The organism is Microcoleus sp. Pol11C2, assembly GCF_036701505.1.
Taxonomy (GTDB): Bacteria; Cyanobacteriota; Cyanobacteriia; order Cyanobacteriales; family Microcoleaceae; genus Microcoleus.
In genome coordinates this window covers 34556-149898 of record NZ_JAUBQX010000002.1, presented here as the reverse complement: position 1 = coordinate 149898, position 115343 = coordinate 34556, and the positions used below count along the sequence as shown (strand labels likewise).

The following is a 115343-nucleotide window of genomic DNA, read 5'->3' as shown; positions in this document are numbered from 1 at the left end:
CTGCATAGTAGGTTGGTAGAAACGAGCAATCGATCGATCGTCTCCACTGATTCCAAACCGAGGAGCATTAAAGCTGGAGGCTGTTCCCCGTCTATTTCTGCTGCGATTGTCCTGTAGAGAGTTGTCGCCGATTTGGGCAAAAACAGTTGCTGCGGTTTCACGGGACAATTTACTTGTAGCCGATCGACTATTTGCTGCCGCAAAGCGAGCGAGTTGCAGTTGACTAAAACGAAAGAAAAGTAACCTTGGGAAAGACGGAGCGTCCGAATTAAAGTGGATAACGACCGCTCGTTATATTTAGCTGCATCGTCTTTAGGTGTATTTTCTGAGCTTTGCTCGACCAACATAAATTGCATATTTTTTATCTAGTTTTAGAGATTTTCTAGATTAAATGATATTTCTAAAGAAAATGTGAAGATCGGAAATTTATTTTTCCTTTAAAAACATTTGGGTTAATATACCACGGTTTTAAATTAATATCAATAGTCCGATCGAAATAGTCCGATCGACAGATTTGGCTTGAACCACTCAAAAAGCACCGGCTACGGCACAACACAATTATAGCCACGGCAGAAGGAAGAAGCATATTTTGCAAGGGTTTCAGCAACTAATAACGTTCTAAATATCTGGCACAATTGCTAGATAAAATGTAATTTAAAATACCAAAAAATCACCGGAAATTCTCAGCCAGCGGCAAAGTAAACCAAAAACTTGCCCCAGCACCGGGAGTGCTAATTACCCCTATTTGGCCGCCGTGAGCATCAATAATTTGGCGACAAAGATATAGACCCAAACCCAAACCGACGGAGTTTCGGGATTGATCACCCCTAACGTAAAGGTCAAAAAGATGTTCGCACTGTTCCGGCAATATTCCCGCCCCGTCATCTTCCACGGTACAGTAAATCATCCTACTTCCGGGATTGGGGATTGGAGATTGGGGATTGGTAATGGGGGATTGTGGATTGGTAATCGGTAATTTGTCGATGTCTTGTTTTGCTGTTCTTTGATTTATAGTTGATTTCCCCGCCTTGATTACTTGAGCCGAAACTGTTAAATTCAGTCCGGGAAGATTGTGTTTCAAAGCATTAGCAATTAAATTAGATAACACACGCCACAACTGAGTTTTGTCCGCATTCACGGCTGGCAAATCATCCGGCACTAAATTTTTAAAAGTAGCTTTACCCTCCTTCATTAAAGGCTCCAAATCGGTCGCAGCAGCTTGAACTATCGCCCTCAAATTAACGGCATCGCAGTGCAGAACCAAACCCCGCAATTCCCCGGCGTGAACTTCCAACAGCGAATTTATCAACCGCAATTGCTGCTCGCTACCTTGAATCATCCGCTCCAAAATAGAACGGGGAATTGCGATCGAATCCCCAGGTTTCGTCTGCCAATTTTTCAGCACCATTAACATTCCCGCCACCGGGTTTCGCAAGTCGTGAGAAAGAGCGTGGATAAACATCCGCAGCGATTCTTGTGCCTGTTTGCGCTGCGTGATATCCTCAATTAAACCCTCATAATAAAGCACGGCGCCGCTGCTGTCCCGTACCGCCCGCGCCTTCTCAGAAATCCAGACAATACTGCGGTCTGAGCGGTAAATTTTAGATTCAAAATCCGATACTGTGCCAGTTTCCTCGATCGCTCGCAAAAACTCATTTCTGCGAGCCGGATCGACATACAACTGTCGCTCGATATCAGTAAACTTTGCCGTCACTTCTTCCGGGGAATCGCAGCCGTAAATCCGCGCCAAAGCTGGATTTGCAGTAATATAACGGCCATCGGGAGTGCTTTGAAAAATCCCCTCGCCCGCATTCTCAAAAATGCTGCGGTACTTCGCCTCCGCCGCCTCCAACTGCTGGTAAGCAGATTCCAACTCACGCCTGGTACTAAACTCTTTCCGTTGCAGACATTCGTACCAATAAACCGACAAATCGCAAATCAAACAAATCCAAAACAAATATAAGTACAACCCGGTCAACTTAAAAGGAGTATACTTAGCAAAACTTAGATTTAAAACCAAATTTATCCCGACGTGGCAACACAAAACGCCGAGTTGAGAAATCAGGTGGAGGCGCCAGCGGACGGGGATCAGCGTAGCTTGGATCAGAAACGCTAAAATCCACGTAAAAATTGGTAATTCCCCGGCTTGTGCGACAGCTAGCCCAAGCTGTACAACCACCGTCAGCGACCACGAAAAAGCCAAAAATAGCAAACCGGGATAACGCTGTCCGAAGGAGGTTTTTTGCAACACAAAACAGGTCAACAAACCCAATTCAACAGCAGCGCTCGTGTACAAATAAACACTTTTAAACTCCTGGCGAGCGAAGAATCTTTCGCCTAGAAAATAGACCGTTATTGTGAAGGCAAAAAAGATTGCAATTCCGACAGCAGGGCGCAGCCGCTCTCGGAGGAAGCGATCGCGCCACACCTCGTAAACCGTTAATGCCTGAACTGATTTTGCATTGCCCAAATAGTTCATACCATTTTAGATTTTAGATTTTAGATTTTAGATTTTAGATTTTAGATTGACAAAGATCGATCGTCCGAGTTGACAGCAGGTAGGCAAAACCAGAAAGTTGAACCACCGCCGGGAGTGCTTTCGACGCCGATCGAGCCGCCGTGAGCTTTGATAATTTGCTTGGAGAGGTACAATCCCAAACCCAGCCCTGTTAATTGTCGGCTATTAGGGTCTTGAACGTAAAGTTCAAACAGAGATTCCCGCTGTTTGGCGCTGATTCCCACTCCATTATCTGTTACAGTACAGCGAACCATTTTTACGGTGACTCCGGGCAATTTGCTGCCGATATTGCCAATTTGACCCTGATAGCGGGGCATCTTGCAACTGCCGTCGAGGTGAAATTTGGCCAGGGTTTCCTGATTTTTCTGGCTTGTTTCGCACATCCCAGGACGATCGCCCGCAGCAGATATCCGGTTAGCGATACAGCGGGCGAGCGGATTATTGGGCGATGTTAAAGGCTGTAAATTTTCTTCATAACTTAGCACTGTTTCAACTTCAATTACCTCGGCTTTAAAAGTTATATTGACTCCCGGAGGATTGTGTTTAATAGCATTAGTCAACAGATTTTCTAGCACCCGCTGCAAGTGTTGGCGATCGGCATTGACTTGTGGCAAATCCGCCGGAATATCCTGAGTCAAAGTTGCTTGATTTTTGGCCAGCATCGGTTCTAAATCCGCAACAATGGCTGAAGCTAAAGACGGCAAATGCAGCGGTACAGTATTGATAACAATACCTTTCACCTCGCTAGCGTGAGCGTCGAGCAGAGCATTAACCATAGTCAACTGGTGTTCGCTGCCCTGAACAATCCGCTCCAAAATCGATCGAGAAACCGGAATATCTTGTAGAGAATCAGAGGCAGATTTGTTGAGCAAATTTTTCAGCAGTATTAACATTCCCATAACTGGAGTGCGGAGATTGTGAGAAACTGCGTGCAAAAATAGGTCTTTGAGGCGGTTGCTTTCTTGCAGTTCGTGCATTTTTTGCTGTAGTTGGCGGGTGCGTTCCTCCACTTGAGATTCCAAGTTGGCATTGAGAGCTTTTACCTGCTGCAAAAGTTGGGCTTGCTGGAGAGCTATCGCCACTTGGGTAGCGAGTTTTTCCAACAAATCTATTTCAAATTCCTGCCACTGGCGGGGCCCCGAGCACTGGTTGACGGCCAATATCCCGAACAATTCATCCCCCAGGACGATCGGCACATTTAACGTCGCGCGAATTTGATAGTCGCTGTACAATTGGGCAATTGGAACGCTCAGTTGAACGCTAGCAGTATCGGAGATAGTTCGGACCCGGTTGTTAGCATAAAAAGTTTTCTGGCTTTCGAGGTGATTCTCGTCAGCAAGTACCCACCCCAAAAGAGAACGGCATTGAGCACCCACAGACTCGGCCACAACCTTACCGTATACCGGGTTAGGAAGATTTACCCCGTCCGCGTCCACAATACCGATGAAAGCGCGGTCTGCCTTGAAAAATTGCCGGACTTCGGCAACAGTAGTGTTGAGAATTTCTTCGAGGTCGAGAGAGTTGCGAATTCGCAGGGCGATTTCTGAGAGCAAGCGATCGCGATCGGAGGACGCCCGCAAAGCGGTTTCGGTGCGGTGGCGTTCGGTAACGTCTTGGACTGTGGCGGCGATCGCCCCTGACTCAATTGCCGACTGTTCGCAGACAGTGCGTTCGGAGCCATCTGCCAGCACAATTCGGTAGTTAATGCAATAGGCTTTGCGCTCCAACATAGCTTGGCGCTGCGATCGCGCCACCAATTCTCGGTCTTCTGGATGTACAGCCTGCAAAAAAACTTCTGGTGTCGGTTTGACAGTTCCCGGAGCAAAACCCAAGAGGCGGTAAAGTTCGTTTGACCACCGCAATTCGATATGGGATATACGATGTTCTGCGGATTCTTGGCAGTTGTCAGTTGCTGTGAGGGCGGCGCAATTTAAATCCCAATTTCCCAACTGAGCGATGCGCTGAGCATTGGCTAAACTAGCTTCGCGATCGCGCAGCATGGCAGCCGTGCGGCGCACCTCCACCAGCGCTTGCTGGCGTTCTGCTACGGCGGCGGCCAACATCAGAGCCACAAGGGCGATCGTACCGGTAAAAGCTTGTAAAAATAAAACCGCCTGTTTGAGATTATCGCTTTTGGCCAAAAAGGGGCCGCCTCCCTGTACTGCTCCCCAAATCGCGATGTAAGAGACGATCGAATAAGCAAAAATCGCTCCCGCCGGTTGAAACCGCAGGGCAGCCCAAACTATCAGAGGAAAAGGCAGATACTCCAGCGGATACAGAGCGATTGCCGCTTGTGTTTTCGAGCAAAAAAACAGCCAGCTAACGCTCAGCAAAAGAGTTAGCCATAGCGCTACTTCTGAAAAATTAATAATTAAAAATAAAAGATTATAGCGGTGTTCACTTCCAGAAAATCTGGGGCTTAAATTAGTAATTAATAAGTGGCAATTGGTAATGGGTAATTGATTAGTCTGCCTGTTGAAAAGTGCTATAAAACTTGAAATAATGCGGGGTTTTAGTGGAAATTTAAAACTGTTAACGGCGTGGTTCAAAGTCAGCAGCACAGGCGTCACAATCAAAATTCCCATGCCGTCTCCGAGCCACGTAGTCCACCAGTTGCGAGAGAAATTGCTCCACTGAGCCCAACCAAAAATGCACGTTCCCAAGTTGCCGAGGATAGAGCCGACCAAAGTAGACCCGATGACAGCGCCCGCTACCAAAGCCAGAACATCTCGCAATCGATCGAGTTTGGTAGAAAATCCGCTCCAAGTCAGTAAAGCCTCTCCAGCCAGGGCTTGCAGGGTGACGCTAAAGGCCGATGTGGCAATGACAGCCGACGGTATACCCCCGGTAGAGTTTAACAACACCGAACCGAGGACAATTCCCGGCCACATCCGTCGTCCTTGCAGTAGCAGTGCTGCTAGAGCAATACCGGCGGGCGGCCACACGGGGGAGGGTTCGGCTTTCACCAGTCCCAGCATCGACACTGCGAGTTTTCCGGTAACAAAGTAGGCCAGGGCCAGGATGCCGGTGTACAGAAGCATTCGAGTGCGGGGGTTGAGCAATTTCATGTTGAGTGCGATCGAATCCTCCATTCCTAGTTTTAATTTAGGCGGCTTTGGGGCGATCGAACTTCCTCCTGACGACTCACCTGACTGGGGGAGTGGGGAGTTAACTGTTGACTGTTGACTGTTAACTGTTGACTTTTGACAACGGCCTACTGCCTACTGACTACTGACCAATGACTACTGACCAATGACTGCTTAAAATCCAAAAGTCCGCTTACCATCCGGCTTAACAGTAAGCCAATTGGTCTTTGCCATTGCCAGTTGTTCCTCAGAAACTGTAGCGTTGGTAAGATTCGCCCCGCACAAATTTGCTCCCCGCAAATTCGCCTTAGTCAAATAAGCCCCCGTCAAGTCAGCGCCTCGGAAATCCGCCCCTTCAAAATTGGCAGTGCTGCAATAAGCCTCAGTCAAGTTAGCATCTCGCAAATTCGCCTGAATTAACCTCGCGTGACCCAAATTCGCCCCCGACAAATCTGCTGCTTGCAAATTTGCCTTCACCAACCTAGCCTGATAAAAATTACTTCCCGCTAACTGCGCTTTTTGCAGTTGCAAACCCGACAGTTCGCAGTCAGCAAAATCGCGCTTGCCTTTAAAATATGCCGCTCGCAAGCTGTTGGTGTCCCACTTAGGAGCAACTTTTGATAGCTTTGACGCTGCTAAATTGCCACTAGAAGGTCCAACCGTTCCAAAAGTTCTGCCGGACTCAGCCAGAGTCCGGGAAACTCTCGGCTGCATCCCCGTGTTCCCGGATTGGCTGAAGGAAGTTCTACCAGCGCGGGTGTGGTTCGATCGTAAATCTTGATTAATTTTGCTCTCAGGCCGTGACCACGAAGAACCCTCGTCATTAAATATTGTCGGTTCTTCAACTGCACGAGAAGAGCCGTTGAATTGAGTTGCCAAGCCCTCGACAAGACGTGGGTCTTCAAATTCGCCGGAGAGAGCTCTGAGGACATCTGCTGCCGATTGGAAGCGGTGACCAACCATCGGCTTCAGCATTTTTTCGAGAATTCGCGCAAAATTTGGGCTTACCTGAACGTGGGGCTGCCAAACAATTTCGCCGGTTACTCCATCAAAATCTAAATCCTTGGGCGATTTTCCTGTCAGCAAGTACAAGCAAGTCATCCCCACCGCGTAGATATCGCTGGCAAATATCGGTCGCAGCGCCATTTGTTCCGGGGGAGCGAAACTAAATGTGCCGACTGAAAATTTCGTGTTGGCGCTTTGGTCGGCGGGGTCTAATAATATTGTTTGGCTAACTTGGTCTTTTACCGCTCCGAAATCAATCAGAACTAAGTGCCCGTCTTGAACTCGGCGAATAATATTTGCCGGTTTGATGTCTCGGTGAATTACTCCTTGGCTGTGGATATATTGCACTACTGGCAGAATTTCTAATAGAAAATTTTTAACATCAGATTCGTTGAAACGGCCTGAGTGCTTGACTTCTTGTTTCAAAGTCGAGCCTTTAACATACTCTTGAACTAAGTAAAATTGGTGTTCCGTTTCAAAATAGTCTAGCAGCCTCGGTACTTGCGGGTGGTCGCCCAGTTGGCCGAGGGTTTTTGCCTCTCGCTTAAATAATTCCCGCGCCATTTCTAAAACTCGCGGCGACGAACTACTGGGTCGCAGTTGTTTGACTACACAACTCGGTTGACCGGGCAATGAGATGTCTTTTGCCAGAAATGTAGCTCCAAAACCTCCTTGTCCTAACGGTTCAATGACTCGGTAGCGAGCGCGCAGCAATAACCGCGCACCGCAAGTCTGACACTGAAGAATAGAGTCAGCAGGGTTTTGAGGATGGGGACAGCCCGGATTTACGCAGTAGCTCATATTGATTGAGTTTGCCTATGTTGTTCTGATCTTGTCAGCGTCGCTCGACTGCACAAATAGCCTGTTCCTGCTTCTGGTAGACATACTAATCTATCAGTTTTCGGCAAGCCGTGCCTTCGATTGCGAATTGGAATTGCACCTAAGTCTTTTATGCAGATATCTTTTCCCTATTTTGATTATCTCGCTGGTTTGAGTTTTTTCGGTTGATTATCCTTGAAGATAGTTTAAAGACTTGCTAAAGTTGTGCTTTTTTGTGTAAAGTCTTTCTAAACTTAAGTGCTTTTTGCGTTGTTAGATGTATCTAGCATACCTCATTCTCTGAATGAGAATGCTACTCATCCCCCAGTAGACATCTACCTTTGGGCCGATCCCTCGTTTTTGCTGATGTGTACCCTAACAGTCTTGACAAATTTAAATTAGTATGCTATGAAAAGCTTTCCCGAATAAATTCTGGGACTCAAAAGTCGTAGCCCGTCGGCGCCGACTAATGACTAATAACTACAGAGCACTGACAACTAACTACTGATCTAAATTATGCGTATTTCTCTAAAGTGGCTGCAGGAATTGGTGGATGTGGCAATATCGCCGGAAGAATTAGCCGAAACTCTGACAATGGCAGGCTTTGAAGTTGAAGAAATCGAAGACCGCCGCCCGTGGGCAAGCGGCGTAGTTTTGGGCAAAATCATTGCCTGCGAACAGCATCCGAATGCAGACAAATTGAGAGTTTGTCAAGTGGATGTGGGTTCCTCAGAAGCTTTGAATATTGTTTGCGGCGCACCGAACGCTAGGGCAGACATTTACGTGCCTGTCGCTGTTGTCGGCACTTATTTATCGACTATTGATTTAAAGATTAAACCTGCTAAATTGCGAGGCGTTCCTTCCGAAGGAATGATTTGCTCCCTGGCGGAATTGGGACTATCTAAAGAGTCAGCCGGGATTCACATTTTCGAGTTAGAAAATCCCGAATTGGGCAGCGATATTCGCCCACTTTTGGGTTTAGACGATGTGATTTTAGACTTGACAGCAACTGCCAACCGTGCTGACGCTTTGAGCATGGTGGGCGTGGCGCGGGAAGTGGCGGCGCTGACTGGGGCGAGTTTGAGAATTCCCGCAGCGAATGGTGGGGCGATTGAGGGGAAAGAAAGTCCTGGTTTGGCAGTAGAAATATCGGAACCGCAAGGATGCCCAATTTACATCGGCACGGCAATTGAAGGTGTGAAAATTGCTGCTTCTCCAGCTTGGTTGCAGCAGCGGTTGCAGGCGGCGGGAGTGCGGCCGATTAATAATGTGGTGGACGTAACTAATTACATTTTATTGGAATGGGGACAACCGCTGCACGCTTTCGATCGCGATCGCCTGCAATCTTTCACGGGTACTCAAGATATCAGCATCGGCGTCCGCTTTGCCAAAACAGGGGAATCATTCAAAACTTTGGACGGACAAAACCGAAATTTGCAAGCTCAAAATCTGTTAATTACTGCTAGCGACAAACCTGTAGCTTTGGCTGGGGTAATGGGCGGCGAAGACACGGAAGTTCACGAAGGAACGCAAAATTTAGTCTTGGAAGCAGCGATTTTTGACCAGGCAACGATTCGCCGTTCTGCGCGCGCTCAAGGCTTGCGTAGCGAGGCATCGATCCGCTACGAACGGGGGGTGAATCAGGCGGCTTTGGCGACGGCCTGCAACCGCGCTGTATCCCTAATTTTGGAGTTGGCTGGAGGCACTGCGACGGTGCAGAAAACGGCGAGTTCGGGCGAGAATTTGAGTTTTAGCCGATCGATCGAATTGCGTTTAGACCGAGTAAATCAGGTTTTAGGGCAGTTGAAAAGAGGAGAAACGGGCGGTTCTAAATATCTGGAACCGGAAGAGGGAAAAAATATTCTCACAGCCTTGGGATGCGAAGTTGTTCCAACGGAAAAAGAACGGGTATGGAATGTGACTGTGCCGCCTTACCGCTACCGGGATTTAGAAAGGGAAATCGATTTAATTGAAGAAGTTGCCAGACTCCACGGTTATGACAATTTCTGCGATACTTTGCCCAGCAAAACTGAACCCGGTTATTTGTCAGCGGAATATGCGGCAATTCGGAATGTGCGATCGGCTTTTCGGGCGGCCGGTTTGACGGAGTTGATGCACTATTCTTTGGTGAAAACAGAGGGAGACAATCAGGTTGTGCTGGCGAATCCGCTGTTTGTGGAGTATTCGGCTTTGCGGACAGAAATGCTGTCGGGTTTGATTGATGCTTTCCAGTACAATTTGGAACAGGGAAATGGGGCGCTAAACGGTTTTGAAGTCGGCCGCATTTTCTGGAAAGATGGGGATGCAATGAAGGAAGCCGATGCAATTGCGGGGATTATTGGCGGTGATCCGACTGTTTGGAAATGGCAGCAGGGAGGGCGCGATCGACCTTTGAGTTGGTTTGAGGCAAAAGGTATTTTGGAAAGCGCATTTCAGGAGTTGGGTTTGTCGGTGGAATATCAAAGCGATTCCTCGAATACACGCTTGCATCCGGGCCGCACGGCTGCGTTATCGTTAAACGGGAAACATTTAGGGGTTTTTGGACAGTTGCACCCGCAATTGCAGCAAGAAAAGGATTTGCCTGAGCAGGTTTACGTGTTTCAATTAGATTTAGCGGTGCTGGTGGGTGAATTAGGGCGATCGAAAAACTTAACTCGCAAATTCGCGGGTTATTCGAGTTTCCCCGCTTCTGACAGAGACATTGCATTTTTCGCACCGGTTGAAGTTCCGGTTGTTGAGATGCAGAGTGCGATGAAAAAGGCGGCGGGTAGTTTGCTGGATTCGGTGGAACTGTTTGACGAATATCGAGGCGACAACGTGCCGGCGGGACAGCGGAGTTTGGCTTTTCGGTTAGTTTACCGCGCGGGCGATCGAACTTTGAGCGAAACCGATGTCGAACCCGCCCAACAAAAAGTCCGCGATGTTTTAGTGGAAAAATTCGGCGTCAGCCTCAGAAGCTAACCGTAGGGTGCGTCGCTCTCGAAAAGCCCTGATCAAGATCGACAATACCATAGCGACGCACCTGTACCATCGCGGATTTAGCCAACAAACCCAAAAATTATTTGGTAACAAGGTTTTTTAAACATGGTTCAAGGTGCGTCGCTATGAGATTTTCCATATTTAGTTAGGGATTTTTCAGGGCGACGCACCCTACGACTACTGCCTTAAAAAAAATCATGGTTTATATTTGTCAATATTATCTAGGAGTAATTGATAACCTTTTGTTTCTTTATAAGGTAACACGGGAATTAACAAGTCCTCTTCAGGTTTAAGCATATATTCTTGAAAAGGGTCGGGCCAGCTATTTTCATCTACTTTTATAATAAAAGTATAATTTCCTAGTCTAAAATAATACATTTCGCAGGGTTGATCCCACTTAGATACATAAAAATTATTAGCTTCTACTCCCGAATATCTCAATAAAATAACCGGAAATTTATTTTCGATATCCGAATTCTGTTGGATAATCATATCTCTTAATTGTGCTTCTAAATCGCTGGTTAACTTGACCGCAGAAAAAAAATGATGATCGCATATCTGACTGCGCCAGAGAACAGACATAAAAAACAATTTTAACTTTGTGTAGTGAATATTGGGGACTTTCCATAAATTTTCATCATTTTTTTCGATATCTTTATTTTGTAATAAGATAGTTTGAGCAGAGTTATCAAAGATTCCTAATTTTTGTTCACAATCTCCACACAAAATATCTCGAACGTGAATTCCACTTTGTAGTTGATATGATTTAGATTTTATTGAATATAATCGACCAGCTCGATCTCCATGCTTTACAGATCCAAATCCCTTATCTATGTTATCAGATGCTTTTTGGAAAAATTTTCTAGGTATAATGTGCGATTCTTTAATTAGTGGTTTTTCTTGCAAGCATAATTTGCACTGCATACTCATTCTCCTCTAATAACCTTGATGCTCTCAGCCCTCAGTGTATAAAGAGGAGCCATTCTATCATTTATCTCAGTTTCGCAGTCTACGACACCATGTCCCTTTGCGTCAAGACACTTGCAAGACCGGGGATGACAGACACCTAAGTTATTACTCAACCATTCCATTATTTTCGTCATAAATCCTACTCGATTTTCACATCCACCGCTTCTAACTCAGCTTCCAACTGCTCAACTCATCTTTAAGGAGTTTTTTTTTAAAAGTATTACTACACCACAAATGTTGGGCGGAGTGAAACGGAGGGTTGTTTGCTCAAATATTGTCTCTGGGTGCGTCGCTATTCGATTTTCGATCTTTCTTTGGTGATGGTCGAGGGCGACGCACCCTATGAATACTATTGCGTGAGTTTTGAAAATTGGGATTAAATCCTACTACTTTTATTGTACAATAATTTTTAAACAAATTCATCTAAGGCTCAAAACCGTGACAAAATATGTGATGTGGGGAAGTTACTGCGAAGACGTTCTCGAAAAACGCGCTCCGTTTCGAGATGCGCACTTAGCAGGACTTGCCAAGCAAAAAGAATCCGGAGTATTGATTACCATCGGCCCTACAAAAGACTTAACTAAAGTTTTCGCAATCTACGAAGCCGCAGACGAAGCCGCAGTCCGAGAATTAGTTGAAGCAGATCCTTATTGGATAAATCAGGTTTGGACAGAATACGACGTGAAAGAGTGGATTCAAGCTTTTTAAGGGAGTTAACAGGGTGAACATCTTAAGATTGGACGACAGCGATTTACTTCCAGTAGACTATGGCGATTTGCTGGACAAGATTTTAGAAGTTTTGCAGACTCAAAACCCGTTTAACGCAAAAGTGCAATCCTCTTGATGGTTTGCTGAGCTATGATAATCTAGAGATTGGTCATGTTTGCGGTAGTTTGTTGATAGTACCTCTAGCCGATCGCACTTTGGGAGAAACATACCAGATACGGCTTCATCGAGAAATTAAGGAATGTCTAGAGAAGAAGTTGCTGCACAAAATGCGTCTAATTAGGGATAGCGATTCGTCCCCGGAGAATGTAATATCAGCAATTAGAGGAGGTGCGATCGAGCTTTTGCAATTTCTCAACAGCGATGTGGAGAAAACTCAGTATTTCGAGCAGCAGAGTCAGCAGTTCGATCGCTATTATGCCATACCGCTGTTTGCTTTTGTCAGCGGGGAGGAAATGCAGGAGTATTTTGCTGACAGCAAGCTGGAAGAACCGGAAGACAGGCGGTTTCGGGATATTTTGTCGGCTTATGTGCGATCGCTCTACCCTGTAGATAGTGTAATGCCGATCGGACACAAGTATCGAGACTTCCCATTTATCGTGTTTAGAAGCTACAGTTTAGAACAAAGCCGAGAAAAAATTTTTACAGATAAATATCTTTTAAGTTCCAACGAATTGAACGTGCTCAATTTAATTTTGTCGAAGCAGGTAAACTAGACCTCTCGCATTCCCAAGCTTTCAATTCCTTCAACAATCTGCGTTTATCTGTGTTTATCTGCCTTACATCTGCGGTTTCTGTATCAATCAAAGACTTATGCAATGCAAGCCTACTGAAACTTGTAGGCTGCGTCAGCTAGCTGTCACCCCGCAGAGAAAATAAAACTCTTCCGGGGCACCATACTTGCTACTTGCTAACTTCAAACGGCGTGTATTTCCCCCCCAAAGCTTCGACGATGGCGCGAGTATTAGCAGACATCATTTTCACATAAGAATCGCCCTCGCTTCCGGGCGCCCCAATTGAATCAGAATAAAGTTGCTGCGCCGCCAATTTCACCCCCGCTTCCTCCGCCACTGTTCTAATCAGTTGCGGGTTAATTGTAGTCTCGGCAAAAATAGCAGGAACTCCCGCAGCTTTCACCGATTCTACTAACTTTTGCACCGTTTGAGCGCTCGGCTGTTCCTCCGTACTAATCCCGATTAAACTGCCAGCACTTCCCAATCCGTAGGCCCGGCTGTAATATTGAAAAGCATCGTGAGTTGTTACTAATTCGCGCTTATTTTCGGGGATAGTTTTAATCTCTTTTTCGATCCAACTATCCAAACGTTTTAACTCTTCAGTAAGTTTGACAGCATTCTGGGTAAACTTCTCCCGATCTTCCGGCGACACTTCGATTAGCGCATCCCGAATTGCTTCCACCATTTGAACTACATTTTCCACATTTCCCCAAACGTGCGGATCGGGTACTGTATTGCCTTCTTTATTAAGTAGCAAAGGCTTGACAACTTCCCCCACTGCTAATTTCCGCGCCTTAATTCCGGCGGCATTCATCATCCTAATTAATCCCGGTTCCAAATTGTAACCGTTATACAAAATTAAGTTAGCTTGCTCTAAAGCTTGAGAATCTTTGGGCACCGGTTCGTAAACGTGAGGATCGGTTCCCGGCTGCAAAATTCCTGTTAGCTGAACTTCGCCTCCCGCTACTCGATCGGTCAAATCCTCAATAATTGTGCTGGTAGCAACTACCTTGGGTTTAGCATCTGCCTCTGGAGATAGGCGATCGCCTTGGGTTTGAGCGCAACTCAATAAACCCAAAGTCACAATGCCGCAGGCAATACTTCTAATCCAAAATACCTTGGACTTGTTCAATCCAGGGCGGGAGGTTTCAATCCCCAACTCACTGCTAAACTCCCCTTGATAGGATTGCTTCACAATTGTCGTTGGTTTTAACTCACATTTTGCACTCTTCTCCACCACAGGCAAGATTCCTGTTTCACAATGATTCCATATTCTGGTGGGATGGGCGAATAGCCCGCCCAGATCGTGATCGTTGAGCATGGTGGAAGATATAAGTTTTAACCTACTTGAGATTTTCGCCACAAAACCTATAGTTTGAGGGGTTTCCAGCTTGGACTGTCGCATTATCTACCTCTGGTGCGTTCCCGATTATTCCTATTTACCGATGATTTCATATTCTTTTCATTTTTACAGTAAACTTAATAAAAAGGAGATAGAGTCACCGCAATGAATACCGCCGCCTTCCCCAACGAGAATCCTTGGTCTAAAATGGTTTGCGACCTCAAAGACAGCGCTACCGACACTGAAATTATCGCTGTTAAGCACTTAGCAGTAAACTACCGCACGGTAGAGGCACTCCGAGATATCAATCTTTCCGTCAAACCGGGAAGGCTGACGGGTATTATTGGCCCCAATGGTGCCGGCAAAAGCACCCTGATCAAAGCAATGTTGGGCTTAATTCCGGCAGCTCGCGGCACTGTTACCTGGGGCGAAGAAGCGATCGCCGATCGACTCGAAACAGTAGCCTACGTGCCACAGCGATCGCAAATTGACTGGAATTATCCCGCCACCGTTTGGGATGTCGTGATGATGGGAAGAGTCAGAAAAGCCGGATGGTTTCGCCGCTTTTCGGCAGCTAGTCGCCGCACCGCTGCCGATGCCTTAGAAAGAGTAGGCATGACTGCTTACAAAGACAGACCGATCGGACAACTTTCCGGCGGACAGCAACAGCGAGTATTTCTAGCGAGAGCATTAGCCCAAGAAGCCGCTATTTTCTGCTTTGACGAGCCGTTTGTCGGCGTTGACCAAAAAACTCAAAATATCATTTTTGACATTTTCCACCAACTAGCAAATGCCGGGAAAATCGTCTTAGTTGTCAACCATGACTTAGGCGAATCAATTACCAATTTTGATGATTTAATTTTGCTTAATACAGAATTGATTGCCGCTGGTTCCCGCCAAGAAGTGCTAACCCAAGAAAACCTTTACCGCGCCTACGGCGGACAAGTAATGTTTTTTGCCGGACAAGCCGCTTAATTAGCCAGCAGTCATTAATCTAGGAGTTACGCTCTTGAACCAGTTTTTTTTGATAATCTTGGGTTGGGCAACGATAAATCTCGAATCCAAGCGGGTTGCTTTGGTGCTTAGTCATTAGTTAGCTGTGATTTTATAATTTTATGATACAAACCTTAATTGAGCCGTTGCAGTACGGATTTATGCAGCGATCGCTCATAATTGCCATTCTCGTCGGCATCGTCTGCGCGATCGTCGGCAGCTACCTAATGGTACAGCGGCTGGCCTTGCTCGGAGACGCCATCAGCCACTCGGTTTTGCCCGGATTGGCGATCGCATTTATCCTGGGAGCAAATATCTTTCTCGGTGCCTTCATTGCCGGAGTTTTGAGTACAGTAATCATAGCTTGGATCAAAGCTCGATCGACAATCAAAGAAGACGCGGCAATGGGCATTGTCTTTTCCGCATTCTTCGCCCTCGGCATCACCCTAATTACGATCGTCCAAAAAGACAACAAAATCGACCTCAACCACTTTCTTTTCGGCAACATCCTCGGTGTTACTGTCGAAGATGCGATCGACACAGCCGTCATTGTCGCCGTAGTCTTATTAGTTGTAGTAGTCTTTTACAAAGAACTGCTATTTTACACATTCGATCCATTAGGAGCACAAGCAACAGGTTTGCCAGTAAACCTGCTCAACTTCGGACTGATGGTACTCATCGCCCTCACAATAGTTGCCAGCCTCAAAGCCGTTGGCGTAGTGCTAGTTTTGTCCCTATTAATTACACCTGCAAGTACCGCCTATCTCCTAGTCACTCGCCTGCACAAAGTAATGATTTTAGGCGCAATAATCGGAGTGATTTCCAGCATTAGCGGAATGTATCTCAGCTACTTCTATAACTTACCCTCTGGCCCCGCAATAGTTTTAGTTGCATCTGGATTCTTTGTGCTATCATTGCTGTTCAGTCCCACTCAAGGAATCCTCACCCAGCCCCGCACACACTCCGGTCAAATTCCTCCAATCTGGCGGGAATTAAAAAATTTAACTAAAGGCCGATAAAAAATAACTTTGTGGTAACGCTTCAACGCCGCCCATCCCCTTGTTAATAAGAATCTGCGTTAATCCCCGTGAATGTGCGGTTCAAAAAAGCCTCTTCAATTAATCTCCGTAACTGCGAATCGTTGGCTGCATCAAGATTGTGTAAAAACGGTTTTTTTTAGGATTGCGAGAAAGCAAGAATGGGATGATATCGAATCTGGCGATCGCAACTACGAACTATTGCTCAAAAAAACTGTACAATAACAAAAGTTAAATTTTCACGCAAACAGAGCTACTCAGTTAAAAAACATGACAGTCAAAGTAGGAGACACCGCACCCGATTTTACCTTACCATCTCAAACTGGCACATCAGTCAGCCTCAAAGATTTTAAAGGGAAAAAAAACGTCATAGTCTACTTTTATCCCAAAGACGACACACCGGGATGCACCACCCAAGCTTGCGCTTTTCGAGATAGCTACGAAGTCTTCAAAGACGCAGGTGCAGAAGTCATAGGAATTAGCGAAGATTCGCAACAATCGCACCAGCAATTTTCTGCAAAATATCAGCTACCCTTTACACTGCTGAGTGATACGGGCAACAAAGTTCGGCAATTATATGGAGTTCCAGCTACCCTGTGGATTATGCCCGGTAGAGTAACTTATGTCATTGACAAAGAAGGCGTTGTCAAGCATATTTTTGACTCCATGTTAGACTTCAAAGCACACGTTGCAGAAGCACTCAAAGCTTTAGAAACCATCAAAATTTAGATGGATTTGCTTAAATATATTGTTGGTAGTGAGGACGAAAGTCCTCATGCCTCATTTTCTAAAAAACCCAGAAAAAATCAAATTTATGACTGCGAACTAACGGTTTTTAGTGAGGAAGAAAGTTCTGAGAGTAGAGATTTTCCTCTACCAAACTTTTAAAAGCTTGAATAGAGGGGGTTCTGGCAGCAAATTGACTCGGCTGAGTGTACTGATTCACCAGTTCGACAATCCAGATATTGGCGAAAGTAGGACTAACATCAGACCAATATATTGTTCGGTTTGCAAGACGTTGATTTGTAGCCCTCGCCGTGCGTATGGCCCAAGTTCGGGCACTCCTAGAATGTGACAATTATCGAACTGCGTGCCAGAGGTGAGATCAATTTCTCTAGCTAAATCTGGGGGCGAATCAACAACTCATCCATTTTCTCTTGAAAATATCCGCAAAGTCCTTACTACGAATCATTATATTAAAAAACCAAGAAAGGACTAAAGTCCTTACTAAAAACTCGTGGTTCGTAGTAAGGACTTTAGTCCTTTTTTGCTAACGACTTGCAGCCATTAACAATTAGCACTCAGCAATTATCTAGCTTTTTGCAAAACTGGATTTTTCAGATGTAGCGCTTTCGGCAGTTTTGCCATTTTTGCTATTACCGTTACCGTTGCTGTGGCGGGGTTGGATAACTCCATAGCCGCTGTGACTCTTGCGTTCGTAGAGTACGTTAATTTCGTCTGTTTCCGCATTACGGAACATATAGAAATCGTGATCGATAATCTGCAATTGTTCCAAAGCTTCTTGCACCGTCATTGGAGGCATAGCAAAATACTTAGTCCGTACCACCTCAGCAGGAAGTTCGGGAGTTCGATCGCCAATCAGATCCGCTACTACAGGATGTTCCTCAACTACCGTAACCGTTTTGGCACTACTCTGGGTCTTGTTGTCGTGACGTTTTTCCTTAAATTTCCGCAGTTGACGAGCTATCTTGTCGGCAACCAAATCTATGCTGGCATACAGGCTTTCCGTGCTTTCCTCAGCCCGAATCACGCTGCCATTAGCATAAATTGTCACCTCAGCAGTCTGCTTAGGATTGATCCTGGGGTTACGAGCCACCGATAGATGTATGTCCACTTCGGTCGTCAAAGTTTGAAAATGGCTAACTGCCTTTTCCACCTTTTGATTGACGTACTCGCGAATCGCATCGGTGATTTCTATATTTTTACCCTGGATAACAAGCTTCATAGAGCTCCCTCCCTTCTGTAACTTGGGTATATTTTATACAGTAGCACTATGTATTCTGGAAAACACTTATCTTCCAAATCTTTTATTATATGTTGACAATTCTTGATTTAAGCTGGGCGAATATTCCGTAAAAATACTATTGATTTTTTGCATGGTTTCTCCTCTAATCCATCAACCACTAAATGTACAACCCTGCTTGCTACTCGATTGGGGACTTGTGCCCTACTCCCAAGCTTGGGAAATCCAGCAAAAACTCGTGCAAGAACGCCGCGACAAGCCAGATTTGCCAGATGTCCTGATTTTGCTGGAACATCCGCCGGTTTACACTTTGGGACTGGGAGCAAAGCTGGAATTTCTGAAATTTGACCCAAGTCAAACTGGGCCGGAACTGCACCGAGTTGAGCGGGGCGGCGAGGTGACTTACCACTGTCCGGGACAATTGGTGGGCTATCCGATTTTAAATTTGCGGCGCCACCAACAAGATTTGCACTGGTATTTGCGGCAGTTGGAGGAAGTGCTGCTGGGGGTGCTGGAAGTTTGTGGGTTGAAGGGTTCGCGGGTTCCCGGTATGACTGGGGTTTGGGTAGATGGGTGCAAGGTAGGTGCGATCGGCATTAAAGTCAGCCGCTGGATTACGATGCACGGTTTCGCTTTAAATGTTTGTCCCGATCTCGCCGGTTTTGGGCAAATTGTACCTTGCGGGATTCCAGATCGACCTGTTGGGAGTTTAGAGCAGTTTATCCCCGGAATTGAGGTCGATCAAGTGCGATCGATCGTTGTCGCTGAGTTTGCTCGCGTTTTTGCAGTGGAAATTGTGCGATCGAATGTGTAGGGTGCGTCGCTGTCAACCTTACTCCTAACGATCATAGTGCGATCGCTCTTAAATTATCAAAAACATCAGGCTTAGTTCTCCACCCAATCACTTAAAAACTCCAGACTAAGGATGCTAAATATCGAATCGAATTAACGCGGCGGTGTTTGCGAGACTTGGGGGTATTATAGAGATAATTTTAATTGTCTATACTTACTGACTCAAGAATTGAGAGAATTGGTGGTATGATGCGCGCTCGCGGGCTTCTCTAACCTTAGAGAGAAGCAAGACCGATGCAGAAATACGTCCTAAGAGTTTTGCGATCGCCCCTAGCGTCAGGTAAGATTCTTGTTAATTATTGCGCTCAGTTCAGGAGAAAAAATTTATGCCAGATATGTCCGGTCAAGACCCCTCGGAAATTAAAATGGCCACGGTTGATGAAGAACAAAAAGGCGCAACGTTTAGGGGTACGGTCATCCTTGCTATCGATGATACCGAGGGTGGGGAAGTCCTTTTCTTCAGAGACTTTTTGATTGAAGATTATAAAGGCGAACTTACCGCTTATCTGGCCACAGATGGCAATATAACGAAAAGCATTGATTTAGGCCCGCTTAAGCATAAGAGCGATAGCTTTAAGCTGCCAATTCCGCTGGGGACGGATACATCACCCTACAATACAGTCGTGCTGCGCGACGAAAAAAGCAAGAAAAAAGTTGTGACGATCGAACTCTAAAATTTGCAATTTAGCTCGTAGTTCAGCCAAACTCGTTAGCGCAGCCCTCGAAGAGGATCGCCCTTTTTTTCCTAAAGTGCGATCGCCCTTAAATTAAGGTGCGTCACTTTCGATCGAACGGCGAAGTTTTGCGAGCGCTCGTAAAGTGATGCACCCTAATTTTTAAAATGGAATCGGATCGTAATCGGGATTTTCCGGTTCGTTAGACGAACCCGAGGGGCGATCAGACTCAGAATTAGAAGACTGATGCGAGTTCCAATCCGAACTAGACGTGCGGTTAGCGCCACCTGGAGCGCTGTTAGAACTGCGGTTCCGCGATCCTAAAGGCACTACATTGCTCGGCACATTAGTCGGCGCGCTGTCGCGAATTTGAGCCGGTTCCGGGGCGGTTCTAGTTGGCGGAGCCGAACTCATTGCATCGGCGCCGACACTGTAAATCCTTTGAGCTGTCAGTTCAGCGCGCTTTTCTTTAATACCATCTCTTTCGATCGTATTCATGCTCAGCCGCCCCTCAATAATCACGCGATCGCCCTCGTGATATTTCTCGTGAATTTCTTGAGCAAAATTTCCCCATCCTATCACTTTCAAATGTTCGGGCGGATCTTCTGGTTTTGGGCCGGGAAACTGCACCAACATCTCAGCGATTTGAAGTTGATTGTCAGGAGTATAACGGAGTTGCGGTTGTTGAATTATTTCCGCCATCAAAATGCAGCTATTCATCTGTTATCTGTGCGTAATTGGGAATTGGATGTTGAAGGAAGAAAGAAGAAGGAAGAAGGAAAAAATAGCTATCCGTGTACCGATGACTTGTGCGTCTTGCTTTTGCCAATTGCCAATTGCCAATTGGTAATTACTGATTTTTCGGCGCTATTGGCTATTAGTTGTCACCGATTACGGATTACACGTTACCAAATTTATCTTGGAGTACCGCCGCCTCGGCTTGACTGACAAAATCGTGAACGAGGGCGCGGTACTCCTTCAACGTTTCAGATACCCAATCTCGATCCTCACTGTTGGCGAAGATATGAACCGTCGGTTCACTAGCATCAGGTAAAACTAATACCCAATTGTCGTCGCTGTAGTTAAAAATCTTCACTCCATCTAATAATTCTAAACGATCGGGCGAATGAGTTTCTACTAAATGTCGCATCAGCGAACCCTTGATAGTCCAAGGACAGCGGACGCTGTAACTGCGGTGGGTGATGCGGGGAAGTTCCGCCTTGATCTGTCCGAGCGATCGCTCCTGAATCGTCATCATTTCTATCACTTTAGCAATGCAGAACATTCCGTCAAATCCGGGATGCAACTGCGGGAAAATAAAACCCATAAGGCCGCTGCCGCCCAAAACCACATTCGGGTTCCTGTTAGCGGCTTCCATCAAAGCAGTTGGGTTCGCCTTTGTGCGGATTACCTGGCTTTGATAGCGTCGGGCGATCGCCTCCACCGCAGAAGACGCATGCACCGGCACTACTACTGTACCTTTGGGATGAGAAGTCAGCATCAAATTTACCATCAACGCCGTCAGCATTTCCCCACGAATCGCTATCCCAGACTCATCTACCAAAATGAGCTGTTCGCCGTTAGCCGATACCTGCACTCCAAAATTAGCGCTGAGTGCTTTCACCACCCGGCCGAGTTGGTCGAGCAAATATTCCCGTTCCCCGTTGCTTAGAGAAGTTTGCTTGAGACTGGCATTGAGGACCACCGCATCGCAGCCGAACTTGGCAAGCATTTGGGGCAAAATTGCTCCAGAAACCGCGTAAACGTAATCGATTACCACCTTAGTATTGCTGTAGCGTATTGCCTCAACATTCATCTGCCGCTCAAAAATGCGGTTGTAAACATCCAGAGCTTGGTTAAAGTACGTCATCTCTCCAATTTCCGGAATTAGAGCTCGCCGCAAATCTTCCTTAAAATAAGCCCCCTCAATTTTTTTCTCCGCTCCTTTAGTAATATTGATGCCTTTGATATCGAAGAATTCAATTAAAATGTGGTCGGATCGATCGGGCGAAATGCGAACATGAATGCCGCCGGCAATTGATATCGTAGACGAAACCGTGCGCGCGATCGGAATTGCCGTCGATTCCAAATTGAGCACATTAATTCCCACCGACATCAAACCCGCAATCAAAGACCTCGAAACCATCCGCGAAATGCTCCGCTGGTCGCGAGAAACCGATACCGAAGTCCCCGGTTTCAAAGTCGAGCCGTAAGCAGCGCCCAATTTCACCGCAAATTCCGGGGTAATATCCACATTTGCCAGTCCTTGAACGCCACGCTGACCGAACAAATTCCGCTTAGCTTGTTCTCCCCAAATTAAATTTTGATTTAACAGAGCGCCGGATTCAATATTTTTGCTCGGCCAGACGCGCACGCTTGGTCCCACCTGCCCTTCTTCTCCCACGATGGACATTGAACCGACGACAGCACCTTCGAGGACGTGAGCGCGCCTGTCTACGCGGGTGCTCCGGCAAATCACGCAGGCCCTAAGATGAGCGTCTTCACCGACAATTGCTCCGTTCCAGACGATGGGACGTTTGAGGTTGGCGTCCGCCCCGACAGTCACGTTATCTCCGATCACTGTACCGGCATCGATTTTAACTCGGGCTCCAATTCGGCAATTGTTGCCGATCATGGCCGGTACTTCGATGATCGCGCTATCGTCAATAAAAGTATTCTGACCTACCCAAATTCCCGATCGAACTTCGTTGTAGTAGCTCAAATCCAGTTTGACCTTTCCCCGCAGCGCGTCGTACTGAGATTCCCGGTAAACATCTAGCTGGCCGACATCGCACCAGTAACCCTCGGCGATGTAGCCGTACATCGGCTCATTTTTTTCCAGTAGCAGGGGAAACAAGTCTTTCGAGAAGTCGCACTCCTGATTTACCGGCAGGTAATCCAAGACTTCGGGTTCTAAAATATAAATGCCGGTATTGATCGTATCGGAGAAGATTTCGCTGCTAGAAGGCTTTTCCAGAAAGCGGCTGATGCGGTAATTTTCCTCGGTAATCACGACCCCGAATTCCATCGGGTTGGGAACGCGAGTTAAAATTAACGTGGCTTTGGATTGCTGGCTGCGGTGAAATTTGATCGCTGCCGTTAAGTCGAAGTCTGTGATGCTGTCGCCGCTGATGACCAGAAAAGTTCGATCGAGCAGTTCAGCAATATTTTTGACGCAACCAGCCGTACCCAGCGGTTGGTCTTCCTCCACAGCGTAAGTCATTTGAACGCCAAACTCTGTCCCGTCAGTAAAATATTCGCGCATGACATCGGGAAGGTAGTGCAGCGTCGCAATAATTTCCGTAATCTGATGCCTTTTTAGCAAATTAATAATGTGTTCTGCGATCGGGCGATTAAGAATCGGCACCATCGGTTTGGGCAAATCGCACGTCAGGGGTCTGAGCCTCGTTCCCGATCCCCCAGCCATCAGCACTGCACGCATAAAATCCTCCTTGCTTAAAAAGCTCTCTACCGCTATTGTCCGCTAGAAAAAGTTTGCCTGCTGTAATTCGTGGGCCACCAGCAATCAGTTCTTACTTAAATATCTTCGAGTAGTCACACGTCTGGGAAATCCCGTTCGGCGTGGCCGTCCCCCAACAGCAACCGATTTCAACCGAATTAGAACTTGCGGCATCGCACCAATCCCCCGGTCGAGCTCGGATTTGTAGGGGATGTTGGGTAATACCAGTTAAAAAAAAGAATGCAACTGTAGGCCCGTGCTCGAAACCCTTCTGTCATCAGTCATTCCCAATTCTTTAATTCTTGAATTCTTCAATCGTATAAGTGCTCTGAATCCTCGACTTTTGGCAGAAGTCCCTTCTTGCTTGCTCGGTGAAAGCTATTTCGGGGGTGTTATTTTTAAGTTTGTGGCCAGCGGGGATTTTGAAGTCTCTTTCTGAAGGTGGAATTACTACAGCTATCGGTGCGCCTTGGCGTCTGATAAATGATAGATTAAGGGTAGCGCTTTGACTAGCTGACCCAAAATCCTATCCATTGCTTAGGGGTTTTTTAAATGAGTACGTTAATTAGCTTGGCATTGCTGATCGCTTACGGTGGCGGTATTTGGAAATTTTGGAATGGTTTCGAGCGCACTAACTTCGACAGAAGTTTTACAAATCGCCTGAAGCTCTCGCTGCTCTGGCCCGCGTTAATTTTTAATAAGCCTTACCGCCAAAACTTTACAAAAGCTCTCAAAGCTTCTAAAAGGTAATTCAAGAATGTCTAAAAAGTCCGAGCGCCCAGCCGCGGGTCAGGAGCAGACTTGGTTTGCTAAAGGAAAATCAGATAGCTGGCAAGTTTTACTGTCGCAAGTCGCTTCTCGATTCGATCGCGAATACCGGGGAGAAGCTTTCGCTTTACCCGAAGAAGTCGAAGCAATGCCGATTTTCCTAGAATCAGTTGCAGGAACTCTCCAAGCAAAAACAGTTTCTCCCTTCTGGAAAATTGCCAAACCTCAAAAAAATCAGCGCTGTTTAGACATTGGCTGCGGAGTCAGCTTTCTCATCTACCCTTGGCGGGATTGGGAGGCATATTTTTACGGTCAAGAAATCAGCAGCGCAGCGCGAGACGCCTTAAACGCTCGCGGCCCTCAGCTCAATTCTAAGCTGTTCAAAGGCGTAGAATGGGCTCCCGCTCACCTGTTAAATTACGAGGAGGCTCAGTTCGATTTATGCCTCGCTACAGGCTTTAGCTGTTACTATCCCATAGACTATTGGAGTAGTGTCATGGGAGAAGTAAAGCGGGTACTAAAACCGGGCGGTCATTTTGTTTTTGATGTCCTCAACCCCGATGCTCCTTTAGCAGAAGATTGGGCAATTTTGGAAACTTATCGAGCCGGCGAAGTATTTTTAGAGACAATAGAAGATTGGGAAAAAATGATTAAAGCTGCGGGCGCTAAGGTAGTAAAAAAGCAAAGTGGCGACTTATTTCAAATGTATAAAGTTCAATACAATTGAGAGGTTAAGGGGAATAGGTAATTAGCTTTGTAGTCAAAACTTCAAGCGTCCCAAGCCTGGTCGGGCAGACGAAAAACTACTTTATTCTTAGTGGATCAAGTAGGGTGCGTCAGCAAGTATAAATTAGTTTGAGAACCAACAAATATTTAAGCTGACGCACCCTACTAACTACTAACTCACAATAGTCAAGCAAGCAGATTGGATATTACCCATTCCCGATTGCCAATTATCGATGCCCAATTAATTTTCGGTAGCTGCAGGAGATGGCGCAGCTTCCGGCGACGGTGACGGCGACACTTCCGGGGCCGGCGAGGGCGACACTTCGGCAGCAGGAGAAGGCGCAGCTTCCGGCGAGGGCGACACTTCTGGGGCAGGAGAAGGTGCAGCTTCGGGCTGCGGAGACACTTCGGCAGCAGGAGAAGGCGCAGCTTCGGGCTGCGGAGACACTTCGGCAGCAGGAGAAGGCGCAGCTTCGGGCTGCGGAGACTCTTGGGCGGGTTGCGGTTGAGGAGAAGGTGACTGTTCCGCGGCTGGTTTCGGTTCAGGCGAGGGCGACGGTTTAGCAGCAGGCTTGGGTGCCGACGGCGACGGTTGGGCCCCTGGCTGCGGTTTGTTCGACGGGGCCGGCGGCTTCTCAAATTGCGGCTTCACTTCAGTAGGCGCTGGGGAGGGCTGCTGACCTGTGGGTCTGCTGGGCGCTGCCGGGGCGGGCGCTGGCTGCTGCTGGCCTGGTGGGTTGGGCCTGGTTGGGGTGACAGGAATGCCACTACAAAGTTTTTCGTCGTACTTAAACTCGACAGCCAGTTGGTAAAGCTTGTGCGTGCTGGCTGCTTCAAATGTTAGAGAAGGGCTAATAATCGCAATTTTAGCCGCATTATCGAGAATACCGTAACCCGTGGGGACGATCGACTGTGGCTCGGCCTTGAGCAAGCCTTGAGGGCTGACAACTGCTCCAAAAACTGCTCTTCCTTGGAGTTTTTGCGAACAAGCTGTTACGGGATAAGGGACGTTCACAGGAGTCGGGTTCGTCATTTCCAAGTCAGGATAAGCCTTTTTGAATTTCTCAAACAAAGCAACATAGGTCTGTGCAGCCGCAAGTAGTGCCTCTTTGTCGGTGGGTAAGTTTGAACCCGGTTGGCCGGACTGAGTTTCTGCGATGAGATTCCTTTTATTGGGATCTTTTTGAGTCAATTTTGGTACTCCATCGGGTCCCACATTCCTGCCGGCAATTGGGAATTCCGGGGTAAAGACTGGAGCTCCGTCTGGAAATAGTGGAAGTCCGCCTCTACTGGCTATGATCTTTTTGAGCGCCTCTGCTTCATCTTCCGAGCCGCCGCCGGGAAGCTGGGGCGCTTCTGGCAGCGATGGTGGTGGCGGGATATTGCGATCAAAATTACCAGGTAAGGGTGGGAAAAGGAAACCGCTGGGAGGTACGGGTGGGACGAAAGTGGGTATTGGCTGGGAGGGGGCTCTGACTGTTGGGGATGGAGTTTTGGGAGGTGGCGGGGCTGTTGGAGCCGTTAAGGGCGGGAGAGGAGAATAAGGCAGAGGGGAAAAAAATCCAGGAGGGGGCATTCCCGGCGGCATGGCGGGCAAGTTGATGGTATCAGGTGGGGGGGGCAAGGGCGGGGCTAACTTTGGCGCTGGCCGAAGGGGAACTGGTGCGATAGAAAATGGCGTAAATCGCGTATTAGACGGTTTCGGTGGTATGGTTTGTGGCAGGCGGCCGGCTTCTGCGGGAGTTAGTTCTACTAAGCCGACAGAACCGGGGATATTTTTTGAGGAATTTCCACCATAAAGTATGTTTGAGAGCGTCGGGGCAGTTGCTCCGAGGACTCCGTGCAGGCTGACAGAAGCTAGGGCTGCCCACCAAAAAGGCTGGCGCAGGGGTTCGGAAAGGGTGTTGGCTAGGGAGGAAGAGTCAGTCATGACTATGGGAATGGGGAATTGGTAATTGGTAATTGAGAATTGATAATTGGGAATGAGAAGTTAATAGTTATTAATTGATATTTTTTTGGAGTGATTTTAAAAGTTGCGGTTGCGGAATTCAAAGGTATAATTTTAGCACGGTCGGTATCGAAATTGCCCGATCGACTTTTATTGAGATTTGGCGACCCTCACCTCAAGCACTCAAGCCTAGAAACCCGGTTTTTTGCCGGGTTGCACGCTTGTATAGCAACCGCAAATAGGGTGAGGACGTTGTTAATTGCTGAAACCATTGTTTTTCTTGCCGAATGCCTTTGGCCGAATCCTATACGCGGTTTCTCAGTTATTGTTGAGAATGGTGAGTCGGGCGTCAGGCGGGCCGGACTGGGGCGATGGAAAAAACAGACTGCGCCGTTGCCATACCGTCTTTTTTCGGGTTCAGGGGCCTAATTATTTCATTACACACGATCGAGCAAACGGATCGATCGGCGTTTCCAATTCGGTTACGAGATCAAAAAACTCAAAACTGATCGAGTTGGTGCGCGTTGTACGCGGAGGCTGTGGCGGCCATCTCAAAAGCCCCTTGATTCACCAGCGATAGCGGTAATTTTTAAAAGGAGCTCCCTCGATGGTGAGCAAGTCGATGGGATAAATTGGAGCGCCACTTGCCATATATTGAAACATTTCCCGAACTTCCTCTCCCCGCAACGACAACTGGTCTAATTCCTTGAGAGAATACCAGCCCGCGCACAAAGTATGCTCATCCGGCTTACTCTTGGGCGGCGTCTTATCTTGTGGACGAGCCACAAAAATGACTCGGAGGCGCACATTGCCCTTAGGCATCACTGTGTGCTCTACCCGGAGAATTCCCTCAACGATGATGGAAATGCCCGCTTCCTCAAGGGTATTACGCATAGCAGCTTCGAGCAAAGTTTCCCCTTTTTCCACTCGCCCTGCAGGGAGATACCACTGCTGCTCGTACTTGCGCTCTTGTACCAGTAGAAAACGGTCTTCTAAGTGAACGACAACTAGGGTAAAATACCATGTTTGAATCGGCTCGCGAGCCATAGAAGTAGATATTCCCTAAGCAAAAGGTTTAACGAGCGGCAGATGTTAGCAATCCAAAGGATGCTTCGGCAAGTGTCTTTGAACTTGAAAAACAGATCGTAGCACTCCGGCCGCAAAATCTAAAATCTAAAATTTAAAATCTAAAATTGACAATGCCATTACCAACCGTGATTTTACCAGGATATTTTGCTGCTGCTTCCGACTATCGCGAATTAGAAAAGTCTCTGGTCGATCGAGGTTTCCCAACAGTAACAGTGCCTCTGGGCAAGGGAGATTGGTTGCCGACTTTTGGCGGGCGGTCGATGGTGCCAATTTTGCGACAGCTCGATCGGACTGTCAAACAAATGTTACAGCAATACGGCGTTCCCCAGATCAATCTCGTCGGTCATTCCGCCGGCGGCTGGATTTCTCGCATTTATTTGGGCGAAAAGCCTTACACCATTCACGGCGACGTGGTTGAGGACGAGGGTTTGTGGGAAGCTCACCCTTATGTGAATACTTTAATCACTTTAGGCACGCCGCACGTCTCTCAAGAGCGCTGGACGCGCAAAAATCTAGATTTTGTCAAAATTCACTATCCGGGGGCTTTTCACCCGCAGGTGCGCTACGTGTGCGCTGCTGGGAAGGCTGTTTTTGGCAAGCGGGGTTTAGGGACTTGGCTGGCTTATAAAAGTTACGAGTTGACTGTGGGGAAAGGTGAAACTTGGGGAGATGGAATTACGCCAGTGGAAGCTGCTGTTTTGGACGGGGCGGAAAATCTGGTGTTGGAGGGGGTTTGGCATTCGCCTCGTTCTCCGGGGAAGTGGTACGGTTCACCGGAGGTTTTGCCGACTTGGATTGAATATTTGCGTTAGAAACGAACCGCGAAGACGCGAAGGACGCGAAGGAAGCAGAAGGTTTAAGGGAAGGATTTAGTTAAATATTTATATAAAGAGCGAGTTTAGTGCGGCACAACGCGCCCCTGCGATGCTATGTTTACTTGAATTTTTATGGCTAACTGAATAGATTGAAAAAATATTTTATGTTGCCTGATCAGTAAGATTCAGAAGTCACGGCGAACCACACAATCAAATTAGAGGTTGGCTGGGGTGGAATTGGGCGACAATGCTACTGTGCGCTTGGAGGCAGATAACGAATTTCAGCCGGATGCTTTGTGGAGAATTGATGCGGGAGGTCGATCGCAAATTAGGGATGATGATTATGTGCGATCACTATCCGTGCAATCAGCGCACTTTGAAATGCTGCAAAGGGAGAAAATTGTAACTGGAAAAAGAGGTAGGTGAACACAAGCTTCAACTCAACCTACAAGAGCTGTGATCGCACTAAGTTATGCTGCGACTACTTCGACAGACCTGAACATTATATCCATTCAACCTTTGATGCCAAATCTCTCATAAAGCATCTCTCTTAACCTATTGCTACCGCGTTTCACGAAGTCATCTTCAGATTCCTGCTCCAAAGGTTCACCAATTTGATTGCTGAAGTCAGATAAAAAAGATTGATTCTGGATTAAGCTCGACACCTCTTCTGAGAATTTTTGCTTTTCATTATTTGAAAATGAGAAGGGCGTCAACATAAGGAAAGTTCCTGCTGTTAAAGCCATTTGAAGGGATGGAAGAGTTAAATCAGATTCTGGCAGTGATTGAGTAGGTGATTGCTTAATCTCATCCATAAATTCCTTAAAATTACTCATCACTGATTGAGTAGGTGATTGCTCAATCTCATCCATAAGTTCCTTAAAATTACTCATCACTTATTCTCACTTGGTATGACGATTTTTCCACGAACCATAAAAAGCACGAAGCAGCTTTTCAAATGACTTGACAACTTCCTCTATAATTTTACCTTTCGTTTTATCATCCAACCGATTCCATAGTCTGAAAAACCAATTAAATAGTTCAGATAGCCAACCAAACATCCGTATACTCCAAAGCTACGAAACAGAATCTATAACCCAACGCTGTAATATTGGCTGCATATAGATAGCCAAGCTTACCTTTTCAATCGCTGGCAGTTTTCTGATATTTGCTGCGAGGTGCGAGGAAATACTAAAGCCAGACTAAACGCTGATGAAGGTTGGGTTGCAACAGGAAACCCAACCTACCAATTCAAACTGAACTAACTATCTTTACCCTTTACCTCCAAACAGTTTATATATTCCGTATCCAACAGCAGCCGCCGCAGCAACAGGTGCAGCAGCAACTATGGCAGTACCAGCGATCGCACCTCCCCCGACAACGCCACCGATACCAGCAAGGGTGCCCATAATTGCAGCACCAGAGGCACCGCCAGCTACCGTTACAGCACCAGCACCAACTAGACCAGCAGCAGCCCCAATATTTGTAGCTGTTCTTGCCGCTGCACGAGCATCATTCTCTTCCTCAGACAAGTTCGATTGCTCTTTGAACAAAGTTTCATTCATTATTTTTGCCCCCAGATAAGCTGGCCCCGCTGCTAATACCGCAGGAGCCGCCGCCATACCACCACCAACCACACCACCTGCTGCAGCTAGACCCGAAGTAATTCCTGCTCCTGAAGTTGCTGCAACAGTCAACCCTGTTGCAGCACTAGCAGCCGCGCCTACCGCAGCACCCGTTTCTGCAACCGCTTTGACTGTTTTGACTGTATTCCCATCAATGCCCATAGTTTTTTCAACAACATTTTCTACAACTTCGTCACCGACTTGAGTGGCAAAATCTTCCCAATTCATAACTCTATTTATCCTTTTAATACTTGTCCCATTATCCTTAATAAATTAAAGGTTTGTCTAGCCCAATAATGTTCTATTATGCCGCCAATCCTCTCTCGTTTTCACTCTAACTTTAATCTAATTTTGTACAAATTTGTACAAAAATGTACGAAATTGTTGGAAGTTGTGAGCTACAATACACAAAACTCTAGCGTCTCCCTGCCAGATGAATCTTAAAGAAATGTTAAATGTCGCCGATCGCATAGTTTTGGAGAAAACAGGTCAGCACCTTGACGATTTACAGGAAGCGGTACTGCGGGGAACTCTACAACGCGAGACATACAAAGAAATAGCTAAAGATTTTAACTGTTCTGAAAGTCGCATCAGGGAAATCGGCTCGGAATTATGGCAGATACTTTCAGAGGAGTTAGGAGAAGATGTCAGTAAATCGAATTTTCGCTCCACAATGGAGAGGTTGCAAAACTCTAATATTTTAAACTTTGCACAAGACATTGTAGTGAAAGGTAGTTTTAACACCTGTGGAGAACCTAAACACCCGCCAAATAGCCCAAACTCACAGCCAATAAATCAGGAAACATCTAACTCAAAACAAATTAAAACTCTACATCAAGATTTAAGCGAAATGCCAGAGTTGGGTGATTTCTACGATCGCCCCCTCGAACTCCACACCCTCACCACCTGGATTCTACAACAACGCTGTCGCCTCATAACCCTCACCGGCATCAGTGGCATCGGCAAAACCAGCTTAGCAGTGCAACTCGTACAACAAATTAAAGACGAGTTTGACTACGCAGTTTGGTACACACTAGACGAATTCCCCACCATAGAAAAATTTCAATCTAACCTAATACAGCTTTTTTCAAATTCAGAAAAACAAGATTTATCCCCAACCAACCAGAAACGCTTACCGCTGATTAAGTATTTACAAAACCATCGCTGTTTAATAGTCTTAGATGACGTTCACAACCTTTTCTGTAGGGGGGAATTTGCCGGAAAATACAAACCTGAATGCGAAGAATATCGCTCCTTATTAAAACAAATAGAAAAACTATCCCATCAAAGCTGCTTTCTGTTGATCGGTTGGGAACAACCGAGAGAAGTGACTCAAGTTAAAAACCAAAATACTTCCATTCGTACCTTACAACTCAAAGGTTTAGACATCGCCGCCGGCCAGGAAATTCTCAGAGATTATGGGTTAGAAAAAATCGACAACAGTGAAACTCTCATTCATCGCTACCAAGGCAACCCCATATGGTTAAAAAGCGTGGCGAATCTGATTCAAGACTTGGGAGGAGGCGTGACAGAGCTATTACCAAATGATACTATATTGTTGCCAGAAGATTTGAAAGATGTTTTACAGCAGCAGTTCGATCGCCTATCCGAACTAGAAAAACAAGTAATCTCCTTGTTAGCGAAAGAAAGGCAGCCAATCAACCGGGCAAAATTGCTAGAAAATGACCGAATTCCGGCTTCAGATTTGCTAAATGCGCTGCAATCTCTATCGCGGCGCTGCTTGATTGAACAACAAGCAAATTTTTACACGATTTCACCTGTACTGAGGCAATATGCGATCGCCTATGCGGTGTAATTGATATCTTTTAGTCTCCGGAGGCAGACTTAGTTTGTATAGTAGCGATTTCAATCGCCCAGTAACTAAATACATAAACTCGCCCAAACAAAAACCGGGCAACTTCAAAGCTACCCGGCAATCATAACTTTAGACCTCAGACAAATCTAAAATCTAAAACCTAAAATTCTTAAACAGCTACAGTCTTCTTAGCAGAAGAGCTCAATTCGCCCTTAGCATACTTAGCTGCAAAATCGTCCAAAGATACTTGCTTAATCTTTGTACCGTGACCAGCGCAACCGAAAGAGTTATAGCGATCGCTACAAACCTTCTGCATATACTTGATCGACGGCTTCAAGAAGTGGCGGGGGTCAAACTCATCTGGCTTAGCAAACAAAGCTTCGCGCACCGCAGCGGTAATCGCCAAACGGTTGTCAGTATCGATATTGATCTTGCGAACGCCGCACTTGATGCCCTTTTGGATTTCTTCCACAGGTACGCCGTAGGTTTCGCGGATTTTGCCACCGTTGCTGTTGATGATTTCCAGCAATTCTTGGGGTACAGAAGAAGAACCGTGCATCACCAAGTGAGTATTCGGCAAGCGGCGGTGAATTTCTTCAATGCGGCTGATTGCCAAAATTTCGCCAGTCGGCTTGCGAGTGAACTTGTAAGCGCCGTGAGAAGTGCCGATCGCAACTGCTAGAGCATCAACGCCGGTTTGCTCGACGAAATCAACAGCTTGTTCAGGATCTGTCAGCAACTGATCGTGAGAAAGCGCACCTTCAAAGCCGTGGCCGTCTTCTGCTTCGCCCATCCCTGTTTCCAGAGAACCCAAACAACCCAGTTCGCCTTCAACGCTAACGCCGATCGAATGAGCAACATTCACCACATCGCGAGTAACTTGAACGTTGTACTCGTAGCTGGCGGGAGTCTTAGCATCCGCTTCCAGAGAACCGTCCATCATCACGCTGGTGAAACCTTGGCGCATGGCAGAATAGCAAGTGCCGGGGGCATTGCCGTGGTCTTGGTGCATGGAAATGGGAATGTGAGGATAGGTTTCAACTGCTGCCAAAATCAAGTGGCGCAGGAAATTTTCGCCAGCGTAGGAGCGAGCGCCGCGAGAAGCTTGCAGAATCACAGGGCTGTTGGTTTCGTCAGCAGCGCGCATGATCGCTTGGATTTGCTCCATGTTGTTGACGTTGTAAGCCGGTAGGCCGTAACCATTTTCAGCCGCGTGGTCGAGCAGCAATCGCATAGGTACAAGCGCCATAGATATTCCTCCTAATTATTTGTGATTTTTGGGCAGTGAATTTTGGACAAGCTTAATTCTTACGATAATATTAAGACAATTTGCCACCGATCGCGCACTATCTTTCCAGATTTACTTAAAAGTTCAAAAAACAAAATTTTGAGTTCCGAGCATTCAGCTCAAAACTCAAAATTCTTAACTCACAAATTTTTATGGGTCGCCCGGGATTTGAACCCGAGACCAATCGGTTAAAAGCCGAATGCTCTACCGCTGAGCTAGCGACCCGCGAAAACATTGTTACCGCACACAATTTCTAATAGTAGCACCCCTCATTTGAAATAGCAAGTGTTTTTTAAATAAAATTTGCAGTCATGCGAACCAGCATCTCGCAAGTCGCTCCCGGCTGCAAATAAATCAAGTGTTCGCCAGTGTTGAGGGCATTTCGAGGAGCAGTCCAAGGTTCCAAACAGTAAAAATCCTTGCCCTTCACCATCCAGAAAACCAACTTCCCATAGCTGGAGTTGTAACTCAGGGTGAGCCGCAAGCCGCTCGCCGCGTCAGTGACAGTAGCAGCAAGACCAGTGAGCTCGTCAAAGGAAACATCAATTTCATCCAGCGTCTCGTCAAAAACCCCGGTGAAGTAACCCTTTTGATGGGTGTTCTGATCTCTGTACTGCATCCCCGGAATCTCAAAGCGGAGCTTAGATTTGTCCGTCGCCAAAAAGTAGGGGTGCAAACCACTAGAAAACGGCATGGGTTCGGCAGACAGATTGGTGTATCGCTGAAAAATTTCCAAAGAATTGCCTTTAATCTGATAAGTGAAGGCTAGTTGGAAATCAAAGGGATAAACAGCCAGCGTCTTGTCGCAGCTATCGAGAATCAGCGTAAGAGCGGCGCAACCCTCTGTAACTTGTTCACCTATTGTCCAAGGCAAGTCTCGAGCAAAGCCGTGCTGTTTGAGCTTACGCTCCACTCCCTTGTGGGTGTAAGTATTCTCGGGGAGATTGCTGCAGATGGGAAACAGGATGGGAATCCCGCCACGTACAGTTAGATCGGGATTGGCGAACCGTTCCGCGTCCCAGTAGAAGATTTCTTTGCCTTCAACCAGCCAGCTAGTGGCAATACCGCCCCGTTCCGGCACAACTTCTAGAGTAGAGTTAGCCGTTTCGTCGGAGAGGATATAGGTTTTGTACTGCTTTTGCTTGAGCGCGATCGCAAACACATTTGTCATCGGTAGTAGGTCATTGATCATTGGTTGTCAGTAAATCGGTCGTTAATAATTGGCCGCTAGTATCTTGATGTTCACCCATTACCGCCCCTATCCTCCCCCGGGCTCCTCGTTGTTCCGACCCCCATCGGCTAACCAATGCTCCCAGCTATAGGAGGCAGGGCGATCCGGTGCTTGGAGCGTTTGCTGCGGGTAGCTGGTACGATCGTTGAGGTCGGCTGCCCTTTGACTGCGACTTCAAAAGATACAGCCCGAGTGGGGGGAAGATAGCTTTGGGGACTCGGCACTGCTCCTTGACTGGGAGAAGGGGGCGAAATAAACGGCTCTTTGATGAATGGCTCTTTTGTAAACGGCTCTGGTTCCCGGCTGGGATTTTGAGGTTGAGTGGGGTAGATGCGCGGCGGCAAATTTTGATTCGGAGGTGGGTTTGATTCAATTGCAGGCCCCGTCCCGTTCGGGAAAAATGAGGAGTTGTCCGGCTGTTGGGGCGCAGCCGGCAAAGCCGGCAAAATCAAAGTAGGTTTGGGTTGTCCGGGCCCTTGCTGAGTGCTTTCACCGGAGGTTCCCCCGGAACCTCGCCCGGGCTGGTATGTACCGCTCTTTGCTGCTCCTGGCAATGGAGAATTGGGAGTTTTTAGTGTGGCTCCTGGCTGGACTAGGGCATCGAGAACTACAGAAGATCCCATCGGTCGATCGAAAATACTAGAAATTTGCTCGACGCGTTTGAGGATGCGATCTGCTGCGGCTCCCTTCACAACCTTCGGCTGAAACTTTTTCACCTCCACAGGCACAAACTCTACCTTCATATTCCTGTCTTTGAGCGATACTTTCAGGACTGCGGTATCGTAATCCCTGCGAGCATTCCCACCGAATATAAAATTACCCAGCGAATAAACTATCGGACGGCCCTTGTAAATTTCTGCACCTTGCAGTACCTGGGGATGGTGTCCCACTACCAAATCAGCTCCTTGGTCGATCGTGAACCGAGCCAAATCAATCTGCCAGTCCCCCGGATAATCTGCCAATTCGACTCCCCAGTGGTAATTAACAATAATCCAGTCTACCTGACCCCTAAGAGCTCGAATATCCTCGGCCACGCGATTGTTGCGGCGGGGGTTAGTGCCCGCTTTCCCTTGGTCGGCGACGTTAAGCTCGGCATCGTAATAACCGAGGTAGGCAATTCGCTGACCCTTAACTTCAATAATATCTGGACGCCTAGCTTGTTTAATATCTCTGCCGGCTCCCAGGTGTTGAATCCCACTACTATCTAGAGTATTCATAGTCTCCACCAGCCCAGGTTCCTCGTAATCCATAGCGCGGCTATTTGCCAGATTGACAATATCCACTCCTCCGGCTGTTAATACTTTCACCGATTCGGGATCGGCTTTAAAATTTAATTGTTTTTTACCAGAGTCCAATGTAGAGCGAGTCAGGGAGTTTTCTAAGTTAACCATCGCCACATCTGCTTGCCGGTACTCGTCCATATTGGCGAAAGCCCATTGGTGATCGTTGGCAGCAGATGCTCCGAGCGCATCCGATAGATTCACATTTCCTCCGAACATCAGCGTTACTGTTGGGTCGTAACGATTAGCAACTTGCTTTTGCTGTACTACTGGTACCACTTCTAAGGCCGCTTGCACCGTATCCGCACGTTTTGGAGGCGGCCCCGACATTACCGCAGCTTGCTGGTACCCGGATACTGGAGATACTGACTGCAGGGTCAGAGCTTCGTGGTAGCTGACCCAACACCCTAAAATAAATGATGCAAGTGCCGATCCCACTAGCAGCAGAGAACGATACGTTTTAAATTTAACCCAATCGACGACCGGTAGGGAACGGTAACGCCGCCGCTGGCGGTTTGCCGGAGTGACAATTCGTACTGACTGTTTCCAGAGAATGTCTGCATCCCCAGCCAAGCGCGCGTGAATTCGCACTCCTTCTACTGCTGGCGAGTTGAGTCTCCAGAGTTGGTGGCAAATAAATTTGACTAGGCCTTCCCGGAGAGTGCTCCCGAGTAATGTAGTCTCTGGGGCAAATTCGCGCTGGAATTCTAGGAGGATTTGGACGCAGCCGGCCTGAGCCTGTTCGACGCGGGCATAAATCCCTTCGGGGCGCAGCAAGCTGTCAATCCAGTAATTCAGGGCTTGAAAGTTGCCCGATCGCGCTAGCTCCAAGATAGACGGCTGCGACCAATTTTCTGCGTACACCATCAATTAGCCTCCTTAATACGCACGAGCGATGACTCCAATTTGTTTTGAACGGAACCGCAATTCTTTTAGCTTAACCGCCACAGGTTCCGCTGCCCGTTTTGAAGCTAGTTGTTGGCCGCCACCATTTTCTACATTTAGGGGCTGCCTGCTGTCAGTGATTTTTATCACACTCCGGTCTGTTGATTTTAAATTTTAGATTTTAGATTTTAGATTGAGTTGAGAGGGGGTACTGGGGGCTAGAAATAACCTTCAAACAAAAGGTTTATGGGGGACTTGAGGCAGAAGAGAGGAAGATTTCTCAGGCAGAGTCTGTTTTTATTGTCGCTGTTTGAGTGTCGCTTTAGAGCTTCCGCTTTGAGATTTGAGATTTGAGATTGAGCCAAGAGGCTTTAGTGGGCGATCGAACAATCGATTTTAAATTTTAGATTTTAGATTTTAGATTGAGTTGAGAGGGGGTACTGGGGGCTAGAAATAACATCCAAACAAGAGGTTTATGGGGGACTTGAGGCAAAAGAGAGGGAGATTTCTGAGGCAGAGTCTGTTTTTATTGTCGCTGTTTGAGTGTCGCTTTAGAGCTTTCGCTTTGAGATTTGAGATTTGAGATTGAGCCAAGAGGCGTTAGTGGGCGATCGAACAAACGTCGAAACAAGAGGTTTCTGGGGGACTTGAGGCAAAAGAGAGCGAGATTTTTGAGGCAGAGTCTGTTGTTATTGTCGCTGTTAATCGCGTGCCGTCGTCAAGTCCTAATGCTCCAATCTATGCTGGCAAATGCCTCTCACGAGGGATGCCACTGGCTGCAGAACCTGTAATTGGATAAATGGCGTACTAGATAGATTTGGTGGTAAAATCAAATTTGGTAACTCCCATCGGTACAAAAGTTGCGGAAAACGTGAAACTGGCTAGTCCATACGGCTGTGCCTTCCGATGTAAAACCCAAAGTACGTTACGGTAAACAGACCATATTTTAAGCAAGTTACACTGCGCAGGAGAACTGACAAATGCTACAGCGCAAAATCTATCAACTCTGTTGTGATGGTCGTGAGGTTTCTATTTTTCTTCGAGATCAGCAACGTTGGATAGAGCGCGCTCGTATCCTAGATATTGAAGGGGATCTAGTCACGCTGCGCTACGAAACCGACGAAGAAGACGAAATCAGCTCCTGGGAAGAAATGGTGCGTCTCGAAAGTATTGGAGCTGTATCCCAGAAGTTGGCTTCGGTATCCCGAACTAACTGCGAACCCCTAGTTTCTGACGATTGTCCCGAAGCCGAACAAATTCGCAATCACTACCCGGACTCGAATTTGGAATAGTTTTGAGCTCGCGCTTGAGGCACAAGGAAAAGTTGGGGGAAAAGAAAACGACTTTTCTCCCTTTTTTGTGGAGAAATTATGCAAAAAACCCGCTTTAGGCCAAACATATTCTGGGTTGTGACCACATAAGCTATTTTCCCTTTAAATTTAAGCTTGATGGCGGGATCTCCTGCCCACCACACAACAGCGTAAGTACACAGTAGTTTAAAAATTCAATACGCGACAACTTACCCCTGCTGCAACCGGGTTTTTTGTCTGGGTGCGTCCAGGACTGTTTTTTTGTTTTCTTTGCCTGCCGGCTGGTTTCTAGATGCCCGACAGCTTATTCGCCGTCTGTTTCCCCATCTAGGAAAAGTTCGGACTCCGGTATCGCTTTAAAAACCGGACAGAAACCGTCGGGGGTAACTTTAAAGCCAAACAAAGCACTGGACTGGTTCCAACAGCGCTGGCTGCGGTAGTGCTGGCAATTGCCGCAGCATTCGAGGTTGGCCTGAACAGCGCTGCCTTGAAAAAGGAGTTCCCGCTGGGAGATGCCCCGCAGTACCAGTTCTTCGCCTTGCCAGCGCGCTTCTACCAAACCGGTATCGGCAAAATTGGCCCACCGAGGATCGGCTGTAATCGGACTCGGCAAGCTAATTGCTACCTCTGTCCCCAATTCGCTGAGTTCTCCCTCATAGTTAGTTTCTGGGATAGCGGGCTGCAAAAACATTTCCCCGATCGGCAATTCGACAAGTGTTCCGGCCGCCGGAGTGTGCAACTGGTAGCGGTTTCGCAGCTCGTCCAAGTTAGCCAAGTCAGCCAAATATGCAGGGGAACCGTGGAGTAAAATTACGTGCTGGGGACGCAAATTGTGGATGAGTTGGGTCGTCCCGGGCCCGTCGCAGTGTTCGGCTAGCAGATAAGTTTCGACACTTGTGACTCCAGATTCGGGCCTGTTGCCCAGCCAGTCGCTGACGGGATATCCGGGTTTTTGAGGGGCGAGCAAAATCCAAGGATGTGTGCCATCGGCAACATACAAAGCCAAATCAGCTATTTGGTCAGTAATCACAATACAGGGCGTGGCTCCCAATCCGGGGCGTTGTTCGGCAGACAGCCGGCGGACGCGGGGTTTCACCCTTTCGTCCCAAAACAACGGTTGGTGCAGAGCAAAATTTTGGACGGCGGTGGGAAATTGGGGTAACAGTTCCAGATAAGCGTCGCACCCGTCGGCGACAGTGCCATCCACCCAAATATCCAAGTCGCGGCCAGTAAAGTAGTGGTGACTGCGGAGCAGCATCAGCATTTCTTGACCCAAACCAAGGGCCGGGGCGGGCAGCAGTACCGAGTAACCGTCGGCGATGGCGCGGTGGATGCGATCGGCTAACTGATTTTCTAGTTGTCGGCGGTGAGGGTGGCGCGCCGTGCCGTAACTGCCTTCCAAAATTAACACATCAGGCTTCATGCCCCTGAGTTCTCCCAGGGGCAAACCTTCCACCAAACGAGAATTGGACAGGAAAAAGTCGCCGGTGTAAACCACTGTGTAGGTGCGGTGCGGGGCTGCATAAGTCAGCAGCACAGTCGCCGCTCCAGGCAAATGGCCCGACGGGAATAACTGCACGCTCAGTCCTGGGCGCACTTCGAGCGGCGACTGCCAGGGCAGTCCCTGACAGAACCTTGACTCTGGCTGATGAGCCACTTCTGGCCAGTTGAGCGGTAGCAGTCGCGCTGTCACTTCGCTGGCGTAAATTGGCAAGTGGGGGAAAGATTGATGGAGTGCTAGCAAACCTCTGGCATGGTCAGAGTGGGCGTGGGTACACACCACAAAATCGGCTGGCAGCGATCGATTTAGTGTCGCTGATAGCGGTGCAATATCCTCTATACCGCAGTCGAGTAAAATGCGGTGCGGCCCCATTCGGACTAGCAGACAGACCCCTTCCTGTGCGTGGCCTGCGCCGTAAGGTAAACAATCGAGATCCATCACTGCGGTTAGCTCCCTGCTTTGCACGCAACTTGCAGTATCGCCACTTTTAAACATTGGTTGCGACTGCATTCATTCGATCGAGTTCAGTCTCGGACGCTGAAACCGGGTTTGATGAACGAAAACACTTTGTTGCCGCCCTCGCTCCCGGTAAAAAAAACCCGGTTTATCTAAAGTTGTGGTGCGTAAGCCCTGGAGTTAAATGTTTGCTCGAAGGCTCCGGCTCTCGTGCAAGGAAAGTAATTGCACTTAAGATTTGATGCAGCGCCAAGAAAGCGATTTTCCGAAGGCATTGGCCGGACGGGCATTCGGCCTTCGACAAAGTTCAGGCTACTGGTTCTGGCATCAAAAGTTACATTTTATTGCACCATGTAAGAGTAGCGAACTCGATCTCATATTCTGAGTTTTAAACCTTTTTCCACAATTTGCGCCTGCTAAAAGCTAGTCTTTTTTATGAGAAGATTTTAATTCAGATGCCCAAAGATCTTGATAAAACTTTACAATTCTTCATTTTTATGGTTTTGAGGGCCGTGTATAGTCCAATCTGAAAAACGGAGAACTAGCATCGTGCTAGCTAACTGCTTTTGTCAGGGCAGAGAGAGACTTTATGAGTTTGATCGGTTTCTTTGTAAAAGTTTGATACCTTCTTCTAAGCAAACCTTGTGGCTATCGAGGAGAGAGTTTAAATGGCTTTTTGACGCCGCCCAAAAACGGATATAAGTTTCCGACAGGAATCGCCAGCAGCCCAAAGTTTTAGAGTCTTGTTCAAGCTCCAGATTCATCTGTGAAGTAAATCTCAAATCGTTCGACTGAGGGCGACTCGACAGCTCGCCCAACGTCTGAGCGCGGCTCGACTTAGCTGGACTCGACGGCTCGCCCAAAGTCTCGCCGAAGTATCAAAACTCAAATCTAAAATCGGCTAACTGGCCCATAATTAGGTTTGTTTACTTCTCTCCTTGACTAGGGGACAAAACGATGTGTTTTTTTGTTTTACCCCAAACATAGCAACATAAATCCCCCGACAAGAGATGATATTGATCCTATAAAAATACTACGAGCTTGCCAGAAGTAATCTCAGCTCGTTCAGTCTCCAATCAGCCTGTAATCTCCAGTTTTTTATCAGGGCTGCGTCTTATTTAGGGTGGAGTTTTGGACTTTTTTTTAGCTAATCCGTGCGCCGTTTAACCGCGAAAGTTTTAATTGCGAGCGTGTTTAATTGTTTGGTATGTTTTAGATAATAGTACCCGCTCGCAATTAAAGCTGAAATGAGGGGCGATCGCACAAACCCGGTTTTATCAAAAAATCTGGTTGTGAGATTTGGTATTAATGGGAGACTGGGGAGGAAGCAGAGGGCAAATAACGGCTGCAATTGACACGTGCATTGAGGTGCGAAGGTTTTCGATAAAAAAAATATTATAATGTAGGAAAAAAACTTGACATCAGCGGGTCATCGAAAGTAAAAATAAATAATAGCCATAACCAAATGAGGCTTTATGTTTTATTCGCGATCGGCGATCGGCAAGTATGGCATTGAGAAGTTGCTATTCCATAAAACAATTTCGGGTAAAAAACATCCGGTAATATACGGAGTATCTAGGATTTTTTCGCAATCTAAAATCTAAAATCTAAAATCTAAAATGGCAACAGCTATTCTTGAGCTGGAAATCTCCAAACTCCCGCCAGAAATTACGGTTGAGGAGCGTTACAGCAAAGCCTTAATTTTAATTCGACTACACGGAAAACCGATCGGTCAAGCTCTTTTTCACGTAGTCGGAGGCCGCATTGGCGGTGACGAATTACGGAAAACACTGAGGAATTGTGCTGGTGACAACTTCTGGAAAAACTTGGTCTACGACACTCTAGAATGGGATGAGCGGGGGTCGGTGGAGGCATTGCCGCTAGCCACAGTAGCGGTTTGCACGCGCGATCGACCGGAAGATTTGCGGCGCTGTCTAGACGCGCTGATGCAGCTCCCAGACGAGGGTCAGGAATACTTAGTAATTGACAATTGTCCCAGCACGGACGCTACCAAGGAACTGGTCAAAAATTACCCACAAGTCCGCTATGTGCGCGAAGACTTACCAGGCTCCAGCGCTGCCCGTAACCGAGCTTTACGCGAAGCTAAACATGAATTCGTAGCCCTTACAGATGATGATGCTGCCCCCGATCCGAACTGGCTGCGATCGCTCTTGCGAAATTTCAGCGATCCACGAGTGATGTGCGTCACGGGGCTGGTGATGCCCTTGGAACTGGAAACCGAAGCCCAAGAATGGTTTGAGTGCTACAGCCCCCACGGGCGGGGATTTGAGCGCCTAGTGTTTGATGGGGCGCATTGCAATCCTCTGATTGTGCATCTTGTGGGAGTTTCGGCGAGTATGGCTTTGCGGAAAAGTTCGATCGACTACATTGGCCTGTTTGACGAAGCTTTGGGGGCGGGAACGCCCACGGTGGGTGGCGAAGACTGTGAACTCTTTGCCCGCATTTTGCGCGCGGGCTACTGCATTGTCTACGAGCCGAGAGCATTGAGCTGGCACCGCCATCGGCGCACTTGGGAAGAATTGCGAAAAACGCTCCAGGGCTACGGCATCGGAGTCTATGCTTTCTGGACGCGGATGTTTGTAATCAACAGAGAATTCAGTGTGCCTGTGTTAGCCTTGTCATGGCTGTTGTACAAACAAATTCCTGAACTAATTGCTTCTTTGCGAAAGCAAGCGGATTCTATCCCTAGTGATTTGCTTTTGGCTCAACTGCGGGGCTGTGTCAGTGGCCCGATGGCTTATTTTGTGTCTCGCAAGTGGTTGCAAGAAATTAAGGGGAGCAATAAATAGGGATTTTTAGATTCTTTTTAACCGCAGATGAAATGCAGATGAAATGCAGATGAAGTTAATTTTGATAATCTAAATATGGAAAATTTAACAGTTAGCGTAATTATTCCCACTCACAACCGAAGTTCTTCGCTGCGGCGCGCTCTTGATGCTTTGCACTCGCAGACTTATCCGATTGACCTAATGGAAGTTACAGTAGTCGCAGATAGTTGCATTGACGATACTTTGGCAATGTTACAAGACTACAAAGCTCCGTTTAAACTGCACGCGATGGAGGTAAATTGCCGGAGTGCTTCCATCGCCCGCAATACGGGAGCAGCTTCGGCTACCGGGCAATTGCTGCTGTTTCTTGACGATGACATCGAAGCGCTGCCGTCTTTAGTCGAAAGCCACGCGCGGGCACACCAAGTGCGTCCGGGCTGTGCTGTCATGGGTCCTTATCCGCCAAAGTTGCAGGGAGGAACTACATTGTTTGGCGTACATGTGCGGGCTTGGTGGGAAGACAAGTTTTATCAGATGAGTCAGCCTGGTCACCGATTTACTTATCAAGATTTGCTCAGCGGCAACCTTTCTTTGGATGCAGAACTGTTTGCTCGTCTCGATGGCTTTGATTCGGCTTTCGGGAACTGCGGCGGGGAAGATTACGAGTTTGGGGTGCGTTTGCTGAAAGCTGATGTACCTTTTGTTGTGGCTGCTGAAGCAGTGGGCTTTCATTACGAACACGAAACCAACAATCTCGATCGCTCTTTCCGCCGAGCTCGTCAGGAAGGGCGATCGGATGTTTTGATCGGCCAGCGACACCCGGAACTTAGACCGATACTGCCGGTAGCAGTCTACGAAACTGCTGACTCGCTGGTGGAGCAAATTGTGGTGGCGGTCACGTTTTTCTGGCCGGCTGCTGTGGATTGGCTGGCACTGGGACTGAGAAAATTTCTTGATTTACTCGAAAGCCTGCGGATGCGGGGAACTTGGCGGTGGTTGCGGCCAAAATTGCGCGGTTATTGGTATTTGCGGGGTGTCATCGATGAGTTGAAAAGTCGATCGGCTCTTTCTAGTTTTATGCAAGGTGAGCCTACTCATGCTGACTTGGGCAGACATGAAATTGAAATCGATTTGCAGGAAGGTTGGGAAGCAGCAGAACGAATCATTGACGAGCAAAAACCCGAGGGCATTTACCTCCGTTACGGTGAACTGTCAGTCGGTCACGTCACTCCCAAATTCGGTGTAGAGCCACTGCGGGGCGCTCACTTGCGATCGATTCTGGCGCTTGACTTTCCCGAACCCCTGGCTCGGGCGATCGCGGTTAAAGGTATGCCCAAAAGTGCTGCTCATTCTGAGCCTATCTTAGTGGACAACACCCTACTTCAACCTCTACTTTTATTTACAGTATTGGACCATAAAAAACTGAAAACTTCATCCTATAACTGACATAATTAGGCAAAATAAGCAACCAAAGATAGAGGTGTAATAAACCATTGAAGTAAGTAGAAATAAATAGGAATTGAAGTAAAAACAAGAAAAATTAAAAATGGTAATTATGGCAATAAAATTAATTGAAGCTGATTTTTTAGCACCAATTGCTGACAAGCTGACCCTGGTGCCGACTCAGAATTTGGTTAAGATTCAGCCCTGGGAGGCCTCCGGGCCAGAACCTCAGATAGCTGCCGGAGGTGTGCGGTGAGAAATGTAAAAACGTTCGTCGATGGGCGCAAAATGGCTCATTGGTTGGATTTGCTGCGGGTGTTGGTCGATCGCGAGATGAAATTACTTTACAAGCGATCGACCTTGGGGATTGCTTGGACTTTAATCAGTCCGCTGTTACAGTTGGCTGTATTTTCCTTTTTGTTTCGCTCTGTTGTACCCCTTAATATTCCCAAATTTTCTTCCTTTGCTTTCAGCGGCTTGTTAATCTGGAATTGGTCTCAAACGGTATTATTTAAATCAACGGCATTAATTACCAATAATAAGGCACTAATCAGGCAGCCAAATTTCCCCTCGGCAATTTTGCCGGTAGTCACGACGACGACTGGGCTCATTCACTTTTTCTTAGCATTGCCGGTGTTACTTATCTTTCTGGCAATTGATGGCGTTCATCTGAATGCAGTGCTATTTTTGTTGCCCCTGCTGATGATTATTCAGTTTTTCCTGACAGTTAGTTTTGCTTATCCCCTTGCCGCTTTGAATGTCACTTTTCGGGACACTCAGCACACTTTGGGAGTAGTTTTGCAGATGATGTTTTACCTGACTCCGATTTTCTACGACATTAGCAGCGTCCCGGAAAAATTTAAGATTTTTTATTACTTAAATCCAATGGTGCCACTGATAGAAGCTTACCGCGCCATACTGCTCAAAGGTATGCCGCCAGATTGGCGGGTTCTGTTAATTTTGACCTTGGCTGTGGCGGCTCTTTTGCCCATCGGACTGGGAATTTTTAGACGGCAAAGCGATAATTTTGTGGAGGAGTTGTAAATGCGTGAAGCAATTATTGTCAAGGGCTTGGGTAAGCGTTTTAACCGCTACTCTACCGCGAAACCTTATACGATTATGGAAGCCGCTTTGTCCGGTTGGTGGCGGCTGAAGCCGGAGTCGCGTTTTTGGGCGCTGCGGAATATAAATTTTACTGTTTCTCCTGGGGAAATGCTAGGAATTCTTGGCAAGAATGGCGCGGGAAAATCAACGCTGCTGCAATTAGTCGGCGGGATTGGTCACGCTGAGGAAGGAACTATTAAAGTTAACGGCCGAATTGGCGGCTTGTTGGATTTGGGTGCGGGTTTTCACACGGATCTAACTGGCAGAGAAAACGTGTTTGTGGGTGCGGTGGTGGCAGGTTTGACTCGCCGCGAAGTGGCGCGCAGGTTTGACGATATTGTGGAATTTGCAGAGTTAAAACAGTTTATTGACAGCCCGATGCGGACTTACAGTACGGGGATGAAAATGCGGCTGGCTTTTTCGGTGGCGGTGCATACCGATCCAGAAGTGCTGTTAGTTGATGAACATTTGTCGGTGGGTGATGTCGCTTTTCAAACTAAATGTTTGAATAAGATAACTGAGTTTAAAAATCAAGGATGTGCGATTGTTTTGATTTCTCACACCGCGTCGCAAATTCAGAAAATGTGCGATCGGGCTTTGTGGCTAAAATCCGGTGAAATTGTGGCTTATGGGGAACCGGAAGTGGTAGTCGGTCAGTATTTGTCAGAAATGCGATCGTCCACAGAAAATCGCACTCCCCTGCCTGCTGCTGAAGCTACAAGTAGCGGCTCGCCACTGCGAGGTACTCAGAATCGCTTCGGTTCTATGGAAGTAGAAATTACCGATGTCAAAGTGTCGCCAACTACGGAAATAGATAGCGGTGATGCTATTAGCATTGAAATTCATTATTCGGTGTATCAGGAAATTTCTGCTGCTATTTTTGCCGTGACAATCAGCAGAGAAGATGGTCAAAGCTGTTTTGAGACTAATACTAATCAAATGGGCAGACTGCTGCCGCTGGTGAAAGGGAAAGGCAAAATCCGGCTGCAAATAGATAGGCTGGATTTAGGAAACGGTCAGTATTACGTGAATGCTGGGGTTTACGAGGAAACTTTGGCTTACGCCTACGATTATCATTGGCAGGTTTATCCGCTGTACGTGCGATCGACTGTAAACCAAAAAACGATTCTTTGTCCGCCGTTCCGCTGGGAATTTGAGGGCCAAATGCCGCTTATGGATTTAGCCGAACCAGCCGGTGAAACTTACAATTTGGATAAGAATAATCCCGGCTATGCCAAGATTTTGACTCAGTTGGCAAATAAGCAAAAACCTCACTTTTTAATGATTGGTGCTCAAAACTGTGGCACGGAATCTCTATACGGCCATCTCGCAAATCACTTGCAAATTATCAAAGAAGGTTCCCAGGACATTCACTTTTTTGAATTAAATTTTGAGCGTGGTGTTGATTGGTACAGCAAGCAGTTGACGCGGAGTGTAGCGAGTGAGAAGGTGTTACTGTGGGAGATGACTTCTTACTATATTTATCATCCTTTGGTGGCGGAGCGAGTTTACAAGTGTTTCCCGGAGGTTAAGCTGATTGTAATGCTGCGAAACCCGGTAAAACGAGCGTGGATGCACTATCATTTAGAAGTGGCGAGCGGCTGCGAAAAGTTGGATTTTGAAAAGGCGATCGCTTCAGAACCTGATAGACTCAAAGGTGAGATTGAAAGAATCCAAGCTGATGAAAAATATTACAGTTTTAATCACCAGCATTATTCTTATTTGTCGCGGGGAATTTATGTAGAACAAATCAAAAATTGGCTCGACTATTTTCCTAGAGAACAGTTGCTAATTATCAAAAGCGAAGATTATTACGCACATACAGGCAAAGTTTTTTCGGAAGTGTTAAATTTTTTGGAAATTAGTTCGAGTGCCAGTAAAGAAGATGAAATTCATCATCTCGATGAATACAGCCAAATGCCACCGGAAATCGAACAAGAATTGACAAATTATTTCAAACCTTACAATCAGGAACTTTCTGATTTGTTGCATGAAGATTTTAGTTGGAGTTAGGAAAAAAGTTTTTAACCGCAGAGATCCCAGAGATAAACATTAATCATACCTTTTTCTTTTCTTCCTCTCGATCTTGTGCGCTCTCTGCGATTCATTAAAAAAATCTCATCCACAAACCATTTATCAGGTATAAAAATGCAACGGATATTTTTAGTAGGCTCTCCGAGAAGTGGCACAACCATGCTTCAAAGTTTATTAGCCGCTCATCCTGAAGTTATTTCTTTTCCTGAATCTAAGTTTTTTCACTATTTACTGTACAAGAAGTTTGCGGGAAAGTTGCCAGGTAGGATGGAAGCTTTTTTTAAGGATGAGATTAGTCGGCCTGAACTTTTGCAAGATTTTGATGATAGTCAAACTGTGGCAACTAAAGTTAGTTGGTTTGTCGGAGTTTTGGATGGTTTGGCTGCGGAACAAAACAAAAGTATTTGGTTGGAAAAAACGCCGGAACACATATATTTTATTGAAGATATACAGCGCTTGTTGCCGGATGCTAAATTCATACATATTTTGCGAAACAGTATGGATACAATAGCTTCTCTTCATGAGGCTACTAGGAATTCTCATGATTTGTGGGGGCCTGGTTGGGATTTAAATCACTGTATCCATCGCTGGAAGGAGGCGATGTTAATTAGTCACAAATATGCTAAAAATTCTAATCATATATTAGTCAAATATGAGGAAATACTCGATAATAAAGTCAAAAAATTAGAAGAAATTTGTGATTTTATGAAAATTGAATATGATGATAGAATGCTGGAATTCTATCAAGAAAAAGCTGCTCATCTCAGTTTAAATCTACCTTGGCACCAAGGGATAGAGAGAGAGGTGAAAAGTAATAAGGTTCACAAATATCATAAAATTTTCAAAAGCAATGAAATCAGATATATTTTAGATAAAATTCACCGAGTAAAGGGTGAAATTGCCTGGAAAGTTGCGGTGGAAGTGAGCGAACCAATTTCGGATATTTACGCTTTGCAAATATGCGATCGCCTGTCCTGTACGATCAAACTAGAAGGAATTAAACTCGGTATTATTGAATTGCCGATTTGCGATGGCATGGTTGCGGCTTCGGTTTTGGCGGATGCGATCGCAGCCCAGTTTGCTTGGCAAATTCTCGATCGCTTCTTTCAACGCAATCGCTGCGAAAAAGGCAATAAATTGTGGGAAACTTTGCTGGAATCATTGCACCCTAAACATGACTGGACGCTATTTCTGCAAGAATTATGGGGGCGTCCGCATTGGCATTTGGAGGATTTCTACAAGCCTGAAATAGCTGAGGAAGTCTCAACAATTACCCTCGAAAAAGATTTGATAGTATTAGAAATTAGCGAGGAATTTGCTAATATAAAAGTTGAGCTTTCTGAAATAGACGTGCTGGTGAAAGTAGGCGGCGTTGCTGTCGGTATTGTCACTGTTGCGGTGGAAAATAATTTTGTTTCGGCTCAAAAATTGCGATCGACAATTACTCGAAATATGGGTTTTGAGTTGTGCGTCACCGCCGTGCGAGAAGCTTTGCTGGGAAAACCACTCAACGGCAAGCAATGGCTGCGATCGCGCTTAGCCTCTTGTGCTCAACAAAGGTCGAATTTGCCCGACTCGTTGAATGCACCGGGTGCTGAGGGCATTTATCCCCAAAATGCGTTGATATTCGGCAGGCGATCGGGTGCGATCGGGACAAGTGTCAGCCGTCGTGCCTCACTCCCGGCGGCGGCGCTGCAGGAAATCGAGTCAGCCGCGGCAATCGCGGGGCAACCGACAATGCAAATTCCCCAAGAAAACGAGTTTCCAAAGCAAGTATTTTACGCACCGGAAATCATTGGCTCAAAATCTTCTTATCGGGAAGTTTCTCATTCGGTGAAACCTCAAGTTTTTGACAATCATAGCCTTACACAAAAACTACCGATTCTCTCGTACCGCCGCATTTCTCCTGACGGTTTAAACGCCGTTACTCCCCAGATTTTTGAACAACAGTTACACAATTTTAAAAAGCAGGGTTATTACAGTGCGACTTGGGACAATTGGCGAAGCGCAAAACTGGCTAAAACTCCTTTACCCGGTAAAGCTGTATTGATGACATTTGACGGCGGCTATCTGGACTTTTTCCAATATGCTTGGCCTGTGCTAAAACGCTTTGATTTTACAGCAACTGTTTTTCTCGTAGCGGAGTCAATAGGAAAGACAAATACTTGGGAAAAAGCCGAATTTGAAGAAGTGCAGTTAATGGGATGGCGAGAAATTTTGCAACTGCGGGATGCCGGAATTGAATTCGGTTCTATGTCTGCTACTCATCAACCTTTGACTGCATTGTCGCCGACAGAAATTGTGCGGGAGGCGGCCAAATCCCGTGCTATCTTGGAACGGGGATTAGAGAAATCTGTTAAATGTTTTGCCTATCCTTACGGGGATGTCGATCCAATTGTAGCGCATTTAATTGGAGCGAGTGGATATACTTTTGGTGTATCATATAAATTAAATTATAGCAGTTTTGACGATAATTTATTGTCGCTGCCGCGCATTCAAGTTACCGCAGAAAATGCCTTAAAGTTAGCTTAGTAAGGTGCGTCAATCAGCCCGATTTTTCCCTCAACTAACAATCTCTCAACGGACGCACCTTACAAGTGAAATTTATTAATCAATCCCTTGATTTTTCTCTGCAAATAACCGCCTAACCCTCGGGAAATTTTCTCAAATTTATAATCAAATAAAATATTCATAACATCTTCAGTTTTCATATACTTTAAATAAGAAATCATTTTATCGGTTAGTTCATCATTAACATCATCGATATACTTTCTCACTGCCAACCTTTCCGAAATATTCCATTTCCGATCAAACTTGCGGTGCATTTCTGTCTCATAATCCCGAAAATCTGAGATTTTCCCCTCCAAATACCTTTGAATATATTTCCCCGCGATTTGGGCACCATCCATCCCGTGTCTAATCCCTTCGCCACCCAAAAAATTTACTGTCGAAACACTATCGCCTATCGCAATTATATTATTATCTTTGCAATAAATATCCTTCAAACCAGGGCTGTACTTCAGCGTGGAACCGTGTTTGTCAATAATTTTATAATTTTTAGACTTCAGATATTCATCAATCAGTAAATCAATATATTTTTTCAGCGGTGACAAATGCCTCACCGTTTTCGGATCTAAAAAAATGCGACCCGCACCAACTTTCAGCCTGTTTGGTTCCATTGGGAATATCCAGGAATAACCCTTCGGCATCCATTTATCGCCCAAAAAGAAGATTAAATCACCGCTGTATTTATTGTAAACTTCTGGCTCTACTTCAATTAAATATTCGATTCCGGTTCCCGACAAAAAATCTGGCTTATCATTCTCTTTTTCGTACATAACTGCCCTAGCAAAGCCAGTAGCATCAACCAATATTTTCGTGCTAACTTTGATTATTTGACCGTCGGATAACTGTTTAAATTCTACGGTTGTTTCGCCCTTGGCTTGTGAATGTCGGGTGTAGCGATAACCCAGCCAAACTTCACCGCCAAATCGCTCAGCTTCGCTGGCCAAAAATGCTCTAAATTTAGCAAAGTTGAGAACAACTCCCAAGCTTTCGGGAGACTCCCAAGTTTGACTGACTTTGCTAGTTTCAATAGTAAGTTTGTGCCAAAAACTGCCGATAACGGATTCAGGCAAATCGAATTTAGAGAGGGTTTCTAGAGGCGTGGCGGCGCTAGAAAAGTCATTTTTATTAAAATTGTCGTTTTGCTCTGCCAGCAAGACTTTGTGGCCGGATTGGGCTAGGATTCTCGCACAGTGACCGCCTGCAGGGCCGGCTCCTACTATTACTATGTCAAAACTTTTTAAATTCATTTTGCTTTTAACTCGCTTCCAATGTCAAAATACCCGCAGACATATCGCAATGGTAGTTATGACGCCACTACGATTCAAATTGCTTCAAACGGTCAAATTTTAGGTAGAGTTCTGAATGTGACACCATCGGACTTGCGGGGTCGTTTTATTACACTGTCATAGAGCGGGTATTTCTTAGGATTAGTCTCGAATGAATGGTAAGGTGCGCTAGGCGCACCCTACAATCCTAGCTATTTACACGCTAACAGGAGACTGTTTGCGGCTGAATGTTGCTAAGATTCGATCGCACATTTGCGACGGATTTAATCCCAAACTGGCAAATGATTGTTCAGGCGTTGCATGATCTACCAATGTATCGGGTACACCCAACCGCATCACTGGAACAAGAACATTATTGTCCAACAAAGCTTCGGCTACTGCTGAACCAAAGCCTCCCATCAAACAGCCTTCTTCCATTGTGACAACTTTGCCGATTCGCTGTGCCAAAGGCAAGATTAATTCGGTGTCCAAAGGCTTGACAAAACGCGCATTGATCACAGTTGCTTCAATACCGTGCTCGCTCAGAATCTGGGCGGTTTGCATTGCCGGATAAACCATTGAACCGTAACCCAAAATCAGCACATCGTCGCCGTTGCGGAGAATTTCGGCTTTGCCGATCGGCAATTCTTCCCAACCTTCCTCCATCAAAGGCACGCCGTAACCGTTGCCGCGCGGGTAACGCATCGTTATCGGTCCGTTTGTGTGGTTGATTCCCGTGACTATCATCCGCTGCAATTCTGCCTCATCTTTTGGTGCCATAACTACCATATTTGGCAGGCACCGCAAGAAGGCAATGTCGTACATTCCTTGGTGAGTTGGGCCGTCAGCACCGACAATGCCGGCGCGATCCAAACAGAAGAAAACTGGCAAATTTTGGATGCAAACATCGTGAATTATTTGGTCATAGCCTCGCTGCACAAATGTCGAGTAAATTGCCACAACCGGGCGCATTCCTTCGCAGGCTAAACCAGCGGATAAAGTCACGGCGTGCTGTTCGGCAATCCCGACATCAATGTACTGTTTTGGCAGTTTTTCATGAAGTTTATCCAGACCGGTTCCGGTTGCCATTGCAGCGGTAATGCCGACAATTTTGGGATTATCTTCTGCTAGCTTGACGAGGGCGTGGGCAAAGACTTTCGAGTAAGCTGGAGGCTTGGGTTTAGTGGATGGAATGCCTTTGCCGGTGGCTAAGTTAAAGGGATTCTGGGCGTGATAGCCTACTTGGTCTTTTTCGGCGATCGCATATCCTTTGCCTTTCACCGTCACCACATGAACCAACACCGGCCCTTGAATGGTATGAGCTTGTTTGAAAGTGGCAATTAACTCTTCCAAATTGTGTCCATCTACCGGGCCCATGTAAGTAAAGCCTAATTCTTCAATTACTGCTCCAACTTTTGAGACGGCCAAGCGTTTCATCCCTTCTTTGAGGCGTTCCATTTCAGGAGTAAAAGTTTCGCCGACAAAGGGAATGTGTTTAAATTGTTCCTCTAAGTTATCTTTGAGAAATTGCACCGGTGGCGACAATCGCATCTTGTTCAAATAGCGGGTAATTGCGCCGACGTTGGGCGAGATTGACATCTCGTTGTCGTTGAGCACAACTAACAAATTGGTTTTCGGCATATGGCCCGCGTGGTTGATCGCTTCAAGTGCCATGCCGCCAGTCAATGCGCCGTCGCCGATGACTGCTACAGTTTTAAAGTTTTCCCCCTTGAGGTCGCGCGCCATCGCCATTCCTAGTGCTGCGGAAATGCTTGTGGAAGCGTGACCTGCGCCGAAGTGGTCAAATTTGCTCTCGCAGCGCTTGAGATAGCCTGCAACGCCGTCTTTTTGGCGTAGGGTGTGGAATTGGTTGTAGCGGCCGGTGATTAATTTGTGAGGATAAGCTTGGTGACCGACATCCCAGGTAACTTTGTCGCGATCGAGGTCGAGTGTTTGGTAGAGTGCTAAGGTCAGTTCGACTACACCCAATCCTGGGCCGAGGTGGCCGCCGCTAGCGGCTACAGTTTCTAAATGCTTTTCTCGAATTTGTCGGGCAATTTGTTCGAGTTGATGAATCGAGAGGCCGTGTAATTGGTTTGGGTGAGTCAGTTCGCTGAGATGCATATTTTAAAATCTTGCTCCTGTGAATCAGGACGAATCCTTAACAGATATAGGTTGAGCCTGCGACGTTGGGTACGGGCAAACGTTAGAATAGTTTAACGGTTATTTGAGGAAAACTGTTAGGCGTAAGATTTTTGTTATTTTTGGCCTGGTAATTATAGTTAATAAATTGCGCGCCGTCAATATAAAAAAAGCTTATGTTGTTAGTTGCTAATGGCTAGTTGTTAGCTGCATGGAGATTCTTAAGCATTTTTAACTACTTTTTGTAGTGATGGCTGACTTTTTAGCCATCTTGTTTCTGCAGGCGGACTATGATACAAAATCCTTAACAGTGATGGAGCATCTCATATTTGTAAAAACACTGCTTCTGGCTCCTTCCTTCTGCCTCAAAACTTTAATTTCTAGCTTGGCTGCAAAAGTGAGATGCTCCCCTGTTAAGTGTGATTTATATACAGCCTATTCCAGGTTTATGAAGTACACTCCAGAAACCAGGTTTCTTTACAGTTCTCGCATCCTTACTGATTCTGTTCAAAAAACCCGGTTTCTCGCCAGCTACATCTACATGGAATATGCTGTAAATCAACAACCTCTACCAGAAATCATTCCATTTACACTGGAAAAGTTTTCCCGAATTTGGATAGTAGAGAGCTGCGACGCTCGAAGCATTATTTTGTAAGCTCAAAAGTCGATTCGGGCGACGGCGACAGACTCTCGCTTACTCCGCTGATGGCAAAGGAGTTTCCGCTTCTTCGGGCGGCGGAATTTCAGCAGGAGTCGATTCGGGCGACGGCGAAAGACTCTCGCTATCGGCCGGCGGAATTTCAGCAGGAGTCGATTCGGGCGACGGCGAGGGACTCTCGGCCCCGGGCGAGGGACTCTCCGAAGGACTTGGGGCGGGAGTTTCCGGCGGTGGCGGAAGTGGTGCGGGCTCGGGCTGGGGGCTTTGGAGGCTTTGTACCCACAAACCTAAACCGCCGCCGGCTAATATCAGCCCCAACACCCCCAGTAGGGGGAGCGGCAGCTTGGACCGCCGTTTTTGAACGGGTTCCGGGGCGGGGGAAGTTTCGGGGTACAACAACTGTTTGGACGATTCAGAAAGCTGAGATTCAGGAATCCTCCCGGACTTCTGGAGGGACCGTGGCAGGGACGGCGGCAGCGACACCGAGGCTGACGCTGGCGCTGACGCCGGCGCTGACGCCACCGCCGGATCAAACAGTACCAATCTCTCCGGCGACATCCGACAGTGAGTGGCCACCACGGAGGTGTTGTCATAACCGTTTTTCTCGTTGGCGAGACGAATCCAAGACTGAACCGCGGCTTCCAAAGACATTTTGCCCTCAAGCACCTCTGGGCCGTAATTTTCCCAAGATTTCTCTACCCAGTCGTTGTCGCTCAAACCGTCGGAACACAGCAGCAGTAAGCCTTCCTCTTCGACAATAAATCGCTGAATCGTCGGGCGCAGGAAATCGCCGTCCCGCGTGCCCAAAGCTTGAGTCAGGGCTCCTGCATCGGCTCGCAGTTGAGTTTCCCAGTACAAACAGTGTCCTAGCTGGACTTCCCTTGAGGCTACGTCGTCGTCCACAGTCAGCCGGTGACAGTAATTTTTGCCAATCCAATAAGCGCGGCTGTCTCCAACATTGACTAAATAAAGTTCGTGGCTGTTATTCGAGGGCAGATCCTCGGAAATTTTCACTTTTTGAGGCAACTGGAGGGCCATCACCAAAGTCGTCCCCATCCGCTGCCGCAACTCTTTTCCCTGCTCGTTATTTTGAGCGGAAATCACATTATTCACAACTCTCACTATTTCTTCGAGTTGCTTGATGACCATTGCTGGCGTCATCAACTCTTCTTGTTCAGTAATTTCTGCGAGCAAATTTTGGATTAAAGCTTTCAGGGACTGCACGGCTAATTGGCTGGCAACTTCTCCTCCTTCGTGGCCTCCAACCCCGTCGCAAACCATTGTCAAGTAAGGAATTAGTTTGTCGTTCCCTGAAGTTTTGCTAGATTGAAAATCAGCAGCAACCGGATAGCAACTGTCTTCATTCTGCGAGCGCTGCGGCCCGGTATCGGTCATGCCGACTACTTCTAAGTGCAGAGGCAATTTAGCGGCTTGTTCTAATAGTAAATCGTTTAGTTCCAGGGCGATCGCGTCGAAATTCATGCTGCTGCGGCGCATAAACTGACAAATCTCTCCGAGTTTCGACTGCACCTCGGGTTGCGCTGATTCCACCAAACCTGACCACACATCTCCCAAATCCCGCAGCGTCGGTACAAAATTGCCCCGGTGCAGTTCCAGCAGGCGTACCCGCCAACCTTCCACCCGCAAATTTTCCGGTACCAGCAAACTCGAAGCGACTCCTTGTTCCGACAGCGGTGCCCACAGTTGGAGCATTTGCCACAGCCAGTAAACTTGGCGCGCGGCGCTTGTCCCCGACCAAGATTCTAAAATAGAAGGATACAGGCGACCGAAATTATTGATGGGCACATTTTCCAACAAGAGCACCTCTGCCGCTTCCGGTGCTTCCCCTAGCGAACAATAACCGTATACTTCCGGCGTATGCAGCCGTTGGGGATACAAATGCAGGTAAGGCATAATCGTATCTGGCAGTTGTTCCGGGACGCTGGGAGGCAGAACTGGACGGCTGTCGAGCCAGATTTGGGGTGCAATGACAAAGTATCGATCGGCTATTACCTTACCCGCAGGCACTTCCTCGGCTGCTTGTCCCACCACCCACACATAGCGATAAATTAAATCCGTTTCGCACGCTGCACAGTGCTGGCGGCCAAAGGTATTGCGTGGATCGGCACAGCTAAGATTCGGGCAATAAATGGGTTCGGAGAAACTGCTGATCATATCGAAATAGTTTGTGTAAAAACATTCTGAAGATATATGATTCGCAAGCCCAAATTCATGAGCTTGAGAATAAACTGATTTTAGCCCCTATCAATTTCTTAACTGCCTTTGGGCCCGTAGAAATTGTAGTTTCTGCCAGTCTGCACCGGCTTAAATTGTAATTTAAGTTACTAAACTCAGACTTGGAGTACGATGGAAGCCTCAACCTGGTACCGCGGCGCGAAAAAGCGCTCTGAGGGCTTGCAAGTGGCAAACCCTTGCAGAGTCAGTTGTTGGCATTTCTTAAATCTTAAATTTCCAATCTAAGATCTAAATAGTATCACCTATTCTTTTTATGATCTGGACTCCGACGCTCCTTTGGCTGCTAGCTGGGTCTTTGCTGTGTTTGGCAGAGCTATTTCTCCCGACTGCTTTTGTCGCTTTTGTGATGGGACTGAGCGCCTTCGCCGTAGCTGGATGCTCTCTAGTTCTACCTTACGTTAATTTACAAATATTCCTGTGGATGGTATTTTCGACAGTTTTTGTGCTGCTGTCTCGGCGCTTGATACCCAAAGGCAAGGCAAGGGCGATCGCAGATTCTCAGGAAGCAAAAACTTTAACAGAAATTCCCCCCGGAGAAGCCGGCCGAGTCATTTATGAGGGGAATTCTTGGCAAGCTCGCTGCGAAGACACGAAGGCCACTATCCCCCCCAACCAAAACGTAATTGTCGTCGGACGGAAAGGCACTACTCTGATAGTTTTGCCAGAAAATCTCTTGCATTCTTAAACAAAATGCGTAATTAATCACAGCCAATTAGTAGTTAGTCATCAGTCATTAGTCAACAGTCAACACTCAACAGTCAACAGTCAACACTCTATATTTATAGGAGGCGACCGTGGAACAATTTTTTTTACTTGTATTTTTAGCACTCGGCGGCTCAGCTCTCGCAGGTTCCGTCAAGATTATCAATCAGGGAAATGAAGCGCTGGTGGAAACTTTAGGTAAATACAACGGCAAGAAACTGGAACCCGGTTTGAATTTTGTCACGCCGTTTATGGATCGCGTCGTTTACGAGCAAACAATTCGGGAAAAAGTCTTAGATATTCCTCCGCAAGCTTGTATTACTCGCGATAACGTTTCCTTCACGGTTGATGCTGTGGTTTACTGGCGCATTGTAGACTTGGAAAAAGCCTGTTACAAAGTAGAAAATCTCCAGTCAGCAATGGTGAATATGGTGCTGACTCAAATTCGCGCCGAAATGGGTCAACTGGATCTCGAACAAACCTTTACTGCTCGTTCTCAAATTAATGAAATCTTGCTCAGAGATTTAGATATTGTTACCGATCCTTGGGGAGTGAAAGTAACGCGGGTAGAATTGCGCGATATTATCCCTTCTAAAACTGTACAGGAATCGATGGAATTGCAGATGGCCGCCGATCGACGCAAGCGGGCGGCAATTCTGACATCCGAGGGCGAACGCGAGTCAGCAGTTAACAGCGCCAAAGGTAAAGCTGAAGCGCAAGTTCTGGATGCAGAAGCGCGCCAAAAAGCGACTATTTTGGAAGCGGAAGCTCAACAAAAGGCGATCGTCCTGAAAGCTCAAGCAGAACGCCAAAGTCAGGTTTTGAAAGCTCAAGCTACTTCTGAAGCCTTGCAAATAATCGCCAAAACTCTGCAAAATGACCCCACTGCCCGGGAAGCTTTACAATTTTTGTTAGCTCAAAACTATCTGGATATGGGTCTAAAAATTGGCACCAGCGACAGCAGCAAGGTGATGTTTATGGACCCGCGCAGCATTCCCGCTACGCTCGAAGGAATGCGATCGATCGTTGGGGAAGGTAATAATAATGAGGTGAAAAAGTAGGGGAGCATCTCATATTTGTAAAAACACTTCTTCTGGCTCCTTCCTTCTGACTCTTTCCTCCTACCTCGCAGCAAGAGAGCCTCCTGCCTCAAAACTCCAATTTTGGGCTTGGCTGCTTTCATTGAGATGCTCCCAAAAGTAGGGGAGCATCTCATATTTGTAAAAACACTTCTGCTGGCTCCTTCCTTCTGACTCTTTCCTCCTACCTCGCAGCAAGAGAGCCTCCTGCCTCAAAACTCCAATTTCTAGGTTGGCTGCTTTCATTGAGATGCTCCCCTTGGTATTTGGTATTTATTTAAACATCGATATTCAGGCAACTTCTCTTGGCCGTTAACCTAATAACTCGACACAGTTAAAACGATCGCCTCTCTATCTCCCAACACCAAACCATACTCCAAACCCTCAACAACCGCTTGATAAGAAGCATCCAAAATATTACCAGAAACCCCCACAGTCGTCCAGCGGTCTTGACCGTTGCTAAACTCAACCAACACGCGAGTTTTAGCAGAAGTTCCCGCACATCCGTCCAGAATTCGCACCTTATAATCTGTTAAGTTAAAATCAGTAATTGCCGGATAAAAATTCCGCAAAGCCTTCCGCAAAGCCGCATCAAGTGCCGAAACAGGCCCGTTTCCTTCCGCGCATTCCAGAATATCTTGACCGTTAACTGTCACTTTCACCGTTGCTAAAGAATTAACTGTTTCCTCCTTACCTTTATCGCAGTGAACTTGAAAACCTTTGATTTCAAATAAATGCTTGCGCTTTCCCAAGGCCTCCCGCATTAACAATTCAAAAGAAGCCTCAGCACCCTCAAATTGATATCCCTGACTTTCCAAATCTTTCAATTTTTCCAAAATTTGGCGGCAAGCAGGATTTTTGCGATCGAGATCCATGCCAAAAGTGCGCGCCTTCGCCAAAACATTGCTCAAACCGGCTTGATCCGAAATCACAATTCGCCGCCTGTTGCCAATTTTTTCCGGTTCCAAATGTTCGTAAGTTAACGGATTTTTCTCAACAGCCGATACGTGGATTCCGCCTTTGTGAGCAAATGCCGAAAGACCGACAAAAGGAGCACGATCGTCTGGAGCAAGATTGACAATTTCACTAATCGATCGACTTACTTGAGTTAACCTAACTAATTGCTCGTCTTCAATACAATTATGACCCAACTTTAGCTGAAAATTAGGAATTAAGGAACATAAATCGGCATTGCCGCAGCGTTCGCCGTAACCGTTAATAGTTCCCTGTACCATCGTCACTCCTTCCCGCACAGCCGCCAAAGCATTAGCAACCGCAACTCCCGAATCGTTGTGAGTGTGAATTCCTAATTGTAAAGATTTTTCGCGATTAGTTCCTAAAGATTCTAAAACATCGCGAACAACCTGACTGACTTCGTGAGGTAAAGTACCCCCGTTAGTATCGCAAAGCACTAGCCATTCTGCACCGGCATCGGCGGCAACTTCTAAAGTTTTAATAGCATAATCTCGATTGTGCTTGTAGCCGTCAAACCAGTGTTCGGCATCGTAAATAACGCGCCTTCCCTGACTCCGCAAATATTCAATTGTATCTCGAATCATCGCCAGATTTTCTTCTAGCGTCGTCTTCAAACTTTCAATAACGTGCAAATCCCACGACTTGCCAAACAGCGTCACCCAGCGAGTACCGGCGGACAAAATAGCCTGCAACATTTCATCATTAGCTGCCGTAGTTCCCGGCCGCCTAGTCGAACAAAAAGCTACAACTTCTGCTTGAGTTAGGGGCTGTTCTTTGAGACGCCAAAAAAATTGTACGTCTTTAGGATTTGCCCCCGGCCAGCCGCCTTCAATAAAGGGAATTCCTAAACTGTCTAACTGCCGAGCAATTCGCAGTTTGTCTTCGAGAGATAAGGAGAGTCCTTCGCACTGAGCACCGTCTCGCAGCGTGGTATCGTAGATCCAGAGCCGATTTGTCATGGGAAATTGCGATCGAGAAATTGGTAATATATCACTTACCATATTAGATTAATTTATTTGAATTTAATGCGATAATATATAGGAAAATTAACATAAATCTAACTGGGGTAAATTGCTGTGGTCAAGGTACAAGCGCAAGGCAAAACATTTGAGTGCGATCGCGGAGCGAATCTCCGTGAAGTTTTGCTCAAAAACGGCATCGATCTCTACAACGGCAACGCCAAAGTCATCAACTGCCACGGGATCGGCACTTGCGGCACCTGCGCCGTCACCGTCGAGGGCGAAGTTTCCGAGTCCCAGTGGCGCGAAAAAGCCCGACTTTCGGTTCCTCCCCATTCTCCCGCCTCCAACCGCCGTTTGTCCTGCCAAACCAAGGTTTTAGGCGATATTAAGGTGACAAAATATGACGGTTTCTGGGGTCAAGGTTCTGAAACTGTCTGGAACCCACAAGCATAGATTTTTTGTTAAGGAAGGCAGATAGGACGATCGCCTTGCCAGATAATCTGTAAAACTTGCACAATAATTCTAACTGTAAGGTGTCACGTGCGCACCTTACCATAAAGAAAGCCGAGAGGTCAAAACAGCCAGAAAGTCCATAGAAAAGTTAATGAATTCATCTAAAGATATTCTGATTATTGGCGGCGGAATAATTGGCCTTTCGCTAGCAGTTGAACTGAAATTGCGAGGGGCATCTGTCGCAGTTCTCACCGCTGATTCTAAACAACCGACGGCCCGGGCTGCTGCGGGAATGCTTGCCCCGCAAGCCGAACGAATTCCCCCCAGTCCGATGCTGGATTTGTGCTTGCAAAGCCGCGCACTGTATCCCGCCTGGGTGGAACAGCTAGAAGATATTACCGGATTGAAAACGGGATATTGGCGATCGGGAATTCTCGCACCAGTTTGTCAAAATGAGCCTCAAGAAAAGCCACTTTTGTCAAACCTTAATTATCAATGGTTGGACAGAGATACTGTTCGCCAGCACCAGTTTGGATTAGGTCAAGAAGTAATTGGCGGTTGGTGGTATCCTGACGACGCTCAAGTAGACAACCGCGCTTTATTTCGGACGCTTCAATTTGCAAGCAAAGAATTAAAAATTGATATTATTCAAGGCAGTGCAGAGGAAATTATTCGGCAGAAAAACCGAGTTTTTGGAGTGGAAACAACGGCAGGAAAATTACAAGCTGACCGTTATGTTTTGGCGGCTGGTCCTTGGTCTGAGAAATTATTGGATATTCCTGTTTTTCCCAGAAAGGGACAAATGCTGTCAGTATGTGTACCAGAAGATTGTGGAGTTATCCAGCCCCTGCAAACTGTTCTATTCGGGACTGGCATTTATATTGTGCCACGTCAAGATGGCAGAATTATTATTGGCGCAACTAGCGAAAATGTTGATTTCACGCCGGGAAATACGCCTGCGGGAATCCAAAGTTTGCTAGCAGGAGCCATTAAGTTATATCCCGAATTACAAAACTATCCGATTCTGGAGTTTTGGTGGGGATTTCGGCCGGCTACTCCTGATGAATTGCCGATTTTGGGTGCTAGTGCTTGGGAGAATTTGACATGGGCTACGGGGCATTACCGCAACGGCATTTTGTTGGCTCCGGTGACGGCTAAATTATTGGCTGATTGGATTGGGAATCAGAAATTAGATCCGTTATTGGCTGCTTTTCATTATTCGAGGTTTGGAGCTTCAGCACTTACTTGAACCTTTATACGTAGGGTGCAGCGTACCTTACTGCTATAATAGGCGAATCCAACCATTTTTTGGTAAGTCTTGAATTAGTTTGCATCCTGTTTTTTGGGTTGGTTTAATTCCCTGCATTTAGCGGCAGCCAAATCGTAAGCATTTTGGTAATCGCTACCGCCTAACATCAAATCGCCGTAATATTCATAAGGTTGATTGCCATAAATCGGCAGCGGGTCGTCTTCAGGATAATCTTCTTTTGATTCTTCTAGGATTGCTTTGAGTTTCTTGACGCTGAAGCGCTGGACTGGGAAGTAATGAATGTCTTGAGCGATGAAACCGAGATGGGGAAAGGTTGGGTCAACAATTCGCTCGTCGAGTTCAATCCAGCTATATTCGATGGGTTTATATGGCACTCCCGGCACGGCTAAAAAGCCTTGAACATAAATCGCGCCCTCGGTGGCTAACGCTGCTTTACAAGCGTTGTCAAAGCAGTTTTTACGGTTGCTTTTGATGCGAGCGGCCATTTCAATAGAAAGCGTCTCATCTAATAGTTCGGTCATAACCCATTTATAGTCGCGTGTGCGATTAAATTGTAGCAAATCCGAGCTATCTCCGAGAACAAAAAACGCAGCCAATTGCGATCGCTCCTCAAATTCTATTCTCAAGGAATTGAGCCAAAATCCTCTGCGGTTCTAGATGTTGTGTCAGCTTTGGTTTCCGGGGTGGGCGGTTTGTCGATCGCCCCTATAGCCCACCAATAAAAAGTTTTCGCCAGTAGCCAAAATTTTGAACCTGCGATCGAGTTGGGGTAGAACCCGGTACGGTAAAGTGTGGCACAGACGATGCCAGCAAAAATAGCGGCATAAATCAATCACTGAATGGCGATCGTGCAACCAACCAATCATATTAATGCCTTCGGGTGCAGCAATTTGCTCAGCGGCTGACAGGCTTTACAGTTTTTTCTGCACACAAACCAGAGTTGCAACAATTCTCGCTGAAACATGGGAATATCATCGGATTGGTAACAACCGGGAAATAAAGAAACCGCTGAAAGCATTTTTGAGTGGGAAATTAGAGACAGATTCTTTATTGCAGACTGTTCCCGCGCTGAAAAATATGGTAAAGTCTGCTACAGTGCTGCGGCAAGAAATCAATGTGAGTTGAAGATAACAAGCCGCAAGGTAGCTTTGGGTATTGACAGAATCTGTTCATTCACCAAAATATGCTGACTATTGAATACACTGCTTGAAATGGATTTTTCACGCCTGGTGATTTGTCATGTAAATCGGCCTATCAATACACCTGTGAAGTGGCAGGTTGATACGGTTCCGCATCACTTACAATTCATAACTTAATTGTCGGTCAAAGATGATGGCCAACGACAGTCAATAGAGCCATCTCCTCTCTCACATTTATTCAAATCATGGCTACCTACAATCCCACCCAAGAAATTATTATCCTAATAGGTGACGGTCAAATAAAAATATATTTGCGGGAACGATTAGTAATTACTCCGGCAGTTTGTTATGATAAATTACGTCAAACCTGGGATGAATTTCAGCTTGGCGAGACAATCTAAAGGAGGAGCTTATGAACTAAAAATTATCAGCAGATTGGTAAAGTATGGGTAAATTTTTCACCTAAATTCACCCAATTACCTGCAATAAAACAAAACCCAAAATAGCGAACCTCTCCTGATGCTAAGCTAAGCATTTATCCACACACCATAGACATACTGAATGAAAAGCGCGATCAAAAAGTCGGATTTTGTGCTAGCTCCTTATATGAAGAGCAACAACTTTAAAGCTAGTTGCCAAATACTCAATACAGTGGTTCCTTATACATTCTTATGGTTTTTAGCATTTAAAGCTGCTGCCATTTCTGTATTCCTGCTGCCGCCGATAATGGTGTTAATGACACTTTTTTCAGGACGTTGTTTCTCTTTGATGCACGATTGCGGACACTATTCTCTTTTTAGTTCCAAAAAAGTCAATCGTATTATGGGTTTTCTGCTAGGTATCATCAATGCGATTCCTCAGTACCCCTGGTCGAGGGGACACGCTTATCACCACAAACATAATGGTAATTGGGATATGTACCGAGGCCCTTCGGCGTTGATATCTACCGAAAAATTTGCGGCGCTAAGTCCATTTAGCAAAAAAATGTATCAGTTACTCAGACACCCCTTGATGCTGTTTCCCGGTGGTTTTTTCTATCTAATTATTAAGCCAAGACTCGCGCTGATATTGGGAACTACGGGTTTTATTCGACATATTTTTGCTTGTCTTAATCAAGATTTTGGCAGGGGTTTATCTGGAATCATTGCTTCTTATAAATCAAAACATTGGTATACGAAGGCTGAGTTTTGGGATTTATTGTTCAACAATATTTGTGTTGTTGGTAGCTGGATTTTTCTGAGCAACTTACTTGGGTTTGGCTTTTTCTGGAGTGTTTACTCAATTGTCATGACCTGTTCAGCAGCGATATTTATCTGTATTTTCTTTGTTCAGCATAACTTTAACGGTTCCTACGCTCATAAAGCCGAGGGTTGGGACTATATTCTTGGCGCAATTGAAGGCAGTAGTTACCTAAAATTACCAACTATGCTCAATTGGTTTTCGGCTGATATTGCTTACCACAATATTCATCATCTCTCGGAGCGAATACCTAACTATAATCTTCAAGCTTGTCACAATGCTAACATTCACCTGCTTGCTAATTCAAAATCCCTGACAATTGGCGATATTCCTGACTGCTTCCAATTCATTCTTTGGGATGCTGATTCAGATAGTCTGCAATCGATTAAATTGTTTCAACAACAACAAGAAATCCCCTTCAGTAATGTAGCTAATTAAAATCGAGGGGCAGTAAATTTGGTGGCTTCTTGCTCCCCAAAATCCTATGGTATCGTTTCCGGTTGCACTGGAATTATATAGAGGACACGGCAGTGCCGTGTCCCTACCCCGATTAATTGTAGGGATACGGGACACTCGCAGTGTCGAAAGCTGTGGGTAATATTAATTTCCGATGCTACCGGATTTGGTATAACTCAAAGTATCGGTCACTGGTCAATGCAGCAACTCCTCTAATTTTTGCTGGTTCCACAAATACTGATAAAGCCCTGTTTCCCCTACCAATTCAAGGTGAGTGCCGCTCTGAACTATTTCTCCTCTCTCCATCACAAAAATGCGATCGGCACTGGCGGCCGCTGACATTTGATGCGAGATAAAAATTACCGTTTTGCGATCGGTTCCCGTGGCCAAGTTTTGCAAAATGTCGGTAGCAGTTTGATTGTCAACGCTAGAAAGAGCGTCATCCAAAATTAACACCGGGGCGTCAACTAACAAAGCGCGAGCAAGTGCAGTCCGCTGCCGCTGTCCGCCGGATAAAGTAATGCCGCGCTCGCCGACAACTGTTTTGTACTGCTGCGGAAAGTTGAGGATTTCGGCGTGAATTTGTGCTTGTTTTGCCGCGGCTTCAATCTCCGGCTGTTCCGCTAAAGGGTTGCCGTAGCGGATGTTATTCTTGATGGTAGTGCCGAACAGAAAACTTTCTTGCGGAACGTAGGCGATCGCCCCGCGCAATTCGGTCAATTTTACCTCGGTAATATCCTGTCCGTCTACAAATAACTGACCCGGATAGATATCTAGCAAGCGTGGCAGCGCATTAGCTAAAGTTGATTTTCCTGAGCCGATCGCCCCAACAATTGCGACAGTTTCTCCCGGTTTTATGGTAAAATTAACATCTTTAAGCGCGGGGATATTAGCACCGGGATAAGTAAAATTTAGATGGCGAGCCACAATTTCGCCTTTGACTGGAGTTGCCAGTTCAACTGCATGGGCAGCATCCTTAATTTGCGGTTCCACAGTCAGAATTGATTCGATGCGATCGACACTCACTTCTCCCCGCTGGTAAGCAGTAATTGTGAAACCCAACAGGGCCGTCGGAAACACCAAACGCTCGACATAAATCAGCAACGCCACAAAATCGCCAATGCTAATTTGACCATTAGCAATTGCCCCGCCACCAGCAGAAAGCAGCACCAACAAACTGATGCTTGCCAAACCACCCAGCAGCGGAAAAATAAAGTTTCTAGTTTTTGCTAATTCCAAATTTGCTGATAGCAACTGTGCGTTTGAATTGCGAAAAGCTCGGCGTTCGTTTTCTTCTTGAGCGTAGATTTTAATTACGGACATCCCGCTCATATCCTCCTGAATTAAATCGCTCATCGCCGACAGTTCCTCTTGCACGGCTAACTGTTGGATGCGAAGTTTGTCGCTAAATAACTGCACCAAAACCAGCATTAAAGGATAAACGGCGATCGCAAACAGTGTCAACCTTACATTAATCCCCAGCATCACCGGCAAAGTCAAAGCATAGGCAAATGCCGTATTCGCCAAACTCAGCACCGCAAACCCTACCAAGCGCCGAATATTGTCCAAATCGGAAGTAGCGCGGTTAATTAAATCTCCTACCGTATTGGCTGCAAAATAAGATGGTTCTAATGTTAATAAATGATTAAATATTTGCTGTTTGAGGTCAAATTCGACTTGACGCCCGACGCCAAACAGCAAAATCCGCGACGCCATCCGAATCACCCACATGATTGAGGCGAGAATCAGAATTAGTGCCACGAAGTTGAACACTTGGTCAAATTTAGTCGCAATTTGCAGAGTGTCAACTGCATTCCGAATCAGCAGGGGAATGTAAACGCCCACAGCATTGACAACTAATAGCGAAAAAACGCCCCAGAATGTTGGTTTCCAGTGCGGGCGCATATAAGAGCCGAGTTTTTGCAGTCGAGAATAACGAGCCATTTGTTAGTGCGTAATTTGAGATTGATTGAGGAAAGGAAGAAGGAAGAAGGAAGAAGGAAGAAGGAAGAAGGAAGGCGCAATCTTCAGCTCATGTTTCAGCAATTAAGAACGTCCTAATAGTCTTGGCGGTTGCTATAGAAGGTAGAAGTTTGAAAAATAATAGAAGCTCTATCGAAAGGTAGATGACCGAAAACACAAGTTAAGAAATTTTTAATAAAAATTCTGCTTTGGGATAACGCGCCATCAAAATTAGGTTTTGACCTCAACCAAAACCTGATTATATCGATATGTAACAAACCACATTATATCTGTGGCGACACGAGATATGTGGGGACACGGCATTGCCGTGTCCTTAGCTACCCGGAACGAGCTCGCCCAAATCCCAATCCGTCCCCCCAATCCCCCCCAGCGTTGAGTCGCGCTACAATCAAAAATCGATCAACTTAGCACTCAGACTCAGAGAGTGCTAAATTTGCTAATGTAAGCGATTGGAGACAAACATGACCAAAATAGTTGCATTTAGCGACAAATCTCGCCGGGCACTAGAACGCGGCGTCAATCAACTCGCCGATGCTGTCCGCATCACCTTGGGCCCGAAAGGCCGGAACGTCCTATTGGAAAAGAAATACGGCAGTCCCCAAATTGTTAACGACGGTATCACCGTTGCTAGGGAGATCGAACTCGAAGACCCCCTGGAAAATGCTGGCGCTCGCTTAATTCAAGAAGTCGCCTCCAAAACTAAAGATATCGCAGGCGACGGCACAACAACCGCAACGGTTATCGCTCAATCCCTGATTCGCGAAGGTTTGAAGAATGTCGCTGCAGGCGCAAACCCAGTCGCGCTGCGCCGCGGTATTGAAAAAACGATCGCTCACTTGGTGCTGGAAATCGAGAAACTGGCGAAACCCGTCGAAGGAAGCGCCATTGCTCAAGTCGCCACTGTCTCCGCCGGTAACGACGAAGAAGTCGGCGCCATGATTGCCCAAGCAATGGAAAAAGTCACGAAAGACGGCGTAATTACTGTAGAAGAGTCGAAATCTCTGACAACGGAATTGGAAGTTGTCGAAGGGATGCAGTACGATCGCGGATATCTTTCTCCGTATTTCGTCACTAACGGCGATCGCATGGAAGTTGATTACGAAAACGCTCGCATCCTGATTACCGACAAAAAAATTAGCTCGATTCAAGAACTAATTCCAGTTCTCGAAAAAATCGCCCGCACAGGTCAACCGCTGCTAATTATCGCCGAAGATATTGAAGGCGAAGCTTTGGCAACTCTGGTAGTCAACAAAGCCCGCGGCGTATTGAACATCGCAGCAACGAAATCTCCTGGTTTTGGAGAGCGGCGCAAAGCTATGCTTCAAGATATCGCCGTTCTCACTGGCGGTCAACTGATCTCCGAAGAAGTCGGACTCAGCATCGATACCGCAACCCTAGAAATGCTCGGTACCGCCCGCAAAATTACGATCGACAAAGAAAACACGATCATTGTTGCTGGCGAAGAACACAAAGCTGACGTGCTAAAACGGATCGAGCAAATCCGCAAGCAATTAGAAGCGACGGATTCCGACTACGACAAGGAAAAGCTAACCGAACGCATCGCCAAACTCGCTGGCGGCATCGCTGTAATTAAAGTCGGCGCAGCTACCGAAACCGAGCTCAAAGACCGTAAACTGCGTATTGAAGACGCTCTGAACGCTACTAAAGCTGCTGTGGAAGAAGGTATCGTTGCCGGAGGTGGCACGACCCTAATTCACCTGATTACAAAAATAGATGCGATCGCCCATACTTTAGACGCGGAAGAACAAGTAGGCGCTGACTTGGTGAAGAAAGCTTTGGAAGCACCTTTGCGTCAAATCGCTGATAATGCCGGCGTTGAAGGTTCGATCGTCATCGAGCGAGTGCGGGCGAGCGAGTTCAACATTGGCTACAACGCTCTCACCGACGTGTACGAAGATATGATTGCCGCCGGGATTATTGACCCGGCTAAGGTGGTGCGATCGGCTTTGCAAAATGCCGGTTCCATCGCTGGTATGGTGCTGACCACTGAAGCTGTGATTGTCGAAAAACCCGAGAAGAAAAAAGCCGGCGGCGACATGGGCGACATGGGCGGCATGGGCGGCATGGGCGGCATGGGCGGCATGGGCGGCATGGGCGGCATGGGCGGCATGGGTGGCATGGGCATGATGTAGTCTTCAGCCATTAGTTTGTAGTCTGTAGAGTGGGCCATCAGCACCATGCGTGTAAACAAGCACGTCTTATGTACTACCCGTCTACTGTTTGACGATTAAGGCAGCTTATCCCCCCGGCATCCCCTGATAGTCCGGGGGGATTTTTCATTCTCTTGTAGGGGCAATCCCCCCGTGGTTGCCCCAATCCCCCCGTGGCTGCCCCAATCCCACCCAATGCCTAACAAATCGTGGATGGGTCGGGTCGGCATTCTTGGCACGACAAGAGTCAAAAGGCTGGTTTTCCTGAGAATGAAACAGCCCTGCCCTGATAGTCCGGGGGGACTTGAAGCTATCAAAGTTTCCTTCTTAAGGCAGATGCAATGGAGCTCGGCATTAAGCTATAAGCGATAGTTCTCAGGGATTTTAAGCTGAAGTTGCCACCTATGCAGTGCGCGCCCTCTCGGTCAACTAAAATCCTTCCCAGAAACCGCGTCTCCCCCTCTCCCCTGATCCTTTAAGACGAGGGAGTTGCATTGTTGCTGTGCAAGTCTTGAGGAGATTGAAACAGAGTTTCGAGATAAACTCTCGCAGCTTGGCGATAACTGCGCGAAGCTTCAGGCGTACCGCTATCGGCATTCTGCAACAAAAACAGCGACAGCGCCGCGCAAAATACTCGGTCTAGATCCCATTCGGGATGGGTTTCCAGATAAGTTTTGAGAGAATCGTGCAGCGTTTCGGGAATTTCAGCAAAAATACTGACTGTTGGGTTCATCATTTTTTTTAGTCTCGCTAATAAATTGAAAACAGAACCCCCCTTTCGGCCGGATACAGGTGCAGGCACAGCCGAAATCAGAGCGCTTTTTTTTTAGGTCGGTCGCATCATTGTGCGCTATGAGGGGGTGGGTTTGTCAATGTTGCGAAATATTACAAAGTCCTTTACATAAAAAAAAGGTTTACCAAATAATAAGCTTTTCAGGGCATTTTTTGTTACATATCTTTATGTGTTGGGGGGTTTATGAGGAATTAGGCAGCAAGTTAAGGAAATCCCCAATTCCGCAGCAAGATGCTACCGTGCCGTTAATTTCTGTGGAAAACTTTGTCGGATCTGTGGAAAACCTCAGACTTGCCTGTGGAAACGCTGTGGAATGTTTAGGGAAAAGTCAGGGAAAAAATAAGAATTGCAAAGGGCATGGGGCATGGGGCATGGGGCATGGGTAGCAAATAACAAATGACTGCTGACTACTGACTTCCTAAGTGCCACTCTGCGGCTTTTTGCCGGATGGTTGCCAATTCTGCAGGCGGCATTTTGTCGAGATTGAGTAAGATAAAGCTCATGCGACCGATCGACTGAAGTTTGTCCCGGTGGCGCGCTAGGAAATCCCAGTAGAAGAAGTTGAAGGGACAGGCATTTTCGCCCGATCGCACAGTGCGATCGAATTTGCACCCCCCACAATAATCGCTCATTTTATTGATGTAATTGGCAGAAGCAGCATAGGGCTTCGAGGCCAACACACCGCCGTCAGCAAACAAACCCATGCCCAGCACATTAGTCTGCATTACCCAGTCATAGGCATCCACAAACGCACTGTGGAACCATTTTTCTAGCTCCTGGGGCGAGATTCCTGCAATTAGACCAAAATTGCTCAAAATCATCAACCGCTGGATATGGTGCGCGTAAGCGCTGCCTTCGACTTGAGTTAAAACTTGGCGCAAACAGTTCATATCTGTTTTACTAGCGTCCCAAAAAAACTCCGGCAGCGGCTGAGTGTGGTTGAACCAATTCTTCTCAAAATAATCAGCATCCACGTAAAAATACATACCGCGAATGTATTCTCGCCAGCCCAAAATTTGGCGTATAAAACCTTCGACGCCGTTTAAATTTAAGTTTTTTTCTAGGTAGGCTGTTTCCGCCGCTTGAATAACTTCTAAAGGATGCAGCAAGCCAATATTGAGATATGGAGAAAGTAAAGAATGCCACATTGTTTCCTCCCCGGTTACCATCGCGTCTTGATAAGGGCCAAAAGCGGGGAGACACTGTGCGATGAAATTATCTAATACTTGCATTGCTTGCTCTCGTGTAACCGCCCAACGAAAAGGTTCAATCTTGCCGTAAGTTGGGAAAGATAGAGATTTAACTTGTGCGATAACTTCTTGAGTTATGGTGTCCGGTTCAAACCAGAGAGGTTTCGGTGTATCCAGTTTTCCTTTTGGTGGCTGACGATTTTCTTTGTCAAAATTCCACTTCCCTCCTATAGGTTTATTGCTGCTATCCATTAAAACTTGAAAACGTTGGCGGCTGGCTCGATAGAAGTCTTCCATTAACAAACGTTTGCGGCTTGAAGCCCAATCTTTGAATTCTGTTTCTGTCCAGAGGAATTGATTGTTGGGAATCAGGGTTGTTTTGCAGGGGAGTCGCAAGTTGTGAACGATTTGTAAAAAAGGTCGATCGTTCGGAGCCATCACCCGGACTTCGGTGATATTGTGAACTTGTATCCAAGCTTTGAGAGGTGCTTCAAAGTCCTCCGATTTTGTGTAAGTAACTTGCCATCCACCGCCGCGCAATTCTTTAGCGAAGTGCCGCATTGCCGACCAAATTAATACTAATTTTTGTTGGTGGTAGCGCCGCTGTTGAACGTGCTGCCAACATTCAATTAAAATTATAGGTAGGGAGGATTTATCATCTATGCGGTTGAGAGCAGCTTGGTTCTCCCACAGTTGATCGCCTAATATCCAAACGCCAACAGTCATTTTACTTTTTTAGTGAAACTTATTTTTTACTTTTTATGAGGCCTGGTGGTCTAGTTAAAAAACTTATTTATTGACAACTCACAATTCATAAGTTTCCAGGTTAGCCTGAAAACTTACTAGAGCATAACATTGATTTCCAAAAATAGGGACACCGACCAGCAAATTTAAATTTTATGTCTGTGTATCCTTCAGATGTTAGTAACTTGGTCAGCGTCTCTACTGAAAAAAATTTAATGTGACCGTTATCCCAAAGAACGGTAAAATGTTTATCTAGTTTGCCAGAAACCGCTAAAGCCAGATTTTTTAAATAGCCGTGATATGGTGTGGAAATAATTAATCTTCCTCCCGGATTGAGGCATCTCTTGGCAGTTTTTGCGAGTTCTTTAGGATAAAGCAAGTGTTCGATTACTTCAATAGCTAAGACAACATCAAATGAGTTCAAAATATCGGTATCTGGAAGGTCGTAAATATCTGCTTCGATAAACTGACAATCGGGGAAACTTTGACGGGAGATGGCAATTCCGGGCGCAGAACTGTCAACGCCGACAACTTCGCAGCCGTGCTCTGCGATAACATGACTGAGGCTGCCATTGCCGCAGCCGAGATCCAAAACTCGGAGTTTTGTCTTGCTGGTCTGCTGAAGTGTCGCCAGCATTTCTAAAAGGGGAGATATCAAATAAGCGTGATGATATCTCGGACGGTTGTTTGTGTAATAATACGTATAATTGGTAAAGTTTTTTTTCATCGATTAATCTATGGAGATTATTGCCGAGACCGCGAATTTACGGAGCGTGGGTGCACTGTTTGGGCCAAGGTTCCCGACATTAGGGTTGTCAGAGTTGATCGGCAGCTCGATCGTCTCATTCTTTTTGTTTGACAGGTGAATTATTGTCACTGAATCAATCGGATGGCAAAAGAAATCTTTGACAGGGTGCCAAATCTCACATCGCCCATCTCTCGAAGGCATTCGGAAAGAAAAAGTCTGATCGAGCAGAATTCTCTCTGTACACTAGCCGGAAACCGAACTTTTTGCCTGTTAATTGGGGGCGAGTGCATCTATGCGATTCTAGCTTCAAGCAACTGCGGTATGTCCACCCGACGCTTTTTGCAGCCTGAAAAATAGGCCTCTGGGCGATGGGGCGCAAGTCGAGCCGAGAATTGAAGATGGAAGTGTGACCTAAATCACAGGCAGTTGCCAAACAAATTGCTGAGCATCTTTAAGTCCATACACTTAGAATCCAGATTAGGACAGTGGCTTCTATAATTGTGTTTAAATGTTGTTCGGAAGCTGTGTTGTCCCGTCAGCAGAGCCCCCTAGACAGATTCACGCTTTCGGTCTGGTTTATTTCACTTTAATGGTCGCTGTTGGGTGTTGCACCTTAATTTAGATATTTCCTATGGTTAAGTTAGGTCAATCCTCCTTTCGCCGTATTTTACTGTCGCGGATTTTGTTGCTCAGCGTACCTGTTCTACTGGTGGGGGAGTATGTTACCTATCGCAAGGCACGCTCGACGCTTCTGGAAACTGCTCGTCAAAACTTGACAGAAAGTGCAGTCAGAAAAGCAGACACTATTGAACAGTGGGCGAAATCGCTGAAGTCGAATCTGATCGGCGCTTCGGAAAGCTCGATGTTGCAGTCGGTAGATCCGAAGGATTATCAAAAGTTTATCGCGCAATTAGGGCAGCGGTTGCCAGCGCAGGTTGATTGCTTGCAATTGACTAATGTAAAGACAAATCAAGTGATAGCAAGCACTTGCGGGCAGCAGCCGATTCAGTCGTTGCCGGCAAAATTTTGGCCACCCGTACAGCAGCAGCAAACGCTGCTGGACGACAAGAGCGTTTACATCAGTCTGTCCTTACCTCCGCAGCGACAGGGGACAGCAAACGATCAGAAGGTGGCTTTGGGGGCTGAGGATTTTCCCGAGGCGGGTAAAGAAGGCTCCGATAGCCAAGCGAGTTTGGTGTTGAGCGCTCCTGTTTACATTCGTCGGGGCAATACCCTGCAGTTGAGTTATGCTTTGAGTTTGCAGTCGGCCTTGCCTGTGCAAACCAGCGCTCCCAAGGGTTCTTTAGCTGGCTATACGGTGGCGATAGACCAAGATGGGACAATTTTGGCCCACCCTAATGTCAACCGCGTGGGCCGCAATATTGACCAAGAGGCAGACGCCGCTCGACTAAAAAGTATTGCCAAAAGGGCGATCGCAGGCGGAACAGCTTTTCTCCATCTATTTTCCTTTGAAAGAAATGGTGTAGAGTTGCTAGCAGGATACGCCGCTATCTCGAGTCCTTCAACTACACAGGAGAACAGCAAGTGGATTATTTTAGCTGTCTCTCGTTTAGATTACGCTCTGTCAGGTTTGGAAGAGATTCAGCAAGTTTTATTTAATTTAATTGTAGGCTTGGTTGCTGCTAGTATCATCGCGACTTTATATCTGTCTCGCGACTTGGCGCGTCCTGTGGAAAAACTGAGAGACTACGCGATGAAAGTAGATACGGAAGCGTCGCAGACAGTGCCCCAAGATTTCCAAATTAGGGAATTTAATCAACTATCAGAAGCACTCAACAGCATGGTGCAGCGCCTTAGATCCTGGGCCAGAGAATTGGAAGTCGCAACCAAAGAAGCGCAAGTTGCCAATCAATTAAAAAATGAATTTTTGGGGAATATTTCTCACGAATTGAGAACGCCACTCAACGGGATTATTGGTTTTATTCAAATTGTGCGGGACGGCTACTGCGATGACCGAGATGAAGAAATGGAATTTTTACAGCGGGCTCACGACTCGTCCATGCAATTGCTCAATATTATTAATGATATTTTGGACATTGCTAAAATAGAATCCGGCACCTTCTCCATGATGTTAGAAGTAGTTGACATTACCCAGGTACTTGAAGACGCGATTGATTTGCAATCGGCTCAAATTGAGGAAAAAGGCTTGAAGTTAAGTTTGCCAGCTCCTCATGATCCGATTATTGTTCATGCCGATCCAGAGAAGCTAAAACAGGTGTTTTTAAATGTTTTGAGCAATGCCGTTAAGTTTACAGAGTCGGGCAGCATTAATATATCGGTGCGGTTAGAATCGAGGACTAATTCTGGTAGTTTTAACGGCAGTGGTGAAAGTACGACGGGTCCTAGCGGTCAAAGCGATTGGGTGGTGGTGACAATTAAAGATACGGGAATTGGTATCGATCCCGAGCACCAGCAGAAATTGTTTCAACCTTTTGTGATGGCTGATGGTTCTACAACTCGCAGGTTTGGCGGTAACGGTTTGGGCTTGGCTATCTCGCGAAGGATAATGGAATCTATGATCGGAAGCATTACCCTGCACAGCGCGGGCGTGAATCAAGGTACTACGGTGATGATTTCTTTGCCTGTCAATCAGCAGTCAAGTTTTTATTTTCACAGCCCCGACTTAGTAACGGAAAAGGGAAATTTCAAAAGTTGAGGAGTGATTTTCCCAATCTAAAATCTAAAATCTAAAATCTAAAATCTAAAATGGTATTAGGGGCTGTCCGCCGAGTTCGAGGGATTTGCTCAAAGTGCTGAGAATGCGGATTAATTCGACCGAGGCCGCGCCGGAAGAGGTAAGACAGGGGGTATTTGTTTCCACGCAGTTGAGGAAGCGATCGCACACTCGCCTCAGCGGTTCTACTTGTTCTAAACTCAACACTTCGCGGTGTCTGATGCTTGTTGGCTGCGGCGCGATCCTCTTCGTTGGCGTAGCCCCCGTAGGGGCGGGCTTCGCTAACGCACTTTCAAAAGAGTTATTCTCTTCGCCTCCCCAATCTGGATTGCCACGCTGCACAATCAGGGGAGTTTCTGGCGACATTTCATCAAAAATCAAGGTTCCCAAACTCCCAACAACTGTTAAGCGCCGTTGTTTGTCAGGATTTAGCCAGCACAGGTGAATAAATGCTTGAAATCCGTCGGGATAAGTAAGCGTTACCCAAACTAAATCTGCTAGTTTTTCTGCCGGATTAGTAGTCAGCAGTGAAGGTAAAAATTGATTTTCAATTTCTGCTGCTTCTTGATTTATTCCTTCTTCCTTCTTCCTTATTCCTTCTTCCTTCGGAAATACAGTACCCATCGCCCTTACTTCAATTGGCGTTTGTTCCAACCAAGTATTGAAAATAGCGATATCGTGAATGGCCAAGTCCCAAAGCACATCAACGTCATGGCGCACCGGTTTAAAATGGGTGCGCTGGGCGTAACCGTAGCGCAATTTTCCAAGTTGATTCTGTTGAATAATTCTTTGGCCTCGATCGACTGCTGGATGAAACAGATAAGTGTGGTCAACGAAGAGTTGCCGCTGCTGTTTTTCGGCTAATTGACAGAGTTCTATTGCTTCAGTGAGGTTGAGGGCGAGGGGTTTTTCTGCTAAGACGTGGTAGCCTTGTTTCAGCGCTGCTGCTGCGAGGGTGTAGTGTGTGGAAGCTGGAGTGGCGATCGCCACAGCTTGCAGTCCCGGCAAGGCTTGCACTTGAGACCAATCGGTAGCTAGAATCACCGAGGCATCCAGATTAAACTGTTTTTGAACGGCCGCCAATGAATCTCGATTCGGGTCTACCACCGCTAAAACTTGGCTATTGGGATGTTCGAGAAAGTTGCGAATTAGGTTAACTCCCCAGCGACCTGTACCCAATACAGCTATTCCGATTTTCATTGATTATAATTTCAAAAATCGCACAGTAATTATAGCATATTTTGTTATTATTATATATGTTTTAATTCAAAAAAATCACTGTTGACTGTTGACTGTTGGCAGTAGTTATTGGTTATTGGTTATTGGTAGCAGCTAACAAATAACCAATAACTGATAACACCAGTCAACAGTCAACAAGCAACAGTCAACAGTCAACAGTCAACTAACTACTGACTATCAACTAATTTATTAAAAGCTACCTGAGCCGCTGCTTGTTCGGCCGCTTTGATTGATCGACCTTTTCCCTCTGCTACCAACTTTCCCTGAATGAGAACTTCTGCGGTAAAACGATCCTCCCCGCCCTGTACTGTCCCGGTTTCTTGGACGCTATATTTGGGCAAAGTTTTGTATTTGCCTTGAGTCAACTCTTGGAGAGCAGCTTTGTAGTTTTGGCGGGCCGGATCGCTGCGGATTTCCGCCGCTAGGCGTTGAAAGTGAGAATCTAGCCAAGGGCGAATTAATTCTAAGCTGTGGGTACTCAAATAAAGCGCAGCCAGTACCGCTTCCAAAGCATCTGCCAGCCGGGGTTCAGCGCCTGTTTTGTCTGCGGCGGCGCTGCTGGAAACAATTAAATAGCGATCGAACCCGTAACTTTCAGCGATTTTAGCAAGAATGCGATCGCTCACCAAGATCGATCGAATAGCAGCAAATTCCCCCACTGTACAGTCGGGATAAATCTCAAACAACAATTCCGACGCCGCCAGCCGCACAACTGCATCCCCGACAAACTCTAGTTGCTCGTAATTTGCCTTAGCTGACGCGCTCGCATGAGTCAAAGCTAAATCGAGGAGATGCCATTTTATCGAAGCATCCTTCGTCAGCCCCAATTTTTGAATTAATGTTTCAAGTTGCTTTTGGCGACCCGGATAAATCATACCATTTTAGATTTTAGATTTTAGATTTTAGAATGACGGATGACTATCCGGGTTTCGAGCTTGTCAAAAGTTGCATTATTTTTTTAAACTTCTATCAGATTCATATTAATAAATTTTTTTTACTTAAAAAACTAAATATTTCTCCGGGTGCTTATGGTGCACCTTACCCCAAATCTTCCTCCGGGTGTGCAGCGCACACCTTTCCCAACATAAAACAGGTTGAAAGGATTTGTTGACCTTATTCCCAACCGGTAATTTTAATTAAATGGGGGGGAAAAAGTCGGACATAAGCCGGGTTCTGTTCTCTCCACTGCAAGCAGTTTTCGAGGGCAGTTATCTATCTGGGGCGCCTGTTACCAGACGCCTCAAGCGGTACCAAAAAACGGAACTGGTAAAAAACCAACCATAGTTCCTCCGACCTTGCTCCCAACTGGGGTTTACCGAGCCAGCACCTCTCGATGCTGCTGGTGCGCTCTTACCGCACCTTTGCACCCTTACCCCCTCACACTTTGCGATTTTCGATGCTTGATTTTTGATTCAATCTCAAATCTCAAATCGGGGGGCGGTATCTTTCTGTGGCACTATCCTCACGATCGCTCGCACTGGGCGTTACCCAGCAAGTTTGGTTTTTCGGGAGCCCGGACTTTCCTCAGACAAGCTTTCGCTCATCCGCAACCGCCTGCGCCTACTTTTTCCCCAGATTTATTGTACGCGATCGTTCGTCAATCAATTTGGGATTTGAGATTGAATATTTTAACTTGTCGCCCACTTAATTTGGACATTTGTGTTTATTCAAACTCTTGTACGGTGGGCCCGAAAACCCGCCCAACAATTAAATTTCCCTGCAGCTCCCCTTAAAATCACTCACGGATGAATCAGGAGGATAAAAATTTGGCAATTATCATCCAAGGATTTATCGCACGGATTCAACTAGGGGCAGGAAACCTTTTTACCTAACAAAATTTTGAATTTTTCAATATTCAATCCTAAATCTCAAATCTTCAATTCGGTTACTTTAATGAGTCATCTTTGATAGTAGAAAAATTATCAAACCAGCCGCGCCGCCAGAAAAAGTACACTAAACCCGATGCGATCGCTAGCATCATCGCCCAACAAAGCGGATAGCCAAAATACCAATTCAGTTCCGGCATATTCCAAGGCGATTTCTCTGTATTGAAATTCATCCCGTATACTCCAGCCACAAAAGTTAGAGGAATAAATATACTCGAAATAACCGTCAGCAATTTCATGATTTCATTCATTTTATTACCAACCGAAGACAAGTAAACATCCATCAAACCCGACGACAACTCTCGATATGTTTCCACCATATCCATCACCTGCACTGTGTGATCGTAACAGTCGCGCAGGTAAATTCGCACCTCTGGACTAATTAAATCACTGCTATCTCGAATTAAAACATTAATTGCATCCCGCTGCGGCCAAATGGCGCGGCGCAGAGTCAGCAATTCTCGCCGGATTTTATAGATTTTTTCCAGGGTTTTGCGGGTGGGGTTCACCACCACTTCATCCTCTAGTTCTTCAATGCGCTCTCCATAAACTTCTAATACAGGGAAGAATCCATCTATAATCGAATCTAACAGAGTATAAGCCAGATAATCTGCTCCGTGTTTACGAATCATTCCTTGTCCTTTACGAATGCGATCGCGCACGGGACCAAAACAATCATAGTCGGGTTCTTCCTGAACAGTTAGCAGGTAATGCTTGCCCAAAATAAAACTTACTTGTTCTTTATGAAAAGTATCTGCTTCTGGATGCAGCATCACCATCCAAGCAATGATTAAAATGTGTTCTTCATAATCTACAACTTTCGGTCGCTGGGGAACATTAACTACATCTTCCTGAGCCATTACGTGCAAATTAAATACTTCGGCCATTTGCCGCCAAGTTTCTTTGTTTCCTAATCCCAACATATCAACCCAAGAAACAGATGCTGTATCTAAATACGCAGCACCTTCTTGAGGATTTGCCAAGTGAGCGCGAGTAGCTGCTGTTTCGCAATAGTCAATTAATACAATCTCGGGAGGTGGTGCATCGGGTTCTAAGTCGAGAGTTCCCGGCGGAGCCCCCTGATCGTCATAAAAATAGTCAACGTAGGAATCATCATCATCCTCATCATCTTTAATTTGTTTGGCAACAGCATTAGAAGTATGTATGCTTTTGTATACCATGCTAATATTCCTGACTTTTAGAATCTTTAATTAGATTATCATTTTTCTCGTGCAACTACCAATTACCAATGACTCATTACCTCTGCCGAATTGGAATCTCGATCGCAAATTCAGTTCCCTCTCCCGGCGCGGAAATGCACTGCAGCGTCCCTCCGTGTCTTTCCACCACAATCTGATAGGAGATAGACAGTCCCAAGCCTGTACCTTTGCCTACTGGTTTAGTAGTAAAAAACGGGTCAAATACCCGACACTTAACAGACTCTGCCATTCCACACCCGTTATCGGAAATTACGATCGCAACCCGATTGTTCTTCAACACCTCCGTGCGAATCCGAATCCAAGGCAATGCGTCGCCACTTAAAGGTAAAGCCGGAAAATCTTGCCCTTCCTCTTCCGAATAACTCGCCAAGTCCAACTTCCTATGCCTGACATCCGCTAAAGCATCAATAGCATTATTTAAAATATTCATAAAAACTTGATTTAACTGTCCAACGTAGCACTGTATCGGCGGCAATTTTCCATATTCTTTAACTATTTCAATTTGGCGATTTCTGCCATTTTCTTTAATTTTGTGTTGCAAAATTAACAGAGCGCTGTCTATGCCTTCGTGGATATCAACACGCTTGATATCAGATTCTTCCAGGCGGGAAAAGTTGCGTAAAGACAGAACAATTTGGCGAATGCGATCTGCTCCATTTTGAATTGAATTCAGGAGATGCGGGAAATCCTCTTTCATAAATTCCCATTCTATTTCTTCAGCCAACTCTGCGATAACAGCAACAGGTTTCGGGTAATGTGTTTGGTACAAACTGCACAGTGCCAGCAAGTTTTTGGCATACTCACTAGCGTAAGTGATATTACCGTAAATAAAACTGACAGGATTATTGATTTCGTGAGCAATTCCCGCGACTAGCTGCCCCAAACCCGACATTTTTTCCGCTTGAATTAGTTGAGCTTGAGTCCTGCCTAATTGTTTCAATGTTTGCTCTAGCTGGCGATTTTTATGTTTTAATTGAGCTTCTGCTTGTTTGCGCTTGGTAATATTACGGGCGATAGCGATCGCTTGATTCGAGTTAAAAGGCAGCAATCTCGCTTCATAAGTTTCTTCTCCTGTCGGCATAGGTAGCGAATACTCAATATTAATTGGAGTTCGTTTTTCTGAAACTTCAAGCATTGCCATCTCGAATTCGCTAGCGGCGGTTTTCGGCAATATATCGGTCATTCGTTTGCCCACCAAATACTCTGGACTGAGGTACAAATCCGAGGAATTTCCTGACAAGTAGTCCAAAATAATGCCGTCAGTATTGAGCCGGAAATACAAATCTGGTAATGCCAGGAAAACAGCTTCCAACTCGGAAGTTTTTTGGCGCAATGCTTCTTGAGCGCAGTAGCGATCGCTAATATCAAAAATCACCCCGTCCAAATAGCAAACGTTTCCATCTGCGTCGAACACAGGAGAACCTTTATCCCACACCCATTTAACCGTGCCGTCTGCTGCTAGCAAGCGGTATTCCAAGTTATAAGACTCTTTGTTTTCTATGCCTTGCCGAATAGTTGCTTCTACTTTTGCCAAATCTTGGGGGTAAATAATGCTAGCAAAACTCCGGCATCTCCTGTCCAAAAGCCACATAAAATCTGCCGCCTGGTAGCCAGTTAATAAGTAAACGGCATCGCTAATAAAATTAGTCGAAAAATCGCACTTCCAGCGATAAACCACGCCGGGAATATTAGCTACCAAAGACCTAAATCTTGATTCACTTCTACGCAAAGCTGCTTCCGATTCATGTCGTTCGGTAATATCGTGAGCGAAACTCAGCACTGCAAATACATTACTTTCAGCGTCGCGCAGGGGAAGTTTTTGGGTATCAAAAATATGTACTGAACCGTCAGCAAGTGTTGCCGCATCGCAGGGATTGTGGATGATGTCGCCGGCCAGTACAGCAGAGTCGTCTGTGCGGAAGCCTCGGATATTTTGGACGCAATTCCCAAACACGATATCTTCTGAAAATCCTAATTCTAAATCGGATTTCCCAATTATTTGTTCTACTGTTTTGCCGATACCTTGAGCGAAACTCCTGTTTGCCAAAATATAGCGAAAATTTTTGTTTTTGGCAAAAATCCAGTCGCTGGTTTTGTCTATTACTGTGCGTAGGAGTTGTTCGGAACGTTCGGTTTTTTCCAACGACGCCTGCAGTTCTAGTTCTAGGCACTTGCGAGCAGTAATGTTTTCAAAAGCAACACCGACGCAGTTGTTGGGTAATGGAAAAGCTTTAATAGAAAAAGCGCGAGTTATTCTGCCGCCTTCATCGCAGTCAATATCTTCAAGTTCTACGGCTTTCTGGCTGCGAATTACCGAAGCAAATGCTTGGGGAATGTTTTTCGATCGCAGGTGGGGAAAAATTTCGTCGATTGTCATTCCCAAAACATCCGCCATTTCTAATCCGGTAAACAGGGTAGCAGCGGGATTCGAGGCGATCGCCCTGAGAGTGCTGTCATCGTCTATATTTTCTAAATGGTAGACGTACAAACCAATTTGCATATTCTCCACAATTTGGTCGTAGAGGCGCACGCTTTCGTCTACCTGCCTGCGTTCGGTGATATCTTCAGTAATACCTAAAACGTACTGAGGGCGGCCTGCGGCGTCGAGAATTGGCACTTTACGGGTGTGCAGTATTCTCATACCTTTGTGGCGAGTTTGGATCGGCTCTTCGGCTATGTCTTTAACAGTAGATTGGTTATGATCGCCAGTCAATATTTCTCTGTCTTGAGCAGTGAAAACATCAGCTTGTTCTTTGGGGTAAATATCGTAGTCATTTTTGCCGATCGCCTCTTGAGAGGTAACACCTGCGATCGTTTCTCCGGCTTTATTCCACAGCACAAATTTCAGCGAAGAAGCATCTTTAGCAAAAACTCCCACCGGCAGATTTTCTACTACGGAATTGAGGAAGCCTCTAGCTGATTTTAATTCAGCTTCTGCACGCTTGCGTTCGATGCCTAAAGCGATGACATCGGCAACCGATGCTAAAGTTTCCTGAAACGGTCTTGTCAGGGGCTGGCGGCTGATAATTACCATGACTCCCACCAGCCGTTCTTCGACTATCAAAGGGTAGCCGGCGAAGGTGAGAATTTGCTTAGGTATTGGGCAATTTGTCGGCTTTTGGCTGGTGTTGATAATTGCTACTTCGGAACTCTGTACCTCTTTTGGTTTCGCAGATTCTTCCTCTGGGAAGCCAAAATTCTTCAGTTCAAATCCGCAGTCAAATTCCGGTTTTTGCTGTTTGGCGATCGAGTTCACCTTACTTTCAATAAAGCTAGCCCGATCGTCTGTGCGACTGTATATTCCCGAGGATGCTTGCAATTGCCAAAGATTATGTTGAGAGTTGAAAGTCCAAATTTCAGCAGAAGCGACATCAATATTCTGCACCATTGCCTCGCAGCAGGGAAGCAGGATATCTTGAGGGTGTTTGGTGAGGGCAATACCCACATCGGCTACCATTGCTGTGAGGCGAGAAGCTTGGGCTTTTTCTGCTTCCAATCGTTTGCGATCGGTGATATCTTCCACCAAAGAAAGCACAGTAAAAGTGTCGCCGCTGCGAATAATCGAGTTGAACCAACGACACCAAATTACCTGCCCGCTTTTAGTATAGTTGCGGTTAATTGAAGTATTGCCGTTGCCAGTGGCTAGTTCAAGCTCGATCGCGCTTACAGCCTCTCTATCTTCCTCGCAAACCAAAGCCAAATCGCCGAACTGCTTGCCCATCATCTCATCGGATGTCCAGCCAAAGATTTCCTCGGCCCGTTTCGACCACTGAACGATGCGAAAATCTTCATCCCAGCCTACCATTGCCAGGGGACTGTTAGCTGCATTCAACCACAGTAAATGGTTCGATCGGCGTAACTGTTGAGTTTTCTGCTGCTGCCAGCGGTAGTGCCTGGTGATATCTCTACCGACGCCCAAAACCCGCATCTGGTTGCTAGAGGCATCCACCGCTGGCGTGTAAGCAGTTTCGTAAATTTTAATCCCGCCGTCGGCCGCCGTCACCTCATGAATTGCCAGCCGTTTTTCCCCGGTTATAAATACTTGTTGCAGGCAGGAATCAATCTGCGAGATTATATTTTTGACAGCAGCATTATTGGGATATAATTTTAATAATTCCTGATTAGTTTGGTTGACTATTTCAGTAGGCTCCAATCCCATCCAAGCAGCAGCGACAGGATTGATCGATAGATACTTTTGCTGTCGATCGCACTCTAGGAAAGCATCAACAGAGTTAGAGAAAAAAGACTGAAACGAGTTGATAACTTCCTGCATGGGTATTTTTTCATGAGAAAAGCTTAGTATTACCGAAACCTAGTGTCTGTAGACCGATCGAGGAAACACTCATCAGGCAGTTTTCACCGCCTTGAATATTGATTGTGGCTACAGGGGGATTCTTAGTGGATTGGTACTTTTGCGATCAATTTTCAACGGAACAATTACCGTTTAAAACATTTCACCGGCGATCGGATAGCAGCTTGGGCTTACAGTCATATTTTTGATAACGTAATCAGTTAAGACGATAGCTAGTCAACTATCTCTTTTGATTAGGGCATAAAGCCCCATCTCTTCCGAGCGGGGTGCTGACATTGCTTAAGCTCTAAAATTTTCCTAAAGTTAGTTTAACCCACTCAAATCTTTTTGGGCACTGTACTGCTGCGTTTCCCGGTGCAATTTTCGGCGCTGTTCCCTATAATACAAAAATTTTAAAGAATATAGTATTTTGGGGAATAGAGCTTAATTACAGCAGATGATCTTTTTTTAAACCAGACCCAGCGGATACAAAAGCGAGATGGAGAGACCGAGAGACGGGGAGGCGGGCAGAGGTTAATCCACAACCTGCGAGAAAAATGCTTCAGAAATGCCAGACAGCTTACCGATTCCCAATTCCCAATTCCCGATTTTCAATTCTCGATTCGCAATTCCCAATTCGGTAATCTGAAAGCGGTTTGGCAGTACGCGAAGCAAAGAACGCAAGCCGTGCAAAGCCATGTAACATAAAGATTGCGATATTTTTCTATGTAATATGGAACTATTAGATACCTTGATTGTGGGTGCGGGTATTAGCGGTTTGAGTTTGGCGCACGCACTTCACAAGGAAGCAACGAGTCCATCCTCGCTGAAGATTTTAGTCGCTGAGAGTCAAGGACGTGTGGGCGGGAACATCACCACTGTGACAGCGGGGGGGTTTCTCTGGGAGGAGGGCCCGAACAGTTTTTCGCCGACGCCAGAATTGATGAAGTTGGCTGTGGATGTGGGATTGAAGCAGGAGTTGATTTTTGCCGATCGCAAATTGCCTCGTTATGTTTATTGGCAAAAAAAGCTGCAACCGGTGCCGATGACTCCACCGGCGATGATTCAGTCTCAGTTACTGAGTTTTCCGGGAAAACTGCGGGCGTTGTTCGGGGCTTTGGGGTTTGTCGGGCCGGCAATGGGTGCTGGACTTTCGCAGCAGGGTGACGAGGAAACTGTTTCTCAATTTTTCCGCCGTCATCTCGGTACGGAAGTGATGCAGCGGTTGGTGGAACCTTTTGTTTCGGGGGTTTATGCCGGCGATCCGCAACAACTTAGCGCGGCGGCGGCTTTTGGCCGGGTAGCAAAGATGGCTGATTTGGGTGGCGGGCTGATGGCGGGGGCGCTGCTTTCTGCTAGGAAAAGACCGAAGCCAATGCCTGCAGACCCGAATGTTCCTAAGACTAGACCGGGGGAGTTGGGTTCGTTCAAACAGGGGTTGAAGGCTCTGCCAGAGGCGATCGCTGCTCAATTGGGCGATCGAGTGAAACTCAATTGGCACTTGACTCGCCTCCAGCGTACAGAACGCGAAACTTACATTGCTGTATTCTCGACGCCCGACGGACAGCAGGAAGTTGAGGCGCGCACCGTGGTTTTGACAACGCCCGCTTACGTTACAGCCGATTTGTTGCAACCTCTGCAACCGAAAGTTAGCAGTGCTTTACAAGCTTTTACTTATCCTACGGTTGCCTGCGTTGTGCTAGCATACCCGCAGTCTGATGTCAAGGGTAAATTAGTAGGTTTTGGAAATTTAATTCCGAGGGGGCAGGGAATTCGCACTCTAGGGACGATTTGGACATCGAGTTTATTTGCCGATCGCGCGCCTGCAGGGTGGCAAACTCTCAGTAGTTACATCGGCGGGGCTACTGATTCGGAAATTGGCAATCTCGACTCAGAACAAATCGTTCGGGAGGTACACCGAGATTTGTCTCGGATTTTGCTGAAACCAGATGTGCCACAGCCCAAAGTTTTAGCGGTGAATGTGTGGAAGCGGGCGATTCCTCAGTACAATTTGGGTCATTTCGATCGCCTGCAACAAATCGATGAGGGCTTAAAATCTTTGCCTGGGCTGTATTTGTGCAGCAACTACGTTGGCGGAGTGGCTTTGGGAGATTGCGTGCGAAGGGGTTTTGAGCGTGCACGAGAAGTGGGCGAGTATTTGCAGAACAAACAATCAGATACTCGATCGATCTGAATTATTGTGTCGGGAGGGCGGGTTTACAAATATCGAGTATGTTAATCCGAGATATTGGTGAACCCGCACCTACAGCCTTCTGCCTTCATATCCGCTGCCCAATGCCGAATGTTACTAGGTTGTGGGTTCAAACTTGTAACCCACCCCCCTAACGGTTTGAATCATCGAAATTTGAGTGGCATCTGGTTCAATTTTGCGGCGAATTTGACCTATATGGACATCCACCACGCGATCGGCTCCTACATACTCGTAGTCCCACACTTCATGCAGCAATTCCGATCGCCTCCACACGCGACCGGGTTTGCTGGCCAAACAGTACAGCAGGTCGAATTCTAAAGCAGTCAAAGCAACTATCTGACTGCCGAGAATTACCTCGCGGCGAACCGGATCTATTAGTAGCTCTCCAAAAGTAAGAGTTTGTTGTTCGGCGGGAGTAACAATGCGTTTGCGCTTCAAAATTGCTGCAACGCGAGCTCCAATTTCTACAAGACTAAAAGGTTTAGTAATGTAGTCGTCAGCACCTTCGGCAAACCCTTTCATTTTGTCAGCTTCATCGGTTCGGGCAGTCAGCATCAACACAAACACGCCGGTGCGTCTTTGCATTTCTTGACACAGTTTGTAGCCAGTTGTATCAGGTAAATTTACATCTAGAACTACTAAGTCAGGATTGAGTTGCTCAAATAATTCCAGACCAGTCTGACCGTCCTCGCCAGACTCAACTTGATAACCTTGCTGGCTCAAAAAACGGTGAATTAAATTTCGGATTGCCGGGTCGTCATCAACCACAAGGATTTTTACAGGGGCCATGACCACAAGTTTGCTTGAAGAATTAGGCAAGAATATTCAGCCATAATAATAGAAAACTGGATACAAATCTCGAAAAAATTGAGCTTTTAATAGTTATAGCCCTATTTATAACCTACGCAAAATTTCAGGCAATAAATCTCCAGGAACTTTGGATAAGGCTAAATTTTGGCCTGGCAGCCCACATTCACTATAGAAAGCTCTAATCGTTTTGACAATATAGCTCAATGCTGTTTGCCTGGAATCAGCAGCTTGGGAGTTTGCCGGGGCTTGCAGGTTGAGTTTATCCCCATATGTTAACCCTTTGTCATTGAGATGTTGTCCCCATTCGGCGCACACTTGCAACTGGTGGTGCAGTGCTGCTTCTAGATGGCTTGTCTGTGCAGCTTTATTAGCGGCAAAATCTGGTTCTATGGCTAGTTGATAGTGGGCTAGTCCGAGATTGTTGCGGGCGGCCAAGGCGTCAAAGGTGAGTTGGGTTCGATCGAGCTCTCCGGCGATATCCAGGGCGGCTTCGTAGGCGATAATCGCCTGCTGCAATGATTCCGTCCGCGCTCGTTTCTGCTGAAACTGGTTCGCCAAATGCCAATAAGCGGTACCGAGATTATTGTAGGTGGCGGCTGCTGCTGCGGGTACTAATTCTCGGGTGCGGTATTTCAATGCTTCGCGGTAGGCGGAAATCGCCCTGACTAGCAGGGGTTCTGAGGGTTCGTGCTGGGCGAGGTTCCAGCAGGCGGTACCGAGGTTGTTTTGCACTCCGGCATAGTTGAGGGGTTCTCGTTCGGGACTGTAGCAGGAGAGGGCTTGGGTGTAAGCTGCGATCGCGCTTTTGAGATATACGATCGGCTCACCATCTTGGGCTAAATTCCAGTATGCTGTCGCCAAATTATTCTGAGCAGCAGCGTACTGCTGGGGTTCCACGGCGGGGTCTAGATCCAGCAGCGCTTGTTGGTAAGCTGCAACTGCGTGCTGCAAGTTCTCTGTCTTGTCTCGATAGCGGGCTAAATCGGCCGAGGCGATTCCCAAATTTTTGTTTAATCTAACGCGGGTTTGGGGTAGGGTTTCGCTATCTGTTCGGTTCAAACCTTCAAGGTAGAGGGCGATGCTGCGTTCAAGGCTGGATACTGGATCTGAGGCGTTGAGGGCATTGGTGCGATCGCGCGACAGCATCCAGTAGAGAGTGCCGAGATCGTTAAGCAGATCGGAAATTGGCGGTAGGCTGTTGGACTCCTGGGCGTACTGAGTTAAATTTTGTGTCAATTGGGCAATCAGCCGCGCGCATTCCTCAGTTAGTGGTTGATTTTGCTGCGAGTTGCTGTCAACGTCGAGATACGCAATCACTTGTTCGATCGCGCGAATGGCTATTGTCAAGTTTTGCTCTGAAATGTCTCCGCCCAGAATGCGATCGCGGTAGTAATTCCCCAAACTGTGATAAGCCAAAGCCAAGGCCTCGCAAGAACACTGATGTTCTTGCAGCAGTTCGATGTATTGCAGAGTTTGCAGCGGCAGAAAATTGTCCTCCGATGCGGCATCATTTTCTGCTTCCAACTCCTCAGAAGCCGCTGCTAGCACCAAATCTGCCAGTTGGACGGATTTAGAATCTGGCGCTGGGGACGGGGGATGGGAAATTGGGGATTGTTCGTCCTCTGTCAGTTGGACGGATTTAGAATCTGGCGCTGGGGACGGGGGATAGGAAATTGGGGATTGTCGATCGGGAATTGGGGATTGTTCGTCGGGAATTGGGTATTGTCCAGACAAAGAAGGTATTAAAAGTTGGTTGCCAAAGTCTCCGTTGTCCCGTAAGTTTCGCAAGTCTCCGGAGTTCCCGAAGTCATCAAAGTGCCCGAAGTCTCCCTTAGCTGGAGTTGGTTCGCCTTCAAACTCAAATACTCCGGTTCGCCAGTGCCAAAATTCCGGGGCGGAGTGCTCGATCGAACTCAGCCAGGGCAGCGACACCCACAGCAACACAGTAGATTCGCACATTTGCAGGTTTGCTTCGATGTCTCTCAAATAGCTCAGGAACGACCACTGCACTGCTGCTGACTGCCTGGTCAGGTGTTCTGCCCCGAGAATTTGAAATCCCGGCAAACGGCTGTAGCTGCCTCTGTTTTGCGGCGGTGGGTGTTGGGTCAGCCACGCGGCGATCGAACCCCAAGGATTTGGATCGCTCAAGTCAAGTTCCAAACTGACAAATCGGGGGTAGTGGAGCGGGGAGCGAGGATCGGAGCCTGCGCTCTCTGCTGCTAATTCTGTCTGCAAGCGGGCTGCCAGACAGTCCCGCAAGCACAAGTCGTCGCAGGCGGCGATAAAAATTTGACGGCGTAAATTGAGGTCGATCGCCTGTTTCAAGCGTTGGTAGATCAGCTTGTTCGAGCTAGAAACTTTTTGGGAAGGAATAGACATCAGGGTCAGCCGATTTTAGAATTTAGATTTTAGGTTTTAGGTTTTAGATTTTGGATTGTAGATTTTAGATTGTAGAGTTAAGAGTTGAAATCTCGATCGCTCATAACTCACAACTAAGCCCCGAAGGCAGTTAATCGCACCGGTGATGACTAAAGGATTGTAGATTTTCAATTGGCAATTTTATGTGGGTGGCGAACCAGTGTGATTAAGTGCAACCCAAGTCCCTGAAGCTGACAGCCGAGAGCAAAGAACCAAATTTCTGCTGGTCTTATATCGTTTCCGGTTGGATGGGAATGATCGAGTCAAGGTCAATAATTCCACATTCCCCCACTGCCCACTGCCCACTCCCTACTCCCTACTCCCCATCCCGAACGGTGTTAACGGAATTGATATTATTTAGCTTTCCAGCTTGCTCGGCACGCTTCAGGATTGTCGCAACTACCTGCTTTGTATTGAAACACAAAAACCATGTTTCCATTGGTGGGAAAACATGGTTTGTTCAATGATTATTTAAAATTGCGATTTGAATCAGCTTTGAGTCTCAGCCCAGCTTTTAGACGGAAGCAGCCACAAACACCAAACCCGCGACCAACATGGCTGCTGCAATTCCCATGATGATATAGTTCCGTTGCTGATTTTTGTTGGGAGGTACGGCTTCATACACCTTCGGCTCTTTAGCAAAGTTGTTCAGGCGTCCATCGTCATCTTTGATGTAAGGCATCAGTCACAATCCTTAATATTTTTGATGTTTACAACTGTACCAAAAAAGCGCCCAGGAAAATTCTGCCATTTATTTGGAGGTGACAGTGCCTGTTTGGGGAGAAGAGGCGATCGCGTAATCTTTGATCGGCATTCTGCCTGCTAAGTACGCCATCCGCCCCGCTTCTGCTGCCATTCCCATTGCTTTTGCCATTGCCGGGGAATTTTGGGCATTGGCGATCGCGGAATTAATCAACAGTGCATCGGCTCCCATTTCCATTGCTCGGGCTGCTTCGCTGGGCGTTCCGATCCCCGCATCGACTACCACCGGAACATTTACCGTGTCAATAATTATTTGAATGTTGGCCGCATTGTTGATCCCTTGCCCTGAACCGATGGGCGAACCTAAAGGCATGACTGTCGCACAACCGACTTCTTCGAGGCGTTTCGCCAGCAAGGGATCGGCATTGATGTAAGGCAAAACGGCAAAACCTTCTTTGACTAATTGTTCTGCTGCTTCCAAAGTGCCGATCGGATCTGGCAGCAAATATTTAGCATCGGGAATCACTTCTAATTTGACAAAATTATTGTCTTCTTGCCCTAAAAGTTTCGCCATTTCCCGGCCCAAACGAGCTACTCTAATCGCCTCATCCGCAGTTTGACAACCGGCAGTATTTGGCAGCATCCAAATTTTCGTCCAATCAAGAGCCTCTGCCAATCCTTCATGACCGGGAGCATTTGTTTGCACTCGCCGCACAGCTACAGTCACAATCTCGCACCTGCTAGCGTTGACACTTTGCTGCATTTCTGCAATGCTGCGATATTTTCCCGTACCCGTCATCAAGCGAGAATGAAAAGTTTTGCCGGCAATAACCAGAGGTTTATCGAAAGATTGAGTGGCTGTATCTACTGGATAGCCAAAAATGCTGTTCTCAAGTGCCTCTGGCCGGTGTACTGTGCCACCCATCATCTCTTCAAGCTGCCGACCTTCTTCTCTGGTTAGATCGTCGCGGGTAACAGCATATAAAATTTGCCCAACTGTCATCAATTTGGCATCTCGCGACATATTATTTTTTAAGCTGGTTTGTATAATTTCTTCAAATTCCTTAAAAACGTCTTTCATTTTCCCATTCCTCCCTAGTAAGTTTTTGATTTTTTTCGCTTGCGAATACTAATATAATGGTTTCAATCAGTTGGATTTCGTCCTATAAAAAGCTTTTCGGAGACCGCCGTTTATATTCCAAAACTCGTAAGTTTTTCGATTGACATGAATAATTACGACTGCCACGCCTTGACTTTTTGCCCTGCTGATTCGTTCTTGAACTCGATATCTGATGTTTTAAGTCTCTTCTGTCAACTCCTTAAATTCGCAAATCTGACCCTCTCTCAGCATCTGGCGTTGTCACACCCTCTGCTGCTTACTCGCTCAGCATTTTAACTCTCATCCCTATTTTAGCCAAAACTTCAGCCAGGAAGAATTCCGAATTATTAAGATTTTGGTGGCGTTGGATTAGCAAAAATCCGCCAGCTATCTTATCACAATAATATCGCTGATATTGGGATTCTGCATTTTCGTAGATGGCTCTACTTGTCTCAATATATTCTGAATTCACCTTTATTATACTGTCAATGGGCTCCTATCGGGTAGAGTTAAAAGTATGAAAGCAACTGTTGAGCAACTGGCTAAAATAGGAATATTTGCCAGCTTAAACCGAACTGAATTAGAACGATTGCAAGAACACACAGTAATTTGCAGTTACCGACAGGGAGAAGTTGTGATGTATGAGGGCGATCGCATACCCGAAAAATTATACACTCTTTTGAGCGGTTCTCTGCGGGTTGCAAAAACAGCGGCTGCGGGCAAAGAAACAATTCTCCGCACTTTATTTCAGGGAGATATCTTTGCTGCACCTGCTTTGCTAGGCAACGGCATTGCCCCCGCAACGGTGACAGCAGAAACTGATGTGGAAGTTCTTACCACACAACGGGAAGTTTTGCTAGCAGCAATTCGGGAAAATCCCGAGATTGCTTTGCGAATATTGGCGGTTTTTAATCAGCGGTTGCAGCAAATGCACGAGACTGTACACGGGTTGGTGTCGGAAAGGGCGATCGTGCGGCTGGCCCGATTTATTCATTACTTTGCCGTCGAGCAAGGTACGAAGATTGCGGATAATAGTGTATGTTTAGAAAAACGTTTTCCCTACTATCAAATTGCTCGCAGCATTGGAATTACCTACGAAGAATGCGTGCGGTTATTTAAGAAACTAAAGCCGTTTGTCTCCTACAGTCGAGGCGGTAAAATTATTGTATTGGATTGGAAGAAATTAGAGGATCTCGCCTCGGGAGAAGAAATAGACTAAAGGTTAAGATCCCTATTCTTATAGGGGCGGGTTTAACAAACAATATTTGACTGCAACTCACTATCTATATAAACCCGCCCCCAACAGTGAATCGGGGCGGGTATATGAGATTATTGATTTTAGACAATTATGGTTGGTAAAACCAGCCCCTACAGCAATATTGCGGAAATTAACTAGCCTCAGAAAGTATCAAAATAAACGCCAAATTTTTTTCGGCTTTCAAAGCGTGAATAGCTTTACCGGGCATGAAGACAAATACCCCCGGTTCCAAAACAATATCCTTGCCTTCCAAAGTCAAAATCCCCTTTCCTTCGATGACATTAACTGTGGCATTCCGTGCCGAAGAGTGTTCCGAAATTTCCGTTCCTGTGGCCAGACAAAATAAACTGTACTGACAATTCTTGTCTTTGACTAAAATTTTGTTCAGGACTCCGGCGGCGGGATATTCAATTGCGTCTCGGAGTTGGATTGCTGAAGATTGTAGCGGTAAAAGAGTAGTAGTCATAGTTTTTGACAATTAATTAATTAATTTGGTTACAAGTCTCGAATTTATCAGTGGCTTCACTTTCTTCCATCGAAAAGTGAAAATCGATTGAATCGGTTAAGATTGTTTTTTGGCAGAGATAACGATGTAGCCTAGATCCTGTTGGTAATGCTGGAAAACTCGACGCATTGCTAAGATGCGATCGCGAATTTGCGATCGACTTAATATATTCCACAAAATCCGCACAGTACCCACAAACCCTTCATCTTGCAGCATTCGCGGTAAGTTGAGGAGCCCCATCGCCCCGGTTTGACACTTTTCTACTTGCAAACCGGCGTTTTGGCAAACAGCAATCCAGCCAGACTCAGACAAAGGCGTTGAATTGACGCGAATCACTTCTGATAAAGCTTTGTGAATTTCTGATTCTCGGTTTCTAGCTAAAAGTTCGTGAGAGAGAAACTTGCCGCCTGGTTTTAAACGATCGCAAATTCCCGATACAATTTTAGCTTTCCCCGAGGGTGACTGCATTGTCAGGATAGCTTCAGCCAACACCCAATCAAACTGTTGGGAAATGCGATCCAAGTGAAAAATATCTCCTTCCACAATTTCTACTCGATCGCTCAAACCTGCTGCTGCAACATTAGCACGAGCGCGGGCCACACTCTCGGGATTTTTCTCAACTCCCACTACTTTTACGCCAAAACGTTCAACAAGGGCGATCGAACTATATCCAAAACTAGCAGCCAACTCCAAAACAGTCTCCCCAGGCTGAAAATCCGCCCATTCAAATAACTGTTTTGTAGCAAGTTTCCCCCCCGGTCTCAACATTTTCTTACCCGCCGCGGCCAGAACTTCATGTCCGGGTGCCGTCTTAAAATTGAGAGCAGTATTGGTCATTAAATTGACCTCCTATTTAACCTTACTCTCAGTTTGCCAAATTTTCCCCAATCTTTCTATGATGTAGCTCATATTCAAATTATCGTAGGCTGACGAACCCTACAATATCAGGAATTATACTAGATCCGCCCCTCAACAATTCGGACTGTTTTTGATTTCCAACACGGAATCGAATAAGAAACAAAAAATTTGAGAGTTTTATGACTTACGCAAAATTTCCACATCAGCGGGACAATCACGGGGATTATCCCTACAAACATCCTATTAAGAAACAATTTTTTCATTCCGATCTTGAAAACATTGCCGCAACACAGAAACAGGCAGCTCATTCAATTGACCAGCGCGCACAAATTCAGCATAAGTATCAGCCTCTATTGCCTGCAAATCCCCTTCGAGTTTGTCGATAGTCATCTGCCGCAGTTCAGGAGATCGATCGTACATTTTGTTGATTTCTGCTTGCAGCAAGTTTAATTTTTCTTGAAGCTGAGTCACGAGATGATTAGAAAACTCAGGCTCGATTTTACGATCGCCCGATACATCAGAGAGATACTTGAGAACCCGATTGAGAGCAACACGTTGGGCGATCGCCTCCAGATACTGCTGGCGCAACTCCTGGTTGCTCAACAACCCCAATTTTTCCAGCAGCGCCTTGGTGGTTAAACCTTGTACTAGCAGCGTAAATAAAACTACGCCAAACACGATCGCAATAATTGTTGGTCGCTCGGGCAGAACATGGGGTACGCTCAAAGCTAAAGCAATCGATACAGAACCCCGTAACCCTCCCCACCAAATCACAGTTTGATCGGGCAATGAAATTTCAGATTTCCCTAACCAATTGCTCAACCATCCTAGACCAAAAATAGCGATTGCTCGCGTCACAAACATCGCCACTACAGTTATGCCAATCACTCCTAAATTCGCTCCCAAATCAGCAAACCTCATCTGATCGCCAATCAGCAGGAACATGATCGAATTTACAAAAAACGCCAAAAAATTCCAAAATTGTGTTACCGCAAGTCTGGTACTGGGTTGCATACCTATCTGAGAGCCAAAATTGCCAAATATCAAGCCCATCGTTACCACCCCAATCACCCCTGAACCGCCGAGCTCCTCCACAACTATATAAGTGCCGTAGGCTGAAACTAGGGTTAACGATTGCTCAACCAAAGGTAGATCAAATGGTTGAGTCAGATAAGAAACTCCAAAACCGATTAAACTGCCGACAACAACCCCAATTCCCACAAAAGCTAAGAAACGCGCAATCAGAATTGGGATGCCAACGTCATCAGTCCCTAGAGAGAATCCCACCAAAAAACTAAAAGCAACAATAGCAATGCCATCATTAAATAAACTCTCTCCCTCCACCAGCAAAGCTAGGCGTTTTTCAACTCCCAATTCCCGGAACAATGCAATTACTGAAACAGGATCTGTAGCAGATATACTAGCTCCTACCAACAGAGCGATCGCTAAAGAAACTCCAGCTATTTGGTTGAGAGCAAAAGCCACGCCAGCAACAGAAATAACAACACCCAAAACCGCATAAAGAGCGATCGGCACTAAATCCCGCTTGAGTTTAGGCCATTCCAGATTCCAAGCAGCTTCAAACAACAGAGGTGGCAAAAAAATCAACAGAATCAGTTTCGGTGAAAGCGTCACCAGCCGCACATCTATAAAAGCCAAACCCAACCCGACAATTACTAACAGGAGCGTGTAGGGAATTTTGCTCAGCCACCCAAAGATTTGCGGCAGCGTCGCCACAGTTAAGGAAACCGCTAGCACTAAGAGAAATTGCTTCAGATTCCCCTCGATCGTCGCTTCGTGAATTAGAGTTTCTGGGGTCATACAATTAGGGATAAAATAGTTAAGGTTTCGGTTTCGGTCGGGACTTATCTGCCGTTGAACCCCGCACTTCTTCAACTTGACTGACTTGAAAAATTAGGGTAAATTTTTGACCCATTTCTTTTTCGACAAATGCTTCTAAAAGCTGCACCTGTTTGGGTGTCAAAGCTTCGCTGCTGCGAACAATCAGACGAACCTCCGGCGGTTTTGTCAACCAGTTAGTATCAGTTTTAATCAGTTCCACCCGTTGAAAAGTGATAGTTCGGTTAAGCAACGCCCGCTTCAGGCTGGCTTCGAGTTGCGCTTGCTCGATCAATTCCGCAAAACTCACGCCCAGAGGAATCACAAGTATAGCCGTCAATGCTAGCGCCCAAAGGAGGGCTTTACCGGCGCGATGCAGAGGGGTGTAGCCGGCCATTAAAGAGGTTAGCATACAGGAGAGAGTAATCCCCAGCAAATTAGTAAGATACAGGAGGCTTGCTCCCAGGCTGAGCGACCAATTAGCTTGAGATAAGCCTAAACCTATAACACAAATTGGCGGCATGAGAGCCACCGCGATCGCAGTTCCCGCCAGAGTAGCAGAAACTTTGGGCTGAACTTTCGCATAGCCGCTGATTCCCCCAGCGGCGATCGCAATTCCTAAGTCTAGTAATGTAGGTTTAGAACGAGCTAGAACTTCGCTCCCAAAGCCGGGAAGTTGTACCAAAGCGCCCAAAAAACAAGCTAGAAAAATTGCTAGCACCGTCCCGACTGCTAATGAAATTAAACCTTTGCGGAAGAGGAGAACGTTACCTTCTACCGCTCCAAATGCTAACCCTCGGATTGGCAACATCAGAGGCGCAATGATCATTGCACCGATAATTACGGCTGCACTGTTGGCAAGCAGTCCAAAGGTGGCAATTATACAGGAGCTGAGAATTAAGACAAGATAGTTAATATCTAGGGTTGATTCTTCCAACAAGTCAACTCGTATTTGCTTTAAATGCTCTCGAGGAATTCTGCTCCTGGTGAAATATTTAAGACGGTCTCGAATATTGTTGAGCAAAATAATCTCCTTAAGTCGGGGGCTTGTATTCGTATGCAGGTGGGGTCAGTCGATTTTAGATTTTAGATTTTAGATTCGAGATTTTAGATTCGAGATTTTAGATTTTAAATTTACTCCACAGATTTTAGATTTACTCCACAGATGAATCTGTGAGCTTGAACAAGAGTCTAAAATTTGGGCTACTCACGACAAGAGTCGGAGGCTTGTATCCGTATGCAGGTGCGAGCAAAAGAATCCGAATCCCAGCCAGCAAGTTTTCGAGGAGGTCCCAGAACTCTAAAGCAATTGTCGCGCCACTAATACCCAGCAGTTGAATCAAATCCCCTGCCTTGAATGACGGGATGGCGATGAATAACGCGATCGGCAATAATTGATTTATAATCAAGATATATACTCCACCCCAATAATACCGAATCATGCTCGCAGAAGCAAACGCGACACTTTGGCCTAGTCTAATTACTGTTTCAGCATTAATTCTCTACTTCGTTGTTACCATCAACGTCGGCAGAGCTAGATTCAAACACAAAGTTTCTCCCCCGCAGATGACAGGAAACCCAGACTTTGAGCGAGTCGTGCGAGTTCAGCAAAATACCCTAGAGCAAATGATTCTATTTTTGCCCTCGCTGTGGCTATTCTCGCAATTTATCAGCCCAATTTGGGGCGCTGGTATTGGCGCAGTTTGGATAGTTGGACGCATTTTGTTTGCTTTGGGTTACTATCAAGCTGCTGAAAAAAGAGCGGCAGGATTTGGCATTAGTACCTTAGCTACTTTAGCTTTGCTGGGTGGTTCCTTAACAGGCATAATTATGTCACTGCTGAAGGTTTGAGCGTAGCTTCGGATCGACATAAGTGTTTTCCTACTCGTTTCCAGGCTCTGCCTGGGAACCAGTTAAATGTAATAAATGTTAGGAGTAAATATGTCAGAAACCAACAAACCCGTATTTGAAATTAAACCGAAACTTTTTCAGCAGCTTGTGGAGTGGCAAGAAAAACTTGAACGAGAAGATGAATTAGCAAGCGAGTCAGAAGACGAGAAACCAACTGAGGTACAAAATTCTCCCGACAGTGATGAACAGCATTCTCAAACAGATAATTTTTAGCTGGTGGCTAGCTGCATCTTTTGGATTTCCGGCTGCTGTCTCGGCTCAATCGCTAACACCTAACCACATTCAGCAAGTCAATAGCGGTTTGTTTCGTTCTAACTCTCAAGATTTCTTTCAGCAAGGCTATCGCCAACTGGAAAGAGAAATCGCAGCTTTGTTGCAAAAAAATGTCACTTCCCCAGGCAATATTCTGGAGATTGATGAAAAATTGCTCTCTCAGATTTGCAGCAAAAAAATTAAAATATCCTCGCGGCATTCTGATACAATAAGTGCTGCTCAGCTTGCTGATTTTCAGACTAAATTAAAAGACATTTGCAGACACAATTAAAATGAGAGTGAGGTCAATATTCAAACTTTAGTGCTAATGGATAAAGAGGCAATGGCAAAGTTAAAAATAGCCATGCTGGAAGCGGAAACGGCGGCTCAATTGGCTGCAATAATTATAGATTACACTCATGAGGAAATGATGCTAGTTTTTTCTGAGCTAGAATGGGAACAGCAGGCTAGAATTAAGGATATTTGGAAGACTGTTAGTTAAAGTAGATTGACCCAAATCAGAGGTTTTAATTTTTCACCGCAGATGTAAGCCGATAGACGCGGATGAACGCAGATTTAATTGTGTTAGTGTTCGCTGTGTATAACAATCTTAATTTGTACACAGCGAACAATGACATATCTAAACTAGGGATTCAAGGCATAATTGGCGAAAATGATCGCCCCGTTGCTCGAAGTTTTGGTATTGATCGAAGCTAGCACAGGCTGGGGAAAGCAGCACTACTTTAGCGTTGTTCTGTTTGCCTAATTCGGCTGCTCGCGGGATTGCTCTTTCCATTGTTTCGACTATTTCCCAAGCGTTGTAATTTGCTTGTTCGAGGCGCGAGGCAAAAAGACTCGCGGCATCCCCAATTAGCAACACCGCAGCAGCTTTCGCCTTGATTGTATCAATCCAAGCGCGATCGTCCCCTTCTTTGGCGTCACCGCCGGCAATTAAAATCGCCGGTGCGCTGACAGAAGCCAACCCGACTTGCGCGGCGTCATAATTAGTAGCTTTGCTGTCGTTGATGAAATCTATGCCTTCCCAAGTGCAGATGTGTTCGAGGCGGTGCGAAACTCCGGGGAATTTAGCGATCGCCCGGGCGATCGCACTTTTATCTATCCCCGCCAAATTAGCCGCAGCCACCGCCATTAACAAATTCTGCAAATTGTGTTCTCCCACCATCCGCAAAGAATTAGCCGGCAAAATTTTCTCGCTTTGAGCTATTACCCAACCGTTTTCGATGTACGCTCCAAAAGTGCGATCGCCCAACAGTTCTTTTTCACCTTTGACACTCGTCCAACACGCATCCGGCCAAATGTCAACTCCTTGCTGCCGCAAACAAGGATCGTCACCGTTAATTACTTGCAATTCAGACTTTTTCAGCAAATGCGCTTTAATGCTGTAGTAATTTTCTAAAGTTTTGTGGCGGCTGAGGTGATCCGGCGTCAAAGTCGTCAAAACTCCGATTCGCGGCGCTACAAACGGCGAGGATTCTATCTGGTAGCTGCTGATTTCGGCGATTACCCAATCCGGCGGTTTTTCGCCTAAAGCTAATTCGCACGCAGCATAACCAATATTGCCGCAAGCGGGAGCGTAAAGCCCGGCTTCTTCAAAAATAGCCGCAATTAAAGCAGTAGTAGTAGTTTTGCCGTTAGTGCCGGTAATTCCCACCCAAGGAGATTTGAGGTAACGCCATGCGAGAGCCATTTCTCCGATTGTTTCAATGCCTAACTCTCTGGCGCGCGCTAATGCTGGACTGTCCCAGGGAACCCCCGGACTTACTACTATTAATTCTATAGATTCGACTGGTTCAAAAGATTTACCTAACTCAACGTTAATTCCTTCGTTAGCAAATTCCTGTTGCTGTTCGTGCAAATTTGGAGAAGATGAGCGATCGCTCAACGTTACTTCCCATCCTTCGCGTTTTAGCAGTCTGGCGGCGGCAATTCCTGATTTTCCTAGTCCAATGATATGAGCGATCGGCATAAGTTGTGTGTGTGATGGAGCGAAGTTCCCTGGTTTTCTAAGTTTATATCTTAACCTGGGATCTGTTGTTGGCTATTGGCCATTTTGCTTAAATTATGACTGTTTTGACAAAGTTATCGTAAGGTGCGCAATGCGCACCCTACCATTATGATAGGCTTATTGGATAAATCTTTGATAGATAGGGAAACCGCAGATAAACGCAGATACTTTCAAGATAGTTTACGACTTTTGCAATATTGTCTAATTTACTATCATGATGATTTACCGCGATTTTTTTTGTCGCATAAGGTGCGCATTGCGCACCCTAGCATGATGATTTACCGTGAATTTTTTAACCTTTCACGATCGCCCCAAAGTCAGCCAACACCCGCGCGTGATTCCGCAGCAAACCCAGTAAATTCAACCGATTTTGCTTAATTTCCGGGTCAGAGTCCATCACCAAAACGCTTTCTGGCCCGTCGAAAAAGTTGCTGACAGTCGGAGCAATCTCAGTCAAACTATCTACCAACTGCTGGTAATTGCGAGTTTGTTTAGATAGCTGTGTTTGCGGCACTAACTGCACTACTGCATCGTAAAAAGCTTGTTCAGACGACTTTTGAAATAACTCGGGTTTCACCGCCGTTTTCGGTTCCAATTCTATTTTATCCAAATCACCTTGAGCCGCCAAACGAGTTGAACGGTTGACTGTTTCGTAAATTAGATCCAAAGTCTGGTTATTGCGGATTTGTTGTAAGAAAAGCGCTCTTTCCCGTGCGTCCAACAAATCTCTCAATGCTCGTTCAGTATATTCTGGGTCGTTTTCTCCCAAAACGGCATTTACCAAATCGTAATCTACATTTTTTTCTTCTTGCAATAAAGTCCGAATTCTTTGCAAGAAAAACTCGTATAACTGATCCAGCAACTCCGCCGGTGTTTCTGGACGCGCTGCGGTAAATTCGGCAACAACTTCTGCGAGCAACTGGTGCAAATTGATGGGCAACTGAGCCGCCCAAATAATGTTAATTATTGCATTAGCAGCGCGGCGCAAAGCGAAGGGGTCGGATGAACCAGTCGGCAACATTCCCAAGCCGAAGATACTGACTAAAGTATCTAATTTGTCCGCTATTCCGACAGCTTGACCTGTGAGAGTTTGCGGCAAATTATCGCCCGCACCTTTGGGCAAATAATGTTCAAAAATTGCTGTGGCTACTTCTTCCGATTCGCCACTTGCTAAGGCGTATTTCTGCCCCATGATTCCTTGCATTTCGGGAAGTTCGTAAACCATTTGGGTTACGAGGTCTGCTTTGCAAAGTAAGGCTGCTCTTGCTATATAAGCTTGTTGTTCGCCTGTTATTTGCAGTTGAGTGGCGATGAGGCTGGCAATTTTGCACAGCCGATCGACTTTTGCGCGTACTGTCCCCAAATCTTCCTGGAAAGTAACTGTTGCCAACTTGGGCAAATAATCCTCTAGAGGCTTTACCAAGTCTGCTTTGTAGAAAAACTGACCGTCTGCCAATCTCGCCCGCACTACTCGCTCGTTACCTGCAGCAATAATCGCCGCTTTAGCCGGGTCGCCGTTGGAAATTGTAATGAAATAGGGCAGAAGTTCGGGATAATCTGGGCTTTTGAGAATTGGAAAATACCGCTGGTTTGTAACAATAATTGTGGTAATTACTTCCGGCGGCAATATCAAAAATTCGTCGTCAAATTTCCCGACAACTGCGTTCGGCCATTCTACTAAGTCGGTGACTTCTTCTAACAAATCTTCGGTAATGTCGGCGTAACCGCCTTGTTTTGTTGCTGCGGCTTCTACTTGTCCTTTAATTTGATTTTTGCGCTGGGTTCGATCGACCTCCACGCAAGCAGCCCGCAGACACTCGACATAATCCTCGGCTTGGGGAATCGAAACCCCCCCCGTCCCCCCCTTCTCGGGTGTAGGGGAGGTGTATAACACCCGGTGCCCTTGGGAAATTCGATCGCTCTTGACCGTATCCGAACCGCTCACCAATGTAATTGGCAGTACAGTATCATCTAACAAAGCCACCATCCATCGAATCGGGCGCGGAAACTTCAAATCTCCGTCGGCCCACCGCATAAATCTTTTGCCTTCTAACTTATTAATCCACTGCGGCACAAGTTCTGTCAAAATATCCGCTGTCATCCGCCCCGGAATCTTTTTGAGCACAAATACAAAATCGCCTTTATCGGTAGCGCGAACTTCCAAAGCATCAATTTCTACGCCCTGCTTTTTCGCAAAACCTTCGGCTGCTTTCGTCGGTTTGCCATCTTTAAAAGCCGAACTCGCGGGTGGCCCTTTTACCTCTTCTTCTCTATCTAATTGCTGAACTGGCAGCCCTTTCACGAGAACGGCCAAACGCCTCGGAGTAGCGTATACATTAATAGAGTCATTTGTCAAGGATTCTTCTGCCAGCGTTGCAGGTATAAGTCGCTGCCACTGCTGGGCGCTGCCTGAGACAAAAGATGCGGGCAATTCTTCTGTACCGAGTTCTAATAAAAAGTTAGGCATATCGCACCGTAATGGAATTTTGTTTAGGGTAATTTAAGGTAATTTATCCGATCGCGCGATCGTATATCTGAAATATCTGAAAAATACTCAAAAATCCAGGATACCACGTAAAATCGGGGGTGAAAGACAATATTCTCGACAGCCCATGACCTTGGCGGAAAGACTAGGACAAGATTGGAAGTCTCGACTGGAAAAAGATTGCCCGGACGAAAATTCTAGCACTCGCGAGAGTGTGGTCCGCTGGCTGTTGGGAGACAAGCCCGAAAGATTTGACACTCTTAGCCCAACTCAATTGTCTGTCGCCTCTGGGGCGATCGACTTTTTATATCGAATTTTGATTTCTCGGTATCTGGGAGTACCGCCAGAAAAAGCTTACCGCAACTTGATCGGGCGGCTCGGCGGTTTAGTTGTGCTCCGGCAAAAAATCCAAGCGTGGGTTTCCCTGAGTCGCGACAGACAGCGGAGTGCGGTGGAGGTACTACAAGAAGTGATTCAGGAAATGCTCAATTCCGATCGCTACCTGCAGCAGCAAGTCGCCTGGATTGCCGAATGCACCTCAGACAGACGCCTGCGAAATGCTTTGCTGCTAGCGAGCACAGAAGAATACTGCTTGCGGCCGATCCGCAACCAGCCGCTGCTGGTGTACCGTTTTGTCAACTACCTGCGGCGTGCTCAGCGCGGCGGGTTGACACAAGTGCCTGCAGGAGACTGGGTGCGGCTGGTGTCGGAACAGGTTCTACCCGACGATACAGACGAACCGCTCAGCCTGCTAGACGAACAGGCGATGTCCGAGTATCGAGAAAATCAAGCTTGGGAAGAGCAGCAAACTCAGCGGCAGATTGTCCAACAAGAATTTGAGAATTACTTGGCCGCTGAAGTCGATCCGCTGGCTTCCCGGTGGCTGCAGCTTTACCTCCAAGGTCGTTCCCAAGAGGCAATTGCCGAGGATTTGAAGGTTCCGATCAAGCAAATTTACCGCTTGCGAGAAAAAGTCAGTTACCACGCGATTCGGGTTTTTGCGGTCAAACAAGCACCGGAATTAGTCGCCAACTGGCTGGAAACTTCGCTCAAAGAACACAGTTTGGGCTTGACTCCGGCTCAGTGGCAGCAATATTTACAAGACCTCACGCCGGTGCAGCGGCAGTTGGTAGAATCGCTGAAAGCAGGGAAAAGTGTAGAGACGATCGCATCTGAATTAAAGCTGAAAACCAATCAAGTCATCGGCGAGTGGAGCAAACTCTATTTAGCAGCTCAATCCCTCCGCAACGAGTAGATTGGTAATGGGTGGCAGGCAATTGCTAATTGTTAATTGGCGGTAGCATTTTTCAGAAGCCGCGCTACAAATCAATTCCCGAACAGCCACAGATTACTGCGAGTTTCCCTGTGGAAAACCGCGCGATGCCCCTTGTATCAAATCAGGTTAGATCGATCGGGATATCGTAGCGCTGCCGTGACGATCGCGCTCGGAGACGATCGCAGTCAGCTCTCTGAGGTAAGATACTAGCAGCACGATCGACTTTTGAGGATTTTTTAACCAATCCTAAATTCAGCGGTTGCCCGTAAATCATCGGTTGTGGTGCATCTCTAATACTTGTGCATTAAAGACATAATTCTATTGTTGCCAGCCACGGGCATCAATCTCGGGCGATCGATGATAGTGGGTCTAGACTGCGCTAGTCATCATCTAGTTCTCAATCTTTTGGTAGAGTTTGAGGCCGCAATACAGAAGGGAGAAAATTCTGGGACTAAGGATTTTTCTTTAATAAAAGCTTCCGGTTGTTAGGCCAATTCCTCCGTCAGGGAAGTTGCAGCGTTTAATTTTATCGCATCAGGTTGGTGCGTCGCGCTCGATCGCGCTTCCAACTACAAAGCAGCTAATGGTACATACATCTTCAACAGACTCGGCAGCTACAATGGACTCCGATCGAATTTTTCACCTAATCGATACAGTTGTCCCCTTTGAAGCTTGCCTTTACTATCAAGTTTTGCCTTTATCTCTAGAAGGTAATCTGTTTAAATTGGGCGTAGTCGATGCCCAAGATGACTCCGCCTTGGACTACGTGCAGCGGATTTTAGCTTACATGAATTGCTCAGTCACAACTGAGCAAATTACCTCAGAAACTCAGCGCTCGATGCTCTCAGCTTACTTGCTCCACGGGAGCCAGCTCAAAGTACCCAGCCAGACAGAAACCGCAGCAGCCCCAACAGCCAAAAATCCCGCATCAGCAACTTCAGGCCCCAATGCAGAAACGCTGCTGTCTGTGCCAGAACCCTCGATGCCCGAGGCTGAGCGGTTTAAACCTCCTGGCCCTGAGGTTCCCCCGACACCGACACCGCTATCGGTTTTGAATGTCGAGGCCTTGCATTTGTCAAGCCGAGTGGAAGTTTTGACAACTTTGCCCGCGCCCCAACTCCTACAAGAATTGCTCGGTAGAGTGCTGCGAGAGGGTATCGGCCGCCTGTTTTTTGAGCGGCACCAGTCCCACGGTCGCATTCTTTGGAGTCAAGATGGCGTTTTGAAATCGATGCTCGAAGGTATCGATTTCGTCCTTTTCCAAGAGGTCATCGACGAGTTGAAGCGACTGACAGATATGCCTGTTGGCCCGGTGGAACATCCCAAACAAGTCGAAGTTGAGCGCGTATATCAAAACACTCATTTGCTGTTGCGCTTGCGGATAATGACGGTGGGTGGCAAGGAAGAAGCCACCCTGCAAGTTTTGCGGGGGGCAGCTTTGAGGTTTTACCAGCAGCAGCAGTTGTCTACTTTGAGTCGGGACGCACTGCGGCTGGCCGAAGAATTGCAGCGGAAAGTGAATCAAATTCGCGATCGAACTCGGCTTTCTCCTGTGCATTTAGAGGGGTTGCCCGCTTTGGAACAGGTGGTTAGAAATGTTGACGACCAAATTGAAGCTTTGCTGCACGAACACAATCCCGAGTAGCCCTAATCAGCAATAGATGACTGTTTTGAATTTTTTTTAACTCACATCAAGTCCGGCCAAATAATAATAATAATAATAATTACGTTTGTAGTGAGGACTAAAGTCCGAGCGAGTTTTATGATAACTCAAGTTTTCACTACAAACCAATTTGATGGCAGTTCTGCGAGGTGACAGGATCTTATACCAGTTCCCCAAAAAGAAGCGAACTTTATGCCCGTACTCTAAACCCTGGTACTCATCAGTCATTCCCAATCTTCTAAAATCTAAAATCTAAAATTGTATTAGCCGTGCTCGAAAACATCCTTGTACTGCAATAAATCCAAACTCACAAAAACGGGCAAACACTGAAAACATTGCTGTGCAATTTCCCAGCGTTCTTCTCGCTGCAACATAGCAGTCAACTTTTGTTTAGCGCTCAGCAAATAGCGGACATCGTTAGCAGCATAATTTAGTTGATCGTCCGAAAGATTAGTCGCATTTCCCCAGTCGGAACTTTGAGATGTTTTATTTAATTCTACCTTTTCGAGTTCTAGAATTAATTCTTTCAATCCGTGTTTGTTGGTATAAGTTCTAGCAAGTTTACTAGCTAGCTTTGTGCAGAAAACTGGTGCAATGTCAATACTTAAATTGTAACGCATTGTTGCCATATCAAAGCGCGCAAAATGAAATACTTTCTCAATATTTTCGGCTTCCATTAACTTCTTTAAATTCGGTGCTGCTGTCTGGCCTTTGGCAATCCGCACCACTGCAACTTTACCTTCGGGATTGCACAACTGAACCAAACACAAGCGATCGCGCCAAGGTAGCAAACCCATTGTTTCCGTATCAACCGCGATCGCCGGCGCAGTCAAATAATAAGATAAGAGAGAATCGGGAATATCACCATCGCACACTTGAAAATCTGCAAATTCCATTATTGGTAACTATTGACTGTTGACTGTTGACTGTTGACTGTTGACTGCCTTCTTCCCTCTTCCCTCTTCCTTCTTCCTTCTTCCTTCACCTTACCGACTGCGAACAAAAAGCTGAGTAAAATAATACTCGCCTTTGGCATTTTTGGCAACCCCAATACCTGTCACATTAAACTGACCTTCCATATTTTTGCGGTGGCCGTCACTTTTAATCCAACCCTCAACAGCATTGCGTACCGGGTCGCTGAAGCCGAAATTGTAAGCAAGATTTTCAGCTACACTTTTATAAGGAATAGTAATTGCTTTCGCCCGCCCCTCAAATCCATCGTGGCTGAAACTTACTTTACCCTTAGCCATATCTTCGCTGTGAATTCTTGCTATCTGAGTGATTCGCGGATCGATAGTCAGCGGTGGCAACTTTTTAGATGCTCGGTATTGATTGATCTGTTGGTTAACCGCTTTTTCTAAGTCAGTAATAGCACTCGAAGCAACATTAGTATTCATGGGAGTTTGTGGCAGCGATCGCGTAGGAATAGAGGTGTCACACTTAGGCAGGATTGTCAACAATCCCAAGCACATCAAAATCAAACCTTTGGACATGAAATCAAACGAGAAATAAAGTTAATTGTTACCAATTCCTACAGAGCGATCGCCCCACATTCCGCTAACCTAGATATTCAGAACCTTCGCTACAGTGTTCACGTCTTTGTCGCCGCGTCCCGAACAGTTCAGCACAATGCGCGGATTGCCTGTTAGCTGCGGGCACAGAGTCTCTAAATAGGCGATCGCGTGAGAAGTTTCCAAAGCCGGAATAATCCCCTCCAACTGCGAAAGCCGCTGAAATGCTCCCAGCGCTTCTGCATCAGTTACGCTATAATATTCAGCCCTGCCCGCATCCTTCAAATAACTATGTTCCGGCCCCACACCCGGATAATCCAAACCCGCACTAATCGAATGTGGCTCAATCACTTGACCTTCATTATCTTGCAGCAAATAACTCATTGCCCCGTGTAGAACTCCCACACTTCCCTTAGTCAAAGTAGCAGCGTGTTTATCAGTTTCCACGCCTTCGCCCGCCGCTTCAATACCAATCAATCTGACAGTTTCTTCCCCGACAAACTCATGGAAAAGACCCATTGCATTAGAACCGCCGCCGACGCAAGCTAATAAAATATCCGGCAAACCGCCCCACTTTTCCTGACACTGAGCGCGCGTTTCTTCACCTATTACCGCATGGAAATCGCGTACCATCATCGGGTAAGGATGCGGGCCCGCTACGGAACCGAGAATGTAATGAGTTGTCTCCACATTTGTCACCCAGTCGCGAATCGCTTCCGAAGTCGCATCTTTCAGCGTTCCCGTACCCGCCGCCACCGGCCGCACTTCGGCTCCCATCAAGCGCATTCTAAACACATTTAAAGCCTGTCTTTCCATGTCGTGAACGCCCATGTAGACAACGCATTCTATACCGAAACGAGCGCAAACTGTAGCAGTAGCAACGCCATGTTGACCGGCACCAGTTTCAGCAATTACCCGCTTTTTGCCCATACGTTTTGCCAGCAATGCTTGAGCTAAAGCGTTGTTGATTTTGTGAGCACCGGTGTGGTTTAAATCTTCGCGTTTGAGGTAAATTTGCGGGCCAGTTCCGTCTGCTTTAGCGTAGTGTTCGGTAAGGCGTTCCGCGAAATACAAAGGGCTGGGGCGGCCGACATAATCTTTGAGCAATTGTTGGAGTTGCTGTTGAAATTCCGGTTCGCTGCGGTATTTGTGGAAAGCGGCTTCTAGTTCAAATAAAGCGGGCATCAGGGTTTCGGGGACGTATTTGCCGCCGAATTTGCCGAATCTGCCGAGGGAGTCTGGGCGTTGGGCGCTGGTTTCGGTGGTGAGATGCAGGGGGGTGACTGTCATTTGATTTTAGATTTTAGATTTTAGATTTTTTAGATTCGCGGGTAAGCTAGAGGCTTGGTATCGATCGTACCAAATCGGTTGTGGACTTGAGGCGATCGCACAAATTTCATTATAATTCCTTGAACGCTTGACGGGCTAATACAATAAGTAGAAGATAGAGCGCATTCCGAGCGATCGCAACCATACCCCAATCCGCTAAAACTAGAAATACCAGTAAAAAAAGTTCAAGCATCTTAACCTATGGCAGCATCCAAACGCAAAGATTCTGACAGCAAAACAACCGAGGGGAAACGAATAGTTTACTCCGAATTTGGCAACGTTGACAACTCCGCCGCCCTCCAACGGGGAGTGGCCGAAGTTCCCCCCAATCAACAAAACCTCAAAATCGAAGCATCCCGAAAAGGACGCGGTGGCAAAACAGTTACAGTCATCAGCGGCTTTCAGGAAAAACCTGAAACTTTAGCAACTTTAGCCAAGCAGCTAAAAGCCCAATGCGGTACTGGTGGCACAGTCAAAGATAATGAAATCGAAATTCAAGGCGAACACAAGCAAAAGCTGCTAGAAATTATCACAAAATTAGGCTACAAAGCTAAAATTAGTGGAGGGTAAATTAGTCAATAGCCATCAGTGTATGGGCGGGACGAGTTTATGATATACTTAGTTTAAAACATAGATGGTTGGTAAAACCCGCCCCTACTTCGCGCCAATTCTACCATCGCGAATCAACCAGAAATGATATTACCAATTACCGCCAATTTTTAATGTACACTCGACCTTTAGCTCGTTTAATCGAACAATTGCAGCGCTTGCCAGGAGTCGGCCCAAAAACAGCCCAGAGGCTCGCTTTACATATTTTGAAGCGACCGGAAGAAGAAGTGCAAGCCCTAGCTAAATCTTTGATTGATGCCAAACAGCAAGTAGGTTTCTGTCAAGTATGCTTTCACTTATCTGCTGACCCTGTTTGCGAAATTTGCCGCAATACCAACCGCGACACTCATACCATTTGTGTAGTGTCAGAATCCCGCGACGTAATCGCTTTAGAAAAAACGCGGGAATATATGGGTAAATATCACGTTGTTGGGGGCGTTATCTCGCCGATGGATGGAATTGGCCCAGAACAATTGAACATTCAACCCTTAGTCCGGCGCGTCAGCCAGCAAAAGGTTAAGGAAGTAATTATTGCTATTAGTCCCAGCGTGGAAGGCGAAACTACTACTCTTTATATCGGTCACTTATTAAAACCTTTTACCCTAGTGACGCGCATAGCTTTTGGTTTGCCGATGGGGGGAGATTTGGAATATGCCGATGAAGTTACATTGGCTCGCGCTTTGGAAGGAAGGAGAGAGTTGGATTAGTTGAAAACGGGTGATGGCTGATTTAAAAATAAGAGAAACGAACCGCGAAGACGCCAAGGGCACGTTCGGCGAAGCCGTTCCCGAAGGGTAGGAAGAGAAGAGAGGATGAAGAGTATACAATTGATGCGATGAGAGCTATATTCTAAGCTTCTGCTATTGCTTCCCTGAGGCTCGCAATGACACAATTGTAAGATATGAAACCCGCATCGGCGGGTTTTGTCGGTGTAGCGACAGGTTTCAACCTGTCGGGTATTTGGTATTTGGTTTTTGCTCTTGAGTTTCGTTGTTCCCTGTCGTCACTGCCGCGAAAGGGTAAACTGGACAAAGTTACCGAGAGTAAAAAATCATGGCTAAATTCGATCGACCTTTCACCTACCCCACAACCCCCAAAATCGACCAAACAGACGACTACCACGGCGTCAAAGTATCCGACCCCTACAGATGGCTGGAAAATCCCGACTCTGAGGAAACGCAAGCTTGGGTGGAAGCCCAAAACGCAGTCACTTTTGCCTACCTCAACGAAATTCCGGCGCGGGAAAAAATCAAACAGCGCCTGACTCAACTTTGGGATTACGAGAAATACGGCATACCTTTCAAAGAAGGATCTCGCTATTTCTACTACAAGAATGACGGCCTGCAAAATCAATCCGTACTCTACACGTTAACATCCCTCGACAGCGAACCCAAAGTATTAATTGACCCCAACACTCTCTCAGAAGATGGAACCGTTGCTCTGGGTGGGATAGCTATCAGCGAAGACGGCAAATACATGGCCTACGGTTTGTCAAGTTCCGGTTCGGACTGGCAGGAATGGAAAGTCCGTGACGTGGCAACCAGCGAAGATTTATCAGACCATTTAAAGTGGATTAAATTCTCAGGAGCATCGTGGACTCACGACGGCAAAGGTTTTTTTTATAGTCGCTACGACGAACCCAACGAAAAAAGCAAGCACGAAGAAGTTAACTATTACCAAAAACTGTTTTACCACCAAATCGGCACGCCCCAATCTGAAGATGTATTAATCTACGAGCGACCAGACCAAAAAGAGTGGGGATTTAGCGGCGGCGTCACCGAAGATGGCAAATACTTGATTATCTCAGTTTGGCAGGGAACTGAAACCAAAAACTTGATTTTCTACAAGGATTTAACGGCACCGGAATCAACCGTTGTAGAACTGATTAGCGAATTCGAGGCTGAGTACAGTTTCATCGACAATGAGGGCTCTATTTTCTGGTTTCAAACAGACTTGAATGCACCGTTGGGCCGCGTAATTGCGATCGACACCAACAACCCACCTCCCTCATCCCTCGCCTGTGATGAAACCCCTCCGTCGCCCCGGGAGGGGGGGTTCACAGAAATTATCCCCGAAGCAGCAGAAACTCTCGAAGGCATCGGCCTCCTGAACAATCAATTTGTCGCTTCCTACTTGAAAGACGCCTACACCCAAATTAAAATTTTCAACTTAGATGGCTCTTTCGTGCGAGAAGTTGCCTTGCCCGGAATCGGTTCTGCGGGAGGATTCAGCGGCAAGCGGCACGACACCGAAACTTTTTATGCTTACACCAGTTTCACTGCACCTAACATCATCTATCACTACAATATGGTGACAGATGAAAGTACGATTTATCGGCAGCCAAATGTCGATTTTAATCCCGACGATTACGAGACAAAACAAGTATTTTACCCCAGCAAAGACGGTACGCAAGTACCCATGTTTATTACCCACAAGAAAGGCTTGCCGTTGGATGGCAATAACCCCACCTACCTGTACGGATACGGTGGTTTTGGCATCTCGCTAACCCCGAGTTTTTCTGTTAGCAGAATAGTGTGGTTAGAGATGGGCGGAGTTTATGCGATCGCCTGTTTGCGGGGAGGCGGCGAGTACGGCGAATCATGGCACGAAGCAGGCAAAAAGTTGAACAAGCAAAACGTGTTTGATGACTTTATAGCTGGCGCTGAATGGTTGATCGAAAACAAGTATACCAAACCGGCAAAATTGGCGATCGCAGGCGGTAGCAACGGCGGTTTATTAGTGGGAGCTTGCATGACTCAGCGGCCGGAATTGTTCGGTGCAGCACTGCCGGCAGTCGGCGTTTTGGATATGTTGCGCTTCCACAAGTTTACCATTGGTTGGGCTTGGACTTCTGAATACGGTTCGCCGGAAAATCCCGAAGAATTTTCCACAATTCACGGCTATTCTCCCCTGCACAATCTCAAACCGGGAACGGCTTATCCGGCGACAATGATTACAACTGCCGATCACGACGATCGAGTAGTTCCTGCCCACAGTTTCAAGTTTGCTTCTGCCTTGCAAGAAACCCACGCGGGAGAAAAACCCGTGTTAATTCGCATTGAAACTAAAGCGGGACACGGTGCCGGTAAACCCACTGCGAAAATCATTGAAGAATTGGCAGATGAATGGGCTTTTTTAGTGCGCGAACTCGATATTAACTAACGTTTAAAAAGCGCGGAATTGGGGGTTGCCGACTCCGAGAAAGTGCGATCGCGCCACCCTCAATTTTTCTGCCTCTCCCGTAGGGTAGGCACGCAGCACAAAGCACCTCACCCTAGTATTTGAAAGAATTTTTTCTGCAAATCTCGCGTTCAATTCTCAAATCCTGCGATCGCTTCACTACGTTTGGCTGTGGACACCCGAAAATTTAAATCATAGATTAGTGCAACTTGTCAACTCCTAGGTGGTATTAACTTGCCTGACGCTATGTTAATTTTTGTATGTTTTAGTGGTATTTATGATAATTTTTTGATATTGCTTCAATATAAGTAAATTTGCCCGCGATGTTAATGGCAAACAGTAGTAAATCGAATCGCAAATTAAAAATTTTCTAATTCTCGGAAACCACTTTTTTAAGTTGGCTTATGGTGAAGATTCAACAAAAAATCTTACTTACAACCGTACTGAGAAGCTTCGTGTTACCGGAATTACTGCCTTTTTTCACCACTGCCTAAGTAATTGGCGAGCGAAATCTCCATTTTCTGGCATGGCTTCTTCTCCAATAAAAAGACTTTGCTAGCCTAGTCAAAGCCCGAAAACGCTTGCGTAGGAGTGGCGGTGATTTTTCGCCCTAGCCACGCGCGATCGCCCGCTGCAGTCCTCGTCCAATTCTTTCCTAAAAACTCAAAAAATACGTAAGTATTTAATTATTTTTATAAACAAAATTAATTGAAAATTTATATTTTGGTGTTTATGGAATTTTCTCAAGGTGGGTAGGCTAAAACAAATAACTAAATCAGGGAATAAGGAAAATGATCTCCTATCTGCCAAATTTTACAGCCGTAAAAATACCTAAATCTACGAATATTGCCACTAAGAACAACTTTTTTTTCGCACAAGCAAGCTCTACAGCAGAACCGGACACGAAAAAATCTCTAGTGATTGTTGACTCCCGAGTAGAAAACTACCATCAATTGATCGGTGGTATTAAAGCAGGAACGGAAGTATTTGTACTCAATCATACTAGGGACGCGATCGAGCAAATCACCGAAATTCTGGGTCAGCGCAGCAGTATCACCAGCCTGCACATAGTTTCTCACGGCCGAGAAGCAGCAGTAGAAATCGGCTCAACAGAACTTAATATTGATAATCTAGAAACATACAGCAACCAATTGCAGCAGTGGGGAAAAGCCCTTAACGAATCCGGCAGCATTCTGCTTTACGGCTGTAACATAGCCGCCGGCGAATCCGGCCTTAAATTCATACAAAAAATCAGTGAAATAACACGAGCAAATATTGCCGCTTCCAACAATCTAACAGGGAGTGCAGCATTAGGTGGCGACTGGAAATTAGAAATTACTACAGGACACATAAATACCGAACTAGCCTTTGAAAAAAAAGTCCTAGAAGGCTACACATCAGTCCTGGCTACCTTAGCGGCTGAAGAATTTAAAAATACAACAGTAATCGGGCCTTGGATATATGGAATTTTTGGCGCATCCGATCCACCAGGCTTAACCGCAGGTAGTACACAAAACCTCAGCGGCGTTATTCCCGCTTTAGGGACTGGCGATTCACCCGGAAGCGGTACTTTGAGATTAACATCAAATAAGTTTGACGAAGCAGCTTTTGTTATCTACAACAACCCCATCTCTGCCACTGAGGGTCTGAGAGTTACCTTTGATTTCTTTGCCTATAACAGAGGTACTGTCCCTGATCCGAATGGTGCTCTCTTGGGTGCGGATGGCATTAGTTTTTTCCTCATTGACGGAACAGCTACGCCAACAAAAGCGGGAGGCTACGGTGGCTCTCTCGGCTATGCTCAGAATAATAGGGGTGGAATCGTACCGGGTATTGTAGGAGGTTATTTAGGTGTCGGATTAGACGAGTTTGGCAATTATTCTGCTAGTCAATCAGGAGCGGGAGGGCGTGTAAATACAAATCCGGCTGCGCCCGGAGGGCAGCTAGAGGATGCAGTAGGACTTAGAGGCAGCGAAAGCACATCTTATAATTTTTTAACTAGCAGAGTCGTTCCCGGTGGGATAGATAATAAAAATACAAGCATTCGCGCTGAGGCTAAAAGAACCGTTCAAGTTACATTATTTCCCGCGAATTCACCAACATTTCCTAACCGTCTGACTGTTGCCTTCGACTTGGACGGTAGTGGCACATTTGATGCGGGCGAAACACTGCTCGACATACCAAATTTGGCAACCGTAAACGGAGCAGTTCCACGTACTTTTAAATTTGGCTTTGCTGCTTCGACAGGGGGAAACACAAACATTCACGAAGTTAACAATGTCATCGTCCAAAGTATAGATGAGCCTGCACTCAAAGCCGACGTTTCCATTGTTAAAAAAGGTCCGCTTTATGCCATACCCAATAGCACCATTAGCTATACGATTACCTCCACAAATAACGGGCCAAACAACGCCGAAAGCGTCCTGATTCAAGATCCGCTCCCACAGGGCTTAACTTTCGTCAGCACTGACAACAACGGTAGTTTCAATCCCACAACGAGGACGGTCATCTGGCCGGCGATTCCGACTCTAACTAACGGTGCTAGCGAAACCCGCACCATCACCGCAAGAGTTCCGGCAACAGTCGGCGCTGCCTTAACTAACAGTGCCTATAGCACATCCAGCACTTTCGACCCCAATCTAGCTAACAACAATAGTTCCCAACCCATCTCTCAAGTCTCAACTACAATTGTTGCTGCTCTTGCCGATGTTGTTACCACCAAAACCGGGACTACTACCGAAACTGTGGGTAGGACAGTCAGTTACACAATTTCCACAGTCAACAACGGCCCTAGCACAGCCGAAAACGTCATAATTACTGATAGCATTGTTCCCAATTTAACAATAGTTAGTCTATCCAGCGGTACTTACGATCCAATTACTGGCATTGTCACCTTCTCATCTGTTCCCAGCTTAGCCAGCGGTGCTCCTGCTGCGATTACCAACACAGTTAGTTTCATCGCACCCCCAGATGCCAGCGTCACCAACACCGCCAGAAGTACCTCACCTACCCCAGATCCTTTTCCTGAAAACAACAACGGCACTGATCCGCTGGCTAAAGTCACCACAACCCTGACACCTAGTGCCGATGTTGTTACCACCAAAACCGGGACTACTACCGAAACTGTGGGTAGGACAGTCAGTTACACAATTTCCACAGTCAACAACGGCCCTAGCACAGCCGAAAACGTCATAATTACTGATAGCATTGTTCCCAATTTAACAATAGTTAGTCTATCCAGCGGTACTTACGATCCAATTACTGGCATTGTCACCTTCTCATCTGTTCCCAGCTTAGCCAGCGGTGCTCCTGCTGCGATTACCAATACAGTTAGTTTCATCGCACCCCCAGATGCCAGCGTCAGCAACACCGCCAGAAGTACCTCCAGTACCTATGACCCGACTTCAACCAACAATGACGGTAGTGCTCCGGGCGCTAAAGTCACAACCACTCTGACACCAGCACCAACTCCGACTCCCAACCAACCGCCAGTTGCCAACCCTGCCACCTCCAGCCTCGGGCCCAACAGCAGCCAGTTAGTCACGGGATTGGGAGGCAGCGACCCCGACTTCGACGGGTCGATCGCCTCCTACACCATCAACACCCTGCCCCCAGCGGCCCAAGGCATCCTGTTTTTAGGAGATCCAGCCAACGGCGGAGTCGCCGTGACACCGGGTCAAGTTTTGACACCGGCACAAATAGGACAACTATTTTTCCAATCCACAGGTAGCTTTACCGGTGCCAATTTTACCTACAGCGCCACAGATAACAGCGGCGCAGTTAGCCCCCCAGCTAACGCGAATCTCGGTTTAACAGGAACGACACCCAACCAACCGCCCTCAGCCAACCCTGCCAACTCCAGCCTAGGGCCAAACAGCAGCGCCCCGGTGCCCGGATTGGGAGGAAATGACCCCGACGGGTCGATCGCCTCCTACACCATCAACACCCTGCCCCCAGCGGCCCAAGGCATCCTGTTTTTAGGAGATCCAG

Annotated in this window: 93 protein-coding genes, 1 tRNA gene and 1 other RNA gene (1 of these 95 cut by a window edge); 43 read left to right on the top strand and 52 right to left on the bottom strand. The window is 46.5% G+C overall.

All coding sequences use genetic code 11. From position 1 onward, the window contains the following. The 3 genes from QUA42_RS02155 to QUA42_RS02145 form a co-directional block, all read right to left on the bottom strand. Positions 1-356, bottom strand: partial view of a hypothetical protein gene (locus QUA42_RS02155; protein ID WP_333134688.1) — the 5' portion only. 130 nt of this gene lie to the left of the window's left edge; only the first 356 of its 486 coding nucleotides appear in the window; it begins with the start codon at positions 354-356; the stop codon falls past the left edge of the window. Positions 357-670: 314 nt separating this feature from the next. Next, positions 671-2479: a PAS domain-containing sensor histidine kinase gene (locus QUA42_RS02150; protein ID WP_333134686.1), complete on the bottom strand. Its 1809-nt coding sequence runs from the start codon at positions 2477-2479 to the stop codon at positions 671-673. 41 nt (positions 2480-2520) lie between these two features. After that, positions 2521-5559 carry an MASE1 domain-containing protein gene (locus QUA42_RS02145; protein WP_333134684.1) on the bottom strand — a complete coding sequence of 1013 codons (3039 nt, stop codon included), beginning with the start codon at positions 5557-5559 and terminating at the stop codon, positions 2521-2523. On the opposite strand from QUA42_RS02145, the gene QUA42_RS02140 reads away from it, so the two are divergent. Further along, positions 5546-5704 (top strand): hypothetical protein, encoded by a 159-nt coding sequence (locus QUA42_RS02140; RefSeq protein ID WP_333134682.1) that lies wholly within the window; start codon positions 5546-5548, stop codon positions 5702-5704. The genes QUA42_RS02145 and QUA42_RS02140 overlap by 14 nt on opposite strands. Positions 5705-5778: 74 nt before the next feature. Here the strand turns inward: QUA42_RS02140 and QUA42_RS02135 are convergent, their stop codons facing one another. After that, positions 5779-7410: a serine/threonine-protein kinase gene (locus QUA42_RS02135; protein WP_333134681.1), complete on the bottom strand. Its 1632-nt coding sequence runs from the start codon at positions 7408-7410 to the stop codon at positions 5779-5781. A gap of 534 nt (positions 7411-7944) precedes the next feature. Between QUA42_RS02135 and pheT the strand changes: the two genes are divergently transcribed. Then, the gene (gene pheT, locus QUA42_RS02130) at positions 7945-10389 is read left to right on the top strand and encodes a phenylalanine--tRNA ligase subunit beta (RefSeq protein ID WP_333134679.1); all 2445 of its coding nucleotides are present in this window, start codon (positions 7945-7947) and stop codon (positions 10387-10389) included. A 213-nt stretch (positions 10390-10602) separates the two neighbouring features. Here the strand turns inward: pheT and QUA42_RS02125 are convergent, their stop codons facing one another. Next, the gene (locus QUA42_RS02125) at positions 10603-11331 is read right to left on the bottom strand and encodes a hypothetical protein (protein WP_333134677.1); all 729 of its coding nucleotides are present in this window, start codon (positions 11329-11331) and stop codon (positions 10603-10605) included. A 483-nt stretch (positions 11332-11814) separates the two neighbouring features. On the opposite strand from QUA42_RS02125, the gene QUA42_RS02120 reads away from it, so the two are divergent. The 3 genes from QUA42_RS02120 to QUA42_RS02110 are packed head-to-tail and all read left to right on the top strand — an operon-like array spanning position 11815 to position 12818. Beyond that, on the top strand, positions 11815-12084 hold the full coding sequence (locus QUA42_RS02120; protein ID WP_333134675.1) for a YciI family protein: 270 nt from the start codon (positions 11815-11817) through the stop codon (positions 12082-12084). 13 nt (positions 12085-12097) lie between these two features. After that, positions 12098-12220 carry a hypothetical protein gene (locus QUA42_RS02115; protein WP_333134673.1) on the top strand — a complete coding sequence of 41 codons (123 nt, stop codon included), beginning with the start codon at positions 12098-12100 and terminating at the stop codon, positions 12218-12220. 4 nt (positions 12221-12224) lie between these two features. Beyond that, positions 12225-12818, top strand: coding sequence for a hypothetical protein (locus tag QUA42_RS02110; protein ID WP_333134671.1), 594 nt, complete (start codon positions 12225-12227; stop codon positions 12816-12818). A gap of 187 nt (positions 12819-13005) precedes the next feature. On the opposite strand, the gene QUA42_RS02105 is transcribed toward QUA42_RS02110, so the two are convergent. After that, positions 13006-14241, bottom strand: a complete 1236-nt coding sequence (locus QUA42_RS02105) for a metal ABC transporter substrate-binding protein (protein ID WP_445301280.1) — start codon at positions 14239-14241, stop codon at positions 13006-13008. 102 nt (positions 14242-14343) lie between these two features. Between QUA42_RS02105 and QUA42_RS02100 the strand changes: the two genes are divergently transcribed. From QUA42_RS02100 to QUA42_RS02090, 3 genes are all read left to right on the top strand, one after another. After that, positions 14344-15153 (top strand): metal ABC transporter ATP-binding protein, encoded by an 810-nt coding sequence (locus QUA42_RS02100; RefSeq protein WP_333134669.1) that lies wholly within the window; start codon positions 14344-14346, stop codon positions 15151-15153. A 140-nt stretch (positions 15154-15293) separates the two neighbouring features. After that, the gene (locus tag QUA42_RS02095; protein WP_333134667.1) at positions 15294-16190 is read left to right on the top strand and encodes a metal ABC transporter permease; all 897 of its coding nucleotides are present in this window, start codon (positions 15294-15296) and stop codon (positions 16188-16190) included. Between the two features lie 288 nt (positions 16191-16478). Beyond that, positions 16479-16937 (top strand): peroxiredoxin, encoded by a 459-nt coding sequence (locus QUA42_RS02090; protein ID WP_333134665.1) that lies wholly within the window; start codon positions 16479-16481, stop codon positions 16935-16937. Positions 16938-17520: 583 nt separating this feature from the next. Here QUA42_RS02090 and hpf read toward each other — a convergent pair. Then, on the bottom strand, positions 17521-18174 hold the full coding sequence (gene hpf / locus QUA42_RS02085) for a ribosome hibernation-promoting factor, HPF/YfiA family (RefSeq protein ID WP_333134664.1): 654 nt from the start codon (positions 18172-18174) through the stop codon (positions 17521-17523). A gap of 151 nt (positions 18175-18325) precedes the next feature. Here hpf and lipB point away from each other — a divergent pair, with 151 nt between their 5' ends. Then, complete coding sequence (gene lipB / locus QUA42_RS02080; protein WP_333134661.1) at positions 18326-19006, top strand: lipoyl(octanoyl) transferase LipB; 681 nt, start codon at positions 18326-18328, stop codon at positions 19004-19006. Positions 19007-19370: 364 nt separating this feature from the next. Continuing rightward, positions 19371-19718, top strand: coding sequence for a hypothetical protein (locus tag QUA42_RS02075; protein ID WP_333134659.1), 348 nt, complete (start codon positions 19371-19373; stop codon positions 19716-19718). 162 nt (positions 19719-19880) lie between these two features. Here the strand turns inward: QUA42_RS02075 and QUA42_RS02070 are convergent, their stop codons facing one another. Further along, positions 19881-20438, bottom strand: a complete 558-nt coding sequence (locus QUA42_RS02070; RefSeq protein WP_333134657.1) for a single-stranded DNA-binding protein — start codon at positions 20436-20438, stop codon at positions 19881-19883. 178 nt (positions 20439-20616) lie between these two features. Continuing rightward, positions 20617-23160 carry a mannose-1-phosphate guanyltransferase gene (locus tag QUA42_RS02065; protein ID WP_333134655.1) on the bottom strand — a complete coding sequence of 848 codons (2544 nt, stop codon included), beginning with the start codon at positions 23158-23160 and terminating at the stop codon, positions 20617-20619. 570 nt (positions 23161-23730) lie between these two features. Between QUA42_RS02065 and QUA42_RS02060 the strand changes: the two genes are divergently transcribed. Beyond that, positions 23731-23928, top strand: coding sequence for a hypothetical protein (locus QUA42_RS02060; RefSeq protein WP_333134653.1), 198 nt, complete (start codon positions 23731-23733; stop codon positions 23926-23928). 7 nt (positions 23929-23935) lie between these two features. Beyond that, entirely contained in the window at positions 23936-24673 is a 738-nt protein-coding gene (locus QUA42_RS02055) for a class I SAM-dependent methyltransferase (protein WP_333134651.1), read from the top strand. A gap of 240 nt (positions 24674-24913) precedes the next feature. Here QUA42_RS02055 and QUA42_RS02050 read toward each other — a convergent pair whose 3' ends face one another. After that, the gene (locus tag QUA42_RS02050) at positions 24914-26602 is read right to left on the bottom strand and encodes a hypothetical protein (RefSeq protein ID WP_333134649.1); all 1689 of its coding nucleotides are present in this window, start codon (positions 26600-26602) and stop codon (positions 24914-24916) included. A gap of 585 nt (positions 26603-27187) precedes the next feature. Next, a complete protein-coding gene (locus QUA42_RS02045) occupies positions 27188-27667 on the bottom strand; it encodes an NUDIX domain-containing protein (RefSeq protein WP_333036304.1) in 480 nt (159 codons plus the stop codon). Between the two features lie 152 nt (positions 27668-27819). On the opposite strand from QUA42_RS02045, the gene QUA42_RS02040 reads away from it, so the two are divergent. Continuing rightward, positions 27820-28521, top strand: a complete 702-nt coding sequence (locus QUA42_RS02040) for an alpha/beta hydrolase (RefSeq protein WP_333134647.1) — start codon at positions 27820-27822, stop codon at positions 28519-28521. Positions 28522-28755: 234 nt separating this feature from the next. Then, entirely contained in the window at positions 28756-28950 is a 195-nt protein-coding gene (locus QUA42_RS02035; RefSeq protein WP_333134645.1) for a hypothetical protein, read from the top strand. 86 nt (positions 28951-29036) lie between these two features. Here the strand turns inward: QUA42_RS02035 and QUA42_RS02030 are convergent, their stop codons facing one another. Both QUA42_RS02030 and QUA42_RS02025 read right to left on the bottom strand, forming a co-directional pair. Beyond that, positions 29037-29417, bottom strand: a complete 381-nt coding sequence (locus QUA42_RS02030) for a hypothetical protein (protein WP_006633473.1) — start codon at positions 29415-29417, stop codon at positions 29037-29039. Between the two features lie 378 nt (positions 29418-29795). Further along, a complete protein-coding gene (locus QUA42_RS02025) occupies positions 29796-30377 on the bottom strand; it encodes an RNA polymerase subunit sigma-24 (protein ID WP_333134643.1) in 582 nt (193 codons plus the stop codon). A gap of 205 nt (positions 30378-30582) precedes the next feature. Between QUA42_RS02025 and QUA42_RS02020 the strand changes: the two genes are divergently transcribed. Continuing rightward, positions 30583-31965, top strand: a complete 1383-nt coding sequence (locus tag QUA42_RS02020) for an NB-ARC domain-containing protein (protein ID WP_333134640.1) — start codon at positions 30583-30585, stop codon at positions 31963-31965. Positions 31966-32134: 169 nt separating this feature from the next. Here the strand turns inward: QUA42_RS02020 and fba are convergent, their stop codons facing one another. The 5 genes from fba to QUA42_RS01995 form a co-directional block, all read right to left on the bottom strand. Then, the gene (gene fba, locus QUA42_RS02015) at positions 32135-33214 is read right to left on the bottom strand and encodes a class II fructose-bisphosphate aldolase (RefSeq protein ID WP_006633469.1); all 1080 of its coding nucleotides are present in this window, start codon (positions 33212-33214) and stop codon (positions 32135-32137) included. A gap of 192 nt (positions 33215-33406) precedes the next feature. Then, positions 33407-33478 (bottom strand) — tRNA-Lys (locus QUA42_RS02010). A 67-nt stretch (positions 33479-33545) separates the two neighbouring features. Beyond that, positions 33546-34415 carry an aldose epimerase family protein gene (locus QUA42_RS02005; RefSeq protein ID WP_445301281.1) on the bottom strand — a complete coding sequence of 290 codons (870 nt, stop codon included), beginning with the start codon at positions 34413-34415 and terminating at the stop codon, positions 33546-33548. A 137-nt stretch (positions 34416-34552) separates the two neighbouring features. Continuing rightward, positions 34553-36631, bottom strand: coding sequence for a CapA family protein (locus QUA42_RS02000; RefSeq protein WP_333134636.1), 2079 nt, complete (start codon positions 36629-36631; stop codon positions 34553-34555). 12 nt (positions 36632-36643) lie between these two features. Continuing rightward, a complete protein-coding gene (locus QUA42_RS01995) occupies positions 36644-36799 on the bottom strand; it encodes a hypothetical protein (RefSeq protein ID WP_158307982.1) in 156 nt (51 codons plus the stop codon). A gap of 830 nt (positions 36800-37629) precedes the next feature. On the opposite strand from QUA42_RS01995, the gene QUA42_RS01990 reads away from it, so the two are divergent. Continuing rightward, a complete protein-coding gene (locus tag QUA42_RS01990) occupies positions 37630-37941 on the top strand; it encodes a DUF6679 family protein (RefSeq protein ID WP_006633466.1) in 312 nt (103 codons plus the stop codon). Between the two features lie 322 nt (positions 37942-38263). On the opposite strand, the gene QUA42_RS01985 is transcribed toward QUA42_RS01990, so the two are convergent. Continuing rightward, the gene (locus QUA42_RS01985; RefSeq protein ID WP_333134834.1) at positions 38264-39898 is read right to left on the bottom strand and encodes an MBL fold metallo-hydrolase; all 1635 of its coding nucleotides are present in this window, start codon (positions 39896-39898) and stop codon (positions 38264-38266) included. 1637 nt (positions 39899-41535) lie between these two features. Here QUA42_RS01985 and QUA42_RS01980 point away from each other — a divergent pair. The 6 genes from QUA42_RS01980 (at position 41536) to QUA42_RS01955 (ending at position 49818) form a co-directional block, all read left to right on the top strand. Continuing rightward, complete coding sequence (locus tag QUA42_RS01980) at positions 41536-42726, top strand: glycosyltransferase (protein ID WP_333134634.1); 1191 nt, start codon at positions 41536-41538, stop codon at positions 42724-42726. Between the two features lie 75 nt (positions 42727-42801). Continuing rightward, positions 42802-44151: a glycosyltransferase gene (locus QUA42_RS01975; protein ID WP_333134632.1), complete on the top strand. Its 1350-nt coding sequence runs from the start codon at positions 42802-42804 to the stop codon at positions 44149-44151. A 109-nt stretch (positions 44152-44260) separates the two neighbouring features. Next, positions 44261-44404, top strand: a complete 144-nt coding sequence (locus tag QUA42_RS01970; protein ID WP_333134630.1) for a hypothetical protein — start codon at positions 44261-44263, stop codon at positions 44402-44404. A 32-nt stretch (positions 44405-44436) separates the two neighbouring features. Next, complete coding sequence (locus tag QUA42_RS01965; RefSeq protein WP_333134628.1) at positions 44437-45192, top strand: ABC transporter permease; 756 nt, start codon at positions 44437-44439, stop codon at positions 45190-45192. Further along, positions 45193-47265, top strand: coding sequence for a Wzt carbohydrate-binding domain-containing protein (locus QUA42_RS01960; RefSeq protein ID WP_333134626.1), 2073 nt, complete (start codon positions 45193-45195; stop codon positions 47263-47265). Between the two features lie 135 nt (positions 47266-47400). After that, positions 47401-49818: a sulfotransferase gene (locus QUA42_RS01955; protein ID WP_333134624.1), complete on the top strand. Its 2418-nt coding sequence runs from the start codon at positions 47401-47403 to the stop codon at positions 49816-49818. Between the two features lie 59 nt (positions 49819-49877). Here the strand turns inward: QUA42_RS01955 and QUA42_RS01950 are convergent, their stop codons facing one another. The 3 genes from QUA42_RS01950 to QUA42_RS01940 form a co-directional block, all read right to left on the bottom strand. Beyond that, the gene (locus tag QUA42_RS01950) at positions 49878-51101 is read right to left on the bottom strand and encodes an NAD(P)/FAD-dependent oxidoreductase (RefSeq protein WP_333134622.1); all 1224 of its coding nucleotides are present in this window, start codon (positions 51099-51101) and stop codon (positions 49878-49880) included. Between the two features lie 234 nt (positions 51102-51335). After that, entirely contained in the window at positions 51336-53243 is a 1908-nt protein-coding gene (gene dxs / locus QUA42_RS01945) for a 1-deoxy-D-xylulose-5-phosphate synthase (protein ID WP_333134620.1), read from the bottom strand. A gap of 712 nt (positions 53244-53955) precedes the next feature. Beyond that, positions 53956-56094, bottom strand: a complete 2139-nt coding sequence (locus QUA42_RS01940) for a protein phosphatase 2C domain-containing protein (RefSeq protein WP_333134618.1) — start codon at positions 56092-56094, stop codon at positions 53956-53958. Between the two features lie 334 nt (positions 56095-56428). Here QUA42_RS01940 and QUA42_RS01935 point away from each other — a divergent pair, with 334 nt between their 5' ends. Continuing rightward, the gene (locus tag QUA42_RS01935) at positions 56429-56860 is read left to right on the top strand and encodes an NfeD family protein (RefSeq protein WP_333134616.1); all 432 of its coding nucleotides are present in this window, start codon (positions 56429-56431) and stop codon (positions 56858-56860) included. A 109-nt stretch (positions 56861-56969) separates the two neighbouring features. Beyond that, a complete protein-coding gene (locus QUA42_RS01930) occupies positions 56970-57938 on the top strand; it encodes an SPFH domain-containing protein (RefSeq protein ID WP_333134614.1) in 969 nt (322 codons plus the stop codon). Positions 57939-57998: 60 nt separating this feature from the next. Here the strand turns inward: QUA42_RS01930 and QUA42_RS01925 are convergent, their stop codons facing one another. Then, the gene (locus tag QUA42_RS01925; RefSeq protein WP_333134612.1) at positions 57999-58202 is read right to left on the bottom strand and encodes a hypothetical protein; all 204 of its coding nucleotides are present in this window, start codon (positions 58200-58202) and stop codon (positions 57999-58001) included. A gap of 71 nt (positions 58203-58273) precedes the next feature. Further along, positions 58274-59932 carry a citramalate synthase gene (gene cimA / locus QUA42_RS01920; RefSeq protein ID WP_445301279.1) on the bottom strand — a complete coding sequence of 553 codons (1659 nt, stop codon included), beginning with the start codon at positions 59930-59932 and terminating at the stop codon, positions 58274-58276. A gap of 75 nt (positions 59933-60007) precedes the next feature. Here cimA and QUA42_RS01915 point away from each other — a divergent pair, with 75 nt between their 5' ends. Continuing rightward, entirely contained in the window at positions 60008-60346 is a 339-nt protein-coding gene (locus tag QUA42_RS01915) for a 2Fe-2S iron-sulfur cluster-binding protein (RefSeq protein WP_333134610.1), read from the top strand. A gap of 151 nt (positions 60347-60497) precedes the next feature. Further along, a complete protein-coding gene (gene thiO / locus QUA42_RS01910) occupies positions 60498-61595 on the top strand; it encodes a glycine oxidase ThiO (protein ID WP_333134608.1) in 1098 nt (365 codons plus the stop codon). Between the two features lie 74 nt (positions 61596-61669). Here thiO and QUA42_RS01905 read toward each other — a convergent pair whose 3' ends face one another. Continuing rightward, positions 61670-62242 (bottom strand): hypothetical protein, encoded by a 573-nt coding sequence (locus QUA42_RS01905; protein ID WP_333134606.1) that lies wholly within the window; start codon positions 62240-62242, stop codon positions 61670-61672. A 39-nt stretch (positions 62243-62281) separates the two neighbouring features. Continuing rightward, positions 62282-62482 carry a hypothetical protein gene (locus QUA42_RS01900; RefSeq protein WP_333134604.1) on the bottom strand — a complete coding sequence of 67 codons (201 nt, stop codon included), beginning with the start codon at positions 62480-62482 and terminating at the stop codon, positions 62282-62284. Between the two features lie 4 nt (positions 62483-62486). On the opposite strand from QUA42_RS01900, the gene QUA42_RS01895 reads away from it, so the two are divergent. From QUA42_RS01895 to QUA42_RS01885, 3 genes are all read left to right on the top strand, one after another. Continuing rightward, positions 62487-62741, top strand: a complete 255-nt coding sequence (locus tag QUA42_RS01895; protein WP_333134602.1) for a hypothetical protein — start codon at positions 62487-62489, stop codon at positions 62739-62741. A 259-nt stretch (positions 62742-63000) separates the two neighbouring features. Continuing rightward, a complete protein-coding gene (locus tag QUA42_RS01890) occupies positions 63001-63156 on the top strand; it encodes a hypothetical protein (RefSeq protein WP_333134600.1) in 156 nt (51 codons plus the stop codon). Between the two features lie 160 nt (positions 63157-63316). After that, positions 63317-64432: a fatty acid desaturase gene (locus tag QUA42_RS01885; protein WP_333134598.1), complete on the top strand. Its 1116-nt coding sequence runs from the start codon at positions 63317-63319 to the stop codon at positions 64430-64432. Positions 64433-64645: 213 nt separating this feature from the next. On the opposite strand, the gene QUA42_RS01880 is transcribed toward QUA42_RS01885, so the two are convergent. Continuing rightward, positions 64646-66394, bottom strand: coding sequence for an ABC transporter ATP-binding protein (locus QUA42_RS01880; RefSeq protein ID WP_333134596.1), 1749 nt, complete (start codon positions 66392-66394; stop codon positions 64646-64648). A gap of 500 nt (positions 66395-66894) precedes the next feature. On the opposite strand from QUA42_RS01880, the gene groL reads away from it, so the two are divergent. Beyond that, positions 66895-68586, top strand: a complete 1692-nt coding sequence (gene groL, locus QUA42_RS01875) for a chaperonin GroEL (protein WP_333134594.1) — start codon at positions 66895-66897, stop codon at positions 68584-68586. 493 nt (positions 68587-69079) lie between these two features. Here the strand turns inward: groL and QUA42_RS01870 are convergent, their stop codons facing one another. The 3 genes from QUA42_RS01870 to QUA42_RS01860 all read right to left on the bottom strand — a co-directional run bounded on the left by QUA42_RS01870 (position 69080) and on the right by QUA42_RS01860 (position 72058). Next, on the bottom strand, positions 69080-69337 hold the full coding sequence (locus tag QUA42_RS01870) for a DUF2811 domain-containing protein (protein WP_333134830.1): 258 nt from the start codon (positions 69335-69337) through the stop codon (positions 69080-69082). A gap of 467 nt (positions 69338-69804) precedes the next feature. After that, positions 69805-71313, bottom strand: coding sequence for a cryptochrome/photolyase family protein (locus QUA42_RS01865; RefSeq protein WP_333134593.1), 1509 nt, complete (start codon positions 71311-71313; stop codon positions 69805-69807). A 100-nt stretch (positions 71314-71413) separates the two neighbouring features. After that, a complete protein-coding gene (locus QUA42_RS01860) occupies positions 71414-72058 on the bottom strand; it encodes a class I SAM-dependent methyltransferase (RefSeq protein ID WP_333134591.1) in 645 nt (214 codons plus the stop codon). Between the two features lie 652 nt (positions 72059-72710). Between QUA42_RS01860 and QUA42_RS01855 the strand changes: the two genes are divergently transcribed. Further along, positions 72711-74756, top strand: a complete 2046-nt coding sequence (locus QUA42_RS01855) for an ATP-binding protein (RefSeq protein WP_333134589.1) — start codon at positions 72711-72713, stop codon at positions 74754-74756. A 45-nt stretch (positions 74757-74801) separates the two neighbouring features. On the opposite strand, the gene QUA42_RS01850 is transcribed toward QUA42_RS01855, so the two are convergent. The 6 genes from QUA42_RS01850 to QUA42_RS01825 form a co-directional block, all read right to left on the bottom strand. Further along, a complete protein-coding gene (locus tag QUA42_RS01850) occupies positions 74802-75974 on the bottom strand; it encodes a Gfo/Idh/MocA family oxidoreductase (RefSeq protein ID WP_333134587.1) in 1173 nt (390 codons plus the stop codon). Positions 75975-76180: 206 nt separating this feature from the next. Next, positions 76181-76888, bottom strand: a complete 708-nt coding sequence (rnc, locus tag QUA42_RS01845; RefSeq protein ID WP_333134585.1) for a ribonuclease III — start codon at positions 76886-76888, stop codon at positions 76181-76183. Between the two features lie 272 nt (positions 76889-77160). Further along, positions 77161-77580, bottom strand: an RNA gene (gene rnpB / locus QUA42_RS01840) — RNase P RNA component class A. 318 nt (positions 77581-77898) lie between these two features. Then, on the bottom strand, positions 77899-79080 hold the full coding sequence (gene corA, locus QUA42_RS01835; protein ID WP_333134584.1) for a magnesium/cobalt transporter CorA: 1182 nt from the start codon (positions 79078-79080) through the stop codon (positions 77899-77901). Positions 79081-79156: 76 nt separating this feature from the next. Then, positions 79157-83392, bottom strand: a complete 4236-nt coding sequence (locus QUA42_RS01830) for a PAS domain S-box protein (protein WP_333134582.1) — start codon at positions 83390-83392, stop codon at positions 79157-79159. Positions 83393-83944: 552 nt separating this feature from the next. Then, entirely contained in the window at positions 83945-84109 is a 165-nt protein-coding gene (locus QUA42_RS01825) for a hypothetical protein (RefSeq protein ID WP_333134580.1), read from the bottom strand. Between the two features lie 34 nt (positions 84110-84143). On the opposite strand from QUA42_RS01825, the gene hemG reads away from it, so the two are divergent. After that, the gene (gene hemG, locus QUA42_RS01820) at positions 84144-85604 is read left to right on the top strand and encodes a protoporphyrinogen oxidase (protein ID WP_333134578.1); all 1461 of its coding nucleotides are present in this window, start codon (positions 84144-84146) and stop codon (positions 85602-85604) included. Positions 85605-85718: 114 nt separating this feature from the next. Here the strand turns inward: hemG and QUA42_RS01815 are convergent, their stop codons facing one another. The 5 genes from QUA42_RS01815 to QUA42_RS01795 all read right to left on the bottom strand — a co-directional run bounded on the left by QUA42_RS01815 (position 85719) and on the right by QUA42_RS01795 (position 91123). After that, entirely contained in the window at positions 85719-86411 is a 693-nt protein-coding gene (locus QUA42_RS01815) for a response regulator transcription factor (protein WP_333036365.1), read from the bottom strand. 105 nt (positions 86412-86516) lie between these two features. Beyond that, positions 86517-88811, bottom strand: a complete 2295-nt coding sequence (locus tag QUA42_RS01810) for a hypothetical protein (RefSeq protein WP_333134576.1) — start codon at positions 88809-88811, stop codon at positions 86517-86519. Positions 88812-89364: 553 nt separating this feature from the next. Then, the gene (psb34, locus tag QUA42_RS01805) at positions 89365-89532 is read right to left on the bottom strand and encodes a photosystem II assembly protein Psb34 (protein ID WP_015177107.1); all 168 of its coding nucleotides are present in this window, start codon (positions 89530-89532) and stop codon (positions 89365-89367) included. A gap of 69 nt (positions 89533-89601) precedes the next feature. Then, positions 89602-90633, bottom strand: a complete 1032-nt coding sequence (locus QUA42_RS01800; RefSeq protein ID WP_333134574.1) for a thiazole synthase — start codon at positions 90631-90633, stop codon at positions 89602-89604. Between the two features lie 295 nt (positions 90634-90928). After that, positions 90929-91123, bottom strand: coding sequence for a hypothetical protein (locus QUA42_RS01795; protein ID WP_333134572.1), 195 nt, complete (start codon positions 91121-91123; stop codon positions 90929-90931). A 45-nt stretch (positions 91124-91168) separates the two neighbouring features. Here QUA42_RS01795 and QUA42_RS01790 point away from each other — a divergent pair, with 45 nt between their 5' ends. After that, complete coding sequence (locus QUA42_RS01790) at positions 91169-91870, top strand: Crp/Fnr family transcriptional regulator (protein WP_333134570.1); 702 nt, start codon at positions 91169-91171, stop codon at positions 91868-91870. Positions 91871-92039: 169 nt separating this feature from the next. Here the strand turns inward: QUA42_RS01790 and QUA42_RS01785 are convergent, their stop codons facing one another. From QUA42_RS01785 to QUA42_RS01765, 5 genes are all read right to left on the bottom strand, one after another. Further along, positions 92040-92375, bottom strand: a complete 336-nt coding sequence (locus tag QUA42_RS01785; protein WP_333134568.1) for a cupin domain-containing protein — start codon at positions 92373-92375, stop codon at positions 92040-92042. Positions 92376-92471: 96 nt separating this feature from the next. Further along, on the bottom strand, positions 92472-93251 hold the full coding sequence (locus QUA42_RS01780; protein ID WP_333134566.1) for a class I SAM-dependent methyltransferase: 780 nt from the start codon (positions 93249-93251) through the stop codon (positions 92472-92474). 264 nt (positions 93252-93515) lie between these two features. Then, positions 93516-95093, bottom strand: a complete 1578-nt coding sequence (locus QUA42_RS01775; protein WP_333134564.1) for a sodium:proton antiporter — start codon at positions 95091-95093, stop codon at positions 93516-93518. 19 nt (positions 95094-95112) lie between these two features. Then, positions 95113-96051 carry a DUF389 domain-containing protein gene (locus tag QUA42_RS01770; protein ID WP_333134562.1) on the bottom strand — a complete coding sequence of 313 codons (939 nt, stop codon included), beginning with the start codon at positions 96049-96051 and terminating at the stop codon, positions 95113-95115. A gap of 214 nt (positions 96052-96265) precedes the next feature. Further along, on the bottom strand, positions 96266-96520 hold the full coding sequence (locus tag QUA42_RS01765; RefSeq protein WP_333134560.1) for a hypothetical protein: 255 nt from the start codon (positions 96518-96520) through the stop codon (positions 96266-96268). 31 nt (positions 96521-96551) lie between these two features. Here QUA42_RS01765 and QUA42_RS01760 point away from each other — a divergent pair, with 31 nt between their 5' ends. From QUA42_RS01760 to QUA42_RS01745, 4 genes are all read left to right on the top strand, one after another. Beyond that, positions 96552-96962, top strand: a complete 411-nt coding sequence (locus QUA42_RS01760; protein ID WP_333134558.1) for an MAPEG family protein — start codon at positions 96552-96554, stop codon at positions 96960-96962. A gap of 90 nt (positions 96963-97052) precedes the next feature. After that, entirely contained in the window at positions 97053-97235 is a 183-nt protein-coding gene (locus tag QUA42_RS01755; RefSeq protein WP_333134556.1) for a hypothetical protein, read from the top strand. After that, positions 97204-97566: a hypothetical protein gene (locus QUA42_RS01750; RefSeq protein WP_333134828.1), complete on the top strand. Its 363-nt coding sequence runs from the start codon at positions 97204-97206 to the stop codon at positions 97564-97566. The genes QUA42_RS01755 and QUA42_RS01750 overlap by 32 nt, the downstream gene beginning before the upstream one ends. Positions 97567-97617: 51 nt before the next feature. Further along, the gene (locus QUA42_RS01745; RefSeq protein ID WP_333134555.1) at positions 97618-97776 is read left to right on the top strand and encodes a hypothetical protein; all 159 of its coding nucleotides are present in this window, start codon (positions 97618-97620) and stop codon (positions 97774-97776) included. A gap of 138 nt (positions 97777-97914) precedes the next feature. Here the strand turns inward: QUA42_RS01745 and murD are convergent, their stop codons facing one another. Then, entirely contained in the window at positions 97915-99261 is a 1347-nt protein-coding gene (murD, locus tag QUA42_RS01740) for a UDP-N-acetylmuramoyl-L-alanine--D-glutamate ligase (RefSeq protein WP_333134553.1), read from the bottom strand. Positions 99262-99592: 331 nt separating this feature from the next. Further along, positions 99593-101767 (bottom strand): glycine--tRNA ligase subunit beta, encoded by a 2175-nt coding sequence (glyS, locus tag QUA42_RS01735; RefSeq protein WP_333134551.1) that lies wholly within the window; start codon positions 101765-101767, stop codon positions 99593-99595. Between the two features lie 145 nt (positions 101768-101912). Between glyS and QUA42_RS01730 the strand changes: the two genes are divergently transcribed. Next, positions 101913-103040 (top strand): HetZ-related protein 2, encoded by a 1128-nt coding sequence (locus QUA42_RS01730; RefSeq protein WP_333134548.1) that lies wholly within the window; start codon positions 101913-101915, stop codon positions 103038-103040. Positions 103041-103182: 142 nt separating this feature from the next. Here the strand turns inward: QUA42_RS01730 and QUA42_RS01725 are convergent, their stop codons facing one another. Then, positions 103183-103335: a hypothetical protein gene (locus tag QUA42_RS01725; RefSeq protein WP_333134546.1), complete on the bottom strand. Its 153-nt coding sequence runs from the start codon at positions 103333-103335 to the stop codon at positions 103183-103185. Positions 103336-103644: 309 nt separating this feature from the next. On the opposite strand from QUA42_RS01725, the gene QUA42_RS01720 reads away from it, so the two are divergent. After that, positions 103645-104706 (top strand): hypothetical protein, encoded by a 1062-nt coding sequence (locus tag QUA42_RS01720; protein ID WP_333134544.1) that lies wholly within the window; start codon positions 103645-103647, stop codon positions 104704-104706. Positions 104707-104987: 281 nt separating this feature from the next. Here QUA42_RS01720 and QUA42_RS01715 read toward each other — a convergent pair whose 3' ends face one another. The 3 genes from QUA42_RS01715 to trpB all read right to left on the bottom strand — a co-directional run bounded on the left by QUA42_RS01715 (position 104988) and on the right by trpB (position 107525). Then, a complete protein-coding gene (locus QUA42_RS01715) occupies positions 104988-105620 on the bottom strand; it encodes a ribonuclease D (protein ID WP_333134542.1) in 633 nt (210 codons plus the stop codon). A 90-nt stretch (positions 105621-105710) separates the two neighbouring features. Continuing rightward, the gene (locus QUA42_RS01710; protein ID WP_333134540.1) at positions 105711-106217 is read right to left on the bottom strand and encodes a CAP domain-containing protein; all 507 of its coding nucleotides are present in this window, start codon (positions 106215-106217) and stop codon (positions 105711-105713) included. Positions 106218-106286: 69 nt separating this feature from the next. Further along, entirely contained in the window at positions 106287-107525 is a 1239-nt protein-coding gene (gene trpB, locus QUA42_RS01705; RefSeq protein WP_333134538.1) for a tryptophan synthase subunit beta, read from the bottom strand. A 240-nt stretch (positions 107526-107765) separates the two neighbouring features. Between trpB and QUA42_RS01700 the strand changes: the two genes are divergently transcribed. From QUA42_RS01700 to QUA42_RS01685, 4 genes are all read left to right on the top strand, one after another. Next, positions 107766-108134: a translation initiation factor gene (locus QUA42_RS01700; RefSeq protein ID WP_190737631.1), complete on the top strand. Its 369-nt coding sequence runs from the start codon at positions 107766-107768 to the stop codon at positions 108132-108134. Between the two features lie 152 nt (positions 108135-108286). After that, a complete protein-coding gene (gene recR / locus QUA42_RS01695; protein ID WP_333036394.1) occupies positions 108287-108880 on the top strand; it encodes a recombination mediator RecR in 594 nt (197 codons plus the stop codon). A gap of 346 nt (positions 108881-109226) precedes the next feature. Further along, complete coding sequence (locus tag QUA42_RS01690) at positions 109227-111335, top strand: prolyl oligopeptidase family serine peptidase (protein WP_333134536.1); 2109 nt, start codon at positions 109227-109229, stop codon at positions 111333-111335. A gap of 809 nt (positions 111336-112144) precedes the next feature. Then, positions 112145-115343, top strand: a 3199-nt coding sequence (locus tag QUA42_RS01685; RefSeq protein ID WP_333134534.1) for a DUF4347 domain-containing protein, incomplete at its 3' end; no start/stop codon positions are given.

Excerpts from the sequence above, each read along its gene's own strand:
- QUA42_RS02150 (WP_333134686.1), bottom strand. The coding sequence starts at position 2,479 with ATGAACTATTTGGGCAATGCAAAATCAGTTCAGGCATTAACGGTTTAC.
- QUA42_RS02145 (WP_333134684.1), bottom strand. The coding sequence starts at position 5,559 with ATGCTTCTGTACACCGGCATCCTGGCCCTGGCCTACTTTGTTACCGGA.
- QUA42_RS02135 (WP_333134681.1), bottom strand. The coding sequence starts at position 7,410 with ATGAGCTACTGCGTAAATCCGGGCTGTCCCCATCCTCAAAACCCTGCT.
- pheT (WP_333134679.1), top strand. The coding sequence starts at position 7,945 with ATGCGTATTTCTCTAAAGTGGCTGCAGGAATTGGTGGATGTGGCAATA.
- QUA42_RS02125 (WP_333134677.1), bottom strand. The coding sequence starts at position 11,331 with ATGCAGTGCAAATTATGCTTGCAAGAAAAACCACTAATTAAAGAATCG.
- QUA42_RS02105 (WP_445301280.1), bottom strand. The coding sequence starts at position 14,241 with ATGCGACAGTCCAAGCTGGAAACCCCTCAAACTATAGGTTTTGTGGCG.
- QUA42_RS02100 (WP_333134669.1), top strand. The coding sequence starts at position 14,344 with ATGAATACCGCCGCCTTCCCCAACGAGAATCCTTGGTCTAAAATGGTT.
- QUA42_RS02095 (WP_333134667.1), top strand. The coding sequence starts at position 15,294 with ATGATACAAACCTTAATTGAGCCGTTGCAGTACGGATTTATGCAGCGA.
- QUA42_RS02090 (WP_333134665.1), top strand. The coding sequence starts at position 16,479 with ATGACAGTCAAAGTAGGAGACACCGCACCCGATTTTACCTTACCATCT.
- hpf (WP_333134664.1), bottom strand. The coding sequence starts at position 18,174 with ATGAAGCTTGTTATCCAGGGTAAAAATATAGAAATCACCGATGCGATT.
- lipB (WP_333134661.1), top strand. The coding sequence starts at position 18,326 with ATGGTTTCTCCTCTAATCCATCAACCACTAAATGTACAACCCTGCTTG.
- QUA42_RS02075 (WP_333134659.1), top strand. The coding sequence starts at position 19,371 with ATGCCAGATATGTCCGGTCAAGACCCCTCGGAAATTAAAATGGCCACG.
- QUA42_RS02070 (WP_333134657.1), bottom strand. The coding sequence starts at position 20,438 with ATGAATAGCTGCATTTTGATGGCGGAAATAATTCAACAACCGCAACTC.
- QUA42_RS02065 (WP_333134655.1), bottom strand. The coding sequence starts at position 23,160 with ATGCGTGCAGTGCTGATGGCTGGGGGATCGGGAACGAGGCTCAGACCC.
- QUA42_RS02060 (WP_333134653.1), top strand. The coding sequence starts at position 23,731 with ATGAGTACGTTAATTAGCTTGGCATTGCTGATCGCTTACGGTGGCGGT.
- QUA42_RS02055 (WP_333134651.1), top strand. The coding sequence starts at position 23,936 with ATGTCTAAAAAGTCCGAGCGCCCAGCCGCGGGTCAGGAGCAGACTTGG.
- QUA42_RS02050 (WP_333134649.1), bottom strand. The coding sequence starts at position 26,602 with ATGACTGACTCTTCCTCCCTAGCCAACACCCTTTCCGAACCCCTGCGC.
- QUA42_RS02045 (WP_333036304.1), bottom strand. The coding sequence starts at position 27,667 with ATGGCTCGCGAGCCGATTCAAACATGGTATTTTACCCTAGTTGTCGTT.
- QUA42_RS02040 (WP_333134647.1), top strand. The coding sequence starts at position 27,820 with ATGCCATTACCAACCGTGATTTTACCAGGATATTTTGCTGCTGCTTCC.
- QUA42_RS02030 (WP_006633473.1), bottom strand. The coding sequence starts at position 29,417 with ATGAGTAATTTTAAGGAACTTATGGATGAGATTGAGCAATCACCTACT.
- QUA42_RS02025 (WP_333134643.1), bottom strand. The coding sequence starts at position 30,377 with ATGAATTGGGAAGATTTTGCCACTCAAGTCGGTGACGAAGTTGTAGAA.
- QUA42_RS02020 (WP_333134640.1), top strand. The coding sequence starts at position 30,583 with ATGAATCTTAAAGAAATGTTAAATGTCGCCGATCGCATAGTTTTGGAG.
- fba (WP_006633469.1), bottom strand. The coding sequence starts at position 33,214 with ATGGCGCTTGTACCTATGCGATTGCTGCTCGACCACGCGGCTGAAAAT.
- QUA42_RS02000 (WP_333134636.1), bottom strand. The coding sequence starts at position 36,631 with ATGGTGTACGCAGAAAATTGGTCGCAGCCGTCTATCTTGGAGCTAGCG.
- QUA42_RS01990 (WP_006633466.1), top strand. The coding sequence starts at position 37,630 with ATGCTACAGCGCAAAATCTATCAACTCTGTTGTGATGGTCGTGAGGTT.
- QUA42_RS01985 (WP_333134834.1), bottom strand. The coding sequence starts at position 39,898 with ATGGATCTCGATTGTTTACCTTACGGCGCAGGCCACGCACAGGAAGGG.
- QUA42_RS01980 (WP_333134634.1), top strand. The coding sequence starts at position 41,536 with ATGGCAACAGCTATTCTTGAGCTGGAAATCTCCAAACTCCCGCCAGAA.
- QUA42_RS01975 (WP_333134632.1), top strand. The coding sequence starts at position 42,802 with ATGGAAAATTTAACAGTTAGCGTAATTATTCCCACTCACAACCGAAGT.
- QUA42_RS01970 (WP_333134630.1), top strand. The coding sequence starts at position 44,261 with ATGGCAATAAAATTAATTGAAGCTGATTTTTTAGCACCAATTGCTGAC.
- QUA42_RS01965 (WP_333134628.1), top strand. The coding sequence starts at position 44,437 with ATGGCTCATTGGTTGGATTTGCTGCGGGTGTTGGTCGATCGCGAGATG.
- QUA42_RS01960 (WP_333134626.1), top strand. The coding sequence starts at position 45,193 with ATGCGTGAAGCAATTATTGTCAAGGGCTTGGGTAAGCGTTTTAACCGC.
- QUA42_RS01955 (WP_333134624.1), top strand. The coding sequence starts at position 47,401 with ATGCAACGGATATTTTTAGTAGGCTCTCCGAGAAGTGGCACAACCATG.
- QUA42_RS01950 (WP_333134622.1), bottom strand. The coding sequence starts at position 51,101 with ATGAATTTAAAAAGTTTTGACATAGTAATAGTAGGAGCCGGCCCTGCA.
- dxs (WP_333134620.1), bottom strand. The coding sequence starts at position 53,243 with ATGCATCTCAGCGAACTGACTCACCCAAACCAATTACACGGCCTCTCG.
- QUA42_RS01940 (WP_333134618.1), bottom strand. The coding sequence starts at position 56,094 with ATGATCAGCAGTTTCTCCGAACCCATTTATTGCCCGAATCTTAGCTGT.
- QUA42_RS01935 (WP_333134616.1), top strand. The coding sequence starts at position 56,429 with ATGATCTGGACTCCGACGCTCCTTTGGCTGCTAGCTGGGTCTTTGCTG.
- QUA42_RS01925 (WP_333134612.1), bottom strand. The coding sequence starts at position 58,202 with ATGAAAGCAGCCAACCTAGAAATTGGAGTTTTGAGGCAGGAGGCTCTC.
- cimA (WP_445301279.1), bottom strand. The coding sequence starts at position 59,932 with ATGGTAAGTGATATATTACCAATTTCTCGATCGCAATTTCCCATGACA.
- thiO (WP_333134608.1), top strand. The coding sequence starts at position 60,498 with ATGAATTCATCTAAAGATATTCTGATTATTGGCGGCGGAATAATTGGC.
- QUA42_RS01900 (WP_333134604.1), bottom strand. The coding sequence starts at position 62,482 with ATGATTGGTTGGTTGCACGATCGCCATTCAGTGATTGATTTATGCCGC.
- QUA42_RS01895 (WP_333134602.1), top strand. The coding sequence starts at position 62,487 with ATGCCTTCGGGTGCAGCAATTTGCTCAGCGGCTGACAGGCTTTACAGT.
- QUA42_RS01890 (WP_333134600.1), top strand. The coding sequence starts at position 63,001 with ATGGCTACCTACAATCCCACCCAAGAAATTATTATCCTAATAGGTGAC.
- QUA42_RS01885 (WP_333134598.1), top strand. The coding sequence starts at position 63,317 with ATGAAAAGCGCGATCAAAAAGTCGGATTTTGTGCTAGCTCCTTATATG.
- QUA42_RS01880 (WP_333134596.1), bottom strand. The coding sequence starts at position 66,394 with ATGGCTCGTTATTCTCGACTGCAAAAACTCGGCTCTTATATGCGCCCG.
- groL (WP_333134594.1), top strand. The coding sequence starts at position 66,895 with ATGACCAAAATAGTTGCATTTAGCGACAAATCTCGCCGGGCACTAGAA.
- QUA42_RS01870 (WP_333134830.1), bottom strand. The coding sequence starts at position 69,337 with ATGAACCCAACAGTCAGTATTTTTGCTGAAATTCCCGAAACGCTGCAC.
- QUA42_RS01865 (WP_333134593.1), bottom strand. The coding sequence starts at position 71,313 with ATGACTGTTGGCGTTTGGATATTAGGCGATCAACTGTGGGAGAACCAA.
- QUA42_RS01860 (WP_333134591.1), bottom strand. The coding sequence starts at position 72,058 with ATGAAAAAAAACTTTACCAATTATACGTATTATTACACAAACAACCGT.
- QUA42_RS01855 (WP_333134589.1), top strand. The coding sequence starts at position 72,711 with ATGGTTAAGTTAGGTCAATCCTCCTTTCGCCGTATTTTACTGTCGCGG.
- QUA42_RS01850 (WP_333134587.1), bottom strand. The coding sequence starts at position 75,974 with ATGAAAATCGGAATAGCTGTATTGGGTACAGGTCGCTGGGGAGTTAAC.
- rnc (WP_333134585.1), bottom strand. The coding sequence starts at position 76,888 with ATGATTTATCCGGGTCGCCAAAAGCAACTTGAAACATTAATTCAAAAA.
- corA (WP_333134584.1), bottom strand. The coding sequence starts at position 79,080 with ATGGTATACAAAAGCATACATACTTCTAATGCTGTTGCCAAACAAATT.
- QUA42_RS01830 (WP_333134582.1), bottom strand. The coding sequence starts at position 83,392 with ATGCAGGAAGTTATCAACTCGTTTCAGTCTTTTTTCTCTAACTCTGTT.
- QUA42_RS01825 (WP_333134580.1), bottom strand. The coding sequence starts at position 84,109 with ATGGCTTTGCACGGCTTGCGTTCTTTGCTTCGCGTACTGCCAAACCGC.
- hemG (WP_333134578.1), top strand. The coding sequence starts at position 84,144 with ATGGAACTATTAGATACCTTGATTGTGGGTGCGGGTATTAGCGGTTTG.
- QUA42_RS01815 (WP_333036365.1), bottom strand. The coding sequence starts at position 86,411 with ATGGCCCCTGTAAAAATCCTTGTGGTTGATGACGACCCGGCAATCCGA.
- QUA42_RS01810 (WP_333134576.1), bottom strand. The coding sequence starts at position 88,811 with ATGTCTATTCCTTCCCAAAAAGTTTCTAGCTCGAACAAGCTGATCTAC.
- psb34 (WP_015177107.1), bottom strand. The coding sequence starts at position 89,532 with ATGCCTTACATCAAAGATGACGATGGACGCCTGAACAACTTTGCTAAA.
- QUA42_RS01800 (WP_333134574.1), bottom strand. The coding sequence starts at position 90,633 with ATGAAAGACGTTTTTAAGGAATTTGAAGAAATTATACAAACCAGCTTA.
- QUA42_RS01790 (WP_333134570.1), top strand. The coding sequence starts at position 91,169 with ATGAAAGCAACTGTTGAGCAACTGGCTAAAATAGGAATATTTGCCAGC.
- QUA42_RS01785 (WP_333134568.1), bottom strand. The coding sequence starts at position 92,375 with ATGACTACTACTCTTTTACCGCTACAATCTTCAGCAATCCAACTCCGA.
- QUA42_RS01780 (WP_333134566.1), bottom strand. The coding sequence starts at position 93,251 with ATGACCAATACTGCTCTCAATTTTAAGACGGCACCCGGACATGAAGTT.
- QUA42_RS01775 (WP_333134564.1), bottom strand. The coding sequence starts at position 95,093 with ATGACCCCAGAAACTCTAATTCACGAAGCGACGATCGAGGGGAATCTG.
- QUA42_RS01760 (WP_333134558.1), top strand. The coding sequence starts at position 96,552 with ATGCTCGCAGAAGCAAACGCGACACTTTGGCCTAGTCTAATTACTGTT.
- QUA42_RS01755 (WP_333134556.1), top strand. The coding sequence starts at position 97,053 with ATGTCAGAAACCAACAAACCCGTATTTGAAATTAAACCGAAACTTTTT.
- QUA42_RS01750 (WP_333134828.1), top strand. The coding sequence starts at position 97,204 with ATGAACAGCATTCTCAAACAGATAATTTTTAGCTGGTGGCTAGCTGCA.
- QUA42_RS01745 (WP_333134555.1), top strand. The coding sequence starts at position 97,618 with ATGGCAAAGTTAAAAATAGCCATGCTGGAAGCGGAAACGGCGGCTCAA.
- murD (WP_333134553.1), bottom strand. The coding sequence starts at position 99,261 with ATGCCGATCGCTCATATCATTGGACTAGGAAAATCAGGAATTGCCGCC.
- glyS (WP_333134551.1), bottom strand. The coding sequence starts at position 101,767 with ATGCCTAACTTTTTATTAGAACTCGGTACAGAAGAATTGCCCGCATCT.
- QUA42_RS01730 (WP_333134548.1), top strand. The coding sequence starts at position 101,913 with ATGACCTTGGCGGAAAGACTAGGACAAGATTGGAAGTCTCGACTGGAA.
- QUA42_RS01725 (WP_333134546.1), bottom strand. The coding sequence starts at position 103,335 with ATGATTTACGGGCAACCGCTGAATTTAGGATTGGTTAAAAAATCCTCA.
- QUA42_RS01720 (WP_333134544.1), top strand. The coding sequence starts at position 103,645 with ATGGTACATACATCTTCAACAGACTCGGCAGCTACAATGGACTCCGAT.
- QUA42_RS01715 (WP_333134542.1), bottom strand. The coding sequence starts at position 105,620 with ATGGAATTTGCAGATTTTCAAGTGTGCGATGGTGATATTCCCGATTCT.
- QUA42_RS01710 (WP_333134540.1), bottom strand. The coding sequence starts at position 106,217 with ATGTCCAAAGGTTTGATTTTGATGTGCTTGGGATTGTTGACAATCCTG.
- trpB (WP_333134538.1), bottom strand. The coding sequence starts at position 107,525 with ATGACAGTCACCCCCCTGCATCTCACCACCGAAACCAGCGCCCAACGC.
- QUA42_RS01700 (WP_190737631.1), top strand. The coding sequence starts at position 107,766 with ATGGCAGCATCCAAACGCAAAGATTCTGACAGCAAAACAACCGAGGGG.
- recR (WP_333036394.1), top strand. The coding sequence starts at position 108,287 with ATGTACACTCGACCTTTAGCTCGTTTAATCGAACAATTGCAGCGCTTG.
- QUA42_RS01690 (WP_333134536.1), top strand. The coding sequence starts at position 109,227 with ATGGCTAAATTCGATCGACCTTTCACCTACCCCACAACCCCCAAAATC.